The organism is Pseudarthrobacter sp. MOO13 (assembly GCF_058267655.1).
Window position 1 is genome coordinate 3,304,821 of record NZ_CM177848.1, and the last position, 115,343, is coordinate 3,420,163.

Genomic DNA, 115,343 nt, shown 5'->3' on the forward strand with positions numbered 1-115,343 from the left:
AGCAGTGGCCGTATACCCGCACCTACACGCTCCGCTGGGTGGATCCCGGGGCCAAGGAGCTCGCCATCGACTTCGTGGTCCATGGCGACGAAGGCCTGGCCGGTCCGTGGGCGGCCAACGCCCGGCCCGGCGAGACGCTCACCTTTACCGGCCCGGGCGGTGCGTACAACCCCAATCCCGAGGCTGACTGGTATCTGTTCGCCGGTGATGAGGCCGCCCTGCCGGCCATTGCCGCGTCCATCGAGGCACTTCCTCCCACCGCAGTGGGGCTGGCCTTCCTGGAAGTCGGGGCCGAGGCCGACATCCAGCCCCTGAACGCTCCGGCCGGACTCGAGGTCCGGTGGCTGGTCCGCGGCGAAGTCCCGGCGGGCTCGAGCACGTTGCTGGTGGATGCCGTGGCGGGCGCGGAGTGGCCTGCCGGCACCGTGGATGTCTTTGCCCACGGCGAGCGGGGCTACATGAAGTCCCTGCGCGAGGTCTTCTTCAAGCAGCGCGGCCTGGAGCGGCGCCAGGTGTCATTGTCCGGGTACTGGGCGCAGGGCCGCGTGGAAGACGTGTTCCAGGCAGAGAAGAAGTTGCCGGTAGGGCAAATCTAGCGCCGCCGGGCGCGGCGGCGCTCGTTGCTCGCCAGGCTGCGGGTCAGGGGCCTGGCCAGCACGTCGCCCAGGACGATCCCGCCGGCTGTTCCCAGCACGATGGCGCCGGCGCTGAGCATGCCGCCCGCGCCGTTCAGGATTTCCGATTCCTCGACCGTGAGCACATACATGGACCGGAAGATGGTGAGCCCTGGCAGCAGGATCAGCGCCGCGGGCACAGCCACCACCAGCTGCGGCGCGCCCATCCGCAGTGCCACCACACGTGCCAGGAGGCCGATGACAACGGCCGCCAGCGCCGGGGCGAAGCGGTCCCCGATCCCCAGCAGGCCGCCGCCCAGCAGCACCAGGTAGCCTGCCACGCCCACTCCCGCCGTTGGCAGCAGGAGCTGCCAGGTGGTCTGCTCGGTGATGCCGATGGCCATCACCGCAGCGGCCACGAACAGGATAAGGACCCACAGATCGTAGGCGGGTGGGAAGGTCTGCGTGACGTCGATCCGCTGCAGCCCTGTCAGCTCCCCCACCACGAAGGCCACGGCAATGCCGGCCACGATCGCACCGAAGGTCAGCAGGGTTGACAGGAACCGGCCCGCGGCGGTGACCGGGAAGCCGTTGATGGCGTCCTGTACGGACGAGACCAGCCGTCCGGTGGGCAGCAGCAGCAGGATGCCGCCCACCACCACGATCGACGGTGACGCGGTGAGGCCGAACTGCCAGAGCAGCAAGGCAAGGATGGTGACGACGAACGAGCAGCTGGCCGTGGTGAAGAAGTCCGGGACCCGCCAGCGGCCCAGTTGCCGGGCCAGCAGGCTGATCCCGATGTTGGCTACGAACGCGATGGCCGAGGACACCACGCCGCCGCCCAGCACACCGACGAACACGGCGGCGAAGACACCGAATGCGGCGGTGACCATCCAGCGCGGATACGGTTTGGGACTGGTGATGGCCTCGTTGAGCCTGCGGATGGCTTCCTCGCGGCCCACGCCGCCAGCCACGATGTCCGTGACCAGCTGGTGGACTTTGGCCAGGCCGGCGTAGTTGTTGGTCCAGGACCGCACCACGCGCAGCAGGGCGATGGGCGTCTGGTCCTTGGGGGCGTAATTGATGCCCACGGACTGGTTGGTGATGTCCACCTCGATGTTCTTCAGGCCCAGGGCGGCCGTAACGGCGATGATGCTGGTCTCCACCTCCAGGGCGCCCGCCCCATAGCGGAACATGGTCTCTGCCAGGTGGAGCGCGAAGTCCAGGGTCTTGCGGGCCGATGTGTCCACACCGCCCACCTGGATGGTGGGGTTGGCGTAGGGGCTGCCCGCCAGGCGGTCCACGATGCTCAAGGGGGCGGTGGGCGGGTTCTCGCCCTGCACCAGGCGCCGCAGCATCCTCCGGGCGGCTGCGTCCTGCCGCATCTGGGCAGGGGTCAGCGGCTCAGTCTTGGGCAGGCCGTCAGTCTTCGGCCTGGACCCTGGCCGTTCGTGCCGGTCGGTCATGCCCGGTTCCTCCCTCTGCGCGGTGTGTGGACGGTCAGGCTGCGCGCTTCAGTGGCAGCTTGCCAAGCAGGGTACGGGCAGCGGCGGCGGCTGATCTGGCCAGCCGGTTGGCATGGAAGACCGCGGGCCGTACGGGCATGGTGAAGTCGCCCACCAGCTGGACCACTTCGCCGCCGAATCCCTTCTTGAATTCGTAGCCGCCGTGCCCCTCCTCGTCCTGTCCGGAGATGCCGAACGTGCCGTAGAAGTTGTACCGCGGGTATTCCTTCTCCAGGGCGTGCAGCATCATGCCCCAGTACAGTGAGGTGGCGCCGTTGAAGTAGATGTAGTCCTGGACGGTGCCGCCGATCACGCACACCACCTCATCGCCGTAGCAGACGAAGTGGATGGCTGCCACGGTGGCGGTCCCGACCGAATCCGGGAACCTCTCGATGTCCTTGAGGCTCCGCTCGTAGCTGTCCACGAGGTCCTGGACCACTTTGAGCCGGTTGGCTTTCTTCTTGCTGCCCGTTTCTTCCACTTCACGCCGGAGCTCCGCGGCGGTGGCAGACTCAGCTGCCAGGCGCTCGGTGATGGATTTCCGGTACGCGGGGATGTCGATCTTGGCCATCATGAGCTTGGTGAATTCCGCCGAGGTGGTCCTGAGCAGGTGCTCGTAGTAGGCGCGCTCGCGGTAGGTGAATCCCTTTTCGTCCCCGGCCCGGCTCAACGCCCCGTAGAAGTCGTCCAGGGTTTCCAGCGTGGCCTGTTCCAGGAAGACGCCGTTCTTTTCGGCCTTGCGGATGGCCTTCCGGGTCCGGTAACTGGTGCCCATGATGAGTTCTTCGGCGTCCTGGATTCCGACGAGGCTCTTGATGAACATCCAGTTCACGTTGACGAAGTTCATATCCAGGCCCTGGTGCCGGAACCCGAGCCGCTCCAGGTCCGCCACGAGCGGACGGTTGTCCTCGACGTCCGGGTGCTCGGCGCCGTCGGCGTCCCGTGCGATGTACCTGATGTTCGGGGAGATCCGCAGTTCAGCGGCTTTGCGGCCGGCGGCGTGCTTGCGGAGGAGTTCGACGACGCCACTCACCAGGTTGCGGTCCTCGTAGTCCATGAGGGGGCCCTTGGCGCATTCGCAGATGGTGTAGCCAAGCCTGGTGGTCGAGTAGTTGAGCTTGCCGGCGGCGACGAGTTCGCCGCCGCGCCGGACGCCGAAGAGTTCCACCTGCTGGCCCCGGGCGCGCTGGAAACGGGCAAAGTCGATGGACTGCAGGAAGCTGTTTTGCGGGTGCTTTACGGCGAAGGCCTCAAACTCGGCGTCGCTGAGCGTGGCATATTCAAGTCCGGTAGCGGCGGAAACAGGATTCAAGGGGTGACCTTCTTCGGGACTCTTCGCGGCCTGGTGGGCACGCGCTGGGCGGACGGTGTTCGGGGCGGGCTGCACGGGACGTACGGTCCGGCCGTGGGCTGCGGTGGATGCATCCCACGGGATGCCGGTCAGTAGAACTGCTGGCCGGTCCGGGCGGTTTCAATCCGGCGGAGCACCTTTTCGCCGCCACTGGTCCAGAGCTTGTGGCGCAGCGGGGAAAGGACGTAGTCGTAGCAGCCCACAAAGTCGGTGACGGTCTTGGTGAAGCTGGTCTTGAACATTCCCATCCCGTACAGGTTGTGGGTTTTGTCCTTGATCCGGGCCGCAGGCGGGGTGCCGCAAAAGTCGTATTCGGTGCAGCCGAGTTCCTGCATGCGGCGGATGGCTTCCCACTGCACCAAATGCGAGTCGCCGTACTGCTTGCGGTTTTGGGTGGACCCGCCGTCCTTGTAGGTTGCCTTGGCACCGTAGTTGATCACGAAGGCTCCGACGCTGGGCCTTCCATCCTCATAGACGAAGAAGAAGTTGCCTTGGCCACGGTTGCAGAATTCGTCCCAGAACTTGGCGTAGTAGTCGTAGCTGCGCAGGGGCATGGAGCCCTTGGCGTTGACGGTGTCTGCCATCAGGTCGTAGAGGGCGCGGTAGGTTTCCGGGCCTTGTTCCTGCCGTACCACCTGGCAGCCTTCGCGTTCGGCGCGCCGGATGGCGTTCCGGGCGCGCGAGGAGATCGCTTTGAACACGTCCTCGCTGCTGCCGGAAATGTCCAGCAGCGCGGTGGAGTCGTTGGACTGGATATTGGGGGCTTTGACAAGGCCCGCGGCCTGGATGTCCCGGTGCGCCTCGGCGGTGTCGATGATGTCCGGTTCCACCTTGATGGTAAAGACGTTCAGTTTCCGGCTGCGGGCAAAGGCCGCGCAGGCTTCGAGGGCGGCTTTCAGGTCCGCGGCGGCGGCAACGTCAGGGCCTTTGATGAGATACCAGAGCCGACCCAGGACCGGAAATGACTTTTCCAGGACCAGGTTGTAACTGGAGTTTCCCGGGGCTTCCAGGACAAGGAAGCGGACTTTCCAGCCGGACCCGTTCTTGACCGATGCGTAGGCGGCGGACTGCAGCATGTTGCCGCCGTTGGGGTTGGCCGTGACGTGCTTGTCCCAGTTCTCAATTTCCTCGGCTGTGGCAAAACGTGCGGTGAATTCTCGCAAGGGGGCCGTGTCCAATCGGGTTTGTGCGCGGTTTCGGTGGGTCTGGATGCGTGCGGACATGCAGCATCAAGTCTAAAGCCTCAGCCGCTGGAGCCTTTCTCCCGGCGATGCCTGGCATGGCGCCGACCGTCCACGGGGCGGCGCCTTGACGGGGCTGCCCCGGGTCCGCAAGGGTTGGAGGATGAGGCCGGACCGGGACCAGAGCAGCACTTCCGCGGAGCGCGGACGGCCCTATGGCGCCGGGATCCAAATCGCCGGGCTCGCCGCCTTCCTGGTGGCGTCCTTGCTGGTGGCGGCGCTGGGCGGATTGGCGTCGGCCAGCAACGTCAACGGCTGGTATGCAACGGCGGACAAGGCGCCATGGTCTCCGCCCAACGGCGTGTTTGGCCCGGTGTGGGGAATCCTCTACACGGCGATGGCTGTTGCCGGCTGGCTGGTGTGGCGCAAACGGACGGAGCGGACCCGGAGCGCCCTCACCGCCTACGGGATCCAGTTGCTCCTTAACCTTGCCTGGACCCCTGCGTTCTTTGCCCTCTACCCCGTTTTTGGAACCGTTGCACTGTGGTTTGGGCTTGGCATCATCCTGGCGCTCATTGCCGCCGTCGGAGTCACCGTTCTCTATTTTGGTCCCATCAGCCGGACCGCCGGGTTACTCCTGCTGCCGTACATTTCCTGGCTGGTGTTTGCCGCCTCCTTGAACTGGTGGGCCGCCGCCTACAACTAGGGAGTGGGCGCCGGGTTCCGGGAAGAGGCGCCTGCGGTCAGCATTCGACGACGTTGACGGCGAGGCCGCCCATGGCGGTTTCCTTGTATTTGTGGGACATGTCCTTGCCGGTTTCGCGCATGGTGATGATGACTTCGTCCAGGGAGACCCGGTGGGTCCCGTCGCCCCAGAGCGCCATTTTCGCGGCGTTGATCGCTTTCGCGGCAGCGATCGCGTTCCGTTCGATGCAGGGCACCTGCACCAGCCCGCCGATCGGGTCGCAGGTCAGGCCCAGGTTGTGTTCCATTGCGATCTCAGCGGCGTTCTCCACCTGCGCCGGGGTGCCCCCCATGACCTCGGCCAGGCCAGCGGCGGCCATCGAGGACGCGGACCCCACCTCGCCCTGGCAGCCGACCTCGGCCCCGGAAATCGAGGCTTGTTCCTTGTAAAGGACTCCCACGGCGGCGGCGGCGAGCAGGAATTTGACCACGACGTCATCGCGGTCAGCGCCGGTGGCTTTGTCCATGCCGGGAGCGAAGTGCAGGGCGTAGAACAACACCGCAGGGATGATCCCGGCTGCCCCGTTCGTCGGGGCGGTGACCACCCGGCCGCCGGACGCGTTTTCCTCGTTCACGGCCAACGCCACCAAGTTAACCCACTCCTGCCAATACCGGGGATCGAACGGGCCCGCGTCCCACGCGGCGTCCTGGTCCGTGTCCTGCCCGTCGGCGCATTCCTTCTTCAACCGCTCAAACCAGTCAGGGGCGCGGCGGCGGACCTTCAAGCCGCCCGGCAACACCCCCTCACGCTTCAACGAGGCCGCCACGCAGGCTTCCATCACGGACCAGATGTGCAGCAACCCGGCCCGGATCTCCTCCTCCCCGCGGGAGGCTTTTTCGTTCACCAGCATCACATCAGCGATTCCCAGCCCGGTCGCTGCGCAGTGCTCCAGCAGTTCCGCGGCGGTCCGGAACGGCAGCGGAAGCTCCTTCTTGGACTCCTCCAGTTCCTGCCGGGCCGCGTCTTCCTCACCCTCCCGGACGATGAACCCGCCACCGACCGAGAAGAAGGTCGCGGTATGCACCACGGCACCGTCAGCGTCCGTGACGGTGAACGTCATCCCGTTCGTGTGCCGCGGCAGGACGGTTAACGGCCGCAACACCATGTCCTTCACCCCATAGGGCAGCGGGACGGCGCCGGCGAGGTTCAAGGTCCCGGTCCCGGCAATGCCGGCCAGCCGCTCCTCCACCTCCGCCGGGAGGATCAACTCCGGATGAAACCCCTCCAAGCCCAGCAGGATCGCGGTCATCGTCCCGTGCCCATGACCGGTGGCCGCCAACGAGCCATACAAATCCACCCGCAACGACGCCACGTGAGCCAGCACCCCCGAGGCCTTGAGTTCCTCCGCAAAAACGGCAGCAGCCCGCATCGGCCCCACAGTATGAGACGACGAAGGCCCGATCCCGATCGAAAACAGATCAAAAACGCCAACAGCCATGCGATTGGTTCCTAACTAAAACGGGTGGTGGGGCGGGGTTTCGACAAGCGAAACTCCCGGCTGTCCGGCGCTATTTTTGGCGCTTGTAGAACGGGAGGCCGACGACTTCGAAGGGTTCGGCCTTACCGCGAAGGTCGACTTCGAGGGAAGTTCCCGGCGCCGAATGCTCCACGTCGACGTAGGCCATGGCGATGGGGTAGCCCAGAGTGGGCGAAGGCTGGCCGGAGGTGACCTCACCGACGGTGGCGCCGTCTTTCAGGACCGGGTAGTGCGCGCGGCCGGCCCGGCGTCCCCGGCCCTTAAGCCCCACGAGGCGGCGGCCGGAGGTGCTGCCTGCACCGGCTTCCTTCTTGGCTGCCAGCGCGGCCTTCCCGACAAAGTCGCCTTCCTTGGACAGCGCGACGACGGCGCCCAGGCCGGCGGCGAACGGGTCGCCGTCCAGCGAGAGTTCGTTGCCGTAGAGCGGCATTCCCGCTTCGAGGCGGAGGGAGTCGCGGGACGCGAGCCCTGCGGGGGTGAGCTGGCCCTCGTCGGCAATGGCGATCAGCGCCTGCCAGAGGCCCGGGGCGTCCCCGTTGTCCACGAAGATCTCGAAGCCGTCCTCGCCGGTGTACCCGGTCCGGGCCAGCAGCAGGTCCAGGCCCGCACCGCCCACCAGGAAGGGGACCTCGACGGCGGCGTAGTACTTCAGCCCTGTCACCAGGGAATGCCGGGCTGCCGGGACCAGCCGCAGCAGGATCGATTCTGCTGCCGGGCCTTGGACGGCGATCAGTGACGTGCGGGCTGAGGCGTCCTCCACCTTCACGTCGAACCGGGCGGCACGTTCCTGCAATGCTGCCGCGACGGTGTCTGCGTTTCCTGCGTTGGGGACCACCAGGAAGACGTCGGTGCCGTCCGGCGCTGCCGGCCGGCGGTAGGTGATGAGGTCGTCGATGATGCCGCCATCGGCGTTGCAGATCAGCGAGTACTTTGCCTTGCCCACGGCCATGGCGGAGATCTTGCCCGCCAGGGCGTAGTCCAGGAACGCGGCGGCCTCGGGGCCGGTCACCCAGACTTCTCCCATGTGGGAGAGGTCGAACAGCCCGGCGGCCTTGCGGACCGCGTGGTGTTCGGCCAGTTCGGAGCTGTACTTCAGCGGCATCTGCCAGCCGCCAAAGTCCGTGAAGGAGGCGCCGAGCTTTTTATGCTCGTCGTAGAGCGCGGTGTACTTCTCAGTCATTGAAAGTCCTTTGGGAGCGGTGGTTGAGCTGGTCGAAACCGGGTGCCGGCCGGCTCAACCACCGGAGCGGTCTAGTTCTCGAACCCGGCTGTGCTGTCCTCGAACGCTTCGAGGGGCGGGCAGGAGCAGATGAGGTTGCGGTCGCCGGCGGCGCCGTCGATCCGGCCGACGGGCGGGAAGTACTTGTCCTGCTTGTGGTGGGCCGGGAACGCTGCTTGCTCCCGCGGGTAGGCGCGGTCCCAGTCAGAGGAGACGACGGCGGCGGCCGTGTGGGGTGCGTGCCGCAGCGGTGAGTCGGTGACGGCGAAGTCGCCGTTGGCCACCTGGTCGATTTCCTTGCGGATGGTGATCATGGCCTCGATGAAGCGGTCGATCTCGGCCAGGTCCTCGGACTCGGTGGGCTCCACCATCAGCGTGCCCGCGACGGGGAAGGACAGGGTGGGGGCGTGGAAACCGAAGTCGATCAGCCGCTTGGCCACGTCCTCGGCCGTGACTCCGGTCTTCGCGGTGAGTTCGCGCAGGTCCAGGATGCATTCGTGCGCCACCAGCCCGCCTTCGCCGGTGTAGAGGACCGGGAAGTACTCGTTCAGGCGGGACGCGACGTAGTTGGCCGCCAGCAGCGCGGACTTGGTGGCCTCGGTCAGGCCCTGCCCGCCCATCAGCTTCACATACGCCCATGAAATCGGCAGCACCCCGGCCGAACCGAACCGGGACGCCGAAATCGCCACCCCGTGCCCGGGCTCGTGCGCCGCCTTGTTCGCATCGCCCGGCATGAACGGTGCCAGGTGCGCCTTCGCGGCAACGGGCCCGACGCCGGGTCCCCCGCCGCCGTGCGGGATGCAGAAGGTCTTGTGCAGGTTCAGGTGGGACACGTCCCCGCCGAACCGGCCCGGCTGGGCCAGCCCCACCAGGGCGTTCAGGTTGGCCCCGTCGATGTAGACCTGGCCGCCGGCAGCATGCACAGCGTCACAGACTTCGCGGACATCGGAGTCGTACACGCCGTGGGTGGAGGGGTAGGTGATCATGATGGCCGAGAGGACGTCCTTGTTGGCCTCGATCTTGGCCGTCAGGTCGTCGTGGTCGATCGTCCCGTCAGCGGCGGTGGCAACCACGACCACCTTCATGCCCGCGAGGACGGCGGAGGCGGCGTTGGTGCCGTGCGCCGAGGCTGGGATCAGGCACACGGTGCGCTGCTGCTCGCCGCGGGATTGGTGGTAGCCGCGGATCGCGAGCAACCCGGCGAGCTCGCCCTGGGAGCCCGCGTTGGGCTGGATGGACACCTGGTCATACCCGGTGATCTCGGCCAGGTCCGCTACCAGGCCGGCGATGAGTTCGCGCCAGCCCTCGGTCTGGGAGTCCGGGGCGAACGGGTGGATCGAGGCGAACTCCGGCCAGGAAATGGCCTCCATCTCAGCCGTCGCGTTCAACTTCATCGTGCACGAACCCAACGGAATCATCGTCCGGTCCAGCGCCAGGTCACGGTCCGAGAGCTTCCGGATGTAACGCAGCAGCTGGGTTTCAGACCGGTGCGTGTTGAACACCGGATGCTGCAGGTAGGCCGAGGAACGCTCGACGCCGGCCTCCAGCCCAAAGCCCTGGCCCTCGCTGTGTCCCTCGGCAACCGGGGCGCCGAAGACGTCGGCGACCTGCGCGACGATGGCCGGCGTCGTGGTTTCGTCGAGGGAGATGCCTACGGTGTCGGCGTCGATGGGCCGCAGGTTGATGCCGCGGGCCTCGGCGTCGGAAATCACTGCTGACGCACGGCCGGCAACACGGACCGTCAGGGTGTCGAAGAAGGAAGTGTGCAGGACATCCAGGCCGGCGGCCTTGAGCGCCGCGGCGAGGGTACGGGCGTGGCCATGCGTCGTTTCCGCGATCGCCTTCAGCCCGTCCGGGCCGTGGTATACCGCGTACATGGACGCAACGATGGCCAGCAGCGCCTGGGCGGTGCAGATGTTGGACGTGGCCTTCTCGCGGCGGATGTGCTGCTCGCGGGTCTGCAAAGCCAGGCGGTAAGCGGGAACGCCGGCGTCGTCCTTGGACACCCCAACCAGGCGGCCGGGCAGGGAACGTTCCAGGCCCTTGCGGACAGCCATGTAGGCGGCGTGCGGCCCCCCAAAGAACAACGGCACACCAAAGCGCTGGGCCGAGCCAACGGCAATGTCCGCGCCCTGCTCGCCCGGAGGTGTGATCAGTGTCAGGGCCAGCAGGTCCGCAGCCACCGTAACCAGCGCGCCGCGGTCCTTGGCAGCGGTAATGACGGCGGACTGGTCCCACACCCGGCCGGAGGCGCCGGGCTGCTGCAGCACGACGCCATTGATGGCACCCTCCGGCAGGCCCTTGGACAGGTCCGCGACCTCCACCTCGAAGCCCAGCGCCTCGGCGCGACCCTGCACGATGGCGATGGTCTGCGGAAGAACGTCGATGTCCAGGACCGTCTTGCCGTCCTTCGCTCCCGCGGACTTGTTGGCGCGGCGCATCAGGAGCACGGCCTCGGCCACGGCGGTGGCTTCATCCAGCAGCGAGGCGTTGGCGATGGGCAGTCCCACCAGGTCCTGCACCATGGTCTGGAAGTTCAGCAGTGCCTCGAGCCGGCCCTGCGAGATTTCCGGCTGGTACGGGGTGTAGGCGGTGTACCAGGCCGGGGATTCCAGGATGTTGCGGCGGATCACCGGCGGCGTCACGGTGTCGTAGTAGCCCTGGCCGATCATCTGGACTGCCGTCTTGTTCTTGGCGGCAAGCTTCCGCAGTTCCGTGAGGACTTCAACCTCGCTGAGGGCGTCCTGCAGACGAAGGGCAGATTCCTGACGGATGACCTTGGGGACGGCGGTGTCAACCAGTGAGTCGACAGTGTCGTAGCCAACGGCTTTGAGCATGGTATCGACGTCGGCCTGGCGGCGCGCACCGATATGGCGGTCGACGAAAGTGGTGGAGGCTGGGCTAACCGGCACGAAGGAACTCCATTTACTCAGGCGGCGCAGGGTACGCCACAGCGATTCGGGTTCCTCCCCGCTCTGTATTGGACCTGAGAGTTTCCGCGGTGCCTGCCTGGCAGGACCCGCTTGCACCGTCGGTGAGCACACCGGCTCCGAATCCCCGATTGGGGGTCATGGGAACCGCCTGCTGCTTTCCAGAGGCGCCTCGCCGCGGCGGTACGGGGGCCTGCGAGATTCCTGGGGAGGATTTGCTCCTACGGCGCCTGCCTGTACACCGGCAGAACTCTCCCGCCGCAGATCAAAGGCTATTCACTTGTAAACCAGCCATGTGCTGGATCATGCGGGCCGGTGACAGCCCTCACAACATTCCATTGTCCTATGCCGCAACCCTTCCCGGCAAATGGCGGAGGCTACCTGCGAAGCCGCTCAAGGGCCGCCAGGAGTTCCTCCACGTCAGCCGCCGCTCCCCCTTGCGGCGCCGGACCCACGGACAACATGGCGTTGAAATACAGCCCGTCCCCCATATACAAGACCGCTTTGGCCAGCCCCGGCCCCACGTCGGCCGCGATCTCGTCCAGCCACCGCTGCTGGATGGCCGCGAAACGGCGCCGCGTTTCCTGGTGCGCCACTTCCGCCAGCCTGGTGGCGGCAACGATGGCCCGGTCCAGCGGAGTGTCCGCCCAGACGGAGGAGCGGATGAAGTAGGCCGCCGCCCCCTCGGCGGCCGCGGCCATGGCGTCGGCGTCCTCTTTGGCCAGCCCGTCCAGGCGGTCCAGCAGCACTTCGATGAGCGCTTCCTTGTTGGGGAAGTGGTACAGCAGTCCCCCCTTGGACACGCCTGCCTTTTTGGCCACCGCGTCGAGCGTGGCCGCCCGCTCCCCCACGTCGATCAAGAGGGTTTCGAAGGCGTCAAGGACCGCATCACGGGCTACAGGCTTTCGGGGCATGCTTCCCATCATGCCTTCCGCCGGCGTCGAAAAGGGAAACGGCAAGGTTTTAAACTGTACCGTCTGGACGGTATAGTTATTTTATGACGACTTCCCCTTCGACCTCGGCGCCTGCACGCAGCGGCGGAGCGGCCGGGCGGTCCCCGCGGCGCGACTGGCTCGCACTGGGGCTGCTGATGTTCCCGGTACTGCTCGTCGCCGTGGACAATACCGCCCTGACATTCGCCCTGCCCGCCATCACCCGCGCCCTGGAACCCTCCGGCGTGCACGTGTTGTGGATTATTGACGCTTATCCACTGGTATTGGCCGGTCTCCTGGTATCGATGGGAAGCCTTGGCGACAGGATTGGGCGGCGCCGGTTGCTCATTATCGGCAGCACGGGCTTTGCCGGATTGTCCGCCGCAACGGCTTTTGCGCCCTCCGCGGAGTGGCTGATCGCCGGACGGGCCGCACTGGGGTTCTTCGGGGCGATGCTGATGCCCTCCACCTTGTCGCTGATCCGCAACATCTTCCCGGAGCCCAACCGCCGGCGGATGGCCGTCGCCATCTGGGCTGCCGGATTCTCCGGCGGCGCAGCCTTGGGGCCGATCTTCGGCGGCTGGCTGGTGGAGCATTTCTGGTGGGGCGCCGTGTTCCTGGTGGCGGTGCCCCTGATGGTTCCCCTGCTGGCACTGGGCCGGACTTTGATCCCGGAATCCAAGGACCCGTCGCCGGGAAGAGTGGACGTCCCGAGCATCCTGTTGTCCATGCTGGTGATGGTCCCCATGGTCTACGGCATCAAGGATGTTGCCACCGAAGGTCCGGGCCTGGCGGGCCTTAGCAGCATGGCGTTCGGCCTGGCGATGGGCGTGGTGTTCGTGCGGCGCCAGCACCGCCTGGAACACCCCCTGCTGGATATGTCGCTGTTCCGGAACCGGGTGTTCAGCATGGCCATCAGCGCCAACATCCTGGCCCTGTTTTCCTTCAACGGCTTCATCCTGTTCCTTGCCCAGCACCTCCAGCTCCTTGAGGGCCTGAGCCCGTCAGCGGCGGGCGTGGCGATGATTCCGGCGCTGGCAGCCACGGTGGCGGCCGGCTTGGTGGTGGTGCCGCTGGTTCGCAAGGTCCGCCCTGGGTACGTGGTAGCGGCGGGGCTGGCGTTCAGCGCCACGGGATACACCCTGGTGGCGTTTGGAAACCACGACGGCGGACCCGCGCTGCTGCTGGCAGCGCTCCTGGTCCTGGCGATGGGCGTGGGGACGGCGGAGACCATTTCGAATGACCTCATCCTCGGCTCCGCGCCGCCGGAAAAGTCAGGGGCCGCCGCGGCGATCTCCGAAACCGGCTACGAGGTGGGCTCACTGCTGGGGACGGCCGTCCTTGGCTCCATCCTGACGGCCTCCTACCAGCACAACCTGCGCCTCCCGGCCGGATTGGATGGCATGCTCCCGGGCGCCTCGTTGCACAACGCGGGGGAAACGCTGGCCGGCGCCATGGAAGCGGCCGCCGTCCTGCCCGGTCCGCTGGCGGACGCGGTCCGGGACGCTGCGGCGGCGGCGTTCGATTCCGGCGTGCACATCACGGCGGCAATTGGGCTGGTACTGATGGCGACGGCGGCAGTCCTCGCCGCCGTCGTGCTGCGGAAGGTACCCAAGGCCACCTGACCGCACGGGGACCGCAAAGGGCGCCCGGCGCCGGATGAGTTCCGGTACCGGGCGCCCTCGTGCGGGACGCTCGGCCTACTTGGAGTCGGCAGTGGTCACCTTGGCGGTTGGCTTCATGTTTTCAGCCTGCACCATCCAGGCAAACTGCTCGAGCCGGGCGATGAACTCGTGCAAAAGGTCCGCGGAGGTGGGATCTTCCTCATCCACCTCGTCGTGGACCTTGCGCATGGTGCCCACAGCGGCTTCCATGGCGGCAACGATCCGCTCAATGGCGTCCGCAGTGCTGATCAGCCCGTCAGGGAACTGGGCCAGGCTGGTGGTTTCGGCAACGGTGGAGCTGCGGCCGTCCGGGAGGGCGTGCAGGGCGCGCATCCGCTCGGCAGTATCGTCGGCGAACTGGCGGGCAGCGTCAACAATCTCATCGAGCTGGAGGTGCAGGTCGCGGAAGTTGGTGCCCACGATGTTCCAGTGCGCCTGCTTGCCCTGGATGTGGAGTTCGATCAGGTCGGCCAGGACTGCCTGCAGGTTGTTGGTCAGTGTCGGTGAAGCTTTCATGCATCCTCCTCAAGTGGTCCAATATGGCTGACGCTACCAGCCGTGGGCTGCCCCGCGGCCGGCAATCCGGAAATTTCTCAGTGAGCTTACTAATTGAGGAAATCAGTCATATACGAATGTGGTTCATATTGCGTCTTGCATCACAGGGCCGGCACCCTCATACTAAATGAACGCCATTCATATAGTGACCTCCGTCTCACAGCCTTTCAGAAAGTGGTGCCATGACAGAGACAATCCGCACCAGTACCTCCAAATCCGGCCCCCACGCCCACGCACCGTCCACGGGCGGCGTCAGCGCCAAGGGACTCAAGGGCGGGCAGCTCGGCCTGCTGGCCGTCGTCGTCCTGGGCATCTCAACCATTGCCCCCGCCTACACGCTTACCAGCGCACTTGGACCCACCGTCAACGAAGCCGGGCTCCAACTGCCAGTCATCTTCCTGATCGGTTTCATCCCCATGATCCTGGTCTCGCTCGCCTACCGGGAACTCAACGCCGATTCCCCGGACAGCGGCACCACCTTTACCTGGGTCACCAAAGCGTTCGGCCCCTGGATCGGCTGGATGGGTGGCTGGGGCCTGCTCGCCGCCAACATCATCGTGCTGTCCAACCTGGCCGGCGTCGCCGTCGACTTCTTCTATCTCTTCCTGTCCCAGGTCACAGGCTCCGCCGAGCTGGCAGACCTGGCGGACAACAAGGCGCTCAACGTCGTCACGTGCTTCGTGTTCGTGGCACTGGCCGTCTGGGTCAGCTACCGCGGCATGCACACCACCAAAATGGTGCAGTACAGCCTGGTGGGATTCCAGCTGCTGGTGCTGGGCCTCTTCGTCGCCATGGCATTCGCCAACTGGTCCACCTCGGAGACCGCCATCCCGTTCAGCTGGGACTGGTTCGACGTCACCAAAATCGAGACCTTCGGCCAGGTTGCCGCCGGCATCTCCCTGTCGATCTTCGTGTACTGGGGCTGGGACGTCTGCCTGACGGTCAATGAGGAAACCGCCAACGGCAAAAAGACCGCCGGCGTGGCAGGCACCCTCACCGCGGTCATCGTCCTGGCCATCTACCTCCTGGTCAGCATCGCCACCATGATGTTCGCCGGCGTGGGAGATACCGGCAACGGCTTGAACAACGCCGAGAACCACGAGAACATCTTCACGGCGCTGGCCTCTCCCATCATGGGCCCGTTCGCCATCCTGATGTCCCTGGCGGTGCTCTCCAGCTCGGCTGCTTCCCTGCAGTCCACGTTCATGTCACCGTCCCGCAGCCTGCTGGCGATGGCCCACTACGGCGCCCTGCCGGAACCCTTCAGCCGGATCAGCCGGAAGTTCGCAACGCCGGGCTTCGCCACCATTGCGGCCGGCGTCGTCTCCGCCGGGTTCTACGCGGTGATGCATGTGGTCAGCGACAACGTCCTGAACGACACCATCCTGGCGCTGGGCCTGATGATCTGCTTCTACTACGGCCTCACCGCACTGGCCTGCACCTGGTATTTCCGGCACAGCCTGTTCAACAGTGTGCGCCACTTCGTGTTCAGGCTGGTCTGCCCGGTGGTGGGCGGCGTGGGGTTGTTCGTGGTCTTCGTCCAGACCGCCGTGGACAGCCTGGCGCCCGAGTTCGGCAGCGGTTCCGAGGTCTTCGGCGTGGGCCTGGTGTTCATCCTGGGCGTAGGCATCCTGGCCCTGGGCGCCGTCGTCATGCTGGTCATGTCCCGCACGCACCCGGGCTTCTTCCGCGGCGAAACGCTCAAGAAGGATACGCCCGCCCTGGTAGTCCCGGAATAGGGCGAAGCGTTCACGAAAAGGTGCCGTGCCCCCAACCGGGCACGGCACCTTTTCCGTTGTCACGGAGGGGTATTTTGGTAACGACGGCGGCCGGAGACACAGCAGCGCCGGCCGCCCCGGAGGGGCAACCGGCGCCGGGAAGAACGGGTGGGGCTCAGCCTTCGCAGTCGCGGCAGTACTTCAGGCCGTCCTTTTCGCGGGCCACCTGTGACCGGTGGCGGACCAGGAAGCAGGACGAGCAGGTGAACTCGTCGGACTGCTCGGGAACCACAATGACGGTGAGTTCCTCGTTGGACAGATCGGCGCCGGGGAGGTCGATGCCTTCAGCGGTGTCATTCTCGTCGACATCGATGACTGCGGTCTGCGCGTTGCCGCTCCGGGACGCCTGGAGGGCCTCCAGGGAGTCAGCGGGAGACTCCTCTTCCTGCTTGCGTGGAGCATCGTAATCGGTAGCCATTAGCATGTTCACTTTCGTTGCTGCACAGCGCCATTTCAGGCACCTCAGTGAAGCAGTTTAGGGCATCATCCGGGCCCCGGCGCAATAGTGTGGCCAAGCAGACATTCAGTTGCCGCCGGACACCCTTCCCAGGTGTTCGGAGCGGGCATGGTCGGCGCCGACGGAGACTCCACTCAAGGCGGGAAGCCACCCCCACCGGGTGGCATCGGCCATGGCGCCGGCGGCCTCGGACTCTGATTCGCAGGTAAAGGTAGCAATGGCCCAGTCGCGGAGCCGGGTGAGCAAGGTAGCCATCATGCCTGAAACCTACGCAGCAATTGTTGTGGCCACGTTTCGCGGCGGTCTCCCCCGGATTAATTCCAGCCTTCCTGCTGCTTCAGCAGGGCGGGGCCGTGCTGCTGCGCAGGATGAGCTCAGGTTCCACCACCAGCGTCCTGGGCCCTTCCGCACCGCCGAGTACCCCGAGCATCATGTCCATGCAGCGCCGGCCCAGTTCTTCGAAGTCCTGCCGGACCACGGTCAGCGGAGGGCTGAAGTATGCCGATTCGGGCTGGTCGTCGAAGCCCACCAGGGAAACGTCCGTCGGCACATCCAAGCCTGCTTCGTTCAGGGCGCGCAGGATCCCCAATGCCATCTGGTCGTTGCCCACGAAGAGGGCCGTGGCGCGCCGGTCAGCAGCCAGCCGACGGCCAACGGCGTAGCCGCTGCCCGCACTCCAGTCTCCCTCGACCAGGAGATCCGCCTCGAGCCCGGCGGCTTCCAGGGCGGAACGCCAGCCGTCGGACCGCGCCACGGCGTCAATCCAGTCCTGCGGCCCGGCGACATGCCCGATCCGGCGGTGGCCCTGCGCTATGAGGTGCCGGACGGCCAGTTCGGCTCCCTTGCGCTGGTCCACCCGGACACCGCCAACGGCGTCATTCCCGTCGGACCCCACGGCCACTACCGGCACTCCGATAGCGAGTTCCGCCAAGGCCGCCAACGTGGCCAGGTGCGGAACAATCACGACTATCCCGTCCACCGCTTGGTCCAGGAAGTGCCTGACCGCGTCCAGGATGGTGTCCCTGGCGACTTCCCGCAGCGCAGCGACGCTGACAAAATATCCCGCGTCCCGCGCGGCCCGTTCAACTCCCAGCAAGGTGTTGGCCGGGCCGTACTGCGACAACTCGCTGCCCAGGACGCCGATGGTCTGCGAGCGCCGGGTGACCAGGCTGCGTGCTGCTGTATTGCGGCGGTAGCCGAGTTCGGCAATCGCCGCTTCCACCTTGTGCCGGGTCTCCTTGCTGACGTTGGGGTGCTTGTTGACCACCCGCGAGACGGTTTGGTGCGAGACCCCGGCCAGCCCCGCCACGTCCTCAAGCCTTGGCAGCCGCCGCCGGGGCCGGTAGCCGGGCTGCGCCACGGAATCAGATCCCGCCGGCGAGTTTGTAGTAGGCGGCGTTCCAGTTCAGGTCCTTCTTGAACTGGCGGATGGTGGTGCCCTCGTCGATGGTCAGGAGTTCGGTCTTGGCGATCTCGGCGAAGTCCTCGAACACCTCCATGCCCACCTGGGTGGAGAGCACGGTGTGGTGGGCGGCGCCGGCCGTGAGCCAGGCGGCGGCGGACGTGGCGAAGTCCGGCTTCGGCTGCCAGAGCGCGCGGGCCACGGGGAGGTTGGGCAGCGGCTGGTCCAGGGGAACCACGTCGACGGCGTTGGCCACCAGGCGGAAGCGGTCCCGCATGTCGGACAGGGCGAGGACGACGCCCGGGGAGGCATCGGCGTCGAACACCAGCCGGACCGGGTCCTCTTTGCCGCCGATGCCCAGCGGGTGGATTTCCAGGCGCGGCTTCGACGCCGTGAGCGAGGGGCAGACCTCCAGCATGTGGGCGCCCAGGATCTTCTCCGCGCCCGGTTCCAGGTGGTACGTGTAGTCCTCCATCAGGGAGGCGCCGCCGGGCAGGCCGGCACCCATCACCTTCGCGGCGCGCACCAGGATGGCGGTCTTCCAGTCGCCTTCGGCGCCAAAGCCGTACCCGGCGGCCATGAGCCGCTGCACGGCGAGGCCGGGAAGCTGGCGGAGGGCCCCCAGGTCTTCGAAGGAGGTGGTAAACGCGGCGGAGCCATTGGCTTCGAGGAAGCTGCGCAGGCCCAGCTCGATCCGGGCGCCGTACCGCAGCGATTCATGCCTGGCCGCGCCTGCGCGGAGCTCCGGCACCACGTCGTACAGGTCCTCGTACTCGGCCACCAGGGCGTCGACGTCGGCCTCCGCCGCGCCGTGCACGGCGTCCGCGAGCTCATTGACGGACCACGTGTTCACCGCGACGCCGAAGCGCAGCTCGGCCTCGGTCTTGTCACCTTCGGTGACGGCGACGTTGCGCATGTTGTCGCCGAAGCGGGTCAGCTTCAGGGTGCGGACGGCGGCCCAGCCGGCGGCCGCGCGCTGCCAGGAACCCACCTGGCGTGCCACCTCGGGGTTGGAGACGTGCCCGACGACGGTCTTCCGGGCGATGCCGAGGCGGGACTGGATGTACCCGAACTCCCGGTCGCCGTGCGCGGCTTGGTTCAGGTTCATGAAGTCGAAGTCGATGTCCGCCCAGGGCAGGTCGCGGTTGGCCTGGGTGTGCAGGTGCAGCAGTGGCTTGCGCAGCAGGTCCAGGCCGGAGATCCACATCTTGGCAGGGCTGAAGGTGTGCATCCAGGCCGTCACGCCGATGACTGAGTCATCGGCGTTCGCTTCCAGCGCGGTCCGGCGGATGGCATCCGAATCGGTCAGGACCGGCTTCCAGACGATCTTTACCGGGACGGCGGAATTGGCGTTCAGCTGGTTCGCAATCTCCTGGGACTGGGCGGCCACCTGTTTGAGGACTTCCTCCCCGTAGAGGTGCTGGCTGCCGGTGAGGAACCAGACCTCGTAGCCGTCCAGGGTGGTGTTTGCTGCGGTGTTCATGCGTACTCCTGATAAAGGTTTGGGGATTACTGCCCGTAGACGTTTTGGTAGCGGGCGTAGAGCGAGTCGATATGGCCTGCGTCGATCGGGAGGGGTTCACCCAGCTGCCGCGAGATATGGACAGTGCGGGCCACTTCCTCGCACATCACGGCGGCCTTCACGGCGGAACGGGCATCCTTGCCGATGGTGAAAGGGCCGTGGTTCTGCATCAGGACCGCCGGTGAGTTCGAGTTTTTCAGGGTCTCCACAATGCCGTGGCCGATCGAATCGTCGCCGATCAGCGCGAACGGGCCCACCGGGATGGAACCGCCGAACTCATCCCCCATCATGGTGAGCACACAGGGGATGGCCTCACCCCGTGCGGCCCACGCGGTGGCATAGGTGGAGTGCGTGTGCACCACCCCGCCCACCTCGGGCATGTGCCGGTACACATAGGCGTGCGCGGCGGTGTCGGACGACGGCGAGAGCGGCGGGTTGCCCCAATCGACCGTGCCGCCGCCACCAACATTGGTGCCCCTCACCGGCGTGCCGTGCAGGTCGGTCACGACCATTTGCTCCGGGGTCAGTTCCTGGTAGCTGACGCCGGACGGCTTGATGACCATCAGGTCGGTGCCGGGCACCCGGGCCGAGACGTTGCCCGCAGTCCACACCACCAGTTCGTACCGCGTCAACTCAGCGTGCAGGGCGCATACGTCTTCCCGGATCCGGGCGATGGTTTCCAGGATTGCGGCTTCGGTTCCCTGCCGGACGCTCATGCGGACACCTCCACGACAGCGTGGACGGCGGACTCGGTACCGGGCAGCACCGTACTGGCAGCCCGTCGCTGGATGGCCTTAAGCCGGTGCATCACGTCGTTGCTGCCCCGGCCAAAGTAATCATGGAGGGTTTTGTACTCCTGGAAGAGTTCCTCGTATGCGGCCACGTTTTCCGGGATTGGAGTGTAGACCTCCCCGGGTTCGGCGCCCATGGCCGCTGCGGCCTGGCGGATATCCGCATAGTGGCCGGCCGCGACGGCGGCGTGGATCGCCGACCCCAGGGCCGGGCCCTGTTCCGAGCCGATAGTGGAAAGCTGCAGGCCGGTGGCATCTGCGTAGATCTGCATCAGGAGCCTGTTCTTGAGCAGGCCGCCGGCCACGATGAATTCCTTGACCGGAACCCCGGCGTCGCGGAAGGCGTCCACGATGGTGCGGGTTCCAAAGGCTGTGGCTTCCAGAAGCGCCCGGTAGGTGTCCTCGGGCCTGGTGGCGAGCGTCTGGCCCACCACGATGCCGGAGAGCTCGTGGTCCACCAGGACCGACCGGTTGCCGGAATGCCAGTCCAGGGCTATCAGCCCGTGCTCCCCGATGGCCTGCCGCGAGGCCAGTTCGGTGAGGTATTCGTGGATCCCCAGACCGGCAGCTTCGGCCGCCTGGTGGTATTCGGGCGGGACTCCGTATTTCGTGAACCAGCCGAAGATGTCTCCCACGCCCGACTGGCCCGCCTCGTAGCCCCACAGGCCGGGAACGATGCCGCCGTCAACGGCCCCGCACATTCCCGGCACTTCACGCAGTTCCGTGCCGTTCATGACGTGGCAGGTGGAGGTGCCCATGATGGCCACCAGCTGGCCCGGTTCCACCGCCTTCGCTGCCGGGGCCGTCACATGCGCGTCAACGTTTCCCACCGCCACGGCGATGCCCTCCGGCAAACCGGTCCAGGCTGCGGCCTCCGCGGTCAGTGTGCCGGCGGCGTCACCCAGCCGACCGATGGTGTGCTCGAGTTTGGAGCTGACGAAGTCCTTGAACTCCGGGTTCAGGGCAGCGAGGAAGTCCCCCGAGGGGTAGCGCCCGTCCTGGTAGATGCCCTTGTAGCCGGCCGTGCAGGCATTGCGGACATACCTGCCGCACAGCTGCCACACGATCCAGTCCGCCGCCTCCACCCAGCGGTCCATTGCGGCGTAGGCTTCGGGGTCCTCTTCCAACAGCTGCAGCCCCTTGGCGAATTCCCACTCCGAGGAAATCAGCCCCCCATACCTGGGAAGCCAGTCCTCGCCGCGTTCGGCGGCGAGCCGGTTGATCCGGTCGGCCTGCCCCTGCGCCGCGTGGTGGCGCCACAACTTCACGTACGCGTGCGGCCGGTTGGCATAGCCCGGCAGTTCGTTCAGTGGGGTGCCGTCGGCCATGACAGGCACCATGGTGCAGGCGGTGAAGTCCGTGGCAATACCGACGACGGCCGCCGGGTCGATCCCGGCGTCGGCCACCGCTGCCGGGACGGCAGTGCGAAGCACCTCCCGGTAGTCGTTGGGCACCTGGAGCGCCCATTCCCCGGGAAGCCGGGCCCCGTCGTCGCCCGCTGTGTCACGTGGCAGGACGTCGGTGACCACGGCGTGCGGATACGCATGGACCGCGCTGCCGAGCTCCTTCCCGTCGCGGACACGCACCACCACGGCACGGCCGGAAAGTGTTCCGTAATCCACGCCGACGACGCAGAGGTCAGGGTTGGAACTGAAGGATGTATCTGGCATTCGGTTGCCTCCGCCCGGGAGGCAGGGGCCTCATTGCCGGGGTTGTCTAGGGGTCACGGTCGAGCTAAGCGCTGCAGCAAGTGTGAACGCTAACAAAGCAGAAGTCAATGAAATTGAAGCAGGTTCATGCACTTGATAGCGGCCTCTTGTTAGCGTTCACAAATCAGTCTATATTGAACCGACACATCAACAATGTGGCCAGGACCAGGGAGCATCGCTGCTGCCTCGTCCAATAACACTTCGCGGCAGTGCTGCCGCGGAAGGAGAAAATGGTGAGAATCAAAAAAATCGTGGGCGCGGTGGCCCTTGTCCTCGCGCTGACGGTGGGCGCCACCGGTTGCGGCTCACGTGGCGCGGCAACCGAATCCAGCGGCGCGGCGAAGCCCGCCGACTCGCTGGTTGGGATCTCGATGCCCACGCAGACATCCGAGCGTTGGATTGCCGATGGCGCCAACGTCGAGAAGTCGCTCAAGGACCTTGGCTACAAGACAGACCTCCAGTTCGCCAATGACGACATCCCAACCCAGGTCTCGCAGATCGAAAACATGCTGACCAAGGGCGCCAAGGCGCTGATCATCGCCGCCATTGACGGCACCACCCTGACCGATGTCCTGGCCAAGGCCAAGGAGCAGAACGTCAAAGTGATCGCGTACGACCGCCTCATCAACGGCACCCCGAACGTGGACTACTACACCACGTTCGACAACTACACGGTCGGCGTCCAGCAGGCCACCTCGCTGCTGACCGGCTTGGGACTTCTTGACGCCAGTGGCAAGAAAGTGGACGACAAGGGTCCGTTCAACGTCGAACTCTTCGCCGGAAGCCCTGACGACAACAACGCCAACTTCTTCTGGACCGGCGCCATGGACACCCTCAAGCCGTACATGGATGCCGGCACCTTGAAGGTCCCCAGCGGCCAGACCAAGTTTGAACAGGCCGCGATCCTCCGCTGGCAAGCACCCGTGGCGCAGAAGCGCATGGAGGATATCCTCACGTCCGCCTACAGCTCAGGTACCAAGCTGAACGGCGTCCTGTCCCCCTATGACGGACTGTCCATCGGCATCATCTCCGCCCTCACCAGCACCGGCGGCTACGCCAAGGGAAGCCTGCCGGTCGTCACGGGCCAGGATGCCGAGAAGGGCTCCGTGAAGTCCATCGTTGCCGGCGAGCAGTACTCCACCATCTTCAAGGACACCCGGCAGCTCGGCGCCCAGGCGGTCAAGATGGTGGACGCCGTCCTCAAGGGCCAGGAACCGGAAACCAATGACACCAAGACCTACAACAACAAGGTCAAGGTTGTCCCGGCTTACCTGCTGAAGTCCGTGATCATCACCAAGGACAACTACAAGAAGGAACTGATCGACTCGGGTTACTACACCGACGCCGACGTCAAGTAGACAGCCGGGGGCTGCGGCCGGCCGTCCGGCCGCAGCCCCTCCCGCAACCTCCTGCAGCAGCAGGAAGGCCAAGATTCGACCAGTCAGTGGGAATTGACGATGAACACACCCATTCTTCAAATGCGAGGAATCACCAAGACGTTCCCGGGCGTGAAGGCGCTGCAGGATGTCACCCTTGATGTGAACCGTGGAGAAGTCCATGCCATCTGCGGTGAGAACGGCGCCGGCAAATCAACGCTCATGAAGGTGTTGTCCGGCGTATACGCGCACAACACGTTCGACGGGGAAATCCTGTTCGAAAACGAACCCTGCAATTTCGCCAGCATCTCGGACAGCGAGAAGCGGGGCATCGTGATCATCCACCAGGAACTCGCGCTGAGCCCGTACCTTTCCATCGCCGAGAACATCTACCTCGGCAACGAACAGGCCACCAAGGGATGGGTGGACTGGCGGAAGACCAACCTGGAGGCAGCAAAACTGCTGGCCCGCGTGGGACTCGATGAAAACCCCGTCACCCCGGTACAGCACATCAGCGTGGGCAAGCAGCAACTCGTGGAAATCGCCAAAGCGCTGTCCAAGGAAGTGAAGCTGCTCATCCTGGACGAGCCCACGGCCGCCCTCAACGATGAGGACTCCGGCCACCTGCTGGACCTGATCCTCCACTTGAAGGGCCAAGGCGTCACCAGCATCATCATCAGCCATAAGCTCAACGAGATCCGCAAGGTGGCAGACGCTGTCACCATCATCCGAGATGGCAAGACCATTGAGACCCTTCGGCTCGATGAAGGCCAGATCACCCAGGAGCGGATCATCCGTGGCATGGTGGGCCGCGACCTTGAGAGCCTCTACCCGGAACGCGAGCCGAACATCGGCGCGGAAGTCCTCCGGATCGAAGACTGGTCCGTCCGCCACCCGCAGGACCACGCCCGCATGGTAGTCAGCAACGCCAACCTGCACGTCAGGAAGGGCGAAGTCGTGGGCCTTGCCGGGCTCATGGGCGCCGGCCGGACGGAACTGGCCATGAGCGTGTTTGGCCGCACTTACGGCACGGCCACCTCAGGCAAGGTTTACAAGTACGGCGAGGAGATCAATACGTCCACCGTCTCGGACGCGATCAGGCACGGCATTGCCTACGCCACGGAGGACCGCAAGCACTACGGCCTGAACCTGATCGAGGACATCAAGCGCAATATCTCGCTGGCATCGCTGCGCAAGCTCGCGAAGCGCGGATTCGTCGACAAAAACCAGGAGACCGTGGTAGCTAACGGCTACCGCACCAGCATGAACATCAAGGCACCCTCCGTCGCCGCCATCACCGGGAAGCTCTCCGGCGGCAACCAGCAGAAGGTGGTCCTGAGCAAGTGGATGTTCTCCGACCCGGACGTCCTCATCCTTGATGAACCCACCCGAGGGATCGACGTCGGCGCCAAGTATGAGATCTACACGATCATTGCCAGGCTCGCGGCCGAAGGAAAGGCCGTCATCGTCATTTCATCGGAACTTCCCGAGCTTCTGGGTATCTGCGACCGCATCTACACCCTCGCCGCCGGCCATGTCACCGGTGTAGTGCCCATCGCCGAGGCCACCCAGGAATCACTGATGCATTACATGACCAAAGAGAAGGAATAGCGAAATGTCAGCCCTAAGAGAGTCGCTCGGATTCCTCACAAGCCGCCTCCGCCAAGTTGGCATCTTCGTCGCCCTGATCCTGATCGTCCTCCTGTTCCAAGGACTGACGGGCGGGATCCTGCTCGAGCCGCAGAATGTCACCAACCTGGTGGTCCAAAACAGTTACATCCTCATCCTGGCCATCGGCATGGTGATGGTGATCATCGCAGGCCACATCGACCTGTCCGTCGGCTCCGTGGCGGGATTCATCGGTGCCGTCGCCGGCGTCATGATCGTGCACTGGGGCTGGCCATGGTGGGCCGCAATCCCTGCGTGCCTGCTGGTCGGCGCGCTCGTCGGGGCCTGGCAAGGGTACTGGATCGCATACGTGGGAATCCCGGCCTTCATCGTCACGCTCGCAGGCATGCTGATCTTCCGCGGCCTGACGCTCATCACCCTGAAGAACCAGCAGATCACGCCGTTCCCTGCGGAGCTGCGTGCCCTGGGCGGAGGCTTTCTCCCGGACATCTCCGGCGGCACGTCAGTACTGGAATGGCTCACGGTCATCCTTGGCGTGGGCGCCACCGTGGCACTCCTGATCCAGGCCCTAAAGGAACGCCGCATCCGCAAGAAGTTCGATCTCGAAAGCGAGCCTCTGGTCTGGTTCGTCATCAAAACCGCTTTCACCGCGTTGCTGATGCTCATCATCACCTTCCTGCTGGCGTCCTACCGGGGCACGCCGATCGTCCTGGTGGTCCTGGCTGTCCTGGTGATCGCGTACACGGCACTGATGAACAACAGCGTGTTTGGCCGGCACACCTATGCAATCGGCGGCAACCTGCATGCAGCTGAGCTGTCCGGGATCAAGACCAAGGCCGTGACGTTCCGCCTCTTCGTGAACATGGGCGTCCTCGCAGCTTTGGCGGGCCTGGTCTTCACGGCCCGGCTCAACTCGGCCCAACCGGCAGGCGGAACCGGATTCGAACTCGATTCGATCGCGGCGGCGTTCATTGGCGGTGCGGCCGTCACCGGCGGCATCGGCACCGTTGCCGGGGCCATGATCGGCGGACTCATCATGGGTGTGCTCAATAACGGCATGTCCATCCTGGGCCTGGGCACGGACTACCAGCAGCTGATCAAGGGCCTGGTGCTCTTGATCGCCGTCGGGTTCGACATCTTCAACAAGAACCGCAGCGGCGGCGGCAGCGACCTTGGAAGACGGTTCAGGCTGAAGACCACTCCTCCGCCCACCGCGGAGAAACTGACGCCGGTGGCCAGCGAACCGGTGGAGGCCGGCGTCAAGTAATACCGGCTTCTGCCACCGGCAGGCAGTTCTTCGAAGGCCCCTGGCCCCGGACGCATACCGTCCGTGGCCAGGGGCCTTCGCTGCATGTCGTCCGGTGTGTGCCTCCCAACCTGGTCAGGGCGCGGCCGGCAGGCCCGCCCCGGCATCGGCCGGCGAGCGCCGCCGCCGGCTCAGCAGGATGAATGGTGCCGCCAGCAACTGCACGACCCCGCTCATGGCCAAGGAGGCAGGGTAGCCGTAAAGGTCCGCCGCCCTGCCAAGCAGCGGTTGCACCACCACCCCGCCACTTGAGCCCATGAGCGATGCGAAGCTGAGGACGGTGGCCCGCTGCTGGGAGGCGATCATGTCATTGAGGTAGGCCTGGCGGACCGGGGTGCCGGCGGAAGCCACCACTGCCCAGAGGGCCAGAAGCACCAGCGCCAGCCAAAAGACGTTGGTTGCCAGCAGCACCACCAAAACCACCGAGCTGATGATGTTGGAGCCGATCAGCACGGTGGTGCGCCGGTGCACCAGCTTCCGGACCTGCGGCGCCAGCCAGCCGCCCACAATGTCGGCCCCGGCCACAATGGCTGCGGCCAGGCCCGCAATGGCGTAGGCCCTCGGATCGCCGAACAGTTGCAGCAGGTAGGGCTGGAGGGCATAGAAGACGTAAAAGCCCACGCCTTCGGTAAAGGGCGCGGCCAGCATCATGTACCTCACGGGCGGATTCCTCAGCCCGCCGTCGAGCGAAGCCCGGAGGACTGCCCGGGTGGCTTGCAACGGGTGGGCCGAGCGCTCGGGCGTGAAGCCGACGTCGTGCATGAGAAGGAACGCAACGGCAAACATGGCCACCAGGACCGCGACGCGCAGCAGGAACGGCACCCCCAGGTTGGTGGCCTGCGCGATCACCCCGCCTGCCACCGAACCGCCCAGCATGGCGATGCCGGAAACCATCTGGCCGCGGCCCAGGACCGCTTCGAGGGTGCCCTCGTAGCCGGTGAAGTGCAGAGCATCCACCAGCCAGGCCTCCACCGCGCCGGAGAAGAAGGTAAAACCGAGCCCCAGCAGCGCCGAAACGGCCGCCCACCACCAGAACGGCGCGTGCAACTGCCAGAGCAGGTAGTAAAGGAAGGTGGACCCGGCCAGGGTGACAGTGCCCAGCAGGAACGACACCCGCCGCCCCCAGCTGTCCGCGACCACCCCGGTGGGTACTTCGAAGAGCACCATGCCTGCCGTGAAGAAGGCGTTCGCGGCGAAGGCCTCAAAGTTGTTCAAGCCCGCATCGAGCAGGAACAGTGTATTGATGCCCCAGATAAAGGACGCCGCGAGGGTGTTGCCCAGCGTCAACGTTAGGTAGATGTTTTGGATTTTTCGTGTAGCGGCGTTCACGGGCGGCCGGCGTTCCTTGGCGAAGTTCCTGCCCGGGCGGGATCAGGAGGGGCTGAAATTCGATGGCACCGGTTCATGGCGCAGGTAGTGCCGGCGGAACCTGCCGGTGCCGGCGGTCAAGGCGCGCAGTTCCACCGCGTACCTCAGGAGTTCCTGGTCCGGAACTTCGGCACTGATCTCGGTGAGGCCCTGGCCGGAGGAATTGGTGCCGGTCAGGCGCCCGCGCCGGCCGGACAAGTCGCTCATGACCGTCCCCACGTGCTCGTCCGACACAGTGATGGCCACCGCGGACACGGGTTCGAGGAGCTGGATCTTTCCCGCGGCCGCAGCCTCGCGGAGCGCCAGGGCCCCCGCCGACTGGAATGCGGCGTCGGATGAATCCACGCTGTGGGCCTTGCCGCCCACGACGGTCACGCGCAGGTCCACCACAGGGAAGCCTGCGGAGACGCCCCGCTCCATCTGTGCCCGGACGCCCTTCTCGATCGACGGGATGAACGTTCCCGGAATGACGCCACCCACGGTTTTATCCACGAATTCGAACCCCGCACCGCGTTCCAGGGGTTCCACTTCGATGTCGCATACGGCGTACTGGCCGTGACCGCCGGATTGTTTGACATGGCGGCCATGGCCTGCGGCGGGCGCGGCGAAGGTCTCCCGCAGCGGCGTCACCACGTCAACGGTGTGGAGTTTCACGCCTTGTTCGCGCAACCTGTCGAGCACTACCTCCGCATGCGCCTCACCCATGCACCACAGCACCAACTGGTGCGTTTCGGCATTCCGGTCCACCCGCAGGGTGGGATCGCCCGCCGCAATCCTGCCCAGGCTGCGGGCCAGCGCATCCTCGTCACTGCGGGAGTCCGCTTCCACGGCGACCGGCAGCAGCGGCTCCGGCATTTCCCAGGTGGCGAGCAGCAGCGGCATGTCCCGTGCGGAAATGGTGTCTCCTGTTTCGGCGCTCCCCAGCTTGGCCAGGGCGCAGAGGTCCCCCGCCACGCAGTAAGGCACGGGACGCAGGCTGGCCCCCAGTGGCGAGTAGATATGGGTCACGCGTTCGTCGGTGTCGTGGTCCTGGTGGCCCCGGTCGGCCAGGCCGTGGCCGCCCACGTGCACGGGCGAATCCTCACGCAGGGTTCCGGAGAAGACCCGCACCAGGCAGATGCGGCCCAGGAAGGGATCATTGGATGTCCGCACCACCTCCGCGGCAAGCGGACCGGACGGATCGCAGGACAGGGTTCCGGCAGGCTCTCCCGCGAGGTCGGTCAGGTCCGGCAGGCTCCGCTCCCCCGGCGGCGGGAAAGCACTGACCAGCAGTTCCAGGAGCTCGGCGGTACCGAGGCCGGTGACGGCGGATGTGGGCAGCACCGGGAAGAACGAGCCGCGGGCGACGGCGGTTTCCAGGTCGCTTGCGAGCGCTGCGGGGTCGACGTCCTCACCGTCCAGGTAGCGGTCCATGAGCGTCTCATCTTCGCTTTCGGCGATGATTCCCTCGATCAGGGTTCCGCGGGCCGGCCCTGCTGCGTCGAGCTCGGCAGCGTCAGCCGGGCGGGTTGCTGGCGATGGGTCACCCGACGAGTAATCGGTGACCTCGCGGGACAGCAGGCCCAGCAAAGAGGCGTCCGCCCCCTCCCCCTGCACTGGCACGCACAGTGGCAAAACGGCGTCGCCGAAGGCTTGTTGGCAGGCTGCCAGGGTCCGCCCGTAGTCTGCGCGCGGATGGTCCATCCGGGTGATCACGACGGCGCGCGGGAGCCTCACGTGTTCGCACTCGCCCCACAGCGCGGTGGTGGTGGCGTCGATACCATCCACCGCGGAGACCACGAACAGGGCAGCATCGGAGGCACGCAGCCCGGCCCGCAGTTCCCCGATGAAATCCGGGTAGCCCGGGGTGTCCATCAGGTTCACTTTGACGTCCTCCACCATCAGCGGCACCAAGGACAGCGTGACCGAGCGCTGCTGGTGCACAGCCGCCGGGTCGGAGTCGCTGACGGTTGTTCCGTCCACGATGGAGCCCTTGCGGGTGATCATGCCGTTTGCGGCGAGCAAGGCCTCGATCAGCATCGTCTTTCCGGCGCCGGAGTGCCCCACCAGGGCCACGTTGCGGATCCGGCCGGGGTCCGAGGCGGCAATGCCGGCGTTTTGATCTGCCCGGCGTGCATCGGGGCCGCTTCTGCCGCCGGCCGCCCGCACTGACTCCTTGGTGCTCTTCACCGACATGGGAACCTCCTGGCATCATTGCCGGCCGGACTGGACGTATCCTCTGATTCGACACCTTGGGCGGCGGGACGGCAAGAGCAGAGGCTATTTGCTGCGGGCTTTGCGGGTTGCCTTGGTGTTCGCCTTTTGGAGTGCCTCCACCAGTTGGGCCTTGTCCATCGTCGAGCGGCCCTTGACGTTCAGTTCCCTTGCCAGTTTGTAGAGGTGTTCCTTGGACGCGTTGGCATCAACGCCTCCGGCTGTGGGTTCGGTTGAGCGCAGGCCCTCCTCGGCGTGCTTGTCCGACGGACCGCGTTTTTCCTTGGGCTCCCAGTGGTCGCCCACCTTTTCGTAACTGTGTTTCACTGCCGCGTACGCCGTGCGGGCCGCCCGTTCCTCGTCATGGTCGTAGGACTCGAGGGCCGAATCGTAGGTCTTGGCGAACGTGTCCTGGGCTTTTCGCCCGGACCGCTGCAGGGTCGAAGGGAGTTCTTCCTTGCGGGCGTGGTCATTCTTTCCGGTCTTGGGCATGGCACCCATCCTCCTTTAGTCAGCAGGCTGATTATTGGGATGGGTCCAGCATAATCCCCGGGAAAGACAAGGCCCCGGCCGAAGTTCCTGGAACCTCGAACCGGGGCCGTCGCACCGGAGCCCCCTGTCGGATTCGAACCGACGACCCCCGCTTTACAAGAGCGGTGCTCTGGCCAACTGAGCTAAGGAGGCGTGACCCCTGGGGGCCTGCGCCGTCACGGCGCTAGATAAGGTTAGCCCAACTCCCGCCGGGGGTAAAAACGCCGCCACACCGGCAGCGGACAGCGAAAGGGCCCGCCCCGGATACGTTCCGAAACGGGCCCTTGCGAGGATTCCCGGCGTTTAGCCCTTGGCGGCGATGGCTGCCTGCAGGAAGTCCGGGAACGGCGTCTGGGCGCTGTCTCCCTTGCCCCACTGCTTGCCGTCAACGAAGACGGTCGGCGTCCCCGTGACACCGATGGCCGAGGCCTCCTTCGTCGCGTACTTCACGTACGGGCGGTAGGTCTTGTCATCTACGCAGGAACCGATGTCCACGCCCATGTCTGAGGCCATCTTCTTGAGGTCGTTGTCCGAGAGGCCGGCACTGCCTTCAGCCGGTTGCTGGGCGTACAAGGCACTGAAGTAGTCGGCGTACTTCTGCGGAGCCGTGTTGGCAACGCAGGCCGCCGCATTCGCCGCACGTGATGAGTAGTTGGTGGTGGACCGGCTGTCCAGGAAGCCGAGCGGCCGGTACTCCACGGTGATCTTGCCGTCGTTGCGCAAGGACGTGAGCTGGTCGTTGTACTGCGTTTCGAAGTTCTTGCAGATGGGGCAGATGAAGTCGACGTAGAGGACCACCTTGACCGGCTTGCCGGCCACCGCTTCCGCGCCGGGTGCAACGACTTCCGCCGGCGGAGTCTTCGGTGCATCCCCCACGGAATTGGCGTCCACCGTTGCCGGGTCGCTCTTGGCCACATCCGAGTTGGCAAGCAGGGTAACGCCGCCATGGATGTTGGCGTTGGCCGGTGTGGGCCCCTGATCCGCAATCGGGGCATTCTGCTTCAAACTGCTGGTGACCACCAGGGCCACCACTACCAGGATGGCCACCACAGCCGCGACAATGCCCCAGCCGATCAGCAGCTTGTTGCGCTTGTCCTTTTTTGCCTGTGCTTCACGGATCAGGCGCGCCTTTTCCCGCGCCTCCGCGGTTCGCTCAGCCTTGGACTTACGTACTTCGTTTGCGGGGCTCATGAATTCCTTGGGTCGGTCGACGAAGGGGGACCACTAGGTGGCACCCCCACATTTTAGGGGAGAAATCTGGGAGCTTGCGGTTTCAACCATTCCTCCGGGTTGACCAACGGACGAATAGCCCCGATGATTCCGTCCGGCTAGTGTGGCTTAGAGGCACAAGCAACCCCAGGGGGCCGCAATGCAAACACCCGTCCAGGAAAAACCCGCCGGCACGGCACAGGCCGCAGGTACGGATTCCAGCCATGCCGCGCACACGAAGTACGACTTCATGGTGGTCTCGAACCGGCTGCCGGTTGACCGCGTGGCGCCCGCCGACGGAGGTGACGACGGATCCGGCTGGCGGCGGTCCCCCGGCGGACTGGTGACTGCCCTCGCACCGATGATGACCAAGACGGACGGCGCTTGGGTTGGCTGGCACGGAGCACCTGACGAAACCGTCAAGCCGTTCAGCCATGGCGGGATGGACCTCGTCCCGGTACAGCTCAGCACGGACGACGTGGAGCTGTACTACGAAGGCTTCTCCAACGCCACCCTCTGGCCGCTCTACCACGACGTCATCGCCCCGCCGGAATTCCACCGGGCCTGGTGGGATGCCTACCGCAAGGTCAACCGGCGGTTCGCCGACGCCGTGGTGCGGTACGCGGACCACGGCGCCACCGTCTGGGTCCAGGACTACCAGTTGCAGCTGGTTCCGCGGATGCTCCGCGAAGCGCGGCCCGATCTCCGGATCGGGTTCTTCAACCACATCCCGTTCCCGCCGCCGGAAATCTTTGCCCAGCTCCCGTGGCGGCAGGCCATCATCGACGGGTTGCTCGGTGCCGACCTGGTGGGCTTCCAGCGCGTCAGCGACGCCGGAAACTTCATGCGGTCCGCCCGCCGGTTCCTCGGTGCCAGCGTCAAGCAGCAGCAGGTGCACGTCAAGGGCCAGGATGGCCTGATCACGCACATTGCGCGGGCGCAGGCCTTCCCGATCTCCATCGACGTCAAGCAGATCACCGAGCTAGCCGCCAGGCCAGAAATCATCGAACGGGCCCGGCAGATCCGGCAGGACCTGGGCAACCCGAAAACGATCCTGCTGGGTGTGGACCGGCTGGACTACACCAAGGGCATCCGCCACCGGCTGAAGGCCTTCGAAGAGCTTCTGGCGGACGGCCGGCTCACCGTTGGCGAGGCCACGCTGATCCAGGTGGCATCGCCCAGCCGGGAGCGGGTGGAACAGTACCGGCTGCTCCGCGAGGAGGTGGAAGGGACCGTGGGCCACATCAACGGCACCTACGACACCCTTGAGAACACCGCGGTCCGCTACCTGCACCACAGCTACCCGGTGGAGGAAATGGTGGCCCTCTACCTGGCCGCGGACGTCATGCTCGTCACCGCCCTCCGGGACGGGATGAACCTGGTGGCCAAGGAGTACGTCACCGCCCGGAACAATAACGACGGCGCCCTGGTCCTGAGCGAATTCGCGGGTGCAGCGGACCAGCTCAAGCAGGCGCTCCTGGTCAACCCGCACGATATCGCAGGACTCAAGAACACGATCATGAACGCGGTGGAACTGACGCCCCGGGAAGCCTCGCGCCGCATGCGGTCCATGCGCCGCCAGATCCTGGACCACGACGTCGACCACTGGTCCGCGGACTTCCTGCGCGCGCTGAACGAAAAGGTGGTTCGCGATGACTCCTGAAGGCCGCCCCACCAAGCGGCAGCTGGCATTGACCCCCGAGTTGAGGGAAGCGTTGCGCCGGATCGCCGGAACCGCACACCTGCTGGTGGCCATGGATTTCGACGGCACCATGGCTCCCATCGTGGACAGCGCTCAGGACGCGCGGCCGCTGCCACGCTCGGCAGCAGCCTTCGCCGGCCTTGCGGTGCTTCCACGGACGACGACGGCACTCATCTCGGGCCGTGCCCTCGCCAGCCTGCGGCAGGTTGCGTCGCCGCCGGTGGACACCCTTCTCATTGGAAGCCACGGCGCCGAAGCGTGGCTGGGACCCGGCTCCACTGAGCTGGCGCTGGAGGAGGACCAGAAAGCGCTTCTCGCCGACGTCCGGTCGGTGCTGGCCGAGATCGTGGCAGAGGCTCCCGGAACGTCCCTGGAGGACAAGCCCGCCGGCGTCGTCCTGCACACCCGCCAGGCTGACGACGACGTCGCCGAGGACGCCGTTGCGGCCGCCCGGGCGTCGCTGCAGGACCGCAAGGGGGTGTTCCTGAAGGAGGGCAAGCGTGTCCTGGAAACCTCGGTGGTGAACGCATCCAAGGGCGAAGGCGTCGCCTTCCTTCGGCAGGCCACCGGGGCCACAGCCGTCCTGTTCGCCGGCGACGACGTGACGGACGAGGACGCGTTCGGCCGGTTGGAGCCGGGCGACGTGGGGGTCAAGGTGGGCCTTGATTTCACCCAGGCCCAGTACCGGGTGGAAGCACCTGTGCACATCGCCGAACTGCTGGAGGTGCTGCTGCAGGAGCGAAGCATCGCCGTGGCTGAAGAAGACCCCGAAGCCGCCTCCGGCTAGGGCAGTGACCAACGCCGCATGTGACGTTCGTAACATTTACGCAAAAGACGGCCCACTCTGGCATACTCTTTGATGTGATGTGGCGCACAAACACCGTGCGGCGTCATTGGGTGCTCCGGGCAATGACCCGGAGCACTTTGCTGGAACACAACTGAATAAACATGAACCATTCACAACGGATCGTCCGGCACGTACCTGCCGGTGAAGGGATTGATAACTGTGGCTACAGTTACTTTTGATAACGCTACGCGTCTGTACCCGGGCACAGATAAGCCCGCCGTCGACAAGCTCAACATCGACATCGCCGATGGCGAATTCCTGGTCCTCGTTGGACCCTCCGGTTGCGGTAAGTCCACCTCGCTGCGCATGCTCGCAGGCCTTGAGGACGTCAACGCAGGCCGCATTCTCATTGGTGACCGCGACGTCACCGATGTGCCGCCGAAGGACCGCGACATCGCCATGGTCTTCCAGAATTACGCCCTGTACCCGCACATGACTGTTGCGGACAACATGGGCTTCGCCCTCAAGATCGCCGGCGTCTCCAAAGAAGAGCGCGCTGAGCGAGTCCGTGAAGCCGCCAAGCTCCTCGACCTTGAGCAGTACCTGGACCGCAAGCCGAAGGCCCTCTCCGGTGGCCAGCGCCAGCGCGTTGCCATGGGCCGCGCAATCGTCCGTAACCCGCAGGTCTTCCTCATGGATGAGCCGCTGTCCAACCTGGATGCGAAGCTCCGCGTCCAGACCCGTACCCAGATCGCATCGCTGACCCGCCGCCTGGGCGTCACCACCGTATACGTGACCCACGACCAGGTCGAGGCCATGACCATGGGCGACCGCGTGGCAGTGCTGAAGGACGGCCTGCTGCAGCAGGTTGACACCCCGCGCAACCTCTACGACCGTCCCAAGAACGTCTTCGTTGCCGGCTTCATCGGCTCCCCCGCCATGAACCTGCTGGAACTCCCGGTCGTCGACGGCGGCGTGCAGTTCGGCGGCACCGTGTACCCCGTGCCGCGCGACGTCCTCGAAGAGGCGCACGGCTCCACGGTCACCTTGGGCTCCCGTCCCGAAGACCTTGAAACCGCTCCGCAGGGTGAGGGCCTGAAGGTTGAGGTCGACGTCGTCGAAGAACTCGGCGCCGACGCCTACGTCTACGGACACACCACGCTCGACGGCAAGGACCACGACATCGTGGCCCGCGTCGACGGCCGCCGTCCTCCGATGAAGGGCGAGGTCATCTACGTCCGTCCGCAGTCCGGCCACGTGCACCTGTTCGACACCAAGACCGGCCTGCGCCTGGGCGACTAGTCCCCACCGGCACCCTAGCCTCGCTTCGCTTCGGCCAGGGAACCCTGCCGGCGTGGGCCCACCCACCGGCCTTAGCTTCGCTTCGGCCAGGGAACCCTGCCGGCGTGGGCCCATCCACCGGCACCCAGCGGCCTGAGCCACGGAACCGACGGCGGCCCGCACCCTTTCATCAAGGTGCGGGCCGCCGTCGGCCTTTAACGAAGATTTATCGTCCTTGCCCTGCGTACGGAAGAATTGACCCATGACCGAGGAAAACAGCGCCCAGTGGCACGACGAACCCACCGACTACGCGCAGATCGGTAAACTGCCGCGGTTCGTGGCGGCCAGCGCCGACGACAACAAGGCGGCCTCGGTAGCGTCGTCGCTGAACATCACGGCCGCAGCGGCCGATCCGGAACTGCTGGACCTGCCGTGGCACATTGCCTTGGAGGAGTGGCCCGCGCAGTACCTGGCTGCACTCCCCCGCGGTATCTCCAGGCATATCGTGCGCTTCGCCCACCTGGGCGGCTCGGTCATCGCCATTAAGGAAACATCCGAGCATGTGGCCCGCCACGAGTACCACATGCTCCGCAAGCTGGCCCGGCTGGATGTCCCCTGCGTGGAGCCCGTGGCCGTGATCACCGGACGCACCACCCCGGACGGGCGCCCGCTCAATCCGGTGCTGGTGACCCGCCATTTGAAGTTCTCCATGCCCTACCGGGCACTGTTTTCCCAGATGCTGCGCAAGGACACGCTGACCCGCCTCATCGACGCCCAGGCCCTCCTGCTGGTCCGGCTGCACCTCATCGGCTTCTATTGGGGCGATGTCTCCCTTTCCAATACCCTGTTCCGCCGTGACGCCGGTGCTTTCGCCGCCTACCTGGTGGACGCTGAAACGGGCGAGCTCTACCCGGACCTGTCCACGGGCCAGCGCGAATACGACCTTGAGATTGCCCGGGTGAACATCGCTGGTGAGCTCATGGACCTGCTCGATGGCGGGTTGATCGAGGAGAAAGTGGACCCGGTCGCCACCAGTGAGCTGATCATGGACAGCTACCGGCGGCTGTGGGCGGAACTGACGGAGAAGGAATCCTTCGAACTCGGCGAACGCTGGCGGGTGGGAGCCCGGATCCGGCGCCTGAACGAACTCGGCTTCGACGTCGAGGAATACGCCATCAAGACCACGCAGAACGGCTCGACCATCCAACTGCAGCCCAAAGTGGTTGATGCCGGGCATCACCAGCGCCGGCTGTTGCGGCTCACCGGCCTGGACGCACAGGAAAACCAGGCCCGCCGGCTCCTCAACGACATGGACTCCTTCCGGGCGGACAACAATCCGGAGATGGACGAGGAATACAGCGCCCACCTGTGGGTGAGCCAGATCTTCGAGCCCATTGTCCGCTCCATCCCGCGCGATCTTTCCGGCAAGCTGGAGCACGCCGAGGTGGTCCACGAAGTACTGGAACACCGCTGGTACATGTCGGAAAAGCAGGAACGCCACATCCCGCTGGCCGAGGCCGTACAGTCCTACATCGACTCGATCCTCCGGCACCGGCGGGACGAGGCCGCCATCATGCTGAACCCCGACACCGAGATGTTGAAAATCCTTGAGGTGGAAAGCGAGGAATCCCGGTACGGTGCCGATGAGTCCGACGAGGAATACCCGGACTCGGACGACTGACCCTAGATCGCCTTCCCCGGATTGAGGATTCCCGCAGGATCGAACAAGTCCTTGATCCGGCGCTGCAGTTCCCGGACCGGCTCGGGCTGCTCCTGGCCCAGCCAGCGCAGCTTGTACTGGCCTATGCCATGCTCCCCGGTGATGGTGCCGCCCATGGCCAACGCCGCCGTGATCGACTCATCCAAGGCAGCCTGGAGGCGTTTCATCGCATCGGCGTCAACAGTGTCCCCCTGCCGGTCGATCCAGAAGGTGGGGTGCAGGTTGCCGTCACCGGCATGCGCCACCACTTTGAGGTGCACCCGCTGGGTGGCTGCGAGGGCCTCGAGCGCCGCCACGTAGTCCACCAGCCGGGACCGCGGCACGGCAACGTCTTCACCCACCCGGAATTCATCGTCCACCTCGGTGCCCCGGCTGTGACGCCGGAGCTCCACCAGCCGTTCCGCTTCGGCGCTGGCCTCGGTGGTGACCGTGGCACCGCCTGCCTTGAGGACCTGGCGCACAACGTCTGCTTCGGCGGCAGCTCCAAACCCGTCTGTCTGAACCAGGAGCAGGGACTTTCCGCGTGCCGTGAGGTCCGATCCGTGGATGTCATCGAGCTGGGCCAGGGTGCCGCCGTCGAGCAATTCCATGATGGCGGGCTGGACGCGCGCCTTGCCCACGGCCAGGACCCCTGCGGCGGCAAGCCGGAAGTCCGGGTAGAACGCAGCAACGGTGTGGACTTCCCGGGGCAGGTACTTCAATCGCACCGTGACTCCGACGACGATGCCAAGTGTTCCTTCGGACCCCACGAAGAGGCCCGTGAGGTCGTAGCCCGCCACGCCCTTGAAGGTTTGGTGGCCGGTGTGGATCAGGGAGCCGTCAGCCAGCACGACGTCCAAGGCCAGGACCGAGTCCCTGGTGACCCCGTACTTGGCGCAGCGAAGGCCGCCGGCATTGGTGGCTACGTTGCCGCCAATGGTGGAGCTGCGGAAACTTGCGGGGTCCGGGGCGTACATGAGGCCGTGCACCGCGGCGGCCTCGTTGAGGACGGCATTGACGACGCCGGGCTCCACCACGGCCGTTTCGTCGTCCGGGCTCAGGGCAAGGATCCGGTTCATCCGCTCCAGCGAGAGGACAATGCAGTTCCTGGTGGCGTGCGCCCCGCCGGACACTCCTGTACCGGCACCGCGCGGTATGATCGCCACTCCCCCGGCCGCGCACGCCCGCACTACCGCCTGGACATCGGCCACTGACTCGGGGAACACGACGGCCAGGGGTAGCTGGAAGTCCACGACCGGTGCCTGGTCAATGGCGTAGCGGTGGAGCGCAGCCTCGCCGCGATCCAGCTGCCCGGGCGCCAAGACGGCTTCCAGATCCTCAACAATGCTTCCCACAAACCCTCCACCCGTCGTCGGACACATCCACCAAGTCTAGGCGCCGTCCGCCGGACCGGTCCGGTATTCCGGGCTTTGAAATCGCTTCCAGACTATGGCGTGTTACGCGCTCTTCAGCCCCTAAACTGCGCGCCTGGACGTTATGGAAGCGTTTTCATTTAAATCGCTTCCAGCCGTTATGCTGACTGTCATGTCTGTCGAAACTGTGACCCAGGACACTGCAAGCGTTGCCGGTCCATTGACGCTTATCCACGCCGCTGACGCCATTCCCGGCTGGTGGCGGTCCGCCGTGATCTACCAGGTCTATCCCCGTTCGTTCCGTGACTTGAACGGCGACGGCGTGGGCGACCTGGCCGGGATCACCGAGGAACTGCCGCATCTGGCAAGCCTGGGCGTGGACGCCGTCTGGCTCTCGCCCTTCTACCGGTCACCGCAGCGCGATGCTGGCTACGACGTCAGCGACTACTGCGACGTGGACCCGATCTTCGGCACCCTGGGCGACTTCGACGTCATGATGGCAGAATCGCACCGGCTCGGGCTGCGGGTCATCGTTGACCTGGTACCCAACCACTGCTCGGACCAGCACCCGGCTTTCCAGGCAGCCCTTGCAGCGCCAGCCGGAAGCCCCGAGCGGGACATGTTCATCTTCCGGGACGGGACCGGCCCGGAAGGCCAGGAGCCTCCGAACAACTGGCAGTCCCACTTCGGCGGTCCGGCCTGGACGCGCGTGGTGGAACCTGACGGCGAGCCCGGCCAGTGGTACCTGCACCTCTTCGACTCCTCCCAGCCGGACTTCAACTGGGACAACCCGGCGGTCCATGCAGAATTCGAACGGGTGCTCCGGTTCTGGCTGGACCGCGGCGTCTCCGGCTTCCGGGTGGACGTGGCCCACGCGCTGGTCAAAGCACCGGGCCTGCCGGCATGGGGCGGACGTGCCGACGGCGGCAGCAGCGACGGCTACCCGGGCCATGAGGCACCCATGTTCGGTCAACCCGCCGTCCACGACATCTACCGGAGATGGCGGCAGATCCTGGACCAATACGGCCCGGACCGGATTCTGTGCGCCGAGGCGAGTGTTGACCTCCACCGGCTGGCCCACTGGGTCCGGCCGGACGAGATGCACCAGGCGTTCAACTTTCCCTACCTCCACGCCGGACTGGATGTCTACCGGCTGCGGTCGGTTATCACGGACTCACTGACCGTCCTGGACGGCGTCGGCGCCCCGAGCACGTGGGTCCTCTCAAACCACGACGTAGTCCGGCATGCCAGCCGGTTTGGCTACAACGGCCACGGCCCGCGCGACGGCGACGGCATCGGTACCGGCGATCCCCAGCCGGACGAGGACCTCGGACGGCGTCGAGCAGCGGCCGCTTCACTCTTCATGCTGGGGCTTCCCGGGGCCGCCTACCTCTACCAGGGAGAAGAGTTGGGGCTGCCTGACGGCATCGACATCCCCGGCCATCTGCGGCAGGATCCGACCTTCGCCCGGACCAACGGCCAGCGCCTTGGCCGCGACGGCTGCCGCGTTCCGCTGCCCTGGCGGGCCGACGACCGGCACCTGGGATTCGGCTCCGGGAGCGATCCCTGGCTGCCGATTCCGTCGTCCTTCGCGGAACTTGCCCGTGACGTGCAGGCGGAGTCACCGTCGTCGCACCTGGCCCTGTACCGTGAAGCCCTGGCGCGGCGCCGGGAGCTCGATCTGGGCCGGGGATCCCTGTCCTGGGCGGAAGACTGGTGCACCGGATCCTCCCTCGGCTATGTGAACGGCACTACGCTGGTGCTTATGAACCTGAACCATGAGCCGCTGGAGATGCCGTCCGGCCACGTCCTCCTTCGCAGCCTGCCGGGGTCCACGGGCCATGCCCTCGCATCCGGCGAGACTGCCTGGTTGCAGCTTGGACCTGCCACCACGGCAGACTGACGTTGGCAGGCATCAAAGAAGTTGCCAGCCGTGCCGGCCTGTCCGTGGCCACCGTTTCGAGGGCGCTGAGTGGCAAGTCCAATGTGTCCTCAAGGAGCCGCCGGCTGGCGCAGGAGGCGGCCAAGGAGCTGGGGTTCGTTCCGTCTTACCACGCATCAAGCCTGGCGTCGGGCCGCAACCGCAATATTGGCCTGGTGGTGCCCAACGTACAGCGCTGGTATTTCTCTTCCGTGCTGGAAGGGGTTTCGGAGACCCTGCTGGACGCCGGGTACGACCTCACCCTGTACAACGTGGGGGAGCAACCTGAGCGACGCAGCAGCATCCTGAACGACTTCCTGCTCCGCAAGCGCCTGGACGCCGTCATCGCAGTGGCGTTGGTCCTTCGCGAGGATGAAATAGGCCAGCTGCTGGCGGTGCATCGTCCCATTGTGGGCATCGGCGGCGTCTTGCGGGGCGCCTCCACCATCCGCATCGACGACGAAGGCCTTGCCAGGGACGCGGCCGGCCACCTGATCCGGCTTGGCCATACCCGGATTGCGCACATCACCGGGGACGCGGGGCTGAACCGGGACTTCAAGCTTCCCAAACTCCGGCAGAAAGGCTTTGCCGCAGCCATGGCCGGGGCAGGCCTGCCTGTCCGGGACGAGTGGGTGGTCAATGCGGACTTCACCATCCAGGGCGCGTACGCCGTGGGACGCCGGCTCCTGGGGACAGCGGCAGAACGACCCACCGCTGTGTTCGCCGCGTCTGACGAGATGGCCATCGGGATTATGCTTGCGGCGCGCGACTTCGGCCTGCAGATCCCGCAAGATCTCTCGGTCGTGGGTATGGACGGTCACGATCTCAGCGAGACGTTTGGACTCACCACCATCAAGCAGGATCCGCGCGGGCAAGGCAACCTGGCGGCCACAACCGCCCTGGCGTTGCTGAACGCGGGCAAGGATTCCGACGGCGGCCAGCCGGCTGCACAGGTCCAGGACCAGGAGTACCCGACCGAGTTCCTGATCCGAACCAGCACGGCGGTACCGCCGGCCCTGAACTAGTTCGCCTGGTCTGCGGCGCCCATGAACCGGGCATACTTGTCGAGGATCACGGGCCAGGCCTGCAGGTAATGTCCCCTGACGGCAGCAGGGTCCTCAGCGCCCTCCCAGCCGTCATGGACGACCCGGACCTCCGTGCCCCCGTCAACCGCGCGGAAGGCCACCAGAAGCTCGGTGGACCACATTGCAGTGGTGCCGGGGTGCCATGTGGCGTGGAAGGAGAGCGGCGGCTGCCAGTCATCAAGGGTTCCCCAGATGCTGGTCCGTCCGTCGTCTGACGTCTCGAGAATCAGGTTCTCTTCGAATTCGACATAGGACCCTGCCCCGTAGACTCCGTACGGCTCCAGCGGCCACCAGAGATGGGTGTGATCTGTGAAACCGGCGAATGCCCGGGCGACGGGTCCGGGCACCACCACCGCGTTGACCACCGGGTCCAGGGAATCGGCACCGGGCTTTCCATCCGCCTCGAAGGGGTCCTGGGCATGGCTGAAGATGCTGCTCATGGGCAACAACTCTACCCGGGGGCTGTCAAAGGTGAGCGGGCGTTCCGGTTCTACTCGTCAGGTGTGAGGGGGCGTTACCGGAATACGCGCAAGAAGTGAGCGGGCGTTGCGGGGTTTCGTGTCGGGTGTGAGCGGGGGTTGGTGGGTTACGTGTGGGGTGTGAGCTGGCGTGGTCGTGTGGTGGGTGGGTGGTGTTTTTAAATGTGGGAGGCCCCAACCGTGTTGGTTGGGGCCTCGACCAATGTGTGTCCGGCGGTGTCCTACTCTCCCACACCCTCCCGGGTGCAGTACCATCGGCGCTGTGGGTCTTAGCTTCCGGGTTCGGAATGGGACCGGGCGTTTCCCCCACGCTATGACCGCCGTAACCTTGTTACCCGTCCCAACCCCTTTGTGGGGTTGGTGGGAAGACTGTGGTTACAACATGTGTGGTGTTGTTATTCAGTTGTTGGTTCCGTGCCGTATCAAACCCCGGGTGTTGGGGGTTGTTGGTTGGGAACCACATAGTGGACGCAAGCAGATTTTTGTATGTATCTGTGTGGTGTAAGTTGTTGGCCTATTAGTACCGGTCAGCTTCACGAGTCGTTAGTCCTCGCTTCCACATCCGGCCTATCAACCCAGTGGTCTGGCTGGGGGCCTCTCACACATAAAGTGTATGGAAATCTCATCTTGAAGCGAGCTTCCCGCTTAGATGCTTTCAGCGGTTATCCCATCCGAACGTAGCTAATCAGCGGTGCACTTGGCAGTACAACTGACACACCAGAGGTTCGTCCGTCCCGGTCCTCTCGTACTAAGGACAGCCCTTCTCAAATTTCCTGCGCGCGCAGCGGATAGGGACCGAACTGTCTCACGACGTTCTAAACCCAGCTCGCGTACCGCTTTAATGGGCGAACAGCCCAACCCTTGGGACCTACTCCAGCCCCAGGATGCGACGAGCCGACATCGAGGTGCCAAACCATGCCGTCGATATGGACTCTTGGGCAAGATCAGCCTGTTATCCCCGAGGTACCTTTTATCCGTTGAGCGACGGCCATTCCACAATGTACCGCCGGATCACTAGTCCCGACTTTCGTCCCTGCTCGAGATGTCTCTCTCACAGTCAAGCTCCCTTGTGCACTTACACTCGACACCTGATTGCCAACCAGGCTGAGGGAACCTTTGGGCGCCTCCGTTACTTTTTAGGAGGCAACCGCCCCAGTTAAACTACCCATCAGGCACTGTCCCTGACCCGGATTACGGGCCGAAGTTAGATGTCCAAAGTGACCAGAGTGGTATTTCAACGATGACTCCACCCGAACTGGCGTCCGGGCTTCAACGTCTCCCACCTATCCTACACAAGCCACTCCGAACACCAATACCAAACTATAGTAAAGGTCTCGGGGTCTTTCCGTCCTGCTGCGCGTAACGAGCATCTTTACTCGTACTGCAATTTCGCCGAGTTTATGGTTGAGACAGCGGGGAAGTCGTTACTCCATTCGTGCAGGTCGGAACTTACCCGACAAGGAATTTCGCTACCTTAGGATGGTTATAGTTACCACCGCCGTTTACTGGGGCTTAAATTCTCAGCTTCGCCGTGAGGCTAACCGGTCCTCTTAACCTTCCAGCACCGGGCAGGAGTCAGTCCGTATACATCGTCTTGCGACTTCGCACGGACCTGTGTTTTTAGTAAACAGTCGCTTCCCCCTGGTCTCTGCGGCCCCGATCCCCTCCACACCGCGAAGGTGTATCAAGGTTGGGGCCCCCCTTCTCCCGAAGTTACGGGGGCATTTTGCCGAGTTCCTTAACCATAATTCTCTCGATCGCCTTAGTATTCTCTACCTGATCACCTGTGTCGGTTTGGGGTACGGGCGGCTAAAACCTCGCGTCGATGCTTTTCTCGGCAGCATAGGATCACCAAATCCCCCCAAACGGGGGTCCCATCAGATCTCAGGCACCATGAGTGGCGGATTTGCCTACCACTCGCCCTACATCCTTAGACCGGGACAACCATCGCCCGGCTCGGCTACCTTCCTGCGTCACACCTGTTAATACGCTTGCCTCCCAGGATCAGGTCCCGCGCTCCACCAAAACCCACAACACCACAAGGGTGAGCGGGCAGGTCTCGGGCGGTTAGTATCCCCTGTTCAACATGGACGGTTTTTCGCCGGTACGGGAATATCAACCCGTTGTCCATCGACTACGCCTGTCGGCCTCGCCTTAGGTCCCGACTTACCCAGGGCAGATTAGCTTGACCCTGGAACCCTTGATCATTCGGCGGACGGGTTTCTCACCCGTCTTTCGCTACTCATGCCTGCATTCTCACTCGTGTAGGCTCCACCGCTGGTTTACACCGCGACTTCACCGCCCACACGACGCTCCCCTACCCATCCAAACACCTGAACCACGAAGGCTTAGCCATGTTTGAATGCCACAACTTCGGCGGTGTACTTGAGCCCCGCTACATTGTCGGCGCGGAATCACTTGACCAGTGAGCTATTACGCACTCTTTTAAGGGTGGCTGCTTCTAAGCCAACCTCCTGGTTGTCTGGGCAACTCCACATCCTTTCCCACTTAGCACACGCTTAGGGGCCTTAGTTGGTGGTCTGGGCTGTTTCCCTCTCGACTATGAAGCTTATCCCCCACAGTCTCACTGCTGCGCTCTCACTTACCGGCATTCGGAGTTTGGCTGACGTCAGTAACCTTGTAGGGCCCATTAGCCATCCAGTAGCTCTACCTCCAGCAAGAAACACGCAACGCTGCACCTAAATGCATTTCGGGGAGAACCAGCTATCACGAAGTTTGATTGGCCTTTCACCCCTACCCACAGCTCATCCCCTCCATTTTCAACTGAAGTGGGTTCGGTCCTCCACGACGTCTTACCGTCGCTTCAACCTGGCCATGGGTAGATCACTTCGCTTCGGGTCTAGATCACGCCACTGCAACGCCCTATTCAGACTCGCTTTCGCTACGGCTGCCCCACACGGGTTAACCTCGCGACGTAACACTAACTCGCAGGCTCATTCTTCAAAAGGCACGCCGTCACCAGAATCAGACTGGCTCCGACGGATTGTAAGCACACGGTTTCAGGTACTGTTTCACTCCCCTCCCGGGGTACTTTTCACCTTTCCCTCACGGTACTGGTCCGCTATCGGTCATTAGGGAGTATTTAGGCTTATCAGGTGGTCCTGACAGATTCGCACGGGATTTCTCGGGCCCCGTACTACTTGGGATACTCTCACAGGCGGCACAAACACATTACGGTTACGGGACTAACACCCTCTCTGGCCGGCCTTTCAAAACCGTTCACCTATGCGCGCACATCACACCCCACCAGCCCGGCAGAACTGGTATGGAAAGTCCCACAACCCCGACCATGCAACGCCCGCCGGCTATCACACATGGAACGGTTTAGCCTGATCCGCGTTCGCTCGCCACTACTAACGGAATCACTATTGTTTTCTCTTCCTGCGGGTACTGAGATGTTTCACTTCCCCGCGTTCCCCCCACGCACCCTATGTGTTCAGGTACGGGTCACCAAGTCACTCGCGCGCTTGGCGGGGTTTCCCCATTCGGACACCCTGGGATCACAGTCCGGTTATCGACTCCCCCAGGCTTATCGCAGATTCCTACGTCCTTCTTCGGCTCCTAATGCCAAGGCATCCACCGTGTGCTCTTAAAAACTTGACCACAAAGATCAAAAAAAATTTCTCGAGAGAACCACAGAAACCAACCACACCCCAACACCCACAAAGGGCATCAACAGCGCAGCCAGATCCAGGTTCATATTCTTGGAAATTGCTTCTTATACAAGATGCTCGCGTCCACTATGTAGTTCTCAAACAACAACCCCAAACCACACACCCCACACACCACGCCCGCAACAGCAGACGCACCCATGCATGATCGATGCAGCCAGGAAACCAGAAACAAACAAACCCACCAACAACCCCAAAGGAGCCATCCGTGGCCCTGTTGCCTCAGGACCCAACAGTGTGCCAAACACTAAACCGCGCCATCACCCACCCACCGTTCCAGAACCATCACTGGCTCGTACTAAGACAAGCAGAAAACACCACGACCGCTATTTGTTGATATTCCACCCTTGAGCACCCGCCACGAAACACTCGTCCGCGAAACGGGCCTTTACTCCTGACAACACCACCACCCCGCATACACGGGACAGCAACCGTTGTAGGTGCTCCTTAGAAAGGAGGTGATCCAGCCGCACCTTCCGGTACGGCTACCTTGTTACGACTTAGTCCCAATCGCCAGTCCCACCTTCGACAGCTCCCTCCCACAAGGGGTTAGGCCACCGGCTTCGGGTGTTACCAACTTTCGTGACTTGACGGGCGGTGTGTACAAGGCCCGGGAACGTATTCACCGCAGCGTTGCTGATCTGCGATTACTAGCGACTCCGACTTCATGGGGTCGAGTTGCAGACCCCAATCCGAACTGAGACCGGCTTTTTGGGATTAGCTCCACCTCACAGTATCGCAACCCTTTGTACCGGCCATTGTAGCATGCGTGAAGCCCAAGACATAAGGGGCATGATGATTTGACGTCGTCCCCACCTTCCTCCGAGTTGACCCCGGCAGTCTCCTATGAGTCCCCACCATCACATGCTGGCAACATAGAACGAGGGTTGCGCTCGTTGCGGGACTTAACCCAACATCTCACGACACGAGCTGACGACAACCATGCACCACCTGTAAACCGACCGCAAGCGGGGCACCTGTTTCCAGGTATTACCGGTTCATGTCAAGCCTTGGTAAGGTTCTTCGCGTTGCATCGAATTAATCCGCATGCTCCGCCGCTTGTGCGGGCCCCCGTCAATTCCTTTGAGTTTTAGCCTTGCGGCCGTACTCCCCAGGCGGGGCACTTAATGCGTTAGCTACGGCGCGGAAAACGTGGAATGTCCCCCACACCTAGTGCCCAACGTTTACGGCATGGACTACCAGGGTATCTAATCCTGTTCGCTCCCCATGCTTTCGCTCCTCAGCGTCAGTTAATGCCCAGAGACCTGCCTTCGCCATCGGTGTTCCTCCTGATATCTGCGCATTTCACCGCTACACCAGGAATTCCAGTCTCCCCTACATCACTCTAGTCTGCCCGTACCCACCGCAGATCCGGAGTTGAGCCCCGGACTTTCACGGCAGACGCGACAAACCGCCTACGAGCTCTTTACGCCCAATAATTCCGGATAACGCTTGCGCCCTACGTATTACCGCGGCTGCTGGCACGTAGTTAGCCGGCGCTTCTTCTGCAGGTACCGTCACTTTCGCTTCTTCCCTACTGAAAGAGGTTTACAACCCGAAGGCCGTCATCCCTCACGCGGCGTCGCTGCATCAGGCTTCCGCCCATTGTGCAATATTCCCCACTGCTGCCTCCCGTAGGAGTCTGGGCCGTGTCTCAGTCCCAGTGTGGCCGGTCACCCTCTCAGGCCGGCTACCCGTCGTCGCCTTGGTAGGCCATTACCCCACCAACAAGCTGATAGGCCGCGAGTCCATCCAAAACCACAAAAGCTTTCCACCAACCACCATGCGATGGAAGGTCATATCCGGTATTAGACCCAGTTTCCCAGGCTTATCCCAGAGTCAAGGGCAGGTTACTCACGTGTTACTCACCCGTTCGCCACTAATCCCCAGTGCAAGCACCAGTTCATCGTTCGACTTGCATGTGTTAAGCACGCCGCCAGCGTTCATCCTGAGCCAGGATCAAACTCTCCGTTGAAGAAAAACAGACACAACCAAGCAGGTGGAAATAACACCACACCCGGCTGCACAAAATTTGAAACCAGCTGTAAAAACCAGACCACACCACGGGGTGGCGGATCCAGTCAATTCAACCAATCCATAAAACAATTGGTATCAACAAACTTGGCACACTATTGAGTTCTCAAACAACAGACACACCCGGCACCACCACAACCAAAAACCAGTCGCAGATCGCTCCGGAGCAACTTTCCAAACTTACCGGCTGACTTCCAGCGTGTCAAATCGGCGTCCGCGATCTTCCTCAGCATAAGCTTGGGGGATCGGTTGTCCGCCTGACTCCGTGGAGCAGCGCGGAAATAAACTCTACCACCACTTATTCGGGATCGCCAGTCGGCGTGGAGCGGCTGCCTGGGCCGTCCTCGGCCGGCCGGGTTCGCCAACGCGAAGGGCCCGGAATCCTGCCGGATTCCGGGCCCTTCCGACTCACTGCGGAGTGTCCTTGGGTGATCAGGCCGACGTGGGTGCTCCCGGCTTGAAGTAGGATGCGCCCAGCGGAGGCAGCGTCACCGTCAGGGTGGCCGGTTGCCCGTCCTGTCCTTCGGCGGTGGCTGTCAGCCCACCACCGTTGAGGACGCCGGAGCCGCCGTAGGTGGTGTGGTCGGTGTTGAGGACCTCAGTCCAGGCGCCGGCCGATGGCACGCCCAAGGTGTAGCCGACATGCGGGCCGCCGGAGAAATTGATGGCGCAGACGATCGGTTCGCCGTCGGTGCCCCACCTGATGAACGAGAGGACATTACGGTCGGCGTCTCCCCCGTTGATCCACTGGAACCCGGCCGCGACGTTGTCCTGGGTGTAGAGCGCCGGCGTTGACTTGTACAACTCGTTGAGGTCCTTGGTCAGCAGCTGCAGTCCCTTGTGCGCCGGAATGTCTGCCAGCCACCAGTCCAGTCCGTGTTGTTCGGACCATTCTGCTTCCTGCCCGAATTCCGTACCCATGAAGATGAGCTGCTTGCCGGGGTGCGCCCACTGGTAGGCAAAGAACGCGCGAAGGTTTGCCAGCTGCTGCCAGCGGTCGCCGGGCATCTTGCGGAGCATGGAACCTTTGCCGTGGACCACTTCGTCGTGGCTGATGGGCAGCAGGAAGTTCTCTGTGAACGCATATACCAGGGAGAACGTCACCGTGCCGTGGTGCCACCTGCGGTTGTAGGGGTCCTCCGAGATGTACTTGAGCGAGTCGTGCATCCACCCCATGTTCCACTTCAGGCCGAAGCCGAGGCCGCCGTGGCTCGTGGGTGCAGTCACCCCCGGAAATGCCGTCGACTCTTCGGCGATCATGACGGCGCCAGGGTGTGTTTTGTAGACGGTGGCGTTGACTTCCTGCAGGAAGGAGATCGCTTCCAGGTTTTCCCGGCCGCCGAAGCGGTTGGGCCGCCACTCGCCTTCCTTCCTGGAGTAGTCGAGGTACAGCATTGACGCCACCGCATCCACGCGCAGGCCATCGATGTGGAACTCGTCCAGCCAGTAGAGCGCGTTCGCCACCAGGAAGTTCCGGACCTCGGTGCGGCCGAAGTCAAAGATCAGGGTCCCCCAGTCCGGGTGCTCGCCGAGGGCCGGATCAGAGTGCTCGTAGAGGGGCTCGCCGTCGAATCGTGCCAGCGCCCAGGCGTCCTTGGGGAAGTGGGCCGGGACCCAGTCCAGCAGTACGCCGATGCCGGCCTGGTGAAGCGTGTCCACCAGGTAGCGGAACTCGTCGGGGTGGCCGAACCGGGACGTCGGCGCGAAGTAGGACGTGACCTGGTAGCCCCAGGAGCCGCCAAACGGGTGTTCCGCCACCGGCATGAACTCCACGTGGGTGAACCCCAGCCATTTGACGTACTCCACCAGTTCCTTGGCCAGTTCCCGGTAGCCAAGTCCCAGCCGCCAGGAGCCCAGGTGCACTTCGTACACGCTCATGGCCGAGTTGTGCGGATCGCGCTGGGCGCGTGCTTCCATCCACTCGTCGTCCTTGAAAGCGTAGGACGGCTCCACCACCCGGGAGGCCGTGAGCGGGGGAACTTCGGTGCCGAACGCCAGGGGGTCGGCCTTTTCGACCCAGTATCCGCCGCGGGTCAGGATTTCGAATTTGTAGCAGGCGCCCGCTGCCACACCCGGGATGAAGACTTCCCACACCCCGGATGATCCCAGCGAGCGGAGCGAGTTTTCGCGTCCGTCCCAGGCGTTGAAGTCACCCTTGACGCGGACGGCCTGTGCGTTGGGAGCCCACACGGCAAAGGAAACACCGTTGACGTCCCCCAGCGAAGACTTGTAGTGCCGGACGTGGGCGCCGAGGACTTCCCAAAGTTTCTCGTGCCGGCCCTCGCCGATGAGGTGGAGGTCCACTTCTCCTACGGTGGGCAGGTAGCGGTACGGCTCATCAACCGTCAGCGGCTCTTTGCCCGGGTACGTGACCGAGAGCCGGTAGTCGGGGACATGACCCTGCTGCACGGGTTCCAGCACGGCAACCCACACGCCGTGGGCCTCGTGTTCCATGGGAACTTCGCCGGCCTGGGTGACGACGGTGACTGCTTCGGCCAGGTGCTTGACGGTCCGGACGGTGACGTGGCCGTAGTCGTCCAGGTGCGCGCCAAGGACGGAATGGGGCGCGTGGTGTTCACCGTTCGCGATCTTGCCCAAGGTGCCTTCGTCCACGTGCAGCGGCACCCCCGGGCGGTCAGTTTGTGCTGAGCCTGTCATTTCGTTACCTTCCGATGCTGCGCCGGCCTGATCGCCGGTGCCATTACCGCTCAGGAGCCGCCTGGAGGCATTCACGGGGATCGCCAGCCAGTCGGGCCTGTTACGCATTTCATAAACAACTTCGTACAGCGCCTTGTCCAGCCACAATGCCACAAACAAGGGCGAGGTCCGGTCCACCGTGCCGGGAATGACGGCCCCGTACCCTTCCAGGAAGGCGTCAGCGCAGTCATCCACCCAGGTGTCCGGGACCTGGGCGCCTTCCTGCTCGCGTTGGGCGGCGCCGGCCGCGTAGTCGAACGACCGCAACATTCCCACGACGTCGCGCAGGGGCACGTCGGGGACGTTCCGTTCGGCGATGGGCCGCAGCGGTTCGCCCTCGAAATCGAGGATGGCCCACCGGGAATGGCCACCGGGTTGCCCTGCGACCTGCAGGATTTGGCCCAGGTGGAGGTCGCCGTGGATGCGCTGCAGTGGGCCCGTGGGTGCCCCGTCAAGGCCGGCCAGGAGGGCACCCAATGCGGCGTCATAGGGGCCGACGGCGGCACGGGCTTCCGCCCAGGCACTGCGGACGCGGTGGGCTACGGCGGGTCCGATGCCCTTGCCGGCGCCGGGCTCCACTGATTGCCCCAGAGCCTCCGCCAGCCGCCGGTGCACGTTGGCCGTGGCGGCACCGAGGGCCCGTGCCTCCGCCGTGAAGTCGGCACCCTGGCGTGCTGCGTCCACTGCCAGCCGCCAGGCATCACGGCCGCCGGCCAGGAATTCGTGGGCTACCGCAAGCTCGCCCTGGACGGGCTTGCCCTGCCCAAGCCACTCTCCGCGGACCCAGCCAAGGGTTGCAGGCACTTCGGGCGTACCGGCGGTGGTCAGCGCCGCCCCGACTTCGATCTCCGGGTTTGTCCCGTCAGACAGCACCCGGAAAAATTTCACCATCGCCGCCGATTCGCCATCGTCCACAATGACTGAACTGTTGGACTGCTCTCCGGACAGCACTTTCACCACCCCTTTGGCGGTGGGAAGCCGGTATGGGCCGGCCACGCGGTGTCCGGTGGCGGTCCCGCTTGCAGCCTTGTCCTCCTGCCGGATGAGTTCCAGCCAGGCGCCGACGAAATCGGGATCGTGCACGGCGTCGTAGACCCAAGGGCGGGAGGGGTCGGTTCCTGCCGCTTCGCCCACGAGCGCCCGTTCCATGCCACCGGCCGGTGCCGGGCGGAAGCTCAACGGCACCTGGACCACGGTGGTGCGGCGGCCGCCGTCGGGCCCGTCCGTGATGGCACTGAGGAGGAACACGGCCCAAGCTGCGTGGCCGGTGGGGTCCGCCAGGCCCAGGCTGCCCACTTGGGACATGGCGAAGTCGGGAGTCTTGATGGGGAACCAACGCTGCTGCGGCAGCCATTCCTTGAGCAGCGCGGTCAGGGCGGGAGTGAGGATTGGCTGGTTCATCTCAGTTCTCTATCGACAGGATGGGCATGGCCTGGGTGTAGGGCGAAGACGGGTTCGACCCCGCCGTCCGCATCCGCAGCCAGAAGAAGTCATGGCTTCCGATGGTCAACGTGAGGCTTCCGTCATCACCGATGCCCGGGAAGGGTTGGCCGCCGAAAACATCGCGCAGCCCCCTCCCCGCGTACTCGGGAACGGCCAGTGTGGCGGCCACAGGATGCTGGGAAAGGTTGAAGGCGCACAAAATTGTTTCGGCCGGGGCCCCGGCCGGGTTGTTGGCCGGCAGCTCGCGCAGGTACGCCAGGACGGCGTCGTGGTCTGCTTGCACGTGTTTGAACCCGCCAAGGCCGAACGCGGGGTGGTTCTTGCGGACGCTGAGGATTTGCCGTGTCCAGCGCAACAGCGACCCGGAGTGGGCGGCCTCGGCTTCGACGTTGGCCATGCCGTAGTTGTACACCAGCGACTGGATGGGCGGCAGGTACAGCTTGCCGGGATCGGCGTGCGAGAACCCCGCGTTCCGGTCCGGGTTCCATTGCATGGGGGTCCGGACGGCGTCCCTGTCCTCGAGCCAGATGTTGTCCCCCATCCCTATCTCGTCGCCGTAGTAGAGGAACGGGCTCCCCGGAAGTGAGAGCAGGAGCGCGTTGATCAGCTCGATCTCGGCCCGCGAATTGTCGAGCAGTGGCGCCAACCGGCGCCGGATGCCGATGTTGGCACGCATCCGGGGGTCCGGCGCGTACCAGCCCAGCATGGCCGCGCGCTCGTCAGCGGTGACCATCTCCAGGGTCAGCTCATCGTGGTTGCGCAGGAAGGTCCCCCACTGGGCACCGTCGGGGATGTCCGGTGTGTCTCGCATGGTTTCGATGATGGGCGCGGCCTTCTGGTCCCTGAGGGCGTAGTACAGGCGGGGCATGATCGGGAAGTGGAACGCCATGTGGCATTCGGGTTCCTCCTCTGTCCCGAAGTACTCCACCACCTCATTGGGCGGCTGGTTTGCCTCGGCGATGATCACCCGGCCGGGGTAGCTTTCGTCCACCATGGCCCGCAGGCTGCGGAGGAACTCGTGGGTGGCGGGCAGGTTCTCGCAGTTGGTGCCCTCTTCCTCGAAGAGGTAGGGGATGGCGTCCGCACGGAACCCGTCGATTCCCTGGTCCAGCCAGAACCTGACGACGTCGAAGACGGCCTCGATCACCTTGGGGTTTTCGAAGTTCAGGTCCGGCTGGTGGCTGAAAAACCTGTGCCAGAAGAACTGCCGCCGGATGGGATCGAACGTCCAGTTCGATTCCTCCGTGTCGACGAAGATGATGCGTGCGTCCTGGTACTTCTCGTCCGTGTCGCTCCAGACATAGAAGTCGCCGAAGGGGCCGTCGGGGTCTTTCCGGGATTCCTGGAACCAGGGATGCTGGTCGGAGGTGTGGTTCAGCGGCAGGTCGATGATGACCCGGACGCCACGGGCATGGGCTTCCGCCACGAGCCGCTTGAAGTCGCTGATGGTGCCGAATTCGTCCAGCACGGAGTTGTAGTCCGAGATGTCGTAGCCGCCGTCGCGCAGCGGTGACTGGAAGAACGGGGGCAGCCAAAGGCAGTCGACGCCCAGCCACTGCAGGTAGTCCAGCCGGTCGATGAGTCCGGAGAAATCCCCGGACCCATCGCCGTTGGCATCCGCAAAGGCCCGGACCAGTACCTCGTAGAACACGGCCTTGCGGTACCACAGGGGGTCATGCTGAAGGCCGGGCGCATTTAGCTCGAACGTGCTTTTTGGGGTGAAGTGGCCGGAACTTTGCGGATTGAAACTCACGAATGCATTCTCCTCACGCTCAGGATGTGGGCCGGTTCCACGTGCGGGTCGAGCCGCACGTAGTTGTACTCGCCCCACTCCCAGCTTTGGCCGGAGATCAGGTCGTCCACGTAGAAGCCACCGCCTGCGGTGCGGTCCTGCGGGTCCAGTTCCAGGGCTGCCAGGTCCAGGAAGACGCTGCATTCCTTGGTGACGTGGGGGTCCACGTTCACCACGACAATGATGGTGTCCTTGGTCCCGTCGGGGAGGGTCTTGTGCTTGGAGTAGACCACCGTGGATTCGTCGGTGCTCTGGTGGACCGTCAGGTTCTGCAGGTCCAAGAGGGCCGGGTGGTCCCGCCGGATGTGGTTAAGCCGCGTGATGTACGGTGCCAGCGAGCGCCCGGACTCCGCGGCGGCTTCCCAGTCGCGCGCCTTGTACTCGAACTTTTCGTTGTCGATGTATTCCTCGGCGCCGGGCCGGGCAACGTGCTCGTAGAGTTCGTAGCCGGCGTAGACGCCCCACAGCGGGCTTCCGGTGGAGGCAAGCACCGCCCGGATCCGGAATGCCGCGGGCCCGCCGTACTGGAGGTATTCGGTGAGGATGTCAGGGGTGTTGACGAAGAAATTGGGGCGGAAGAACGCCGGGGATTCGTGGCTGACTTCGTCGAAGTACGCCTCGATCTCCTTCTTGGTGTTGCGCCAGGTGAAGTAGGTGTAGGACTGCTGGAAGCCTGCCCGGCCCAGGGCGTGCATCATGGCGGGCCGCGTGAATGCCTCGGCGAGGAATACGACGCCGGGGACGGCCTTATTCACCTCGGCGATAAGCCATTCCCAGAACCACACCGGTTTGGTGTGCGGGTTATCCACCCGGAAAATCTTTACCCCGTGGCTGACCCACAGCAGCACAATGCGGAGAATTTCGCGGGAAAGACCTTCCGGGTCATTGTCGAAATTCAGCGGATAAATGTCCTGGTACTTCTTCGGCGGATTTTCTGCGTAGGCGATGGTGCCGTCCACCCTGGTGGTGAACCATTCGGGGTGCGTCTGCACCCACGGGTGGTCGGGGGCCGCCTGCAGGGCCAGGTCCAGCGCAACTTCCAGGCCCAGTTCGTTGGCGCGGGCCACGAAAGCGTCAAAGTCCTCGAAGGAACCGAGATCGGGGTGGATGGCGTCGTGGCCGCCCTCCTTGGCGCCGATGGCCCAGGGCGAACCCGGATCATGCGGGCCGGCCACGAGGGTGTTGTTGGGCCCCTTGCGGTGCTGGACGCCGATGGGGTGGATCGGGGGCATGTAGAGGACGTCGAAGCCCATGGCCGCGACGGCGTCGAGGCGGCGGGCTGCCGTCCGGAAGTTTCCTGAGGTCCAGACGCCGGTGTTGTGGTCCTTGACAGCGCCTTCGGACCGCGGGAAGAACTCGTACCAAGCGCCCCGGCCTGCCCGGTCCCGCTCCACCAGAAGGGGGAACTTCTCCGAGACGGTCACCAGTTCGCGGATGGGCTGGCGGGCAACGATGTCCGCGATTTCCTGGCCGAACCCGGCCGCGAGGCGTTCCTCGGTGCTGCGGGACTGGTCAGCCAGGACCTCCGAGGCATGCCGGAGGGCCGCCTGGTCCACCTCGTCCCGGAAGTCTTCCGCGGAGGCTTCACCGAGCAGCTTGGCACCTTCGGCAAGCATGAGCTCGACGTCGATGCCGGCGTCGATCTTCACCTCGGCGTTGTGGTGCCAGGTGCCGTAGCGGTCGTGCCAGGCTTCGATGACGAAGGACCAGTCGCCGGTTTCCGACGGCGTGAGGACGCCCTCCCAACGGTCGGTCCCCATTCCGCGTTCCCCGCGGGGCGGGGAAAGCCGGACCCGCTGCCGCTCTGCACCCGTGGGGTCCAGGAGGACGGCGCTGACACCAAGTTGGTCATGGCCTTCCCGGAAGGCGGTGGCGCCCACAACGATGGCCTCGCCGGGGAGGGCTTTGGCGGGGACCTTTCCGCCGTCGACGACGGGCTGCACATTGGTGATGGGAAAACGCCCGAACCGCAGACCCTCGGTTATGCGGCGCTGGGGCATTTTGGTGGATGCGGCACTGGTTCCTGAGTTAGTCGTCACAGGCTCGACGTTAGCGAGAAATGCCCAGGATTGCTAAGGCTGCTCCCTAAAATCCATCGCGCCGCCGCCCAATTTCTTCACGCCCCTGTCATTTACCCAAAAGAAACCCAAAGCTTGTTCCGGCCCGGCAGGTTGTCGGTTAGTGTGGCGCAGGTGAAGGCAATCCGCAGGTTTACGGTCCGTACAGTCCTCCCCGAGCCCATCCGGCCGCTGGCCCGGTTGGCCAGCAACCTGCGGTGGTCCTGGCACCGCCCCACGCGCGAGCTCTTCGCCGGGCTGAACCCGCGCCTGTGGGAGGAAAGCGGGCAGGACCCCATCGGCTTCCTGGGCATGGTCAGCCGGGAGGAGTTCCAGCGGCTCGCCGCGGACCAGTCCGTCGTGGACCGGGTCCGCGCGGCCGAAGTGGACCTTGACCGGTATCTCGAGGAGCCGCGCTGGTACCAGGGCCTGGGGCCGGAGGCACCCGCCGCCATTGCCTACTTCTCGCCCGAATTCGGCATCACCGAGGTCCTCCCCCAGTACTCGGGCGGCCTGGGCATCCTGGCCGGCGACCACCTCAAGGCGGCCTCGGACCTGGGCGTTCCCCTGGTGGGTGTGGGCCTGCTCTACCAGGCCGGCTACTTCAAGCAGTCACTGTCCCGGGACGCCTGGCAGCAGGAGACCTACCCTGTCCTGGACCCCGACGGCCTGCCCCTCACACTGCTCCGCGAGCCATCCCCGGACGGCAACGGAAAGGCCTTGGAGGTAGCGCTCCCGCTGCCCAACGGACGCCGGCTCCTGGCACATATCTGGCGTGCCGACGTCGGCCGCGTCCCGCTGCTCCTGCTGGACTCCAACGTGCCCGGCAACGACGACGCCGCGCGGAGCATCACCGACCGGCTGTACGGCGGTGGTGGTGACCACCGGCTGCAGCAGGAGCTGCTGCTGGGCATGGGCGGTGTCAAGGCCCTGCGCGCATTCCAGAAACTGACAGGGTCCCCCGCCCCGGAGGTGTTCCACACCAACGAGGGACACGCAGGATTCCTGGGCATTGAACGCATCCAGGAACTGATGTCAGGGGAACAGGCCCTGACATTCGACGAGGCGTTGGCCGCCGGCCGCGCCTCCACGGTGTTCACCACCCACACCCCGGTCCCGGCGGGCATTGACAGGTTCGAGATCGCCCAAATCAGCCACTTCTTCCAGGCCGGCCTGGCACCCGCCGTCCCGCTGGACAGGATCCTGGAACTGGGCCGCGAAAACTACGCCGACGGAAACCCCGCCGTCTTCAATATGGCCGTCATGGGCCTCCGCCTGGCCCAGCGCGCCAATGGCGTGGCCAAACTGCACGGCGAAGTGTCCCGCGGGATGTTCTCCGCCCTGTGGCCGGGATTCGACCACTCGGAGGTCCCCATCACCTCCGTCACCAACGGCGTCCACGTCCCCACGTGGGTGGACAGCCGGATCTCCAAGCTGGCACGGGACCAGTTCGGCAGCGAAGCGGAAGCACTGGGCAAATGGGACCTGGCCTACAACGTCAGCGACGCCGACGTATGGGCACTTCGCCGCGAAATGCGGGCGGCACTGGTGGAGGATGTGCGCCGTCGGCTCCGTGCTGCATGGAAGAAGCGCGGCGCGGCCGACGCCGAACTGGGCTGGACGGACAACGTCCTGGACCCGGACATACTCACCATCGGGTTTGCCCGCCGCGTGCCCACGTACAAACGCCTGACCCTGATGCTGCGGGAACCTGCGCGGCTCAAGGCACTCCTGCTGCACAAGGACCACCCCATCCAGTTGGTCATCGCCGGAAAGTCCCACCCGGCCGATGACGCCGGCAAGAAGATGATCCAGGACCTGGTGCGGTTCACTGACGACCCCGAGGTCCGGCACCGCATCGCGTTCCTGCCCAACTACGACATCGCGATGGCCAGGACGCTGTTCCCTGGCTGCGACGTGTGGCTGAACAACCCGCTGCGGCCGTTGGAGGCCTGCGGTACATCGGGCATGAAGGCCGCCCTGAACGGGTCGCTGAACCTGTCCGTCCTGGACGGCTGGTGGGACGAGATGTACGACGGCGAGAATGGCTGGGCAATTCCGACGGCCAACAACGACGCATCCCCGGAAGAGCGGGACGACATCGAGGCCGCTGCCCTGTACGAACTGCTGGAAACCCAGGTGGCGCCGCGCTTCTACGGGAGCACGGTGTCCGATGGTGCGGGGGCGGCCGGCCCCTCCACGACCCGGAGCGAGACAGTTCCCACGCACTGGGTATCCATGATCAAGCACACGCTCTCGCATCTGGGACCCGCGGTCTCCGCCGAGCGGATGCTCCGGGACTACGTCAACATCCTTTACCGCCCGGCGGCTGACGCCGGGCGCAGCGCCACCGCGAATTCATATGCGCAGGCCCGGGCGCTGGCAGCCTGGTCTGCCAAGGTTCGCGGCACCTGGCCGCAGGTCCACGTGGAGCATGTTGATTCGGTGGGCGTTTCGGAGGATCCGCAGATCGGCGACACCCTCCAGGTCAATGCGTACGTGGCGTTGAACGCACTGACTCCGGAAGATGTCTGCGTCGAGGTGGCCTACGGAAGGGCCGAGGAGAATGACACCCTGGCTGACATCACCATGATGGAACTGCAGGTGAAGGAAGACCTGGGCAGCGGCCGCCACCTGTTCAGCGGCTCACTGCTGATCGACCGCTCCGGACCGTTCGGCTACACGGTCCGGGTGCTGCCCCGGCACGAGGCGTTGGCCTCGAAAGCGGAGCTCGGCCTGATCGTCAACGCCTGACCTGGTGTCCGGCCGCCCCCGGCCGGACACCAGGTGCCTGCGGAGCCCTCAGCTTGGAGCCAGGAGCCTCAGAGCAGGACAGCCGTGACGGCAAGGTCCTTGCCCGCGTACCGTTCTGCGTCCTGCAGGATCTCGCAGATGATCCCGAACGACCGGTCAGCGCGGAACGGGGCCGCAACCTGCCACAGGACTGTCACCGGCGGATTGCCGTTGTCCGTGATGTTGTCCGCGAAGTCGTGCAGCGAATCGTTCAGCGCATCCAGGTTCACACCGTAGTGCTCAGGAAAGTCCAGGACCTCGCCGAAGGTTTCCAGGACGGCGCGTTTGCTGTCGGCCGGCGGGACCACAAGGCTGCGGCGCCCGGTGTCCGCTACCTGCGCCTCCAGCTCTTCGAGGGTCCAGGTGTCGCCGGAAAGAATTTTCATGGGTGCGCTAGCTGCCTTCCGCTATGTACTTGAATGTCGCGTAGTGGTCTCCGGTGTAATACTTCTCCCCGCCGTTGCCTGCCACGATCCGGCGCGCGCCCCGGTCCGGTTCGCCGGGGGTTCGAACCGTGTACTCGCGGTAGTAACCCCGGTCCCGTGCAGGCAGGACGCGCTCAAAGTTGCCGAACACCTGGTCGTCCTGGCTGAACTGGTATGGGCCGCCGGCCCGGATCAGCGCCAGGACGCGGCGTCCTTCCACCGGGAGCGCGGACTCCTGGATTTCCGGCAGGCTGGACGGGTTGGCTCCCCGGTGTGGCGCCGCGCTCTTTCCCGGCGCCGGCGTACCCGGGCCGCCGGGAGCCGTACTCGCTCCGGAGGCCGCGCCCGGCGTCGTGCCTTCCCCTTGGCCGCCCAACAGCCCGGCCCCGCCGAATGCCACCAGCGCCAGCACCACCAGGGCGGTAAGGAGCAAGGGAAGCATGGAGCGGTTGCGCATTGGGGTGTACCTGCCGGCCGGTTGTACTGGGTCTAGGTTCGGTAGATGCTGATGGAGTTGGCCTCGGCAACATCGGTCTCGCCCGAGGCAACCCGGATGCCCTGCCGCTGCTCATGGAGCGGCGATGTGGTCAGGCGCAGCTCGAAAAGGCTCGGCGCCGCCCGCCCGAGGTCCGGCAACGTGATTTGTACATCCGTGGCACCGCCGTTCACCACCACCAGCCCGGCGAGGGCGCCGCCGTCATCGCCCAGCAGGAGTTGCAGGACCCGGTGGTGCGGATCGTTCCAGCGTTCAGCGGACATCGGCTGCCCGAATTGGTCGAACCAGTAAAGGTAGGACTGCTCGTCCCGGACGGGGAAATCATGGGGCTGGGCGGCCAGGAATTCCTTGCGCAGCCGGATGTAGCGCTTGGTGCTGCGCAGCATTTCGTGCGCCTCCGGGGTCAAGGTCCAGTCAAGCCAGGTCATGGCGTTGTCCTGGCAGTAGGCGTTGTTGTTGCCCAGTTGCGTCCGGGCCAGCTCGTCACCGGCAGTGATCATGGGGACTCCGAGCGATACCATCAGTGACGCCATCAGGTTGCGCCGGGACTGCGCGCGCCTGGCCAGGATCAGGCCGTTCTCGGTGGGCCCCTCCACGCCGTGGTTGTAGCTGCGGTTGTCGCCGTGCCCGTCCCTGTTCTCTTCACCGTTGTCCTCGTTGTGCTTCCTGTCGAAGGAGACGAGGTCGTTCATGGTGAAGCCGTCGTGGGCGGTAACGAAATTCACGGATGCCAGCCGTGAGCGGCCGGATGCCTGGAAGAGGCCGGCCGAACCGGAGAGCGAATCGGCGAGTTTGGCCATGGTTCCGCCGTGGCCGCCCGCATCCATGGCTGCCCGGTCCGCCAGCCAGAACGTCCGGACGGCGTCCCGGAAGTGGTCGTTCCAGTCCACCCAGCCTGGCGGGAACCGCCCGGTTTGCCAGCCGCCGTAGCCAATGTCCCACGGCTCGGCAATCAGTTTGACGCCGGAGAGGACGGGATCCGCGGCGATGGCGGTGAGGAACGGGTGGTTGGGGTCGAACTCGTTCCCGGCGTTCCGGCAGAGGGTGACGGCAAGGTCGAACCGGAAACCGTCAACGTGGAACTCGTCCACCCAGTACCGCAGTGAATCGACCGCCAGTTGGACCACATGCGGTTCGCCGAAATTCAAGGTGTTGCCGCACCCGGTGGTGTCCACGTACTTTCCGTGGCTGTCCATCCGGTAGTACGCCTGCTCCCCCAGTCCGCGGAAGCTGATGACCGGACCGTCCTGGGTTCCCTCCGCTGTGTGGTTGTAGACGACGTCGAGGATGACTTCGAGTCCGGCGGCGTGCAGGGCCTTGACCATGCCCTTGAACTCGTCCTGGACAGCCTGCGGGCCCGCTTCCCGGGCGGCACGGGTGGCGTAGCCGGGGTGCAGGGCGAAAAACGCGGCGGTGTTGTAGCCCCAGTAATTGGTGAGCCCCAGGTCCTGCAGGTGCAGCTCGTCGAGGTGGAAGTGCACAGGCAGGAGCTGCACGGCAGTGATGCCCAGGCCGGTGAGGTGCTCCACCACGGCTGGGTGGCCCATGCCGGCGTAGGTGCCCCGTAGGTCCTCAGGCACGTCGGGGTGGAGCTTGCTCTGGCCCTTGACATGGGCTTCATAGAGAATTGTGTTGCGCCACGGCAGGGCCGGACGCTCGTCCGATCCCCAATCGAAATCGGGTGCGGTCCGGACGCTGGCCAGCAGTCCGTCCTGCTCGTCCACCCCCCGGCCGTACGGGTCCAGCAGCAACGGCGGGTTGCCGGCGTCGTCCCCGTTTCCCGAGGCGGAGGCGTGCGGCGGCAGGGGCCGGCGGTCTGAGGACGGGCGGAACCCGTACCGCGAACCAAAGGGCAGGTCCTCGACGATGCCGTGATGGACGCCGCGCGCCACGTTCGGCAGGGTCCGGGACCGCCACTGGCCGCCCGGGGGGCAGTACACGATGTCCAGGCTGGGCACGGCTGGCGCGAAACAGGCAACATTGGCGCGGCCGCCGGCGTGGTGGCGTGTACCGCCTGAATCAACGCGCGGGACACTGACACCGAGGGGAACAGCCGAGGAGGCGTCCATGGTGGATGCGGTGTCGAAAAGCGGCATGACCATCACCTAAATGATAGCCGCCCGGGGCGGTTGACCTGCCCCGTCACCCCGGCACTGCAAGGCAATCGTGCCCCCGCACCGGGGGCGGTGGGCCACTACCCCGCCGCGCGCTGGCGGGAGACCTCGTACAGCGAGATGCCCACGGCCATGGAGGCGTTCAAGGACTCCATGGCGGAGTCGATCGGGATGGAGACAATCTGGTCGCAGTTCTCCCGGACCAGGCGGCTCAGGCCCTTGCCTTCCGAGCCCACCACGATGCACACCGGCTCGGTGGCCAAAGTGAGGTCGGGCAGCGAGACGTCGCCGTCGCCGTCGAGCCCCAGCACGAAGATGCCCATGCCCTTGAACTGCTTCAGGGCGTTGTTCAGGTTGGAGGCGCGGGCAACGGGGACGCGGACCGCCGCGCCGGCGCTGGTCTTCCAGGCCGAGGCCGTGACACCGACGGAGCGGCGCTCCGGAACAATGACGCCGTGGCCGCTGAACGCGGAGACGGAACGGATGATCGCTCCGAGGTTCCGGGGGTCGGTGATGCCGTCAAGGGCGACGAAGAGCGGCGCGTTGCTGACGTGCCCCTTCTTCCACTTCTCCACCGTCTCCTCGGCCAGTTCGTACGCGTCCTGGTACTCATACGGCGGAATCTGGAGCACCAGGCCCTGGTGGACGGCGTCGTCGGTCATCCGGTCCAGTTCGGGCTTGCCGGTTTCGAGCAGCGGGATGCCGCGTTCGGCGGCGAGCTTCAGGGACTCCTTGACGCGGTCGTCCATCTCGATGCGGATGGCCACGTGCAGGGCCTTTGCCGGGATGCCCGCGCGGAGCGCTTCGACCACGGAGTTGCGGCCGGTGACCACTTCTTCGGTGGCGCGTCCCTTGGGGCCTGACTTGGCGGCACCGGCGCTGCGTGCACCCGGACTGCGCTTGGCTGCGGACCGTTCGGCCAGTTGCTTGGCCTTGTGCGCCTTGTGGTACGGACGGTCCTCGGCCTTGGGCGTCGGGCCCTTGCCTTCGAGGGCCTTGCGGCCATGGCCACCGGTTCCGATGGTTGGGCCCTTCTTCGCTTTAACCGATCGGCGACCATTGTTGGCCATGATGTTCCACCCTTGATTGTGCTGACTGAGTCTGCCTACCAGTCTACTGACCGAAGAAAAATCGACGCGCGGGGGCTGCGGGCGTGCTCAGGGGCAGTGGCTGATCAGTCCCGCTTGAGGCTCCAGGTGGCACCGTCCGGGCCGTCTTCCACCACGACGCCGGCCTGGTTGAGGGTGTCCCGGATGGCGTCGGAAGCAGCCCAGTCCTTGGCGGCACGGGCAGCGGCACGGGCCGCCAGCTGCGCCTCCACCAGGACGCCCAAGGCGTCGGCCTCCCGGCTGCCCGCCTGCCCGGAACCGGCGACGGCGTTGAGTCCCAGGACGTCGGTCATGGTGACGACGGCGTACATCGCTTTCCGGGCAGCGTCGTCGTCCCCGTCCGCCAGGGCCGTGTTCCCGGCCCGCACGGTCTCGTGCAGCGCCGCCAGGGCACGCGGAACATTCAGGTCGTCGTCCATCGCAGTTGAAAACGCGTCAAGTGCCTCAGCCGGGTCAGCGGAGCCGCCGGCCACCAACCCGAAATCGGCGCCGAAGCGCGCCACGGCCTTCGCCAGGAACCCGTCGATGCGTTCGACGGCGGCAGCGGCTTCCTGAAGGGACGTGGGCCGGTAGTCCAGGACGGAGCGGTAGTGGGCCTGGCCAAGGTAGTAGCGGACAACCCGAGGGGAAGCGAGTTCCAGCATTTCGGTGGGGCTGATGGTGTTCCCAACGGATTTGGACATCTTTTCGCCCTGGTAGGTCACCATGCCGTTGTGCATCCAGAAGTTGGCGAAGCCATGTCCCGCAGCCTGCGACTGGGCCATCTCGTTTTCGTGGTGCGGGAAACGCAGGTCCAGTCCGCCGCCGTGGATGTCGAAGGCAGTCCCCAGGTACTTGGTGACCATGGCGGAGCATTCCAGGTGCCAGCCCGGACGCCCCGCACCCCACGGCGAGGCCCAGCTGGCGGTGGCCGGCTCGCCTTCTTTGGAACCCTTCCACAACGCAAAGTCGCGGGGATCCTTCTTCCCGCGGGGATCGGCGTCGGGCGCTGCCTGCATGTCGTCGATGTTTTGCCGGGTGAGTGCCCCGTAGTTGCCCCAGGAACGGACGTCAAAGTACACGTCGCCTGATTCGTCCAGCGCGGGGTAGGCGTGGCCGCGGTCGATGAGCTGTTGGATCAGGGCGTGCATCTCGGGGATGTGCCCGGTGGCCCGGGGCTCGTACGTGGGGCGGGAGACGCCGAGGGTGTCGTAGGCCGCCAGGAATTCCCGCTCGTAACGGTATGCCAGCGCCCACCACTCCTCCCGCGGCACTTCTCCCGGCTCGGGGATGAAGTCCGGCGCGAATGATGCCTCGGATTTGGCGAGGATCTTGTCGTCAATGTCCGTGACGTTGCGGACCACAGTGACGCGAAGGCCCCGGTATTGCAGCCAGCGGGTCAGCTGGTCGAAGGCGATGGCGGAACGGATGTGCCCCACGTGGGGCATTCCCTGCACCGTGGCCCCGCAGTAATAGAGGCTGACCTTGCCCTCAACGATCGGGGTGAAGTTCCGGACTTCGGCGGAGGCGGTGTCATAGAAGCGCAGGGTCACCGCTCCAGACTAGCCGATGGTGCCGCTGGTCCGTGGGTAGACCAAGGCGGTAGCCACCGCGGAGATGCCCTCGCCACGGCCGGTGAATCCCAGGCCGTCGCTGGTGGTGGCAGTGACGCTCACCGGTGCACCGGCGGCCTCTGAGAGGACGTGCTGAGCTTCTTCCCGGCGGGGACCGAACTTCGGCCGGTTGGCCACGAACTGGACGGCGATATTGCCGATCTCGAAACCCGCAGCCCGGACGATCCGCGCCGCTTCGGCGAGCAGCGTCACACCCGACGCACCGGCGAATTCCGGGCGGTCGGTGCCGAAGTGGGTGCCAAGGTCGCCGATGCCGGCGGCGGAGAACAGCGCATCCGCTGCGGCGTGGGCCACCGGGTCGCCGTCAGAATGGCCGGCCAGGCCGCGTTCGCCGGGCCAGAAGAGTCCGCCGAGCCACAACGGGCGGTCCTTGCCGTGGGCGGCGTATGCATGGACGTCGATACCCACACCGGTCCGCGGCAGGATCATGTCCGCGCTCACCCTTCCACCCACCGGGCGCCAAGGGGACCCTCAAGGAGCCCTTCGGCGAAGATCAGGTCAAGCGGCGTGGTGATCTTCAGCGACTGGGTTGAGCCGCGGACAGCGTAGACCGGCGTCCCCAGCATCTCCACGAGCATTGCGTCATCGGTGACGGCCGCCGACTCCCGCCGGTCCAGGCCCTCGGCGGACCGGTGCGCCTGCACCAGCGTGTCGAGGGTGAATCCTTGGGGTGTCTGAACGGCCCGCAGTTCCTCGCGGCGGGCCGTTCCCGTGACCACCTCCGGCGCGAAAACGCTGTCCCCTCCGGACGTGGCTGCAACGGTCTTGATGGTGTCCACGACGGGGAGAACGGGAATGACGGCGGCAGCGCCGGCGGCAAGGGCTTCCGTTACGCGGTGGAAGACGGACTCGGGCGTCAGCGCCCTGGCGGCATCATGGACCAGGACCGCTTCCGTGCCGTCCATCAGGGCAGCCATACCGGCGCGGACGGAGTCAGCCCGGGTGGCGCCGCCGTCCACAAGGGTGAGGAGGGGGCCGCCGTCGGCCAGTTCGTCCCGGAAACTGCCGCAGAGACGGCGCAGGCCTTCGTCCCCTGCGGGCAGCACCACGCAGACCTGGCTCGCAACACCGGAGGCGACGATGCCCCGCAAGGCATGCATCAGGATCGGTTCGCCTCCGAGGGGGACAGCCGCCTTGGGCATCCCGTAGCCGAGCCGCTGCCCGGAACCGGCGGCCACCACGATGACTCCCGTGACCAGGGGCGTTGATTCACTCATGCGGACTAGCCTACGACGCCGTGGCGGCTGCGCCGTGCCCGGGACGCAGCCCGGTTTCGGGCAAAAAGAAGCCCCGGCGGCACGTTAGTGCTGCCGGGGCTAAATTCTTAGGAAGCCAGGACCTCGTCGAGAACGCTTGCGGCCTTCTCCTCGTCGGTCTTTTCAGCCAGTGCCAACTCTGAAATCAGAATTTGGCGGGCCTTGGCCAGCATTCGCTTTTCGCCTGCGGAAAGGCCCCGGTCGTGATCCCGGCGCCACAGGTCGCGAACGACCTCTGCCACCTTGATGACGTCACCGGAAGCAAGCTTCTCCAGATTTGCCTTGTACCTGCGTGACCAGTTGGTGGGTTCTTCGGTGAACTCGGCACGAAGCACATCAAACACGTGCTCCAGGCCTTCCTTGCCCACTACGTCCCGAACCCCAACAAGGTCCACGTTTTCTGCTGGAACTTCAATGGTCAGATCACCCTGAGCCACCTTGAGCTTGAGATACATCTTCTCTTCGCCCTTGATGGTGCGCATCTTGATTTCTTCAATCTTCGCAGCACCGTGGTGAGGGTAAACTACTGTCTCGCCGACCTCAAATACCATGTGGACATTTCCCCTTTCCCGCAGACCAGTTTATCACGATTCAGGCATATGACCGGCCGGAGAAAGGGCTCCCAACCGCGAAAATACGCGGAAAAACGGCCCAATCGACCTCCTCGACCCCCTTGACGGATGAGGATATTAGTGCATCAGGTGAGCGTTCCCACAGTCGATGTGACGGCCTCGAATCCTCGTTTGACCCCGTTTGCGGATAGGCTATGGCTGCAAAAGACTTCAAATTTCTCGAGGAGTACGTGACGTGCGTTCCACTGCGATGAACCGGGCCCAGCGCGGCAAACTGGCACTGACGGCTGCTGCCCTTGGCGTCAGCCTGCTGACTGCGGGCTGCGGTTACATCACGCCCCAGCAGACCAGCCACCAGTACTCCGCCTCGGACGGCATCCGCGCAGACCTCGGCCCGTTGCAGCTGCGGAACATCCTCATCGTTTCCAGCGGCGAAGACGGACCCGGCCGCCTGATCGGCGCGGTCTACAACTCCTCTTCCAAGGACGTGAAGCTCACGGTCAACGGCGCCAAGGGCTCACAGACCGAAGTTCCGGTGAAGGCGAACTCCTACACGTTGCTGAACGAAAACACCGACCCTGCCATCCTGAGCACCACCGGCGGAAAGCCGGGTTCGCTGGTGGACGTCAAGATCAGCGAGAACGGCACAAACGTCACCAGCACGGTCAAGGTGCCGGTCCTGGATGCCACATTGAAGGAATACAAGGACTACCTGCCCACTGCGAGCCCGTCGGCTTCGCCGTCGTCGTCCGCCGGCGCCAGCGCAACGGCCACCGCCACGCCAAGCGCAACGGCAACCGCCACCAGCCGCTAGCGGGGAGCCCGCCAAGGCGGGCGCCCGAGACGTACAGCAAAGGGAGGGCCGGTTGGCCCTCCCTTTGCTGTTGCGCTGGCCTGGACAGCCTTGGCTGCCCGGGGCCTAGGGTTCGAACTTGTAACCGAGGCCCCGCACGGTGACCAGGAACCGGGGTGCGGAGGGATCTGGCTCGATCTTGCCGCGGAGGCGTTTGACGTGGACGTCAAGGGTCTTGGTGTCGCCGACGTAGTCCGACCCCCAGACCCGGTCAATCAGCTGCCCCCGGGTGAGGACCCGGCCGGAGTTGCGCAGGAGCATCTCCAGGAGCTCAAACTCCTTCAATGGCAGCAGGACCTGCTCGCCGTCCACACTCACGACGTGGCGTTCGATGTCCATCCGGACCGGGCCGGCCTGGACCGTTGAGGAAATCAGTTCCTCCGGCTCGCCCTGGCGCCGCAGGACCGCCCTGACCCGGGCCACCAGTTCGCGGGAGGAATAGGGCTTGGTGACGTAGTCGTCCGCGCCGAGCTCCAGGCCCACGACTTTGTCGATCTCCGAGTCCTTGGCCGTCAGCATGATCACTGGAACGCTGGAACGCTGCCTGAGCTGGCGGCATACCTCGGTGCCGGACAGGCCGGGCAGCTGCAGGTCCAGCAGGACAAGGTCGGCGCCGTTGCGGTCGAATTCCGTGATCGCGTCGAGGCCGTTGTCCACCACCTCAACCTCGAATCCTTCCTTGCCCAGCAAATAGGACAAGGGATCGCTGAACGACTCCTCGTCCTCCACTATCAAAATCCTGCTCAAGCGCTAGCTCCTCGTTCTGTTGCGCCGGCGGCGCGGGGTACTTGGGTGGGTGCAGGCCGGCCGGCCGGCTGCCGCGCCGGCGACGGTGCCGGAGCGTCGGGGACCGGACGGTCGCTGTCCTGTCCTTCCATCTCGGGAAGCCGCAGCGTGAAGGTCGATCCTTGGCCCGGCTGGGACCAGAGCGTCACCTCGCCGCCATGGTTTGAGGCCACATGTTTGACGATGCTCAGGCCCAGGCCGGTGCCGCCGGTCTGTCGCGAACGGGCGGCATCGACGCGGTAGAAGCGTTCGAAGACGCGTTCCTGATCCTCGGGCGTGAGCCCGTCCCCTTGGTCGGTCACGGAGATGGACACCAGGCCCTCCCTGGAACGTACGCCGATTCCCACTCTGGTGTTGGCCGGTGAATAGCGGATGGCGTTGTCGATGAGGTTGCGCAGCGCGGTGACCAAAAGGTCCTGGTCGCCGAAGACCTTGCCCTCGGTGCGGCCGCCCACCACGATGCTGATGTTCTTGCTCTCGGCGGGCAGCTGCGACCGGTCCACGGCCTCGGCGATGACCGCGTTGATGTCCACGGGGCCGCCTTGCTGCGTCACGCTGGCGCCCTGCAGCCGGGACAGCTCGATGATGTCCTGGACCAGTGCGGCGAGGCGGGCTGACTCCTTGTGCATCCGCTTGGCGAACCGGCGGACCGCTTCTTCGTCGTCCGCGGACGACTCGAGGGCCTCGGCCAGCAGGGAAATGGCGCCGACGGGCGTCTTCAGTTCATGCGAGACGTTGGCGACGAAGTCGTTACGGATCTCTTCCGTGCGGGTGATCTCGGTCCGGTCATCGGCCAGGAGCAGGATGTATTCCTCACCCAGCATGGCTGCCCGGACCTGGACGATGATGGTCCCCTGCCCCAGCGGTCCGCGCGGGAGCTCCAGCTGCTTCTCCAGGATGACGCCATCGCGCCGCACACCCGCGGTCATGTCCAGGAGTTCCTTGTGGACCACGGTATGGCCGCGGACCAGGCCGTAGGCGTAGGCTGCCGGGCTGGCACGGACAACGCCGTCGACGTCATCCAGGACCACGAAGGCACGTCCGACGACGGCCAGCACCTCCGCCGCCCCGTCCGGCAGCGCAGGTTCCCCGGCGTCGACCTCCAGCAGCTCGCGCTGCTTCTCGCTGACCCGGAACGCCAGCACGCCGAACGTGCCAAGCGCCAGGCCGACGAGGCCTGCAACCAGACCAATGAGCATAGGATCCACAGCTCCACTTTATGCTCTTGCCCGGAGGCCACCGGCGCTTCGAAGCCCTCACCGCGAACGGTTCAACTAACGTTCACCTCCATGGGCATAATCGTTTACCGGGCGATGACAGAGTTAATGGTTAGAGCGCCCCATGGCGACACGATTCCTGCTGCCCTGGAGCGGCCGGCAGGAGTTCCAAGGAAAGGACGCCTACGTGCGTAAGGTTTTTCAGGAAGAGCTCACCCAGGTCGGTGACCAGCTGGTGGAGATCTCCCGGCTGGTCAGCGAAGCCATAGACAAGGCCACCACTTCATTCCAGGTCGCGGACGTGGACCTCGCCCAGGACGTCATCGCGGCGGATGCGCGCATCGACTTCCTGCAGAACAGCCTCGATGAGCGGGCCATCGACATCCTGGCTTTGCAGGGTCCCGTGGCGAGCGACCTGCGCATGATCGTGGGCTCGCTGCGGATGAGTGCCTCACTGGAGCGGATGGGCGACCTCGCGCGCCACATCGCCCAGCTGGCCCGCCTCCGGTACCCGTCCACGGTCATTCCGGAGTCCATGACCGGGACCTTCAACCGCATGGCCGAACTGGACCAGGAGATCGCCGACAAATTGACGGTGCTGCTGGAGAGCCGCGACCTCGAGGTGGCCAGGGACATCCTGAAGGCGAACACCGCCATCAATGACCTGCACCTGAGCGTCTTCAAGGCCATCGCCTCACCCGAGTGGACCGAGTCGCCGGCGACCACCGTGGACGTGGCCCTCGCCAGCCGCTACTTCGAGCGGTTCGCGGACCACGGCGTCTCCGTCGCCCAGAAAGTGACCTACCTGGTCACCGGCGCGTGGCAGCCCAACGCGACTGAACACAGCTAACCAGGCGGATAACGACGGCGGGCTGGTCACCCCAGGTGACCAGCCCGCCGTCGTCGTTTCACATTTGACGCAGCGCGTTCTTCGGCCGGAGTGCGTCTAAGGGAGGAACGACCGAGCACCCGGCGAAGAACCGCGAAGTCTTACTTCTTGCCCTGGTTGGCTACGGCCAGGATGGCCTGCTCAGCGGCCTCTGGGTCCAGGTAGGTTCCACCGGGCTTGATCGGCTTGAAGTCATCGTCGAGGTCGTACACCAGCGGAATGCCGGTGGGGATGTTCAGCCCGGCGATGGCCTCGTCACTGATGCCGTCCAGGTGCTTGACCAGCGCACGAAGCGAGTTGCCGTGGGCTGTGACCAGGACGGTCTTGCCTGCCTTGAGGTCTTCCTTGATGTCCGATTCCCAGTAGGGCAGCAGGCGTACCAGGACGTCCTTGAGGCACTCGGTGCGCGGGAGGGCGTCGCCGAGGCCGGCATAGCGGGGGTCGTGGGCCTGGGAGAACTCGGAGTCGTCATCCAGGGGCGGCGGCGGAGTGTCGTAGGACCGGCGCCATTCCATGAACTGCGCTTCACCGTATTCGGCCAGGGTCTGGGCCTTGTCCTTGCCCTGCAGCGCGCCGTAATGGCGTTCGTTCAGGCGCCAGTCACGCTTGACCGGGATCCAGCCGCGGTCGGCTTTGTCCAGCGCGATGTTGGCGGTGTTGATGGCCCGCTTCAGCAGGGAGGTGTACAGCACATCCGGGAGGATGTGGTTCTCCACCAGCAGCTCACCGCCCCGCGCTGCTTCCGCGCGGCCCTGGTCGTTCAGGTCAACGTCCACCCAGCCGGTGAACAGGTTCTTGGCGTTCCATTCGCTGTGGCCGTGGCGCAGCAGAATCAGCTTGTAAGTCATGATTTTCATCCTAGCCGAGCAGTGTTGCCGGCCGCCCAGCGTTACATGGCCGGGCAGGCTTTTGGACCCGCCTCCACCCCCGCGGGGATAGTGTTGGGGCCGTGGTTCAAAAGGCTGAACGGGTGAATACCCCACAACTTTCCGGCAGGACATCTGCCGGCCGGCAGGGCCGGCCGGTAGGCAACGTCACCCGGGGAACCACCAACCCCAACCGGATGCGGCGGGTGGACCGCTGGCTGACGGGACCGCAGGCGTGGCGGCTGCGGTCCGCGGCCGACCCCCTCGTGGTTGACCTGGGCTACGGCGCCACCCCGGCCACCGCCGTCGAACTCTTTGAGCGCCTTGCCACAGTGCGGGCGGACGTCCGCGTGTCCGGCATCGAAATCGAGCCCGGGCGCGTGCAGGCGGCGATCCCGCTCCAGCGTCCGGGACTGACCTTCCATGTGGGCGGCTTCGAGCTTCCCGTCCCCGGCCGTCCGGTCCTGGTCCGGGCCTTCAACGTGCTGCGCCAGTACGAGGAAGCGGATGTGCCGGGCATCTGGCGCCTGGTTCAGGACCGGTTGGCACCGGGCGGCCTGTTTATCGACGGCACGTGCGACGAAGTGGGGCGCCGGGTGACGTGGGTTGCGCTTGACCGTGAGCGGCCGCTGTCCTTGAGCATTTCGGTCCGCTTCGGCAGCTTCGACCTGCCCTCGGAGGTGGCCGAGCGCCTGCCGAAGGCCCTCATTCACCGCAATATTCCCGGTGAACGGGTCCACGACTTCCTGCTGGCGCTGGACCGGGCCTGGCTGGAATGCGCCCCCCTTGCCTCGTTCGGGAACAGGCAGCGCTGGGTGGGCATGTGCCGGAGCCTGCGCGACGCCGGGTGGCCGGTCCAGGACGGCCCGGCCAGATGGCGGCTGGGCGAACTAACCGTGGGCTGGGACGCCGTGGAACCTGGCTACCAGGGGCCGTAGGGCCCCGTGTTGCGGCTGCCGCCGCGGCCGGCGTCCTTCACGGCGGGGCGGACATCGGCGAGGTAAACGGAGGCGGCCACGACCGCGGCGAGCCCAAACAGGCCAAGGGTGCTGACAATCCCGCCGCCGGCGCCGAACAGCGAAATCACGCCCACCAGTGTGGCGCCGCCGGTCAGCGCGAGCCAGAAGGCCTTGGTCCGCTTGCCAGTCGCCTCGAACGCGTTGGCGCGGTGCCGGGCACAGTCCACCAGCGCCCACAATTCCAGTCCCAGGGCCACCAGGCCAAGGATAAAGAACACTGCCTGTTCTACAGGCCGAATAATCAGTTCACCGTCCACGAACCCAGCCTAGCCGCCCAGCGTGTCCAGCGCCTGCTTCAGGTCCGCCCAGAGATCCTCCACGTTCTCGACCCCCACGCTGAGGCGAACCAGGTTGTCCGGCACGCTGGCAGGTTCTGCTGCGTGCCTGCGACGGCGTTCGATCAGGGACTCGACGCCGCCCAGTGACGTGGCGGGGAGCCATAATGCGAGGGCCTCCACCACCTTGTCCGCAGCGTCGGCACCGCCCAGGCCGGCGGCCGGCGCCACCTGCACGCAGATGATGGAGCCGAAGCCCTTCATCTGGGCCTGGGCCCGCTCATGGCCGGGGTCCGACGGGAGGCCCGGGAAGCGGACGGATTCAATGGCGGGGTGGGCCGCGAGGCGCTCCGCCAGCAGCATCGCGGAGCTTTGGGACCGCTCCACCCGCAGTGCAAGGGTCCGCAGTCCGCGCAGCGCCAGCCATGCTTCGAAAGGTCCGGCGATGGCGCCGTGGATGATGCGGTGGTGCAGCAAGGCGGACCGGATGTCCGGGTTGGAGGTGACCAGCGCCCCAAGGACGACGTCGGAGTGCCCGGCGAGGTATTTGGTCACCGAGTGGAGCACGACGTCGGACCCGAGCCGGAGGGGCTGCTGCACCAAAGGGGTGGAAAAGGTGTTGTCCGTGACGACGATGGCTCCTGCGGCGTGGGCGGCCTCGGCGACGGCCGCCATGTCAGCGATTCCCAACATCGGGTTGGTGGGACTTTCCAGCCAGAGCATGGCCGCGGCCCGGGCCCCGGGACCGGTGGGCGCCAGGGCAGCTTTGACACCATCGGTATCAGCGATGTCCACGGTGCGGAGCTCTATGAAGCCCTTCTGGGCAAGTTCGGAGGCCATGACCAGCGAGCCCGAATAGCTGTGGTCCGGCATCACCAGCACTCCCCCGGCCGGGATCAGGGACAACGCCGAGCTGACGGCCGCCAGGCCTGAGGCGTACAGCAGGCCCGGCAGCGCGGAGCCCTCCAGCTGGCCCAGCGCCTCTTCGAAGGGATCCCACGTCGGGTTCGAATAACGGCCGTAACCCCGGTCCCCGTCGCCCAGCGGACCGGTGCCGAAGTAGGTGGAGGACAAGGTGATGGGCGGGTTGACCGGCTGGTCCCTTTCCCGGGGCGGACGTCCGGCCGCGACCACGACGGTCTCGGGGGAAAGGGACGCGGCCTGGTGCTCGGAAAGACTCATGTTCAACAGCGTACTGTCCGGCCGGGATCCGCCTGAAAGGGGTGCCGCCGTATGGACGCCTTGCGTTCACCGGCTATCCACACAGGGTGCGGCGACGGGTCAAAAAATGTCGGTCCGGCTCGGTAGGCTTGGGAGGTGAGCAAACAAAAGGCGGGCGTGTTCATCGCATTCGAAGGTGGCGATGGCGCCGGCAAGTCGACGCAGGCGGCCCGGCTTGCGGCTGAGCTGGAATCGCGGGGGTACACCGTGCGCCGCACCCGTGAACCCGGCGGCACCCCGGTAGGCGAAAAGCTGCGTTCGCTGGTTCTGGACCATGGCAACGGCGAGATCGATGCCCATACCGAGGCCCTTATTTTCGCGGCGTCCCGGGCCGCCCACGCCGCGCAGGTCATCCGGCCGGCACTCGGCCGCGGCGAAATCGTGCTGACCGACCGCTACATTGACTCGTCAGTGGCCTACCAGGGGGCGGGCCGCGACCTCGGCCAGGACGCCGTCAAGTCCCTCAACGACTGGGCCACCTCGGGCCTGCAGCCCCACCTCACAGTCCTCTTGGACGTCGACCCGCGGCTTGGCCGCAGCCGCCGCACGGCCGGCCAGGCGGCCGAGGACCGTCTGGAGTCCGAGGCTGATGACTTCCACACCAGGATTCGGAAGGCTTTCCTCGACCTCGCTGCCGGCCGCCCCGGGTCCTACCTGGTCCTGCCCGCGGAACTGCCGGCGGACGAACTCGCGGCGCAAATCCGCGACCGGGTCGACGCACTGCTGGCCGGCCCGGTTCCTTCCAATGGGTTGCCCTCCCGGCAGGGGACGGACGGTGGCGGCTCGTGACGGTGTGGGATGACCTCCAGGGCCAAACCGCCGTCGTCGAACAACTGCGCCAGGCGGCAAGCGGCGAAGGCCTGACCCACGCCTGGCTGTTTACCGGGCCGCCGGGCTCCGGTCGCTCCAACGCAGCCAAGGCCTTCGCTGCCGCGCTGAACTGCGACCAGGAAGACGTGGGCATGCGGGGCTGCGGCCAGTGCCAAGCGTGCCGCACCATCCTCGGGGAAACCCACTCGGACGTCACCTTCGTCCGCACGGAGAAGGTCACCATCACCATTGATGAGGCCCGCGAACTGGTGGCAACAGCGGGGAACCGGCCGTCCGCGGGGCGTTGGCGGATCATCGTGGTGGAGGATGCCGACCGGATGGCTGAGCGGACCACCAACGTGCTGCTGAAGGCCATCGAGGAACCCACCCCGCGCACTGTGTGGATGCTCTGCGCACCGTCCCCGGCCGACGTCCTGGTGACCATTCGGTCCCGCTGCCGCAGTGTTGCCTTGCGGCTGCCGCCTGCCGCGGAAGTTGCAGCCCTGCTGGTCAGGCGGGACGGCGTTGATCCTGAGCTCGCCGAACGCGCGGCGCGGGCAGCGCAAAGCCACGTGGGGATCGCCCGCCGGCTGGCCCGGGACCCCGCCGCCCGGGAACGCCGCCTGGAGACGGTGCGGTTCCCGCTCGGGCTCCGTGGCGTCACAGCCGCGGTGATGATGGCGGACAAGCTGGTGAAGATCGCAACCGCAGAGGCCACCAGCTCCAACGAGGAGCGCGACGCCGCGGAAAAAGCAGCCCTCCTGGCAACACTTGGCGCGCCCGAGTCCGGCACGCTCCCCCCGGCGATGCGCAGCCAGGTGAAACAGCTTGAGGACGACCAGAAGCGGCGGGCCAAGCGCTCCATCACGGACTCCTTGGACCGGACCCTCACGGACCTCCTGTCCTTCTACCGGGACGTGTTGATCATCCAGCTGGGGAACGCCGTGGAGCTGGTCAACGTTGAACTCAGGAGTGAGCTGGAGGAGTTCGCCGCCCGCAGTACTCCGGAAGGCACGCTTGCCCGGATGGATGCCATCAACAAAGCCCGCGAACGCATCACCACCACAAACGTCGCCCCGCTGCTGACCCTCGAGTCCATGGCGGCCAGCCTGATCCAGCCCTCCAAGGAGACCCGATGACTGCCCGCCCCCTGCCCGCACGCCACAGGTCCTTGCTGCCCGCCGTCCGCGCCGCGGGCGCCATGGCCCTGGTCATGGTCCTTGCCTCGTGCAGCCTCCTCAACGGCGGGGACAAGAACCCGCCGGAGGCGGCCACCGCCAAGGCCGACCCCTCGATCGTGGCGTCCGCGCCCGCCGGGCTGGAGAAGTTTTACTCGCAGGAAGTCGTCTGGCAGCCCTGCGAAGGCGAATTCCAGTGCGCCAAGGTGACCGTCCCGATGGACTACGCCAACCCGGCCGGCGACACCATCCAAATCGCGGCCCTGCGGGCCCCCAGCAGCGGCAAGAAAACGGGCAGCCTGCTGGTCAATCCGGGAGGCCCGGGCGCGTCCGGCTATGACTTCGTGAAGGACGCCGCTGCGACACACTTCTCGGCGGCCGTCCGCAATGCGTACGACCTCGTGGGCTTCGATCCCCGCGGCGTCAAGCGTTCCGCTCCCGTGACCTGCATGACCGACGCGGAGCGTGACGCGGCACGCGCCAAGACCTACGCCCTCGAAACCGACACCGGGCTGGCGGCGGCACTGGCGGACAACAAGGCAATCGCTGCCCAGTGCGCGGCGCAAACCGGCCCGGTCCTGGCGCATATCGACACCGTTAGCGCCGCCAAGGACCTGGACGTGCTGCGTGCGGTGGTCAATGACACCAAACTGAATTATCTCGGATACTCGTACGGGACCTTCTTGGGCTCCACCTACGCTTCATTGTTTCCGGACAACGTGGGCCGGATGGTCCTTGACGGCGCCCTCGACCCGTCCATCAGCAATGAGGACCTGACCAGCGGCCAGGCCCGCGCGTTCGAGAAGGCCATCCACACCTACGTCGCCAGCTGCCAGCGGCAGGGCAAGTGCCCGCTGACCGGCGACGTCGACTCCGGCGTGCAACAGATCCGGGACCTCATCGACGCCGTCCAACAGACCCCCCGCACCGCCAAGGACGGCCGCCTGGTCAACGCGACGACGTTCGTCAGCGGCCTGATCACCCCGCTCTACAACGACCAGAGCTGGCCTGCCCTCACCCAGGCGCTGGAGGCCGCCATGAACGGGGATGTGAGCCTGGTGCTGCGCCTCGCCGACATCAGCGCCGACCGTGCGACCGACGGCTCGTACACCTCCAATTCCACGTTCGCGTTCAACGCGATCAACTGCCTTGACTACCCCATGGTTTCGGACACCGCCGGCATGCGGGCGGAGGAGAAGCGCCTGGAACAGGACTCCCCCACCTTTGGCTACTTCTTCGCCTACGGCGGGACCAGCTGCGCTGACTGGCCGTACAAGAACGTCCGGACGCCGCAGGCGGTCGAATACTCGGGGAACTCCCCGATCGTGGTCATCGGAACCACGGGCGACCCCGCCACCCCGGTTGATTGGGCTGCCTCCCTGCGCAAACAGCTGGGGAACGCCTCGCTGCTGACTTGGAAGGGCGAGGGGCACACAGCCTACGGCCGGGCCAACAGTTGCCTCGAAGATTCGGTGGACAATTACCTGGTCGGGGGCAAAGTTCCGGCCGACAACACCGTGTGCTGAACGCCTCAGCGGCCTGCACCTGTCCCATTTTGACCGCGGCGCAGAGACTCTATTACAGTTGACTCTTGCATGAAGGGCCCGGTTCAGTCCGGGATTTTGTGCGGTGCTTCCTTAGCTCAGTCGGTAGAGCGTTTCACTCGTAATGAAAAGGTCATCAGTTCGATTCTGATAGGAAGCTCGGGATAAACCCCGGACAGCCCCTTGTTTTAGGGGTTTCCGGGGTTTTTCGCTGGTTAACGGGTGGCTGCCCACTCGCGGGCAGGGCGCCAAGGGAACGAATCATTTGGGGGAATGATGAAATTGATCCACGCTGCCCTGCTCGTTGCACTTCTGGCTCCGGTGCTCACCGCGTGTACTTACGAAGATGCGGACCATGACGACGCGGACCTTCACGTTGAGTCCCTCTCGACTCCAAGCAGCCACCTGCCCGAACGCAGGACCCTGACAGGCCAATTCCAGTCCGAGGGTGCGACCACAACCGGGACCGTGACGATCGACGTGAGCGAGACGGGCGCGAGCCTGCACCTGGAAGATCTGGTGACCGCACCGGGTGATGATCTGCGGATCATGTTGAGCCCGGGGACGATATCCCCCGGGACCGGCGGCCAATCCTCGGTGTGGGCAACCAGGATGGTCGAACTCGGACCACTGGGATCGGGCGCCAGCCAAAGATTCGACATGGACGCAGGCATGTGGAATTCCCTGCCGGATCCTGTCCGCAGCGTTGTCATTTACAACTACGCGTACAAGATCTCCTACGGCACTGCCAACCTGTCTGAGGCACTTAACTGACACACAAAAGTTGGTCAAGGCCGGTCACGATGGATCGGACAGCGAGGAGCCACACCGTGCCGGCTGACCCGCGGCCGCTTATGAGCCGTGGTTATCGATGGCTTTCCGGTCCATGGACTTGAGCGCCGCGAGCCGTGCCTCCACTTCGGTCTGCTCTCCAAGGTCCTCAAGAGAGGCGAACTGTGCATCCAGGGATGAGGCAGCGATTTCCTGCTGGCCGCGGACCGTCGCTTCCTGCCGGCGGATCCTCTCCTCGTAGCGTCCGATCGCCGAAGTTGGGTCCCCCCTGTCCAAGGCTTTGAGGGCGTCGTGGACCTGCGACTGCGCGGCGGCCACCGTTGCCCGGTTGACGAGCTGGTTGCGCTTGGCGGTCAGCTCACCGAGCTTGCCACGCATCTGGTCCAGCCCTTGTTTGAGCTTGTTGACGACCTCGTTTTGCGCTGCCAGGGCAGGAGCCTGCGCCTTGGCTGTCGCTTCGGCGGACATCTGCCGCTGCAGGGCGAGCTTGGCGAGGGCGTCGAACTTGTCAGCGTCCACGCTGTTTCCCGCGGCCCGGAATTCGTCCGCCTTGCGGGACGCGGCAACCGCCTTGCGGCCCCAAGTGCCGGCGTCCTCGACGGCGCGGGCGTAATCGTCCTCGGCCATCCGGAGATTGCCGATGGTCTGGGCAACAGCCGCCTCGGCCTCACGGATGTTCTCCGAGTAGTCCCGAACCATCTGGTCCAGCATCTTTTTCGGGTCCTCGGCGGAGTCCAGGAGGGCGTTCAGATTGGCCTTCGCGAGCTGCGCGACGCGGGCGAAAATACTCTGCTTCACAGTGCCTTTCTATCGGTACTGGTCGCCGGATTCAATGTGGACGGCACCAGCGAACGCAGAAGCTCCCTGCACGCCACCATGATTCGCCGGCAAGGACGGGCCCGGAGGTCGTGGTCCTCCCCGGGCTTTGCCGGTTACCGGCCACATTGGCGCGCAGGCGCACCGCCGCAGTTCCGTTTTCACGGTAGGCCAAGGCTGGCGCGGTATCATCCCGTCATGACCCCCTTCGTTCCGGCTGCAGTTCCGTGCGCCGTCGCACAACCGGCGCTGCCTTGCCCCGCCACGTCCAGCGCTCCCCGGTTCAGGGTCAACGGGGATCAGTCATGGGACGGCTTGAAGTCCCTGCGGGGTAACTGACCGTGGAACCACAAGGAGCACGCCACATGAGCCAGGACGGCAAAGGTCCCGGCCGCAGGACCGTACTGCTGGCCGCGGTGCTCACGCTGTCAGCTGCCGTACCGGATCTCCAGCCCGACCGGCGGCGGGCGGCTGACGCTGCAGAAACGGTCACGGAACCGTCAAGCGTTCCCTCACACGCGCCCGCCCGGATTGTCGACGTAAACCCGGACGATTCCTCGCCCCTCCCCGCCTCAATGCCGTCCGTGCCGTCCCGGGCCGACATTGTCGCCGCGTACGGAAAGCACCAGGCCCACTACTGGGGACTGGAAGCGCCCGGCGTCCTGACAAGGCTTCCACCCGCTTCACAGGGCATCTCGCTGACCTTTGACTTTTGCGGCGGACCCGGCGGCAGCGGCTATGACCAGGCGCTGCTGGACACCCTGCGCCAGCGGCACATCCCTGCCACGCTCTTCCTGAACTCGCGGTGGATCACCGCCAACCCCTCAACAGCACGGCAATTGGCAGCCGACCCGCTGTTCGAACTGGCCAACCACGGAACATCGCACAAGCCGCTGTCCACCACTGGAAACAACGCCTACGGGATCCCCGGGACAAAGAACGCCGGAGAAGTCTATGACGAGGTCATGCCCAACGACCTCGCGCTGGCCGGGATCACCGGCGCCCGTCCCCGCTACTTCCGCCCCGGCACCGCCTACATGGACGACGTCGCCGCCGACATCCTCCATGCCCTGGGTGTCAGGCCTGCAGGCTTCAGCATCAACGGCGACGGCGGTGCCACCTACACTGCCGCCGTCGTCGCCAAGGAAATCGGCAAGGCCAGGCCCGGGGATGTGGTGATCTGCCATGGCAACCACCCGAACGGCGGGACGGCTGAGGGCGTGGCCCACGCCCTCGACAAACTGCTGGCGGCCGGAATGTCCTTCACCCATCTCCCCTGACCACCGGCGCCACAGGCGCTGGCGGCCCCACCGCTGATCCGTTACGTTGGCAGGGACGCCCGCATCCACCGGCCCGGCAGGGCCGCGCGGGCAACGGTTGCACGCTGACGTTAGGACCCCCGAATGCCGGAACAGCACGAAGGCCCATCACTCGGCTGGGTCCCGGCCTGGGCCGACTTGCAGGGCCGCTCCGCCGAACCGGCCGGCGCCGGTTTCATCCTGGACGCTGCCCCCGGTACCCCCGACGAACCGGCGGAGTACGTGGCAAGCTGGCCCGGCCCGGACTGGGAAGAGCTTGCCGGCACGGCGGCGGCCAGGCCCGGGGCGCGGCTGACCCTGATCGTCGCCACAGCCGCAGCGCAGGCGCCCGCCCCGCCTGGATTCTCCCCGGCCGCCGAGAGGATTCTGCTGAACGCCCCGACATCCCAGCTGGACACCGGCGTCGACCTGCCCGAGAATTCCCAGGTGGCCCTGGCACCCATGGACAGCTACGACGCCGTCGAAATCACTGTCTTTGACCACCCGGTGGCCAGGGGCCGCGTCCAGGTGCGGGACGAAGCTGCGGCCGTCACCATCCTCGAAGTCCCGGAGGGCCCGGACAAAGAAGTCTTCACGCGGGCCCTGTTCGCGGCCATGGCTGAAGAAGCGTTCCTGCATGGCGCCGCGCACCTGCATATGGTGGTTGAACCGAATGCAGCCGCCGGCTTCCAGGAGTCCGGCTGGACCACCGCGGGCCGCGTCCTGGGTTACGCCACGGCATAACGACGGCGGCGAGCGCCTAGTCCGGCCGTCCCACCACCACCTGCGCCGGGCTGTGCGTGAGGTAACCATTCGCCCACGAGAACAGGGCCCGGATTTTCTGCTGGAATCCGGGCAGCAGGGCGAGGTGCACCGCGAGCCAGGACACGAATGCCAGCGGCCCCTGCAGTTGCAGCCGCCGGCGCCCCAGCTCCGCCACCGCGGCGCCCCGGCCCACCATGGCCATGTATCCCTTATCCCAGTAGCGGAACGGCTCGCGCGTGCCGCCGGTCAGGTCGGCATGGATGTTGCGCGCAGCCCATTTGCCCGATTGCTGGGCGACCGAGCCGAGCTGTGGCAATCTATCGCCGGCGGCATCGGTGATGTTGGCGGAGTCACCCAACACGTAGACGCCTTCGAAGCCGGAAACCGTCAGGTCCGGTTGGACATCCACGCGCCCGCCCCGGCCCTGCGGCAGCCCGGACTCCGCGATGATCCGGCCCGCCTGGAGTCCACCGGCCCACACCACGATCCTGGCAGGAATAACCGTCCCGTCCTTGAGCGTCACACCGTCAGGCCTCACCTCGCCCACGGCCTGGCCCATGTGCAACTGAACGCCGAGCTTGGTCAGTCGGTCCCGCGCGTAAGCCTGGGATTTCTCCGAGAAGGCAGCCAGGACGTTGGGAACCATATCCACCAAATGCACATGGCAGCGTGCGGCCAGCCCCGGAGAAAAATACTTTGGCACGACGTATTTGACGTTCTCGGCCAGTGCCCCCGCGGTCTCCACACCCGTGGGGCCGCCGCCCACCACGATCACGTCGGCCCCGACGGCCGGCTCCCGGTCGGCCTCGTCCAGCACTGCCGTGATGGCCACGCTGAGGCGGGTGGCGTCTGCCACGGAGTACAGCGGGTAGGCGTGTTCGTCAGCGCCCGGCGTGTTGAAGTAATTAGGTACCGCGCCGGTGGCGATCACCAGGGCACGGGCCCGGTAGCTGGATCCATCACGGGTTGTCACCGTGCGGTTGGCAGCATCGATGGCTGTCACCTCCGCAGTGAGGACCCGCACGCCGTTGATGCGCCGGAATTCGGAGCGGAGTGGCCGGGTGACCGCTGAGACGCCGATCTGGGACGCGGCGACCTGGTAGAGCAGCGGCTGGAACTGCTGGTAGTTGTTCGTATCCAGCAGCAGCACCCGGATACCCTTGCGGCCCAACTCCTCGGCTGCCGACTTTCCGGCGAAACCGCCGCCAACCACAATCACCTGGTATGAATCGTCCATTCGAGCAACATACCCCTCCCCGCCTACGAGTAACAGGGACTCCGGGCACGGGCCTCCGGAAGGACGCGGCCGGCCGACCAGCCCGGGAGCGCCCAGGACCTTCAGGAGCCGGCACCTAAGATGGCGGCATGGAAGACGAACCCCTGGCGGACATTGCGGACAGGCTCTACGCCGGGGACCTCGACGGTTTCATTGCGGCCCGCGCTGCCGCGGCCAAGGAGGCGGCGGGGCAGGACAAGGAGCTGGCGGCGGCGGTCCGGGCGCTGGCAAAACCGTCCGTGGCCGCGTGGGCGGTTAATATGCTGGCCCGGCAACGGCCTAACGTCCTGGCTGACCTGGCCGCCCTGGGGGAAAGGATGCGCTCAGCGCAGGAATCGCTGGATGCCGCTGCCCTCCGTGCGCTGGCACGCGAGCGCCGCACCCTGCTGGCTGCCGCCGTCGACACCGCACGGACCGTCGCTGCGGAGCAGGGGCGCCCCATCAGCAGCCCCATGGCCGCGGACGTGGAGGAGACCCTGCGGGCACTGACCGCAGACGAAGGAGCAGCCGCGGCCGTTGCGAGCGGCCGCCTGCTGAAGGTCCTGACCGCCGATGGCGTCAACCAGGTGGACCTGGCCGGAGCGGTGGCGCTGCCCGGAATGCTGCCCGCAGTGCCGTCTTCCCCCAGGCCATCGCCGTCCCCGGCTGCACCGGACACAACGGCAGCAAAGACGCGGACGACGCCGCAACGCACCTCCCAGCCCAAGCCCGCCAAACCCCGCCTTGAGGCCGTGCGCCAAACTCCCCGGCCGGCGTCGCCCCCGGCGCTGGAACGGGCCAAGGCTGCCCATGCCCAGGCCAGGGCCGCCGAGGAAGAAGCCGCCTGGCGTTCGGCGGACCTGCAGGCGGAGGCCGAGGAGGCACGAACCGAGATCGCGGAACTGCGCCAGGAGACCGCCCTGCTCCGGGAGAGGCTCAAGGCCGCCGAGGAACGGCTGGAGATGGTCCGCAGGAAACTGTCCGGCACGGACGCCGAAGCCAAGCAGGCGGCCCGAGCCGCCGACAAGGCGCGCCGTGCCGCCATGCTGGCGCATGAACGCGTGCTGCGCCTGGGCAGCAACTGACCAGGAGGCACCCAGAGCAGTTGCCGGTCATCAAGGGTGGATCACGGCCCCGCCTGCGGAATGGTCTGGTTCGCACCGCTTGGGCGACATGCGCCCGCGGGGACAGCCGCGGCGGGCGTTCCTTTGTAACGTGGACACCAGCCGCACAGCCCGGCGTTCACGAGCTTGAAGGAACCCTGCAATGACAAGGTCACACCGGACACCGAAGCATGAGCCCGAAACAAGCGTTGAGCTGAACCCATTGTTCAGTCGGGCGGGTGAATCCACCCTCTTCCCCCGTTTCACGATGCCCGAGGGCGAATCCCTGCCCTCCACCGCCTACCAGGTGGTCCACGACGAGGCGATGCTGGACGGCAACTCGCGGCTGAACCTGGCAACGTTCGTGGGGACGTGGATGGAACGCGAGGCCTCACAGCTCTACGCGGAAACCTTCGACAAGAACATGATCGACAAGGACGAGTACCCGCAGACGGCGCTCATCGAGACCCGGTGCTGGCGGATGCTTGCGGACCTGTGGAACGCGCCGGATCCGGCGAAGACCGTGGGTACCTCCACCATCGGTTCCTCCGAGGCGTGCATGCTCGGCGGCCTGGCCCTGAAGCGCCGGTGGCAGCATCGTCGGCGCGCAGCCGGACAGCCGACGGACAAACCCAACATCGTGCTCAGTTCAGCCGTCCAGGTGTGCTGGGAAAAGTTCTGCAACTACTGGGAAGTGGAAGCGCGCTTCGTTCCCGTGTCAGCGGAACACCCCAAGCTGGACGGCCATGACCTGGAGCGGTACGTGGACGAGAACACCATTGGGGTGGTGGCCATCATGGGCGTCACGTACACCGGGGCCTACGAGTCCGTGGCGGGAATCTCCGCGGCCCTGGACGCCATCCAGGCAAACCGCGGCCTGGACATCCCCATCCATGTCGACGGTGCATCCGGGGCCATGATCGCGCCCTTCCTGCAGCCGGAGCTTGACTGGGATTTCCGGCTCCCCCGCGTAGCCTCCATCAACACCTCCGGCCACAAATACGGGCTGGTGTATCCGGGCCTCGGCTGGATCGTGTGGCGGGACGAGGAAGCGCTGCCCGAGGACCTCATCTTCCATGTCAGCTACTTGGGCGGGGACATGCCCACCTTCGCCTTGAACTTTTCCCGGCCCGGCGCCCAGGTGCTTCTGCAGTACTACCTGTTCCTTCGGCTTGGCTTCGCCGGCTACAAGTCCGTGCAGGCGACCTCCCGCGACGTCGCGCTCTACCTCTCCCGGGAGATCGGCGCCATGGAAGCTTTCACCCTGTGGAGTGACGGCTCCGACATCCCGGTCTTCGCCTGGCAACTCGCCGAAGGCCACACCAAGAACTGGAACCTCCACCACCTGTCCGAGCGGCTCAGGATGAACGGATGGCTTGTCCCGGCCTACCCGCTGCCCGAGGGACTCAGCGACACCACCGTGCAACGGATCGTGGTCCGCAACGGCTTCACCCGCGACCTCGCCGCCAGCTTCCTGGACGACCTCAAGAAAGAAGTCGCCTACCTGGACGCACTGACTTCGCCCATGCCCTCGGAGGGGCAGACGCCCGCCTTCCACCACTAGCAACCGGGAGCACGAGCCATGTGCCGATTGTTCGGGCTGCATGCCGGTCCGCGGACCGTCCGGGCGACATTTTGGCTGCTGGACGCCCCGGACAGCCTCACTGAACAAAGCCGGCGAGAGCCCGATGGTGCGGGCATCGGGACCTTCGACGCGGATGGCCGGGCCAGGCTGAGCAAACGGCCACTGGCAGCCTGGGAAGACCATGCGTTTGCCCGCGAAGCCCGGGAGCTGCGGAGCACCACGTTCCTGGCCCATGTCAGGTACGCGAGCACCGGTGCACGCACCGTGGCCAACACGCACCCGTTCGTGCAGGATGGGCGGCTCTTCGCCCACAACGGCGCCTTCACCGGCCTCGACCGCCTTGACCGCCACCTCGCCAGACTCGGCGTTGCGGACCTGGTGCGGGGCCAAACGGACAGTGAGCGGCTGTTCGCCCTCATCACGGCGCATGCCCGCACGTCAGGCGGCGACATCGGGCAAAGCATCCTCCGGGCCGTCGAGTGGATCTCGGCGGAGTTGCCCGTCTACAGCCTGAACCTCATCCTCACCACTGCCACCGACCTCTGGGCGCTCCGGTACCCGGCCAGCCACGAGTTGTACGTCCTGGAGCGGAACCCGGCCGCCGAACCGGCCCCGGCTGCACCGCTGGATGCCCGAAGCCGGCGGATCCATTCCCGGAGCACCGATCTGTCAGTGTCTCCGCACGTCGTCTTGGCCACCGAACCGATGGACCACAATCCGCGCTGGCGGGCCATGGGGCCCGGAGAGCTGCTCCATGTGGGCCCGTCGCTGGCGGTAACCTCCACTTTCCCGCTCCCGGTGGATCCTGCACACCTGCTGACCCTGGCCGACCTTGAACCAGCAGCTGCAGCGTCCCAAAAGCCGTGATGGCCGCCGGCGCCCAGGCCTGGACGCTCCCCCGGTTCCGGGCCGGATGGCAACACGCGGGCCGGATTCCAAAGAATGTCAGACCCCGGTTGCACACTGGATTCATGGAGAACCAAGCCGTACAGGAATTTCACGTCACCTACTACGACGCTGATTGCGGCCGTGCCCGCGCCGAGGTCTTCGACACCCTGGTGGAAGCCGAGCGTTTTGCCAGCAGGCAGTGCACGGGCGAGGACAGCTGGGCCGTGGTGGATGCCGTCACCGTGGAGCACGTCAGAATCGCTGCCTGACCGCCTGGCAGCGGGAACACGCAATGCAGTGATCCCGGGACCGGACCGCCGGCCGCGTTAAAGGCGTCAGCCCATGCGGCCTGGCGGTTGCCGGCAGCATGGGCTGACGTTGGAGTGGCGGGAGTCCACCGGCCGGGTGTGGCCGTGGGCCGCCGTCGCGGGTCTGTGGAACCCGCGGGCTTACTGGAAGTCGGAAACGGCGGGATCCGGTCCGATGCGGCCCTCGCCGCGGTCAGTCCGGTCCAGTGCGTTGATTGCCTCGACGTCGTCGGCGTCCAGGGAGACCTCAAGGGCTGCGAAGTTCTCCTTGATGCGGGACTCGGTCACCGACTTGGGGATGACCACATTGCCGATCGCGAGGTGCCAGGCGATGACAACCTGCGCCGGGGTGGCCTGGTGCTTGGCCGCGATGGACGCCACGGCAGGGTCCTCCAGCAGCTCGCCGCCCTGGCCCAGCGGGGACCACGCCTGGGTCAGGATGCCCTTGTCGGCACCAAACGCCCTCAGCTCACGCTGGCTGAAGTACGGGTGAAGCTCGATCTGGTGAATGGCCGGAACCACTCCGGTTTCGTCGATAAGGCGCTGCAGGCCTTCGGCCGTGAAGTTGGAGACACCGATGGACTTGACCCGGCCGCGCTTCTGCAGCTCGATCAGCGCTTTCCAGGTATCGACGTACTTGTCCTGCTTGGGCTGCATCCAGTGGATGAGGTACAGGTCCAGGGTGTCCAGGCCAAGGCGGTCCATGGACTCCTCGAAGGCGGCGAGGGTCGACTCGTATCCCTGGTCCGCGTTCCACAGCTTGGTGGTAATGAAGATCTGCTCGGGCGAGAGGCCTGAGCTGGCGATGGCGCGGCCCACGCCTGCCTCGTTGCCGTAAATTTTTGCCGTATCGATGTGGCGGAAGCCGGCTTCGAAGGCCTGGCGGACAACCTTTTCAGCCACATCGTCCTCAACCTGCCACACACCGTAGCCGAGCTGGGGGATCGTGTTTCCGTCGTTGAAAGTCAAGGTAGGTGAAAGAGTCATAGGTTCATCCTGCCAAAGCCGCAGGCCCACACGGCCCTTTTTCCCGCCCTGTCAGCCAGACGCGTAACGGCAATATTCGTTCGTCTGACCGGGAATAATTTCGTGCCCAGGGCGGGACTATTCCCCGCGGAGCCGGCGTTCGGCGTCGTCAACCTGCTCGTGGACCGCCTCAGCCCGGCGACGGACGGACGCCGCCCCAACCGGCACCGGCCCCACGGCGAGCCGAAGCATGGCTGCCGCCTCCGCGGTGGTGGCCAGCGAGTTGCCCGCCTTGGACAAGGCGCGGTGCACATCCGCCAGTTCAGCCGGGATGTCCAGGCCATCACTGGGCGAACGGCGCTGGGCCTCCATGCACACTGCCCTGACCCGCTGCAGCAGGGCCGCGAGCTCGTTGGCAATCTCTACCAGTTCGCCGTACAGCTGGTCATCCTCCACCCCTTCGAGCACCTGGTGGAAGCGGTCCAAACCCCGGTGGAAGCGGTCGTGCGCGCGGCGCCACAACCCCTTGCCAAGTTCGGCATCATCTTTGCGCCCCTGCCTGGCGGCGCTGAAAAAGCCCAAGCGCAGCCTACAAGTACTGCCCGGGACCGTGGTCCGGGTCTTCACGCTGGTTGGGCGTGCCCTGCGCCGGCGGCCGTGCCCCGGCCGGTGCCCGCTGGGGCTCCCCGTTTTCACCGATGACGACGCCGGGCGCAATCATGGTGCCCGGCGGCAGCTGGCGAAGCTGCAGCTGTGCCGCAGCGTGTTCCCGGGCAGCGTTCTGTGCCGCGATGGCCGTCTGGATGCCATGGAACAGGCCCTCCAGCCAGCCCACCAGCTGGGCCTGGGCGATCCGGAGTTCAGCATCCGACGGGGTGGCATTGTCGGAGAACGGCAGGTTGATCCTGTCCAGTTCAGCCACCAGTTCGGGGGCGAGGCCGTCCTCGAGTTCCTTGATGGAACGCTTGTGGATGGCTGCCAGCCGGCCCCTCGCGGCGTCGTCCAGAGGTGCGGACTTTACCTCTTCCAGCAGCTGCCTGATCATGGTGCCGATCCGCATCACCTTGGCCGGCTCGTCAACGAGGTCGTGCAGGCTGCTGCGCTGCGGCCTTCCGTCCGTTGCCCGCGGAGCCTGGAGCGGCGACGGGTCGTCCTCGACGGGGGTGCCTTCTACCGGGAGGTCCTCAGCTGCCTGAGTGTCATTGGGATCGCTCATGCGTTCATACTCTCATGCGCCATCGGGCCCCGGGACACTCCCTGAACGCCTCCGGGGCCTTGTCCGCTGCGGGCTCAATCAGCAGCACCGGCCCTGCGGGTTGCGGTCCTGGCGGTCCGTGCGGTCCCGCCAGAATTCCCGCTCACCCAGGGGTGGTTCCTGGTGCCCGGAGGCCTTGTGGTGCTCCAGGTACTTGGCGTAGGCATCCGCACCCATGACACCACCCAGGTACCGCGCAAACCCGCGGAAGCCATTCGTAACCGCCGTGATTCCGGCGCTCATCAGTGTCCGCCCCGCCCAAGGCGGGCGTCGGCGGGCACCTTGTCCCACTCCGCGCCCAGCGCGCGCTCGGCGGCTGTTGGTACCAATCCGGCGGGGGCGAACACCCTGGAGGGCACGGCGGGGTCTTCGTTGTCCGTGGTGGCAGTCCCGGACGCCCGGTCCCGGAACGCCTTGGCTGTAGCCAGTACCGCCGTCGCGATCACGATGATGCTCAGCAGGACGAAAATGACTGACAGCCACCCTTGGATGGCGGTGTTGCGGACCACAGCTTCCATGGCGGCCACCGTCCTGGCGGTGCCGAACTCGGTCTTGCCATCTGCCAGTGCCTTGCTGAAGGCGGCGTTGTTCGCGAAGTACCCCACGGCCGGAACGGGCGAGAAGATCTTCTGGTAGCTGGCCGTAATGGTGACCACCGCGGCGAAGGCCAGCGGCAGGGCAACAATCCAGAGGTACTTGAAGGTGCCGCGTTTGGCGACGATGGCCAGGCAGACAGCCAGCGCAATGGCCGCCAGGAGCTGGTTTGCGATGCCGAACAGCGGGAACAGCGTGTTGATGCCGCCGAGCGGATCGGTAACGCCCATCAGCAGCACGGCACCCCACGCTGCGACCATGACGGCGGTGCAGAGCCAGGCACCCGGGCGCCACGAAGCCTCCTTGAACTTTGGGACGAAGTTTCCGACTGAGTCCTGCAGCATGAACCGGGCCACGCGGGTGCCGGCATCCACGGCGGTGAGGATGAAGAGCGCCTCGAACATGATGGCGAAGTGGTACCAGAAGGCCATCATGGCCGTCCCGCCCACGAACTGGTGCATGATGTGCGCCAGCCCCACAGCCAGGGTGGGTGCACCGCCGGTGCGGGAGACGATGCTTTGTTCGCCCACGTTGGCGGCGGTTTCGCTCAGCAGCCCGGGGGTGATGTTCACCCCGCTCAGGCCCAGGCTGTTGACCCAGGCCGCTGCGGTTTCCACGGTGCCGCCGGTCAGTGCCGCGGGTGCATTCATGGCGAAGTAGAGGCCGCGGTCGATCGAGATGGCCGCAACGAGCGCCATGATGGCCACGAAGGATTCCATCAGCATTCCGCCGTAACCGATGTACCGGGTTTGCCGTTCCTTTTCCACCAGTTTGGGGGTGGTACCGGAGGAGATCAGGGCATGGAAACCGGACAACGCACCACAGGCGATGGTGACGAACAGGAAGGGGAACAGCGCGCCGGAGAAGACCGGCCCGTTCTCGCGGCCGGCGAACTCGCTGAAGGCAGGGACAGTGATTTCCGGGCGGACCACCACGATGGCCAGCGCGAGCATCACGATCACGCCGATCTTCATGAACGTGGAGAGGTAGTCGCGTGGAGCCAGCAGCAGCCAGACCGGCAGGATCGCGGCGATGAAGCCGTAAATGATGAGGCCCCAGGCGATGGTCACCTTGTCCAGGTGGAACACGGCGGCGCCCCATTCGGTGTGGGCGACCAGGCCGCCGCCGATGATGGCGGCCATCAGCAGGACGAAGCCGATGATGGAGACCTCCATCACCTTGCCGGGCCGGAGGTAGCGCAGGTACACGCCCATGAACAGGGCGATGGGGATGGTCATGCCCACGGAGAAGACGCCCCACGGGCTTTCGCCCAGGGCATTGACGACGACGAGCGCCAGGATGGCCACGATGATCACCATGATGAGCAGGGTGGCAATGAGGGCGGCGGTGCCGCCGATGACGCCAAGTTCCTCGCGGGCCATCTGGCCAAGGGACCGGCCGCCGCGGCGCATGGAGAAGAACATCACCAGATAGTCCTGGACCGCGCCGGCGAAGACGACGCCGACGATGATCCAGATGGTGCCGGGCAGGTAGCCCATCTGGGCCGCGATGACGGGGCCCACCAGCGGTCCGGCGCCGGCGATGGCGGCGAAGTGGTGGCCGAAGAGGACATTGCGGTCGGTGCGGACGTAGTCCTTGCCGTCGGCCTTGTACTCGGCCGGGGTGGCGCGGCGGTCGTCAGGCTTGGTGATGTAGCGTTCGATCACCTTGGAGTAGAAACGGTAGCCGATCAGGTAGGTGCAGACGGAGGCGAACACGAACCAGATGGCGTTGACGGTTTCCCCGCGGACCACCGCCAGCATGAACCAGGCAACACCGCCCAGCAGGGCGATCGCCGCCCAGAGCGCGATCTTGCCGGGCGTCCATTTCCGGTCTTCGGCTTCGAGCGTTGCCTGGTCCACGGCGGGCGGGGGAAGGTCCGGGTCCGTCGCCAGCCCGCCCTCCGCCCGGGATCCGTTGTTCCGCTGGTCCGGTATTCCGGCCATGTCTCCTCCTTGAGAGTGTTCCCGCTTCTGCTAACCGGCACCCTACCAAGGCTCCGTCGGGCAGGAACGGCGGTGCGCGGCGCGCCTTGGGGCTGTGCGGTGAGCGGCGGCGAACCGGCGACGAACGAGCGGGAAACATGTGCGGGAACGGGGTGGGCGGCTGCCGGCTCCGGTTCCTAACCCACGCTGCGCCGGGACATGGGCAGCCTGGCACGGGTGAGGGCCCACGCGAGCGCCGCCCCCGTCAACGGCACCGCCGCCATGAGGACGGACAGGTGCAGCCACGGGACTTCGACGGCGGTCCGCAGGTCCGTGGAGAGCGCCAGGAGGACGGCGGGCACGGTTCCAGCCAGTGTTCCCAGCACCGCCCCGACGCCGCTGGTGAACAGTGCTTGGGACCCGGCCAGCGCCTTCCGCAACCGGGGCGCGGCGCCCACCCCGGCCAGCGTGGCATGGTCTGCGCGGGCGTCCGCCATTGAGAGGCCGGTGGTGATCCCCGCAGCGCTGAAGGTGATGAGCGCACTGACGGCGACAATGACCCAGGTGGTCCACTGGCTGCCCTGGGAGATGCCCGGTTCAGCCCGGAAGGTCATGCCCGGCAGCCCGTAGACCGATGCCGCCGCGGCGGACGCCGCATCCGTTTCCGCCTCCGACGGGGCGCCGGCCAACTGGACCAGCAGGGCCGCTGGTTCCGGGTGCAACTCGAGCCGCTGCGCCGTGGCGGGTGACACGATGCCGTAATAGGGGACGGGAACCACCGGCTCGAGCACTGCTGCGGCGAGCGGCGTGCTGCTGACCGTGGACGGGACCGTGCCGGGCCCTTGCACCGCCGCCTCATGGGTCCGCACGTCCTGTGCCTGGAGCAGGACGTGTCCGCCGCTGACGAAAACCGGGTTGGTCACCACCATCCCGCCGGCGTTCAGCACGGCCAGGGCCTCTGGGGTGGCGTCCCGGCCGAGCACGGCGCGAATATCCTTTTCGCCGCCCACCAGCACCGTCCCGTCGTAGGACGACCGAAGGGCCATCGAGCCGCGGCACCGCCAATCACCGGGATCCGCCAGCCTCCCCTTCGGGGTTCGCCGACACGCGTTGGCCTCTGGCAGGGCCAGCGAATACTGCAGGCAGTTGGACGAGGACGTCCGGGCCGGCAGCCCGGGGCGGGCCTGGCCGTCCATGCAGGTTCGGGTGCTTTCCGGGGCGGTGATGGGGTGGCTCCATTCCACCGTGCCCAAAGCTCCGGCCACGGCAGCGGAAAGTGCGGACGCGTCCACGTGCACAGGCGGTTGCCTGCTGCCGCCGGCACCTGTCGGCGGGTCCACCACCAGGGGCAGCAACGCTTGGTTCTCCAGGCCTCCCCACCAGTGCGATTGCCGCATCCCCGCTTGTTGGCTGGCCGAGAGCACCATGGCGGCGCTGGCCAGCGCCGCTGCTGCAAGTACTGCGGCGACGGCGGGAACGCTCCGTCCCCGGTTCCTGGCCGAGTCCCGTGCCGCCATCCGGAGGGACAGGGTCATCCACTGCGTGCGGGAGGTGAGGCTGAGGACCAGCCAGCCGGTGACCATGACCAGGCCGGCAACGCCAAGCACGGCACCGAGGATCAGGATAGTGACCACCAGGGGCAGCTCCGCGGCCCGCTGGTCGGGATCGGAGGTGGACGTGCCCAGGACCCAGCCGGCCAGCAGGAGGACCGCCGCAGCCACCAGGGCCACGGCACCTGCAAGAGTGGACCGCCGCGCCGTCGGAGCCGGTGCCCGCCCCGATTTCAACGCGCCAAATACCGCCTGGCGTGACACCTGCCGGGCCGGCACCAGGGCTGCAATAACGCAGGCCACCAGGCCCATGGCCGCGGCGGCCAGGGTCATGGGGACGTCCGGGTGCACGCCCGCCAGCCGGACGGATCCGGCCAGTCGGACCAGATGGACGACGACGGCAGCGGCTCCCAGCCCCACCGCGGCCCCCGCGGCAACAGCGATGCCGCCAAGCCACAGTCCGCCTGCGGTGACTACCGCGCGGATGGTGGGGCTTTCCGCCCCGGATGATGCCAGGAGTGCCAACTCCCGCACCTGCTGCTTGGCTCCCACGGCGAACGCGGCGCCGGCCAGCAGGCCAACTTCCAGGAGTGCGAGCGCGCCGACCAGGCCGAAGGTGGCGTAGACGGCCAGCAGTGCCGAGGAGTCGTTGTGGGGCTGCGAACCCGGGACGACGCGCTGTTCGAGGGGCGGCGGGTCCAGGACCACGCTGCGGGACAGCACGGCCACGCCTTTGCTGTTGGCGTCCTTGATGTAGTCCCAGTTCACGGGCTCGGGCCCCACCAGGTAGTACGACACCGACAGGTGGGTCTGCGGTCCGGCGCCGAGATTCGCCGGCACCTGGCGGGACTGCAGGTACAGGAAGCTGTTGCCGTCCGAGGCCCCGGCATCGCGAATGGTGCCGACCGGCACGAAGGTTCCTGCCGACGTCGTGATTTCCTGGCCGAATGCGAGGTTGAAGCGGGCCATCAGCCCGGGCGAGGCAAGGACTTCCGCCCCTCCACGCGGCGCCCGCCCGTCCAGGAGCGTGAATTTCCCGGCGAAGGCCGGATCAAGTGCGTCCACTTCGCGCCCCTGCAGTGCTACCAGGGCTTCCCCAACCCCTGTGGTCAGCTGCAGCTGGCGCTGTGGCAGGACCTGGTAGCCGGCCGGCAGGACATCGCGGGGGTCGGCCGGCTTGAAGTCCGGGTCGTAGCGGCCGGTACTGGAGGCCACCATGGCATCGTTCAGCGGGTCCTGGAGCGAGTCGGCGCCGGGAACCGGGAGGGCGCTGAACCGGGCCTGCGTTCGGCCGAGTTCGTAGTCCACGATTTCCGCGGGCGTCCGCTGGGAGCTCTGGTAAAGGGTGGCTGCACCTGTCATCCCGGCCACCGGCACCATGATCAGCAGGATGATCAGCAGGGACCGCCCCTTGTGGCGGGCGATGTCGCGGCGCGCGAGCCGCACGGCAACGCGAAGGCTGCTCCGGCGGCCATGGGGCGCCGGAGCCACGTCCAACGGCATCAGAGTCCGGCCTGGGTCAGGAGCATGGTGGGGTCGTGCATGGCGGTGGCTTGGTCGATGATCCGGCCATCCCTGAGGAAGACCACCCTGTCAGCCCAGGCGGCATGCCGCGCTTCATGGGTGACAAGCATGACGGCGGCGCCGGCGTCGGCTCGGGACCGCAGGACCTCCATGACCCCCTGGCCGGTGGTGGAGTCCAGGGCCCCGGTGGGTTCGTCGGCCAGGATCAGCCGCCGTTGGCCCACGATGGCCCGGGCAATGGCTACGCGCTGCTGCTGGCCGCCGGACATCTGGTCCATGTACCGGGAGGCGAGCTCTGGTATCCCCACCTGCCGGAGCGCGTCGGCTGCCTGCCGGTGAGCCTTCCTGGCCGATGTCCCGTCCAGTTCCAGGGGCAGTGCCACGTTCTCCTCGGCCGTCAGCGTGGGAACCAGGTTGAAATCCTGGAACACGTACCCCACTGCGCGGCGGCGCAGCCGGGCCAGCTCGTTCAGGCCCAGCCCCGCCAGGGGCGTGGACTCCACGAAGACAGCGCCCGACGTCGGGCGGTCCAGGCCGCCGGCCAGGGCCAGCAGGGAGGACTTGCCGGAGCCCGAGGGGCCCATGACGGCCACGAACTCCCCCGCGCCGATGGTGAGGTCCACATCGCGAAGCGCGGCGACCGCCGTCGCGCCCGCACCGAAGGTCCTGCCGACTTTGGCGAGCTCGAGGACCTGCTGCGGCCCCTGGACGCTCACCGGCGGGCGTCCGCGTTCAGCGGGGAATCTTCCGTGACCCCGTTGGATGCCTTCCGGGCAATGGCCGCCGCGGCGGACTGTGCCTGCTGGACCATCCTGGCTTCGCAGAGGTCCAGCCAGCGGACCTCCGCTTCGGTTTGGAAGATCAGCGAGTCAAGCACCAGCAGCCAGGCGGTGTCCGCCGCGCGCTGGTTCGCCGCGGTGTCGCGGCGGGCCTTGGTGTAATCCTGCAAGGCCCTGATGGATGCCACGCGCTGGGCCTGGATGATGGCCTGGACGTCCACGCCGGGCAGCGTCACGGCGAGCGCGAGCTTGATGGCGAGCTCGTTGCGGGGCGGGTTGTTGCGTTCGACGGGCGCGGCGAACCAGCTGCGGACCTCGGCCTGGCCGGCCGGGGTGATGCTGTAGACGACGTGGCCCTCGCCGTCGTCGCCGTCCTTGGCCACCAGCGCATCGCGTTCCAGCCGGTCCAGCGTGGTGTACACCTGCCCGATGTTCAAGGGCCAGGTGGCCCCGGTGCGGTTCTCGAACTCGACCCGCAGCTGGTAGCCGTACCGCGGCTGGTCCTGCAGCAGGGCGAGGAGGCTGTGGCGTATGGACATTGTGCTCCCCCGGGCTGGCATCTACCGGTATGCACGAGCCCCCAAGACTCGTGCATACCGCGTATGGACCACACTAACGGGCAGGGCATGTTCATGGCAATACTGAGTATCTAGGTCCCTACATGACCAGGAGGACCTTGCCCACATGGTCCCCGCTGTCGAAATAGCTGTGGGCCGCGCTGACCTGGTCCAGCGGAAAGGTCTTGGCAACGAGCGGGCGGATCCTGCCATCCACGATCAGCGGCCACACGGCGTCCCGGACGGCACTCATGATGGCCCCCTTCTCCGCCACGGGCCGGGGCCGCAACGCCGTGGCCACCACGGCCGCACGCTTCTTCAACAGCAGCCCCAGGTCCAGCTCCCCCTTGGTGCCGCCCTGCAGGCCGATCACCACCAGCCGGCCGTAGTCGGCCAGGGCATCCACATTCCGGGAAAGGTACTTGGCCCCCACGACGTCCAGGATGACATCGGCACCCTTGCCCTCATTTTGGCGGCGCAGGCTCTCGGGGAAGTCCTCTTCCTTGTAGTTGATGGCGATGTCCGCACCGAGGAACGCCTTGGCGGTGCCCACCTTCTCGTCCGTGCCTGCCGTAGCGGCAACCTTGGCGCCAAACGCCTTGGCCAACTGGATGGCCATGGTGCCGATTCCGCCCGTGGCACCGTGGATCAGGACCGTCTCACCCGGCTGCAACTGCGCTGTCATGATCAGGTTGGAATATACCGTCGCCGCCACCTCGGGCAGCGAGGCCGCAGTGACCAGGTCAACCCCGTCGGGCACGCGCAGCACCTGTTCGGCCGGGACCGCCACCTGCTGGGCGTAACCGCCGCCGGCCAGCAGGGCCACCACCTTGTCCCCCACCGAGAACGGCTTGCTGACGCCGGGGCCGAAACCTGAGATCCGGCCCGATACTTCCAGCCCGGGGATTTCGGAGGCCCCGGGAGGCGGCGGGTAGAAGCCGCGGCGCTGCTGCACGTCCGCCCGGTTCAAGCCGGCAGCCACCACATCGATCAGCACTTCGCCCTGGCCGGGTACCGGCGCATCCACGTCGCGGACTTCCAGCACTTCCGGGCCGCCCGGTTCTGAGATGTAGACGGCTTTCATGGACCTCTCCCGTTCCTGATTCAAATCCTGGCTGCAACCAGTGTGCACCGGACTCCTGCCCGCGGCCTGTTTTGTTGCAGGCAAGTGCCTATGAAACACTACTAGCTGAGGAAGGTTGTCCGAGCGGCCGAAGGAGCTGGTCTTGAAAACCAGTGTGCGGTAACCCCGTACCAAGAGTTCGAATCTCTTACCTTCCGCAAGGGAACCCCTGGCAGTCGGCACCGGCCGCCAGGGGCTTTTTGCTTTAAGTCCCCGTGCCCGGCCGTGTTGCCGATACGTAAATTCTTTGGATAAAGCCGCCGCAAACACCTGGACGCAATGCTACTGGCGGGTATCGTTTGTGACTGCCGGCACACCCCCGGGTTGTCGGCGAGCATCACTCCCGCCACCAGCATCTCCGGAACGGGCTTGGGGAAAAGCCCGGGCCGGACGGTGGGGCGCTCCGCTGGGGAACGCCCCACCGAATGCACGCGCCAGCAACCTTGCGTTCATTCAGTGCTGTTGTCATGTGCCTGGACAACCAACAGGCCAGGCACATTCCTGCCCAGTCCGATCCATGAAGCATGGACGCACCCACCGGACCACCCACCCGGTACTCCTCAATGAAAGTAAGAGCGGATGCATCAAACACCCTGGAAGTTAGCGCTTGGTGCAGCATTGTCAGCGGGGCTCATCGCAGCCCCGCTGACTGCTGTTCCGGCGGCCGCGGAGGTCTCAGCCGCGGCCGGCACATCCCCCGTTGTCATCAACGAGGCCTACCTGAGCGGCGGCAGCAGCGGCGCCGCGTACAAGAACAAATTCGTGGAACTGTACAACAGCTCCAACGCGCCCGTCTCCCTGGACGGCTGGTCGGTACAGTACCGCTCCGCCACCGGAACGGCCGCTCCCAGCGCAGTCGCCGCATTGTCGGGGTCCATTCCCGCCAAGGGCTACTACCTGGTTCAGGGCGGGAGCAACGGCGCCAATGGTGCAGACCTGCCCGCACCGGACCTCGTGGCCGGGGCGCTCAACTTCGGCGGCAGCGGAGGCACCATTGTGCTCGCCAAGCAGCCCACCGCCGTCGGACTTCCCACCGGGTCCGCGGTGGAGCCCGCAGGCGTGGCCGACCTCCTGGGCTACGGCAGCTCCAACACGTTTGAGACCAAGGCCGCCGCGGCACCCGCTTCCAACACCGACGTGAAGAGCCTGAACCGGACCGGAGGCGCGGACAGCAACAGCAATGCCGCTGACTTCACGCTCAGCGCCGCCATCACCCCCACGTCCTCCGGCGGTACCGCACCGGACCCCACACCGGTCCCGGACCCGGTCGACAAGACCATCGCCGAAATCCAGGGCACCGGCGTCGAAAGCCCGCTGGCCGGAGCCGCCGTCACCACCAAGGGCAAGGTCACCGCGGCCTTTCCCACGGGCGGACTGAACGGCTACTACATCCAGACCCCCGGTACAGGCGGCGATCTGAGCGCCACTAACCACTCCGCCTCCGACGGCATCTTCGTCTACTCGCCCGCCACGGCGGGATCGGTCCAGGCCGGAGACTACGTCCAGGTCACGGGCACGGTTGCCGAGTACTACGGAATGACCCAGCTGAATGTCACGGCGGCTACCGGCCTCACCAAACTGTCCGAGGCCGCACCCGAGGTCAAGCCCACCGTCTTCACGCTTCCGGCCGGCGAGGCCTTCCGCGAGTCGCTGGAAGGCATGCTGCTGGCACCCCAGGGCCCCATGACCGTCAGTGACAACTACAGCCTGAACCAGTACGGCGAGATCGGCCTGGCCGGCGGCACCACCGCGCTGGAACAGCCCACCGCCGTGGCACCCTACGGCTCGGCAGAGTACGCCGCCGTCGTGGCTGACAACGCCGCCCGCGGCATCAAGCTCGACGACGGGTCCAGCACCAACTTCCTCAAGGACGCCACCACCAAGGCCGAAGTGCTGCCCTACCTCACCACAGCCGATCCGGTCCGGGTGGGCTCACCCGTCAGCTTCACCACCAACGTGGTGCTGGGCTACGCCAACAACTCCTGGAAGTTCCAGCCGCTGACCCACCTGACTGAGGCCAACAAGGCCACCGTCCAGCCGGCCCGCTTCGGCGCCACCCGCACCGAGGCCCCCGCGGCCGTGGGCGGCAACCTGAAGCTCGCCTCCTTCAACGTGCTGAATTACTTCCCCACCACCGGTGACCAAATCGCCGGCTGCAAGTTCTACACCGACCGCGCAGGCAACCCCATCACCGTCAGCGGCGGCTGCAACGTCCGCGGCGCCGCCAACGCCGAGAACTTCAAACGCCAGCAGGACAAGATCGTGGCCGCCATCTCCAAGTCCGGCGCCGACGTCGTCACCCTGATGGAGGTGGAGAACTCCGCACAGTTCGGCAAGAACCGGGACGACGCCCTGGCCAAGCTGGTGGAGGCCCTTAACATCCCCACCCCAGGCATCTGGGACTACGTCCGCACCCCCGCGAACGCACCCCCGCTGGCCGACGAGGACATGATCCGCACAGCGTTCATCTTCAAGAAGGCCGCCGCCGAGCCGGTGGGCGAATCCATCATCCACAACGACACGGTCGCCTTCGCCAGCGCCCGCAAGCCGCTGGCCCAGGTTTTCAAGCCCGTAGGCGCGCCTGATGACAAGAAGTTCATCGCGATCGCGAACCACTTCAAATCCAAGGGCTCGGCAGCCACACCGGACGACACCGACAAGGGCCAGGGCAATTCAAACCTCGCCCGTACCGCCCAGGCGCAGTCCCTACTGGCCTTCGCCGACGAGCTGCAGAAGTCCAAGGCCACCGACAAGGTGTTCCTGATCGGCGACTTCAACTCGTACGGCAAGGAAGACCCGATCAACGTCCTCACCGACGCAGGGTATGTCAACCAGGACGACAAGGCCAGGAATGCCGACGGCACGGCCAAGCACTCGTACCTCTTCGGCGGCCTGGTGGGCTCCCTGGACCACATCCTCGCCTCCCCGGCGGCCAACGCGGTGGTCACCGGTGCGGACATCTGGAACATCAACTCGGTGGAATCCGTGGCGCTGGAGTACAGCCGCTACAACAACAACGTCACCGACTACTACGCACCAAACCAGTTCCGCGCCAGCGACCACGACCCCGTGGTGGTCGGCCTGGACCTCCCGGCAGTCCCTGCCAGCGTTGACCTGAACCTCCTGAACATCAACGACTTCCACGGCAGGATCGATTCCAACACCGTGCAGGTCGCCGGGACCATCGAGAAGCTCCGCGCCACAGCCGCTCCGGGTGCCACGGCCTTCCTGTCGGCCGGGGACAACATCGGCGCCTCGCTGTTCGCGTCCGCGGTCGCCAAGGACCAGCCCACCATCGACGTCTTGAACGCCTTGGAGCTGAAAGCGTCCGCAGTGGGCAACCACGAGTTCGACGGCGGCTGGGAGGACCTGCGCGACCGCGTCATCGCGGGCGGCGCCAACGCGAAGTTCCCCTACCTGGGCGCGAACGTCTACAAGAAGGGCACCACCGAGCCGGTCCTGCCGGAGTACACGGTGCTGGACCTGAACGGCATCAAGGTTGCCGTGATCGGCACCGTCACCCAGGAAGTCCCCTCCCTGGTGACTCCCGCCGGCATCGCCGACCTCGACTTCGGCGACCCGGTGGACGCCATCAACCGGGTGGCCGCCAGGATCACGGCGGAGAAGCTGGCGGACGTGATCATCGTTGAGGACCACGACGGCGCCGGTTCCGGGGTGGTGGAGGGCGCCACCCTGGAGCAGGAAGTGGCAGCCGGGGGTCCCTTCGCCAAGCTGGTCACAGAAACCTCCCCCGAAGTGGATGCGATCTTTACGGGCCACACCCACAAGGAGTACGCCTGGGACGCCCCGGTGCCGGGCGCCGCGGGCAAGACCCGGCCCATCGTGCAGACCGGCAACTACGGTGAGAACGTGGGCCAGATCCAGCTGACCGTGGACACGGCCACCAAGCAGGTGACCGGGTACAAGGCCGGTAACGTCAAGCGCACCACCGACGCCGCAGCAGGGCTGGTGGCCGCCTACCCGCGCGTGGCCGCCGTGGACGCGATCGTGAAGAAGGCCCTCGCGGACGCCTCCGTGGTGGGCAACCAGCCCATCGGCTCGGTCACCAAGGACATCACCACGGCGTTCACCACCGACGCCACCGGTGCTGCCAAGCGCGATGACCGCGGCAGCGAATCCACCCTGGGCAACCTGGTGGCCGATTCCCTGCTCTCTTCCCTGCAGCCGGCCGAGCTTGGCGGCGCGGAGATCGGCGTCGTCAATTCCGGCGGCCTGCGCAACGAGCTGTACTACGCACCGGACGGCACCATCACCTACGCCGAGGCCAACGCGGTCCTGCCGTTCGTGAACAACCTGTGGACCACGTCCTTGACCGGTGCGCAGTTCAAAACGCTGCTCGAACAGCAGTGGCAGACCAACCCGGATGGCACGGTTCCCAGCCGGGCCTACCTGCAGCTGGGCCTGTCAAAGAACGTCAACTACACCTACGATGCCGCCCGCCCGGCCGGTGACCGGATCACGTCCGTGCGGGTGAACGGCGACCTGCTGGACCAGGCCAAGTCCTACCGGGTGGGAACCTTCAGCTTCCTGGCCACCGGTGGCGACAACTTCCGGATCTTCACCGCGGGCACCAACACCCGCGATTCCGGGCTGGTGGACCGGGATGCCTGGATCGGGTACCTCCAGAAGAGCAGCCCGGTGTCCCCGGACTTCGCCCGGCGTTCAGTGGCTGTCACCAACACCACTGCCGCTGAGGTCAAGCCCGGCGGACCGCTCACGCTGACGGTGTCCAGGCTTGACCTGACGTCGCTGGGCAGCCCGGTGAACACGGCACTGGCGGCCTCGTTCACGGACTCCGCCGGCACGGTGACCCAGCTGGGTAAGGTCCCGGTCGCCGCCGGCGCCGCCGCCGTGAACCTTGCCGTGCCGGCCGGCGCTGCAGCGGGGACGGGCACCCTGGTGCTCACCGCCGTCGAATCCGGCACGGTGGTCAGGACTGCGGTCCTGGTTGCGGCGGACGCTCCGTCGCAACCGGTCTGCGTCCCGCCGGTCAAGCCCACCCGGCCCGCGGACCTCAAGGGCCAGGCAAACTACGGACAGGCCATGGCCGCGTACCGGGCCTGCCTGCGCGGCTGACACCAGGATGCGCCATCACTTCCGGTTCCCTTCCTACGGTTTGGGGGCCGGAAGTGATGGCGCATCGGTGTTCAAGCCCTGGCCGGGTTATCCCCTGTTGAGGATGGCCGCCGCGATTTCGTCCGCATCGCGGAGGGTGCGCTGGCCGCTGCGGTAGGCGGGGCCGCCCTCCTGGAAAGCTTCGGCGGCGATGGCGGTGCCCCATTGTGCCGACGACAGCTGCAATCCCAGGACGAACAAGCCCTCCGTCACCGACCCGTTGGCCCCCACCGGCCGGTACGGGTGGGGCTCCACGTCCAGTCCGGTGGACTCCACCGGGGCGCCTTCGGCGGTCATCATCAATTTGGAGCGGACCAGCCCGTCCGCCAGCAGCTGTTCCAGGACCGGGGACTCGTTGGCTGACACCCGGTTGCCGGGGGCCAGCGCTTCCACCATGGTCCGCGCCGTCGCGGGCGGTCCGGAAACCCACGGTGAGGAAGCGGCAAACCGCGCCGCCTTCCGGTCCACGCCGAATTTGGGGTCCGGCCCAACGAAGCTCACCACCCCGGCCCGGGCGAGCGCGGCGAGTTGTTCGGAACGCAGCGCAGGCGGACCGCTGGCCAGGCCTTCCACGAAGGACTCGAACCAGCCGCGCAGTCCGGCCACCCAGGATTCGTCGGTGATGCCGCCGTCGGCCACTGCCGTTTTGAGGACGGCGCGTCCATGGTGCAAGGCGCCGATGGCCATCTTGACCGGATCGTCCTCGCCGAGCGCGGAACGGCGTGCGTCGTCCAGCAGGAATTCCACCACGGCGGCGTCGTGCTCGGCCCGGGAACCAAACGAACGGCCCGCCAGCGGAGCGGCCAGTCCCAGCAGGTCCAGGCGGTGCCTCGGGCCGACATGGACGGCAAGGACACTGTCCACCCCGTCCTCCCATTTCACGGCGCTGTGCGCATGCGGCTGCAGGGCTTCCTCGAGCGCGGCAAGGAATGCCGGCGCGTCCGGGACCGCTCCCGGCTGCGAGCGCACCAGCGTGGAGTAGTAGGCCCACAGGGTGTCACGGTGCAGCAAGGGCCACAGGTCGTGGTCGAAGGAGGGCCGGATTCCTGCCTTGGCCAACCGCCCGATCGCGGCCTCGGTGAGGTAGCGCAGCCTGACGGAGGGGGCGTAGTAGCCGTCCAGGGCGGCCTTGGCGCGGTACGGGGTGCCGCGCCGGGAGGCCGCGATGATCAAAGGCTCCTGGCCGGAGGGTTCGTACTCGAGCCGGTTGCCGGTGGAGACGAATTTTCCGCCGCGGCCTTCGGTGAGCTGTCCCATGGTGTCAAAGAAGTTCAGTCCCATGCCGCGGACCAGGACAGGTTCGCCGGCCGGGATCCGGGACCAGTCCACATCCGCGGGCGCGGCGGGCGGAAAGTATTGCAAACCCAGCCGCGCGGCCGAATCCTGGAGGTCGCGCTGTTCCGGGTTCAGGCGGGACGGGATGTGCCCCAGGGCGAGCACCACGGAGTTGGCCCTGATGCTCTCCCCGGTGGCCAGTCCGACGTCGAACATTCCGTCCCCGGCGGGGCGCGCCCACAGCGCGGACGTTTCGTGGAATTCGATGGTGACGCCGTCGGGGGCCTTGGCGAGCACGTCCGCCAGGGTGCTGCGAAGATACCGGCCGTACAGGGCACGGCTGGGGAAGTCCCGCGAACCCAGCACCGCGATTTCGGCCCGCTCGTCATCGGTGAGCGACGGCAGCGGATCCCTCTGCTGCCTCAGCCGCCATTCATCGAACGTGGTACCGGCAACCGGCGCCGGCAGCGACGGGTCCTGGGGAATCAGCGTGGGATAGAACGACTGGGTATTCATCAGGAACAGCCGGGACTGGTCCGGCTGCCAGACATGGCCTGGGCCTGCCGGATACGGGTCCACGACGTCGATTCGCAGCCGCACGGGGCGCCCCGCCGCGGCCGTGTGGGCGAGCAGCCGCTCCAGCACACTGGTGCCCCGGGGGCCGGCGCCGATGATGACGGCCCGGATGCTCTGCGATAATTCCACGCCATCCAGCGTACGGGCTCAAGGCAACCGGCGCCCCGCACGCTTGACTTGCCAGCCTCGGGGGATGTTGTTTGGATGGGGCGCATGACCACCACAGCAGCTGATCAAGCGTCCGTTCCCGGTCCTGGCCGGGACACCACCGCTACCCCGTCCCCGGGCTCCGCTCCCGAACCAGTCGACGAGAATGTCTGGCTGGAGGACATCTACGGCGAGGAGCAGCTGGCCTGGGTCAAAGAGCAGAACTCCCGCACCGAGGACCTGCTCGAGGGCGCTGACTACACGGACCTGGAAGCGGGCATCCTCGAAGTCCTGGATTCCACCGACCGGATCGCCATGGTGGGCAAGCGCGGCGACTGGTATTACAACTTCTGGAAGGACCGGCAGAACCCCAAGGGCCTCTGGCGCCGCACCACGTGGGAGAGCTACTGCACCGATTCCCCGGAGTGGGACGTCCTCCTGGACATCGATGCACTGGCCAAGGCTGAGGGCGAAGAGTGGGTGTTCCACGGCGCCACGTTCCTGCGTCCGGCCGCGGGCGAGCCCTACCGGCTGGCCCTGCTGGCCCTCTCCCCCGACGGCGGCGACGCGAACCGGTACCGCGAGTTCGACGTCGAAGCACGCGGCTTCGTGGATCCGGCGGAGGGCGGATTCGACCTCCCGACCGCCAAAGGCAACGTGTCCTGGCTGGACGCGGACACCCTGCTGGTTGCCTCCACCGCGGACGGCCTGCCCAGGACGGCGTCCTCGTACGCCCGGACCGCGGTGACCCTCAGGCGCGGCGGTTCCCTGGCCGGCGCCCCACGCCTGTTCGAGGTGCCCGAGGACCACATGATGGCCATCGTGGCGCACGATTCCACCCCTGGCTTTGAGCGCACCTTCGCGGTGGACTACATCGACTTCTTCAACCGCACCAACCTGGTGCTGCGGGGCGACGAGTGGGTGCCGATCGACGTGCCCACGGACGTCAACGTGAGCGCCCACCGCGAATGGCTGCTCTTCCGTCCGCAGCAGGACTGGACCGTGGACGGCACCACGTACCCGTCCGGGGCCCTGCTCGCGGCCGGGTTCGAGGACTACCTCGCGGGCAACCGGCAACTCACGGTCCTGTTCACGCCCGATGCCCACACCTCGCTGCAGTCCTGGAGCTGGACCCGGAACTTCCTGCTGCTCAACCTGCTCAGGGACGTTTCCTCCGAGATCCGGGTGCTGGATCCCTCCCGGCCGGCCGACGGCGGCTGGGCGGCCACGCCCCTGGACGCGTGCCCGCCGCTGCACGACGTGAACGCCTACGCCGTGGACGACGAGGACGACGAACCGGCCAACGGCGGCGCAGGCGATGACTTTTGGCTCATCGCCACGGGCTTCACCACCCCCACCACCCTTATGCGTGGCACCCTGGAGCGGAGTGCCCCGGACAGGGCGGGCGACGGAGCGACCGGCGTGGTGAGCCGGCACGCCGCCATCAAGGCCTCGCCGTCGTTCTTCGCTGACGGCGACTATGAGGTGGAGCAGCACTTCGCCGTGTCCGACGACGGCACCCGGGTCCCGTATTTCCAGGTAGCCCCGCGCGGGCTGGCCTTGGACGGGCAGAACCCCACCCAGCTCTCCGGCTACGGCGGGTTTGAGGTCTCCCGGACGCCCGCGTACAGCGGCACGGTCGGCAGGGCCTGGCTGGAGCGGCGGACGGCTTTGTCGGACGGCAGTGACGGGAAGGCGCCGCACTCGCGCGGCGGGGTGTACGTGGTGGCGAACATCCGCGGCGGCGGCGAGTACGGGCCGGCCTGGCACCGTGCCGCACTGAAGGAAAACCGGCACAAGGCCTACCAGGACTTCGCAGCGGTGGCCCGGGACCTGATCTCACGCGGAGTGACCTCTCCGCGGCGGCTCGGTTGCGTGGGCGGCTCCAACGGCGGCCTGCTGGTGGGGAACATGCTCACCCGGTATCCGGAACTTTTCAGGGCGGTCTCCTGCGGTGTGCCGCTGCTGGACATGCGCCGCTACACCAAGCTGTCCGCCGGGCACTCCTGGATCGCCGAATACGGCGACCCGGATGTTCCCGAGCAGTGGGAGTACATCAGGACCTTTTCGCCGTACCACCTGCTCAAGGATGCGGTGGAGTACCCGGAAACCTTCATCTGGACGGCCACCTCGGACGACCGGGTGGGCCCGGTCCAGGCCCGGAAGATGGCCGCCCGGATGCTGGCAATGGGGATCCCGAATGTGTGGTTCCACGAAGCGCTGGAAGGCGGCCACGCCGGCGCCTCCGACAACCGGCAGGCTGCCGCGCTCCAGGCCCGCAGCCAGCATTTCCTCTGGAAGGCGCTGGCGGGCTGAATGGCGGCCGGGGTGGCGGTCCGGAGGGCTGTGGCCGGGGACATCGAGCAGCTGGCCCAGGTACACATCCGCTGCTGGCGGGAAACGTACCGGGGCATGTTGACTGATGCCTTCCTTGCCTCGGTGGATCCCGCAGGCCGGCTTGCCCTGTGGCGGCACCTGCTGGACCGCCCGGACCCCGCCGAGGCGTGGGTGGCCTGCGACGGCGCAACGGTGGTCGGTTTCGCCGGACGGCGGCGGCTGCCCGCCCCGGGTTCCCTCGAGGGGCACCCGCCGCCGGCTTCCGGCGACCTGGAGCTGTGGGGGTTGTATGTGCTGGCCTCGCACCAGCGCCTCGGCCTTGGCGGCCGACTGCTGACCGCTGCGCTGGGCACCCAGGCGGCGAGCCTCTGGGTGGCGGCAGCGAACAGCAACGCCATCGGTTTCTACCGCCGCTTCGGCTTTGAACCTGACGGCGCACGGGATGTCCTGGCGGACTGGGAGGACCTGCCGGAAATCCGGATGGTCCGCGCCGAGCAACGCCTCCCCTAGGACCTCCCTGCACCGGCATCCCGGGCCCGACTGCGAGGGGTGGCGCCGTTGCGGCCGTCGGGTTTGCCCGGCCGGGCACCGTTTTGCACTGCATGGCCGGATCTGCGTATCCTTGGTGGGCTAGGAATAGCAATTGGAGACGTGCCAGAGCGGCCGAATGGACTTCACTGCTAATGAAGGGTCGGGGTTATACTCGACCGGGGGTTCAAATCCCCCCGTCTCCGCGTTTGGCCCCGGTCCCTGGACCGGGGCCTTTTGCGTTTCCGGGCCCGGCCTCGGGGGCGCCCCTGGCCAGTCCTAAGCCCGTTCGCGCATCCGCACCTTGAGGGGTTGAAGTCGCGAACACTCTTCTGATACGGCGGACGTTACGCCCCGCCCGTCTGGAAAACGCTGTCCGGCAGCCGGACGTGGCGAGCGGTGCCTGCGGCAGCGGTGGCAGGATTGGCCCATGGCGGCACGCAGCAACTTACCCCGGCCCGAGGGCACCCGGACGGCATGGAATCCTCGCCTTGCACTCCTGGTGGCGGCGACCTTCTTCATGGAGTTCCTGGACGGAACGGTCCTCACCACCGCCATCCCCAGCATTTCCGCGGACTTCGCCATCGCCGCCGCGGACGTGAACATCACCATGACCGCGTACCTGCTGACCGTCGCCATCGGCATCCCCCTCAGCGGCTGGCTGGCAGAACGGTTTGGTGCCCGCCGGATCTTCTGCCTGGCAATCGCCGTCTTCACCCTGGCGTCGCTCGCCTGCGCCCTCAGCCAGGACCTCACCACCCTGACCTTGAGCCGCATTGCCCAGGGGGCTGGCGGAGCCATGATGGTTCCGGTGGGCACCCTGGTGGTCCTGCGCGGCACACCGAAGTCCGAGTTGCTGCGCGCCACCGCGTTCCTGGTGTGGCCCGGGCTCCTGGCACCGGTCCTCGCGCCGCTGGTGGGCGGAGCGCTCACCACCTACCTGTCCTGGCACTGGATCTTCCTGGTCAACCTTCCGCTCGGTGCCGCCGCGTTCCTGGCTTCGCTCCGGCTGGTCCCGGTAGCGCCGGGCGATCCCGGCCGGCGCTTGGACTGGCCCGGCATGGCACTGACCACCGTCGGGGTCGGAGCGCTCGTGGCCGGCCTGGAACTTGCCAGCAGCCACCCCGAACTGCCCTGGGCCGGGATCAGCGCCGCCGCCGGGGCCGCAGCGCTCACGGGGGCCGTTTTGTGGATGCGGCGCACTCCGCATCCACTGTTCAACCTGCAAGTCTTCCGCGTCCGCACTTTCCGGGCCATGGCTACCGGCGGTTTCGTGTACCGGGTGACCATCAGCTCGGTCCCCTTCCTGTTGCCGCTGATGTTCCAGACCGGATTCGGATGGACTCCACTGCACGCCGGAGCACTCGTGGCCGCAGTGTTCATCGGCAACATCGGCATCAAGCCGGCCACCACGCCGTTGATCCGGAAGTTTGGCTTCAAGGCGATGCTGGTGTTTGCCTCGCTGGCGTCCGCCGTCACCTTCGCCGCTTGCGCCCTGCTGACGCCTGAGACCCCGGAAGTGCTGATGTTCGCACTGCTGGTCTGCAGCGGGGCGTTCCGCTCCATCGGCTTTTCGTCATATGCGTCCGTGCAGTACGCGGACATCCCGCCGGCGCAGCTCACCTCCGCCAACACGGTGTCGGCGACCTTGGTGCAGCTTGCCACGGGATCGGGAATCGCCGTCGCAGCCCTGCTGATCCGGACCTTTGATGGGATTTCCCTCGGACACCAGGACGCCGCCGGGCCATTCCGGGCCGCGTTCCTGGCCATGGCCGTCCTGATGCTGGCCAGCACCGCGGACAGCATCCTGCTGCCGCGGCACGCCGGCGCTGCGGTCAGCCGGCCTGGGCCAAAACCAGGGGAAGCACCGCTCCCGCCCCGGCCTGCCGAAGGGCGCGCCCGGCGACCGTAATGGTCCACCGGCTGTCCACGAGGTCGTCAATCAGCATGACCGGCTGGCCCTGGGCGGACTGCAGCGCGGCCTCAAGTTCCGGGCCCACCACCAGCCGGTCCCACACTCCGGCCAACCGGTAGGCGCTGTTCCCGCCACGGCCGCCGGTGGGACCGCCGTGCGCCAACTGCAGCTCGCCAAGGTAGGGGATGCGCCCGATGTCCGAGATCCCGCGGGCCAGCGAACCCACCAATTGCGGTTTGCTCCGGGAGGGGATGCTGACGATGGCGGCCGGCCTGCCGGCTCCGCTCCACCCCGGGTTCCGGGAGTCCCCGGTGCCCCATTCGCGCAGCACCTGCACGCAGGCCTGGAGCATCCCGGGATCCACAGGCCGGTCCTGCGCGCCGGAGGCGAACAGCTCCCGCAAGGCCCCGCCCCAGCCGAGGTCCGTCAGCCGGGCGAGGACCCGCCCGTCCGCAAGGCCTTCCCCGGGCTTGAGCTTGCCCTTCACCGGAACCCCCAGACGGTCCATGCCGCTGGGCCACTGCAGGCGCGGCTCCAGGACTCCGCCTGCCCTGCTCAGGGTCTGGCCGGCGGCGGCCGTGGCCTCGGCCGCGACGTCGGCTGGGAACCATTGGCCTGCGCAGTTGTCGCACCGGCCGCAGGGCCGGGCCGTCTCATCGTCCAGGACCGAGGTGATGTACTCCATCCGGCAGCCCGCCGTGTCCTGGTAGATCACCATGGAGTCCTGCTCGTCCACGCGCGCCTCGGCGATCCGGCTGTAGCGTTCGGCGTCGTAGGTCCAGGGCTGTCCGGTGGCGCGCCAGCCGCCACCCACCCGCTCCACGGCGCCGTCCACGGACAGCACCTTCAGCAGCAGCTCAAGCGGGGTGCGCCGCAGGTCAACCCTGGCTTCGAGTGCCACCGTTGACAGGGCCGTTCCGGCCTCGGCCAGGGCGGTCAGGACGGCCCCGGCCTTCTCCTCGGACGGCATGGACGCGGTGGCGAAGTATTGCCAGATTTCGCGGTCTTCGGAGCCGGGCAGCAGCAGGACGTCGGCGTTGGCGGCGCCACGGCCGGCACGGCCCACCTGCTGGTAGTAGGCCACGGGCGACGACGGCGCGCCCAGGTGGACAACGAAGCCGAGGTCCGGTTTGTCGAAGCCCATCCCCAGTGCCGACGTGGCCACCAGCGCCTTGACCTCGTTGTCCTTCAGCAGTTGCTCCGCCCGTTCCCGGTCGGCCGGATCGGTCCGGCCGGTGTAGGCGAGCACGTGGTGCCCGGCTTCGGCCAGCAGCCTGGCGGTGTCCTCCGCTGCGGACACGGTCAGGGTGTAGATAATGCCGCTGCCGGGGAGATCTGGGAGGTGCGTCAGCAGCCAGCCCAGGCGCGCTTTGGAATCGGGAAGGGACAGGACGCCGAGCCGGAGCGAATCGCGGCCCAGGGCGCCGCGGATGGTCAGGACCCCTGCCCCAAGTTGTTCCTCGATATCGTGCACCACCCGCGAATTGGCCGTGGCCGTAGTGGCCAGGACCGGCACCGAATCGGGCAGCCGCGTGATGAGGTCGGCGATGCGGCGGTAGTCGGGGCGGAAATCGTGGCCCCAGTCGGAAATGCAGTGGGCTTCGTCGATCACGAGCAGGCCGGTCCGGCGGAGGAGTTCAGGCAACTGGTTTTCACGGAACGCCGGGTTGGTCAGCCGTTCCGGGGAGACCAGGAGGACGTCCACATCGTCGGCAGCCAGCTGCTCTCGGACCGTGTCCCACTCCAGCTGGTTGGCAGAGTTGATGGCCACGGCGCGGACCCCGGCCCTCGCAGCAGCGGCCACCTGGTCGCGCATGAGGGCGAGCAAGGGCGAGACGATCAGCGTGGGCCCGGCGCCCCGGCGCCGCAGCAGCAGGGAGGCCACGAAGTACACCGCTGACTTGCCCCAGCCGGTGCGCTGGACCACCAAAGCCCGCCGCCCGGCGTCGACCAATGCTTCAATGGCTTCAAACTGCCCGTCGTGGAACACTGCACCGGGATGCCCCACCAGGCCGCGAAGGACTTCAAGGGCCTCAGCGTGGGTGGCGGTTCCCGGGGCATCCGGACCTGCGGCAAGGGTGGTGGCGGAGATTGTGGACGTGTATTGGTTGTCGGCCATTGATTCAGTATCCCAGCACCCCCTGACAGCGGGCACAGCCCGGTGCTGCTATGTGGAAAGCCCCTGCCGGTGCACCCGAATGCGCCCAGCTGTTACGAAAGTGCACCCGGGACCAGCTTGGCTGCGCCCGCCGCCCACGTAAGATAAAGCCCGTGACTAGCGAACAGACAACGACATTTGATCTCTCGGCATCCTTCAAGGCCTACGACGTCCGTGGGATTGTGGGCGAATCGATCACCGCCGAAATCGTCGAAGCCGTGGGGGCCGCGTTCGTGGATGTCCTCAAGCTCGAAGGCCAGACCATCGTGGTGGGCGGTGACATGCGCCCCTCCTCCCCCGAGTTCACCAAGGCCTTCGCCAACGGAGCCGCAACCAGGGGCGCCAACGTAGAGCTGCTGGACCTGATTTCCACCGATGAGCTGTACTTCGCCTGCGGTTTCCTCAACCGCGCCGGCGCAACCTTCACCGCCAGCCACAATCCCGCCGCCTACAACGGCATCAAGATGTCCAAGGCCGGTGCCGTCCCGATTTCCTCCGAAACCGGCCTCAAGGAGATCCAGGCCCTCGCGGAGCAGTACCTCAACACCGGGTCCATCCCCGCCGCCGGCACCCGCGGAAGCATCAGCGTCCGCGACGTCCTCAAGGACTACTCCGAGTACCTGCGCAAGCTGGTTGACCTCTCAGCCTCCCGCCCGCTGAAGGTGGTGGTGGACGCCGGCAACGGCATGGCAGGCCTGACCACTCCCGCCGTGATGGGCGACGCGTTGCTGCACAAACTCCCGTTCGACATTGTTCCGCTCTACTTTGAACTGGATGGATCCTTCCCCAACCACCCCGCCAACCCGCTGGAGCCGGAGAACCTCCGCGACCTCCAGGCGGCGGTCATCAAGCACGGTGCGGACATCGGCCTGGCCTTCGACGGGGACGCAGACCGCTGCTTCGTCATTGACGAGAAGGGCGAGCCCGTGTCCCCGTCCGCCATCACCGGGATGGTGGCGCGCCGCGAGATCGCCCGCGCCAAGGCGCAGGGCGAGGAAAAGCCCACGATCATCCACAACCTCCTGACCTCCCGTGCCGTCGCCGAGCTGGTGGAACACGACGGCGGACGTGCTGTCCGGACCCGCGTGGGCCACTCGTTCATCAAGGCGGTCATGGCCGAGGAAGGCGCCGTGTTCGGCGGCGAACACTCCGCGCACTTCTACTTCCGCGATTTCTGGAACGCGGACACCGGCATGCTGGCAGCCATGCATGTCCTGGCAGCACTGGGCGAGCAGGACGGCCCGCTGTCCGACCTGGCACGCGAATACGAGCCCTACGTCAGCTCCGGCGAGATCAACTCCGAGGTGGAGGACAAGCCGGCGGCGGTGGAGCGGGTACGCCAGGCTTTCGCGGACGAGGACCTCACCATCGACACCCTGGACGGCAGCACGTTCACGGCCAACGACGGCAGCTACTGGTTCAACCTCCGCCCCTCCAACACCGAACCGTTCCTGCGGCTCAATGCCGAGGCGACGGACCGGGCCACCATGGAGCGCGTCCGCGACCGCGTCCTCTCGCTGGTTCGGGCCTAGCAGCGGATGGCAGACCACACCGGGCAGGCAACGGAGGGCCCCGGCGGCCAGGAGAGCTGGCGCGATTCCGTTCCGGAAGCCACGGCAACCGACCTGGAGAACCTCCTGGGCACGGGTGTGAGCGCGGCCCAGGAGCAGCTCCAGCGCAACGGCGGCTTCCTGCCCTTCGCGCTCACGGTGCAAAACGACGGCGAGGTGCGGCTGGTTGCCGTCTCCCCGGCGGAAGCCGGGGAGGACACGGACGGGGATTTCGACGCCGAGGCCATGATCCAGGACCTCCAGGCGCTCCTGCGGCAGAACCGGGACGACTTCCGCGCCGCCGCCGTCGTGTGCGACATCCTGCTGGTGGAGGAGGATTCCGACGCTATCCACGTGGCCGCGGAGCACCGGGACGGTTCCCTGTTCGCCGCTGTGCTGCCCTATGCCGCCAACCCCAGCACCCAGTCCTGGGATTTTGGCGAGCTTGGCGCGGACGCCAGCGAGCCCGCCATCTGGGTGGACTAGACCAGCGGCAGCCGTGAAGATCAACGCCTTCGCCGACGTCAGCCTGCGGGCACTCATGGTGCTCGCAGCGGTCCCGGACGGCACCCTGCTGACCACCCAGAGCATCGCGGACTCGGTAGGGACGCCCTACAACCACGTCAGCAAGGCGATGGCCAAGCTGCGGAGCCTGGGGTTGATCGAGGTTGTCAGGGGCCGCTCCGGCGGGTCCCAGCTCAGCCATGCCGGACGCATCGCCAGCGTGGGGCAGATCCTGCGGCAGCTCGATTCCCGGCTGGATCCGGCCGATTGCGTATCGCCGGCCGGAAATTGTCCACTGATCACCGAATGCCGGCTCCGCAGCGCCCTGGCCCGCGCACGCGAAGCCTTCTACGCTGAGCTCGACTCCGTGGTGATCGCGGATCTTCCCCAGGCCCGCCAGATGGCGCCCGTATTCCAGGTGATCGGCCTCCGCCCGGGCTTGTAGCCCAACGTATCCGGGCATTACCTGCCAGTTTGATTTCCAACTTCTACACAGTGTAGAACTGAGGCGGAAATACTTGTATTTGAAATACAAGTTTTCATCCGGCCGGACGAAGGCCCCGGCCATAACTTCAGGAGTTCAGATGCTCTCGGACAAGTCCCGCCCCGTCATTGAGGCCACCCTGCCGCTGGTCGGCTCCAGGATCGGATCCATCACCCCGAACTTTTACGCCCGGCTGTTCGCGGCGCACCCCGAACTGATGGATGGCCTGTTCAGCCGCTCCAACCAGCGCTCCGGGAACCAGCAGCAGGCCCTCGCCGGGAGCATCGCAGCCTTCGCCACCCACTTGGTCAACAATCCGGGCACCCTGCCGGAGACGGTCCTTTCCCGCATCGCGCACCGGCACGCCTCCCTGGGCATCACGGAGCCGCAGTACCAGGTGGTCTACGAGCACCTGTTCGCCGCCATCGCCGAAGACCTGGCCGAGGAGATCACTCCTGAAATCGCGGAGGCCTGGACCGAGGTGTACTGGCTGATGGCGGACGCCCTGATCAAGCTCGAAAAGGGCCTCTACGCCGCGCAGGCCAACGACAAAATGTGGACGCCCTGGCGGGTGGCAGCCAAGGCACCGGCAGGAACCGGGTCCATGACCTTCACCCTGGAGCCGGCCGACGACACCCCCGTCACCCCCGCCTTGCCCGGCCAGTACATCAGCGTCAAGGTGGCGCTCCCCGACGGACTGCGGCAGGTGCGGCAGTACTCGCTTTCCGGCGATGCCGGCACCAGCCGCATCTTCACCACCAAACTCGACGACGGCGGCGAGGTCTCCCCCGTGCTGCACCACACCGTCCAGGTGGGCGACGTCGTCGAGATTTCCAACCCTTACGGTGAGATCACGCTCAAGGACGGCGAAGGCCCGGTGGTCCTGGCCTCCGCAGGCATCGGCTGCACCCCCACCGCGTCCATCCTGCGGTCGCTGGCCGAATCCGGCTCTGACCGGCAGGTGCTGGTGCTGCACGCGGAAAGCACCCTGGACAGCTGGGCCCTGCGCAGCCAGATGACCAGCGACGTCGAGCGCCTGGACGGCGCAGAACTGCAACTCTGGCTGGAGCAGCCGGTGGACGGCACCAGGCAGGGCTTCATGTCCCTGCGCGAAGTGGACCTCCCGGCCGGCGCGTCCCTCTACCTCTGCGGCCCGCTGCCGTTCATGAAGAACATCCGCAACGAAGCCATCAACGCGGGCATTCCCGCCACCAGGATCCACTATGAGGTCTTCGGCCCGGACATCTGGCTCGCGAGCTGAATCCACCCCACGGCCCGCTCCCGGGCCCACCGTACGACGACGGCCCCGCACCTTTGGGGAAAAGGTGCGGGGCCGTCGTCGTACTGATAAGGGGGCAGCTCAGCCCAGGCGGGCCTTGAGGCCTGCCAGTTCGGACTGCAGGGCTTCGGGCAGCGAGCCCCCGAAGTTGGCGAACCAGTCTTCAATGGAGGCCAGCTCGGTAGCCCACTCGGCGGGATCGACCTTGACGGCCTCCTCAACCTGCGCAGCTGTCATGTCCAGGCCTTCGAGGTCGATGGCCTCGCCGGTGGGTACGTAGCCGATGGGGGTTTCGACGGCGTCCGCCGTGCCTTCGAGGCGCTCGATGGCCCACTTGAGGACGCGGGCGTTGTCACCGAAGCCGGGCCAGGCGAAGCCGCCTTCGGAGTTCCGGCGGAACCAGTTGACCAGGAAGATCTTGGGCAGGCGCTCCGGGTTTGCCTTGGCGGACAGGTTTACCCAGTGGTTCAGGTAGTCGCCTGCGTCGTAGCCGATGAAGGGCAGCATGGCCATGGGGTCGCGCCGGACCACACCGACCGCGCCGGCGGCGGCAGCGGTGGTTTCGGAGGACAGGGTGGAGCCCATGAAGATGCCGTTGGACCAGCTGCGGGCCTCGGTGACCAAGGGAATGGTGGTCTTCCGGCGGCCGCCGAACAGGATGGCGGAGAGCTCCACGCCGTCCGGGCTGAAGTACTCCTCGGCCAACATGTCGATCTGGTCGATCGGGGTGCAGAAGCGTGAGTTCGGGTGGGCCGCGGGCTTGTCCGAATCCGGCGTCCAGGAGTTGCCCTGCCAGTCGGTAAGGTGCGCGGGCACCTCGTCCGTCATGCCCTCCCACCACACGCCGCCGTCGTCGGTCAGCGCCACGTTCGTGAAGATGCTGCTGCCCTTGGCGATGGCCCGCATGGCGTTGGGGTTGGTGCCCCAGCCGGTACCGGGTGCCACGCCGAAGAGGCCGGCCTCGGGGTTGACGGCCCGCAGCTCGCCTTCCTTGCCGAACCGCATCCAAGTGATGTCGTCACCGAGGGTTTCAACCTTCCAGCCCTTGATGGTGGGATCCAGCAGGGCGAGGTTGGTCTTGCCGCAGGCGGAGGGGAAGGCCGCGGAAATGTAGTACGTCTTCTGCTCGGGGGAGGTCAGCTTGAGGATGAGCATGTGCTCTGCCAGCCAGCCTTCGTCGCGGGCCATGACGGAGGCGATCCGCAGGGCGTAGCACTTCTTGCCCAGCAGCGCGTTTCCACCGTAGCCGGAGCCAAAGGACCAAATGGAGCGCTCTTCGGGGAAGTGGACGATCCACTTGTCCGGGTTGCACGGCCACGGGACGTCATCCTGGCCCGGTGCCAGCGGCGCGCCCAGGGAATGCAGGGCCGGGACGAAAAAGGCGTTGGTCTCGGTGATCCGGTTCAGGACATCCGTGCCAATGCGGGCCATGATGCGCATGGAGGCAACAACGTAGGCGCTGTCAGTGATTTCCACGCCAAACTTGGGGTCCTCGGCATCCAGGTGGCCCATGACGAACGGGATGACGTACATGGTGCGGCCGCGCATGGAACCGGCGAAGAGCCCGCGCAGCTTGTCCTTCATCTCGCGCGGGTCCATCCAGTTGTTGGTGAAGCCGGCGTCACGCCTGTTTTCCGAGCAGATGAAGGTCTGCTCCTCGACGCGGGCAACGTCGGCGGGATCCGAGAACGCGGCGAAGGAATTGGGGAACAGGTCCTGGTTGAGGCGCGTGAGCGTTCCGGCAGCGACGAGTTCGTCGGTCAGGCGGGTGTTTTCCTCTTCGGACCCGTCAACCCAGTAGATGCGGTCCGGCTGCGTAAGCTCAGCAACCTCTTCGACCCATGCCAGC

At 66.1% G+C, this 115,343-nt stretch carries 85 protein-coding genes, 4 tRNA genes, 3 rRNA genes and 1 riboswitch (2 of these 93 cut by a window edge); of the genes, 38 read left to right on the forward strand and 54 right to left on the reverse strand.

The genetic code is table 11. The features are described 5' to 3' along the window. Nucleotides 1-596, forward strand: partial view of a siderophore-interacting protein gene (locus AC4EEO_RS15090; protein ID WP_018762130.1) — the 3' portion only. The gene continues 244 nt to the left of window position 1, outside the view; 596 of the gene's 840 nt are visible here — the last part of the coding sequence; its start codon lies off the left edge, out of view; it ends in the stop codon at nt 594-596. Here AC4EEO_RS15090 and AC4EEO_RS15095 read toward each other — a convergent pair. The 3 genes from AC4EEO_RS15095 to AC4EEO_RS15105 form a co-directional block, all read right to left on the reverse strand. Continuing rightward, nucleotides 593-2,080, reverse strand: coding sequence for a threonine/serine exporter family protein (locus AC4EEO_RS15095; RefSeq protein ID WP_018762129.1), 1,488 nt, complete (start codon nt 2,078-2,080; stop codon nt 593-595). The genes AC4EEO_RS15090 and AC4EEO_RS15095 overlap by 4 nt on opposite strands. 34 nt (nt 2,081-2,114) lie before the next feature. Then, entirely contained in the window at nt 2,115-3,431 is a 1,317-nt protein-coding gene (locus tag AC4EEO_RS15100) for a peptidoglycan bridge formation glycyltransferase FemA/FemB family protein (protein ID WP_491329350.1), read from the reverse strand. 128 nt (nt 3,432-3,559) lie between these two features. Further along, nucleotides 3,560-4,693, reverse strand: a complete 1,134-nt coding sequence (locus AC4EEO_RS15105; RefSeq protein ID WP_133832532.1) for a lipid II:glycine glycyltransferase FemX — start codon at nt 4,691-4,693, stop codon at nt 3,560-3,562. Nucleotides 4,694-4,814: 121 nt separating this feature from the next. Between AC4EEO_RS15105 and AC4EEO_RS15110 the strand changes: the two genes are divergently transcribed. Further along, nucleotides 4,815-5,357: a TspO/MBR family protein gene (locus AC4EEO_RS15110; protein WP_491329349.1), complete on the forward strand. Its 543-nt coding sequence runs from the start codon at nt 4,815-4,817 to the stop codon at nt 5,355-5,357. Between the two features lie 37 nt (nt 5,358-5,394). Here AC4EEO_RS15110 and AC4EEO_RS15115 read toward each other — a convergent pair whose 3' ends face one another. From AC4EEO_RS15115 to AC4EEO_RS15130, 4 genes are all read right to left on the reverse strand, one after another. Further along, the gene (locus AC4EEO_RS15115; RefSeq protein ID WP_491329348.1) at nt 5,395-6,834 is read right to left on the reverse strand and encodes an L-serine ammonia-lyase; all 1,440 of its coding nucleotides are present in this window, start codon (nt 6,832-6,834) and stop codon (nt 5,395-5,397) included. 70 nt (nt 6,835-6,904) lie between these two features. Further along, entirely contained in the window at nt 6,905-8,053 is a 1,149-nt protein-coding gene (gene gcvT, locus AC4EEO_RS15120; protein ID WP_133832535.1) for a glycine cleavage system aminomethyltransferase GcvT, read from the reverse strand. A gap of 71 nt (nt 8,054-8,124) precedes the next feature. Continuing rightward, the gene (gene gcvP, locus AC4EEO_RS15125) at nt 8,125-11,004 is read right to left on the reverse strand and encodes an aminomethyl-transferring glycine dehydrogenase (RefSeq protein WP_491339196.1); all 2,880 of its coding nucleotides are present in this window, start codon (nt 11,002-11,004) and stop codon (nt 8,125-8,127) included. 189 nt (nt 11,005-11,193) lie between these two features. After that, nucleotides 11,194-11,290: riboswitch (glycine riboswitch) on the reverse strand. Nucleotides 11,291-11,399: 109 nt separating this feature from the next. Continuing rightward, complete coding sequence (locus tag AC4EEO_RS15130; protein WP_109863889.1) at nt 11,400-11,936, reverse strand: TetR/AcrR family transcriptional regulator; 537 nt, start codon at nt 11,934-11,936, stop codon at nt 11,400-11,402. A gap of 83 nt (nt 11,937-12,019) precedes the next feature. On the opposite strand from AC4EEO_RS15130, the gene AC4EEO_RS15135 reads away from it, so the two are divergent. Further along, complete coding sequence (locus AC4EEO_RS15135; RefSeq protein WP_491339197.1) at nt 12,020-13,579, forward strand: MFS transporter; 1,560 nt, start codon at nt 12,020-12,022, stop codon at nt 13,577-13,579. Nucleotides 13,580-13,654: 75 nt separating this feature from the next. Here the strand turns inward: AC4EEO_RS15135 and AC4EEO_RS15140 are convergent, their stop codons facing one another. Continuing rightward, the gene (locus AC4EEO_RS15140) at nt 13,655-14,134 is read right to left on the reverse strand and encodes a Dps family protein (RefSeq protein ID WP_018762120.1); all 480 of its coding nucleotides are present in this window, start codon (nt 14,132-14,134) and stop codon (nt 13,655-13,657) included. 221 nt (nt 14,135-14,355) lie between these two features. Between AC4EEO_RS15140 and AC4EEO_RS15145 the strand changes: the two genes are divergently transcribed. After that, entirely contained in the window at nt 14,356-15,912 is a 1,557-nt protein-coding gene (locus tag AC4EEO_RS15145) for an APC family permease (protein WP_018762119.1), read from the forward strand. A 154-nt stretch (nt 15,913-16,066) separates the two neighbouring features. Here the strand turns inward: AC4EEO_RS15145 and AC4EEO_RS15150 are convergent, their stop codons facing one another. From AC4EEO_RS15150 to araB, 6 genes are all read right to left on the reverse strand, one after another. Then, complete coding sequence (locus AC4EEO_RS15150) at nt 16,067-16,369, reverse strand: DUF4193 domain-containing protein (protein WP_018762118.1); 303 nt, start codon at nt 16,367-16,369, stop codon at nt 16,067-16,069. A gap of 105 nt (nt 16,370-16,474) precedes the next feature. Then, on the reverse strand, nt 16,475-16,666 hold the full coding sequence (locus AC4EEO_RS15155; RefSeq protein WP_491339198.1) for a hypothetical protein: 192 nt from the start codon (nt 16,664-16,666) through the stop codon (nt 16,475-16,477). A 79-nt stretch (nt 16,667-16,745) separates the two neighbouring features. Next, on the reverse strand, nt 16,746-17,768 hold the full coding sequence (locus AC4EEO_RS15160) for a LacI family DNA-binding transcriptional regulator (protein WP_491339199.1): 1,023 nt from the start codon (nt 17,766-17,768) through the stop codon (nt 16,746-16,748). Nucleotides 17,769-17,772: 4 nt separating this feature from the next. Next, nucleotides 17,773-19,293, reverse strand: a complete 1,521-nt coding sequence (araA, locus tag AC4EEO_RS15165; protein WP_491339200.1) for an L-arabinose isomerase — start codon at nt 19,291-19,293, stop codon at nt 17,773-17,775. A 26-nt stretch (nt 19,294-19,319) separates the two neighbouring features. After that, nucleotides 19,320-20,048 (reverse strand): L-ribulose-5-phosphate 4-epimerase, encoded by a 729-nt coding sequence (locus AC4EEO_RS15170; protein WP_491339201.1) that lies wholly within the window; start codon nt 20,046-20,048, stop codon nt 19,320-19,322. Beyond that, nucleotides 20,045-21,793, reverse strand: coding sequence for a ribulokinase (araB, locus tag AC4EEO_RS15175; protein ID WP_491339202.1), 1,749 nt, complete (start codon nt 21,791-21,793; stop codon nt 20,045-20,047). The genes AC4EEO_RS15170 and araB overlap by 4 nt, the downstream gene beginning before the upstream one ends. 269 nt (nt 21,794-22,062) lie before the next feature. On the opposite strand from araB, the gene chvE reads away from it, so the two are divergent. The 3 genes from chvE (at nt 22,063) to mmsB (ending at nt 26,104) form a co-directional block, all read left to right on the forward strand. Continuing rightward, entirely contained in the window at nt 22,063-23,190 is a 1,128-nt protein-coding gene (gene chvE / locus AC4EEO_RS15180) for a multiple monosaccharide ABC transporter substrate-binding protein (protein ID WP_491339203.1), read from the forward strand. A 99-nt stretch (nt 23,191-23,289) separates the two neighbouring features. Further along, complete coding sequence (gene mmsA, locus AC4EEO_RS15185; RefSeq protein ID WP_491339204.1) at nt 23,290-24,819, forward strand: multiple monosaccharide ABC transporter ATP-binding protein; 1,530 nt, start codon at nt 23,290-23,292, stop codon at nt 24,817-24,819. A 4-nt stretch (nt 24,820-24,823) separates the two neighbouring features. Beyond that, the gene (mmsB, locus tag AC4EEO_RS15190; protein ID WP_109863897.1) at nt 24,824-26,104 is read left to right on the forward strand and encodes a multiple monosaccharide ABC transporter permease; all 1,281 of its coding nucleotides are present in this window, start codon (nt 24,824-24,826) and stop codon (nt 26,102-26,104) included. 114 nt (nt 26,105-26,218) lie between these two features. On the opposite strand, the gene AC4EEO_RS15195 is transcribed toward mmsB, so the two are convergent. The 5 genes from AC4EEO_RS15195 to AC4EEO_RS15215 form a co-directional block, all read right to left on the reverse strand. Further along, nucleotides 26,219-27,472, reverse strand: coding sequence for an MFS transporter (locus tag AC4EEO_RS15195; RefSeq protein ID WP_018762109.1), 1,254 nt, complete (start codon nt 27,470-27,472; stop codon nt 26,219-26,221). A gap of 42 nt (nt 27,473-27,514) precedes the next feature. After that, entirely contained in the window at nt 27,515-29,686 is a 2,172-nt protein-coding gene (locus tag AC4EEO_RS15200) for an elongation factor G-like protein EF-G2 (protein ID WP_491339205.1), read from the reverse strand. A gap of 84 nt (nt 29,687-29,770) precedes the next feature. Then, nucleotides 29,771-30,196 (reverse strand): ChaB family protein, encoded by a 426-nt coding sequence (locus AC4EEO_RS15205; protein WP_285318381.1) that lies wholly within the window; start codon nt 30,194-30,196, stop codon nt 29,771-29,773. Between the two features lie 118 nt (nt 30,197-30,314). Further along, a tRNA-Thr gene (locus AC4EEO_RS15210) sits at nt 30,315-30,388 on the reverse strand. 150 nt (nt 30,389-30,538) lie between these two features. Continuing rightward, nucleotides 30,539-31,426 (reverse strand): DsbA family protein, encoded by an 888-nt coding sequence (locus tag AC4EEO_RS15215; protein WP_491329340.1) that lies wholly within the window; start codon nt 31,424-31,426, stop codon nt 30,539-30,541. A 178-nt stretch (nt 31,427-31,604) separates the two neighbouring features. Between AC4EEO_RS15215 and AC4EEO_RS15220 the strand changes: the two genes are divergently transcribed. From AC4EEO_RS15220 to AC4EEO_RS15235, 4 genes are all read left to right on the forward strand, one after another. Continuing rightward, nucleotides 31,605-33,107 (forward strand): alpha,alpha-trehalose-phosphate synthase (UDP-forming), encoded by a 1,503-nt coding sequence (locus AC4EEO_RS15220; protein WP_018762105.1) that lies wholly within the window; start codon nt 31,605-31,607, stop codon nt 33,105-33,107. After that, entirely contained in the window at nt 33,097-33,933 is an 837-nt protein-coding gene (gene otsB / locus AC4EEO_RS15225; RefSeq protein WP_018762104.1) for a trehalose-phosphatase, read from the forward strand. The genes AC4EEO_RS15220 and otsB overlap by 11 nt, the downstream gene beginning before the upstream one ends. A gap of 219 nt (nt 33,934-34,152) precedes the next feature. Then, on the forward strand, nt 34,153-35,235 hold the full coding sequence (locus AC4EEO_RS15230) for an ABC transporter ATP-binding protein (protein ID WP_018762103.1): 1,083 nt from the start codon (nt 34,153-34,155) through the stop codon (nt 35,233-35,235). Nucleotides 35,236-35,476: 241 nt separating this feature from the next. Further along, on the forward strand, nt 35,477-36,895 hold the full coding sequence (locus AC4EEO_RS15235) for a DUF4032 domain-containing protein (protein ID WP_109863920.1): 1,419 nt from the start codon (nt 35,477-35,479) through the stop codon (nt 36,893-36,895). A gap of 2 nt (nt 36,896-36,897) precedes the next feature. On the opposite strand, the gene AC4EEO_RS15240 is transcribed toward AC4EEO_RS15235, so the two are convergent. Beyond that, nucleotides 36,898-38,295 carry an FAD-binding oxidoreductase gene (locus AC4EEO_RS15240; RefSeq protein ID WP_491339206.1) on the reverse strand — a complete coding sequence of 466 codons (1,398 nt, stop codon included), beginning with the start codon at nt 38,293-38,295 and terminating at the stop codon, nt 36,898-36,900. A 151-nt stretch (nt 38,296-38,446) separates the two neighbouring features. Between AC4EEO_RS15240 and AC4EEO_RS15245 the strand changes: the two genes are divergently transcribed. Both AC4EEO_RS15245 and AC4EEO_RS15250 read left to right on the forward strand, forming a co-directional pair. Next, nucleotides 38,447-40,189 (forward strand): glycoside hydrolase family 13 protein, encoded by a 1,743-nt coding sequence (locus AC4EEO_RS15245; RefSeq protein WP_018762100.1) that lies wholly within the window; start codon nt 38,447-38,449, stop codon nt 40,187-40,189. Between the two features lie 2 nt (nt 40,190-40,191). Then, nucleotides 40,192-41,232, forward strand: coding sequence for a LacI family DNA-binding transcriptional regulator (locus AC4EEO_RS15250; RefSeq protein WP_491329337.1), 1,041 nt, complete (start codon nt 40,192-40,194; stop codon nt 41,230-41,232). Here the strand turns inward: AC4EEO_RS15250 and AC4EEO_RS15255 are convergent. The 7 genes from AC4EEO_RS15255 to AC4EEO_RS15285 form a co-directional block, all read right to left on the reverse strand. Next, on the reverse strand, nt 41,229-41,732 hold the full coding sequence (locus AC4EEO_RS15255) for an SRPBCC family protein (protein WP_491329336.1): 504 nt from the start codon (nt 41,730-41,732) through the stop codon (nt 41,229-41,231). The genes AC4EEO_RS15250 and AC4EEO_RS15255 overlap by 4 nt on opposite strands. Nucleotides 41,733-41,979: 247 nt before the next feature. Then, nucleotides 41,980-42,096, reverse strand: a 5S ribosomal RNA gene (gene rrf / locus AC4EEO_RS15260). A gap of 171 nt (nt 42,097-42,267) precedes the next feature. Next, a 23S ribosomal RNA gene (locus tag AC4EEO_RS15265) occupies nt 42,268-45,395 on the reverse strand. 519 nt (nt 45,396-45,914) lie between these two features. Beyond that, a 16S ribosomal RNA gene (locus tag AC4EEO_RS15270) occupies nt 45,915-47,438 on the reverse strand. The 16S, 23S and 5S rRNA genes sit together here, the layout of an rRNA operon. A gap of 491 nt (nt 47,439-47,929) precedes the next feature. Next, entirely contained in the window at nt 47,930-51,595 is a 3,666-nt protein-coding gene (locus AC4EEO_RS15275; RefSeq protein WP_491329335.1) for a 1,4-alpha-glucan branching enzyme, read from the reverse strand. Nucleotide 51,596: 1 nt separating this feature from the next. Continuing rightward, nucleotides 51,597-53,390: a maltose alpha-D-glucosyltransferase gene (gene treS, locus AC4EEO_RS15280; RefSeq protein ID WP_018762301.1), complete on the reverse strand. Its 1,794-nt coding sequence runs from the start codon at nt 53,388-53,390 to the stop codon at nt 51,597-51,599. Then, the gene (locus AC4EEO_RS15285) at nt 53,387-55,429 is read right to left on the reverse strand and encodes an alpha-1,4-glucan--maltose-1-phosphate maltosyltransferase (RefSeq protein ID WP_491330897.1); all 2,043 of its coding nucleotides are present in this window, start codon (nt 55,427-55,429) and stop codon (nt 53,387-53,389) included. The genes treS and AC4EEO_RS15285 overlap by 4 nt, the downstream gene beginning before the upstream one ends. Before the next feature lie 192 nt (nt 55,430-55,621). Between AC4EEO_RS15285 and glgP the strand changes: the two genes are divergently transcribed. Continuing rightward, the gene (glgP, locus tag AC4EEO_RS15290; RefSeq protein WP_208294438.1) at nt 55,622-58,240 is read left to right on the forward strand and encodes an alpha-glucan family phosphorylase; all 2,619 of its coding nucleotides are present in this window, start codon (nt 55,622-55,624) and stop codon (nt 58,238-58,240) included. 68 nt (nt 58,241-58,308) lie between these two features. Here the strand turns inward: glgP and AC4EEO_RS15295 are convergent, their stop codons facing one another. The 8 genes from AC4EEO_RS15295 to AC4EEO_RS15330 form a co-directional block, all read right to left on the reverse strand. Then, complete coding sequence (locus tag AC4EEO_RS15295) at nt 58,309-58,665, reverse strand: barstar family protein (RefSeq protein WP_491329334.1); 357 nt, start codon at nt 58,663-58,665, stop codon at nt 58,309-58,311. Between the two features lie 7 nt (nt 58,666-58,672). Then, nucleotides 58,673-59,161 (reverse strand): guanyl-specific ribonuclease, encoded by a 489-nt coding sequence (locus AC4EEO_RS15300; RefSeq protein WP_491329333.1) that lies wholly within the window; start codon nt 59,159-59,161, stop codon nt 58,673-58,675. A gap of 32 nt (nt 59,162-59,193) precedes the next feature. Beyond that, the gene (gene glgX, locus AC4EEO_RS15305) at nt 59,194-61,302 is read right to left on the reverse strand and encodes a glycogen debranching protein GlgX (RefSeq protein ID WP_026264732.1); all 2,109 of its coding nucleotides are present in this window, start codon (nt 61,300-61,302) and stop codon (nt 59,194-59,196) included. 92 nt (nt 61,303-61,394) lie between these two features. Beyond that, entirely contained in the window at nt 61,395-62,384 is a 990-nt protein-coding gene (gene rlmB / locus AC4EEO_RS15310; RefSeq protein WP_109044715.1) for a 23S rRNA (guanosine(2251)-2'-O)-methyltransferase RlmB, read from the reverse strand. A gap of 104 nt (nt 62,385-62,488) precedes the next feature. After that, nucleotides 62,489-63,955, reverse strand: coding sequence for a cysteine--tRNA ligase (cysS, locus tag AC4EEO_RS15315; protein ID WP_491329332.1), 1,467 nt, complete (start codon nt 63,953-63,955; stop codon nt 62,489-62,491). 9 nt (nt 63,956-63,964) lie between these two features. Further along, entirely contained in the window at nt 63,965-64,465 is a 501-nt protein-coding gene (ispF, locus tag AC4EEO_RS15320) for a 2-C-methyl-D-erythritol 2,4-cyclodiphosphate synthase (protein ID WP_026264734.1), read from the reverse strand. An 8-nt stretch (nt 64,466-64,473) separates the two neighbouring features. Further along, nucleotides 64,474-65,253 (reverse strand): 2-C-methyl-D-erythritol 4-phosphate cytidylyltransferase, encoded by a 780-nt coding sequence (ispD, locus tag AC4EEO_RS15325; protein WP_018762310.1) that lies wholly within the window; start codon nt 65,251-65,253, stop codon nt 64,474-64,476. A gap of 107 nt (nt 65,254-65,360) precedes the next feature. Next, nucleotides 65,361-65,843, reverse strand: coding sequence for a CarD family transcriptional regulator (locus AC4EEO_RS15330; protein WP_011690592.1), 483 nt, complete (start codon nt 65,841-65,843; stop codon nt 65,361-65,363). Nucleotides 65,844-66,114: 271 nt separating this feature from the next. Between AC4EEO_RS15330 and AC4EEO_RS15335 the strand changes: the two genes are divergently transcribed. Then, a complete protein-coding gene (locus AC4EEO_RS15335; RefSeq protein WP_018762312.1) occupies nt 66,115-66,678 on the forward strand; it encodes a hypothetical protein in 564 nt (187 codons plus the stop codon). 105 nt (nt 66,679-66,783) lie between these two features. On the opposite strand, the gene AC4EEO_RS15340 is transcribed toward AC4EEO_RS15335, so the two are convergent. Both AC4EEO_RS15340 and AC4EEO_RS15345 read right to left on the reverse strand, forming a co-directional pair. Beyond that, nucleotides 66,784-67,464 (reverse strand): response regulator transcription factor, encoded by a 681-nt coding sequence (locus AC4EEO_RS15340; RefSeq protein WP_026264738.1) that lies wholly within the window; start codon nt 67,462-67,464, stop codon nt 66,784-66,786. Further along, nucleotides 67,461-68,702 carry a sensor histidine kinase gene (locus AC4EEO_RS15345; RefSeq protein WP_491330896.1) on the reverse strand — a complete coding sequence of 414 codons (1,242 nt, stop codon included), beginning with the start codon at nt 68,700-68,702 and terminating at the stop codon, nt 67,461-67,463. Before AC4EEO_RS15345 ends, AC4EEO_RS15340 begins: the two co-directional genes overlap by 4 nt. A gap of 205 nt (nt 68,703-68,907) precedes the next feature. Here AC4EEO_RS15345 and phoU point away from each other — a divergent pair, with 205 nt between their 5' ends. After that, nucleotides 68,908-69,570 carry a phosphate signaling complex protein PhoU gene (phoU, locus tag AC4EEO_RS15350; RefSeq protein ID WP_026264739.1) on the forward strand — a complete coding sequence of 221 codons (663 nt, stop codon included), beginning with the start codon at nt 68,908-68,910 and terminating at the stop codon, nt 69,568-69,570. Nucleotides 69,571-69,710: 140 nt separating this feature from the next. Here the strand turns inward: phoU and AC4EEO_RS15355 are convergent, their stop codons facing one another. Next, nucleotides 69,711-70,457, reverse strand: coding sequence for a phosphoglyceromutase (locus AC4EEO_RS15355; RefSeq protein WP_491339207.1), 747 nt, complete (start codon nt 70,455-70,457; stop codon nt 69,711-69,713). A 101-nt stretch (nt 70,458-70,558) separates the two neighbouring features. Here AC4EEO_RS15355 and AC4EEO_RS15360 point away from each other — a divergent pair, with 101 nt between their 5' ends. Next, nucleotides 70,559-71,413 carry a class I SAM-dependent methyltransferase gene (locus AC4EEO_RS15360; RefSeq protein WP_133832714.1) on the forward strand — a complete coding sequence of 285 codons (855 nt, stop codon included), beginning with the start codon at nt 70,559-70,561 and terminating at the stop codon, nt 71,411-71,413. On the opposite strand, the gene AC4EEO_RS15365 is transcribed toward AC4EEO_RS15360, so the two are convergent. Together AC4EEO_RS15365 and AC4EEO_RS15370 are read right to left on the reverse strand one after the other, a co-directional pair. Next, complete coding sequence (locus tag AC4EEO_RS15365) at nt 71,398-71,751, reverse strand: DUF2516 family protein (RefSeq protein WP_018762318.1); 354 nt, start codon at nt 71,749-71,751, stop codon at nt 71,398-71,400. The two genes, AC4EEO_RS15360 and AC4EEO_RS15365, sit on opposite strands and share 16 nt — an antisense overlap. Before the next feature lie 9 nt (nt 71,752-71,760). Next, nucleotides 71,761-72,951, reverse strand: coding sequence for a trans-sulfuration enzyme family protein (locus tag AC4EEO_RS15370; protein WP_491329329.1), 1,191 nt, complete (start codon nt 72,949-72,951; stop codon nt 71,761-71,763). A 135-nt stretch (nt 72,952-73,086) separates the two neighbouring features. Here AC4EEO_RS15370 and tmk point away from each other — a divergent pair, with 135 nt between their 5' ends. The 5 genes from tmk (at nt 73,087) to AC4EEO_RS15395 (ending at nt 77,296) form a co-directional block, all read left to right on the forward strand. Further along, nucleotides 73,087-73,779: a dTMP kinase gene (gene tmk / locus AC4EEO_RS15375; protein WP_491329328.1), complete on the forward strand. Its 693-nt coding sequence runs from the start codon at nt 73,087-73,089 to the stop codon at nt 73,777-73,779. Beyond that, complete coding sequence (locus AC4EEO_RS15380) at nt 73,776-74,939, forward strand: DNA polymerase III subunit delta' (protein WP_491329327.1); 1,164 nt, start codon at nt 73,776-73,778, stop codon at nt 74,937-74,939. The genes tmk and AC4EEO_RS15380 overlap by 4 nt, the downstream gene beginning before the upstream one ends. Further along, nucleotides 74,936-76,504, forward strand: a complete 1,569-nt coding sequence (locus AC4EEO_RS15385; protein WP_491329326.1) for an alpha/beta hydrolase — start codon at nt 74,936-74,938, stop codon at nt 76,502-76,504. The genes AC4EEO_RS15380 and AC4EEO_RS15385 overlap by 4 nt, the downstream gene beginning before the upstream one ends. A 105-nt stretch (nt 76,505-76,609) precedes the next feature. Continuing rightward, nucleotides 76,610-76,682, forward strand: a tRNA-Thr gene (locus tag AC4EEO_RS15390). A 113-nt stretch (nt 76,683-76,795) separates the two neighbouring features. Then, the gene (locus AC4EEO_RS15395; RefSeq protein ID WP_491329325.1) at nt 76,796-77,296 is read left to right on the forward strand and encodes a DM13 domain-containing protein; all 501 of its coding nucleotides are present in this window, start codon (nt 76,796-76,798) and stop codon (nt 77,294-77,296) included. Between the two features lie 78 nt (nt 77,297-77,374). Here AC4EEO_RS15395 and AC4EEO_RS15400 read toward each other — a convergent pair whose 3' ends face one another. Continuing rightward, nucleotides 77,375-78,112, reverse strand: a complete 738-nt coding sequence (locus AC4EEO_RS15400; RefSeq protein WP_491329324.1) for a PspA/IM30 family protein — start codon at nt 78,110-78,112, stop codon at nt 77,375-77,377. Nucleotides 78,113-78,495: 383 nt separating this feature from the next. On the opposite strand from AC4EEO_RS15400, the gene AC4EEO_RS15405 reads away from it, so the two are divergent. Both AC4EEO_RS15405 and AC4EEO_RS15410 read left to right on the forward strand, forming a co-directional pair. Next, nucleotides 78,496-79,410, forward strand: a complete 915-nt coding sequence (locus tag AC4EEO_RS15405; RefSeq protein WP_491329323.1) for a polysaccharide deacetylase family protein — start codon at nt 78,496-78,498, stop codon at nt 79,408-79,410. Between the two features lie 123 nt (nt 79,411-79,533). Further along, nucleotides 79,534-80,172 (forward strand): hypothetical protein, encoded by a 639-nt coding sequence (locus AC4EEO_RS15410; RefSeq protein ID WP_491329322.1) that lies wholly within the window; start codon nt 79,534-79,536, stop codon nt 80,170-80,172. A gap of 16 nt (nt 80,173-80,188) precedes the next feature. Here the strand turns inward: AC4EEO_RS15410 and AC4EEO_RS15415 are convergent, their stop codons facing one another. Next, the gene (locus AC4EEO_RS15415; protein WP_491329321.1) at nt 80,189-81,430 is read right to left on the reverse strand and encodes an NAD(P)/FAD-dependent oxidoreductase; all 1,242 of its coding nucleotides are present in this window, start codon (nt 81,428-81,430) and stop codon (nt 80,189-80,191) included. A gap of 128 nt (nt 81,431-81,558) precedes the next feature. Here AC4EEO_RS15415 and AC4EEO_RS15420 point away from each other — a divergent pair, with 128 nt between their 5' ends. The 4 genes from AC4EEO_RS15420 to AC4EEO_RS15435 all read left to right on the forward strand — a co-directional run bounded on the left by AC4EEO_RS15420 (nt 81,559) and on the right by AC4EEO_RS15435 (nt 85,293). Next, on the forward strand, nt 81,559-82,533 hold the full coding sequence (locus AC4EEO_RS15420; protein WP_491339208.1) for a hypothetical protein: 975 nt from the start codon (nt 81,559-81,561) through the stop codon (nt 82,531-82,533). 181 nt (nt 82,534-82,714) lie between these two features. Then, nucleotides 82,715-84,115, forward strand: a complete 1,401-nt coding sequence (gene gad, locus AC4EEO_RS15425) for a glutamate decarboxylase (protein ID WP_109044731.1) — start codon at nt 82,715-82,717, stop codon at nt 84,113-84,115. Between the two features lie 18 nt (nt 84,116-84,133). After that, nucleotides 84,134-85,003, forward strand: a complete 870-nt coding sequence (locus tag AC4EEO_RS15430; protein ID WP_109044732.1) for a class II glutamine amidotransferase — start codon at nt 84,134-84,136, stop codon at nt 85,001-85,003. Between the two features lie 104 nt (nt 85,004-85,107). Then, nucleotides 85,108-85,293, forward strand: a complete 186-nt coding sequence (locus tag AC4EEO_RS15435) for a hypothetical protein (RefSeq protein ID WP_109044783.1) — start codon at nt 85,108-85,110, stop codon at nt 85,291-85,293. 180 nt (nt 85,294-85,473) lie between these two features. Here the strand turns inward: AC4EEO_RS15435 and AC4EEO_RS15440 are convergent, their stop codons facing one another. The 9 genes from AC4EEO_RS15440 to AC4EEO_RS15480 form a co-directional block, all read right to left on the reverse strand. Continuing rightward, nucleotides 85,474-86,319, reverse strand: a complete 846-nt coding sequence (locus tag AC4EEO_RS15440; protein ID WP_109044733.1) for an aldo/keto reductase — start codon at nt 86,317-86,319, stop codon at nt 85,474-85,476. A 117-nt stretch (nt 86,320-86,436) separates the two neighbouring features. After that, nucleotides 86,437-86,880: a hypothetical protein gene (locus tag AC4EEO_RS15445; RefSeq protein ID WP_018762369.1), complete on the reverse strand. Its 444-nt coding sequence runs from the start codon at nt 86,878-86,880 to the stop codon at nt 86,437-86,439. A gap of 7 nt (nt 86,881-86,887) precedes the next feature. Further along, complete coding sequence (locus AC4EEO_RS15450; protein ID WP_109044734.1) at nt 86,888-87,514, reverse strand: bacterial proteasome activator family protein; 627 nt, start codon at nt 87,512-87,514, stop codon at nt 86,888-86,890. A gap of 78 nt (nt 87,515-87,592) precedes the next feature. Next, nucleotides 87,593-87,796, reverse strand: coding sequence for a YbdD/YjiX family protein (locus AC4EEO_RS15455; RefSeq protein ID WP_018762371.1), 204 nt, complete (start codon nt 87,794-87,796; stop codon nt 87,593-87,595). Next, nucleotides 87,796-90,093: a carbon starvation CstA family protein gene (locus AC4EEO_RS15460; RefSeq protein WP_491339209.1), complete on the reverse strand. Its 2,298-nt coding sequence runs from the start codon at nt 90,091-90,093 to the stop codon at nt 87,796-87,798. Before AC4EEO_RS15460 ends, AC4EEO_RS15455 begins: the two co-directional genes overlap by 1 nt. A gap of 176 nt (nt 90,094-90,269) precedes the next feature. Next, nucleotides 90,270-93,125, reverse strand: coding sequence for an FtsX-like permease family protein (locus tag AC4EEO_RS15465; protein ID WP_491339210.1), 2,856 nt, complete (start codon nt 93,123-93,125; stop codon nt 90,270-90,272). Then, nucleotides 93,125-93,862, reverse strand: coding sequence for an ABC transporter ATP-binding protein (locus AC4EEO_RS15470; protein ID WP_285320570.1), 738 nt, complete (start codon nt 93,860-93,862; stop codon nt 93,125-93,127). The genes AC4EEO_RS15465 and AC4EEO_RS15470 overlap by 1 nt, the downstream gene beginning before the upstream one ends. Beyond that, nucleotides 93,859-94,464, reverse strand: coding sequence for a PadR family transcriptional regulator (locus AC4EEO_RS15475; protein ID WP_285320569.1), 606 nt, complete (start codon nt 94,462-94,464; stop codon nt 93,859-93,861). Before AC4EEO_RS15475 ends, AC4EEO_RS15470 begins: the two co-directional genes overlap by 4 nt. Nucleotides 94,465-94,582: 118 nt before the next feature. Then, entirely contained in the window at nt 94,583-95,566 is a 984-nt protein-coding gene (locus tag AC4EEO_RS15480) for an NAD(P)H-quinone oxidoreductase (RefSeq protein ID WP_018762376.1), read from the reverse strand. 109 nt (nt 95,567-95,675) lie between these two features. Here AC4EEO_RS15480 and AC4EEO_RS15485 point away from each other — a divergent pair. Beyond that, nucleotides 95,676-95,763: transfer RNA gene (locus AC4EEO_RS15485), tRNA-Ser, on the forward strand. A gap of 421 nt (nt 95,764-96,184) precedes the next feature. Next, nucleotides 96,185-100,702 carry an ExeM/NucH family extracellular endonuclease gene (locus AC4EEO_RS15490; RefSeq protein WP_491339211.1) on the forward strand — a complete coding sequence of 1,506 codons (4,518 nt, stop codon included), beginning with the start codon at nt 96,185-96,187 and terminating at the stop codon, nt 100,700-100,702. Between the two features lie 87 nt (nt 100,703-100,789). Here the strand turns inward: AC4EEO_RS15490 and AC4EEO_RS15495 are convergent, their stop codons facing one another. Continuing rightward, entirely contained in the window at nt 100,790-102,721 is a 1,932-nt protein-coding gene (locus AC4EEO_RS15495; protein ID WP_491339212.1) for an FAD/NAD(P)-binding protein, read from the reverse strand. Nucleotides 102,722-102,805: 84 nt separating this feature from the next. On the opposite strand from AC4EEO_RS15495, the gene AC4EEO_RS15500 reads away from it, so the two are divergent. The 4 genes from AC4EEO_RS15500 (at nt 102,806) to AC4EEO_RS15515 (ending at nt 107,516) form a co-directional block, all read left to right on the forward strand. Beyond that, entirely contained in the window at nt 102,806-105,055 is a 2,250-nt protein-coding gene (locus AC4EEO_RS15500; protein ID WP_491339213.1) for a prolyl oligopeptidase family serine peptidase, read from the forward strand. Next, nucleotides 105,056-105,586, forward strand: a complete 531-nt coding sequence (locus AC4EEO_RS15505; protein WP_491339214.1) for a GNAT family N-acetyltransferase — start codon at nt 105,056-105,058, stop codon at nt 105,584-105,586. 135 nt (nt 105,587-105,721) lie between these two features. Next, a tRNA-Ser gene (locus AC4EEO_RS15510) sits at nt 105,722-105,810 on the forward strand. Between the two features lie 224 nt (nt 105,811-106,034). Continuing rightward, a complete protein-coding gene (locus AC4EEO_RS15515; protein WP_491339215.1) occupies nt 106,035-107,516 on the forward strand; it encodes an MFS transporter in 1,482 nt (493 codons plus the stop codon). Here the strand turns inward: AC4EEO_RS15515 and AC4EEO_RS15520 are convergent. Continuing rightward, nucleotides 107,440-109,638 carry a RecQ family ATP-dependent DNA helicase gene (locus AC4EEO_RS15520; protein ID WP_491339216.1) on the reverse strand — a complete coding sequence of 733 codons (2,199 nt, stop codon included), beginning with the start codon at nt 109,636-109,638 and terminating at the stop codon, nt 107,440-107,442. The genes AC4EEO_RS15515 and AC4EEO_RS15520 overlap by 77 nt on opposite strands. A 152-nt stretch (nt 109,639-109,790) precedes the next feature. Here AC4EEO_RS15520 and AC4EEO_RS15525 point away from each other — a divergent pair, with 152 nt between their 5' ends. The 4 genes from AC4EEO_RS15525 (at nt 109,791) to AC4EEO_RS15540 (ending at nt 113,476) form a co-directional block, all read left to right on the forward strand. After that, nucleotides 109,791-111,209: a phosphomannomutase/phosphoglucomutase gene (locus tag AC4EEO_RS15525; protein ID WP_491339217.1), complete on the forward strand. Its 1,419-nt coding sequence runs from the start codon at nt 109,791-109,793 to the stop codon at nt 111,207-111,209. Nucleotides 111,210-111,215: 6 nt separating this feature from the next. Next, nucleotides 111,216-111,713 carry a hypothetical protein gene (locus AC4EEO_RS15530; RefSeq protein WP_109044745.1) on the forward strand — a complete coding sequence of 166 codons (498 nt, stop codon included), beginning with the start codon at nt 111,216-111,218 and terminating at the stop codon, nt 111,711-111,713. 13 nt (nt 111,714-111,726) lie between these two features. Further along, nucleotides 111,727-112,176 carry an RrF2 family transcriptional regulator gene (locus AC4EEO_RS15535; RefSeq protein ID WP_018762385.1) on the forward strand — a complete coding sequence of 150 codons (450 nt, stop codon included), beginning with the start codon at nt 111,727-111,729 and terminating at the stop codon, nt 112,174-112,176. Between the two features lie 139 nt (nt 112,177-112,315). Further along, entirely contained in the window at nt 112,316-113,476 is a 1,161-nt protein-coding gene (locus tag AC4EEO_RS15540) for a globin domain-containing protein (RefSeq protein ID WP_491339218.1), read from the forward strand. Nucleotides 113,477-113,575: 99 nt separating this feature from the next. On the opposite strand, the gene AC4EEO_RS15545 is transcribed toward AC4EEO_RS15540, so the two are convergent. Further along, nucleotides 113,576-115,343, reverse strand: partial view of a phosphoenolpyruvate carboxykinase (GTP) gene (locus AC4EEO_RS15545; protein ID WP_018762387.1) — the 3' portion only. 59 nt of this gene lie beyond the right edge of the window; the window shows 1,768 of its 1,827 coding nt (coding positions 60-1,827); its start codon lies off the right edge, out of view; it ends in the stop codon at nt 113,576-113,578.

Excerpts from the sequence above, each read along its gene's own strand:
- AC4EEO_RS15095 (WP_018762129.1), bottom strand. The coding sequence starts at position 2,080 with ATGACCGACCGGCACGAACGGCCAGGGTCCAGGCCGAAGACTGACGGC.
- AC4EEO_RS15105 (WP_133832532.1), bottom strand. The coding sequence starts at position 4,693 with ATGTCCGCACGCATCCAGACCCACCGAAACCGCGCACAAACCCGATTG.
- AC4EEO_RS15110 (WP_491329349.1), top strand. The coding sequence starts at position 4,815 with ATGAGGCCGGACCGGGACCAGAGCAGCACTTCCGCGGAGCGCGGACGG.
- AC4EEO_RS15115 (WP_491329348.1), bottom strand. The coding sequence starts at position 6,834 with ATGGCTGTTGGCGTTTTTGATCTGTTTTCGATCGGGATCGGGCCTTCG.
- gcvT (WP_133832535.1), bottom strand. The coding sequence starts at position 8,053 with ATGACTGAGAAGTACACCGCGCTCTACGACGAGCATAAAAAGCTCGGC.
- AC4EEO_RS15130 (WP_109863889.1), bottom strand. The coding sequence starts at position 11,936 with ATGCCCCGAAAGCCTGTAGCCCGTGATGCGGTCCTTGACGCCTTCGAA.
- AC4EEO_RS15135 (WP_491339197.1), top strand. The coding sequence starts at position 12,020 with ATGACGACTTCCCCTTCGACCTCGGCGCCTGCACGCAGCGGCGGAGCG.
- AC4EEO_RS15140 (WP_018762120.1), bottom strand. The coding sequence starts at position 14,134 with ATGAAAGCTTCACCGACACTGACCAACAACCTGCAGGCAGTCCTGGCC.
- AC4EEO_RS15145 (WP_018762119.1), top strand. The coding sequence starts at position 14,356 with ATGACAGAGACAATCCGCACCAGTACCTCCAAATCCGGCCCCCACGCC.
- AC4EEO_RS15150 (WP_018762118.1), bottom strand. The coding sequence starts at position 16,369 with ATGGCTACCGATTACGATGCTCCACGCAAGCAGGAAGAGGAGTCTCCC.
- AC4EEO_RS15155 (WP_491339198.1), bottom strand. The coding sequence starts at position 16,666 with ATGATGGCTACCTTGCTCACCCGGCTCCGCGACTGGGCCATTGCTACC.
- araA (WP_491339200.1), bottom strand. The coding sequence starts at position 19,293 with ATGAACACCGCAGCAAACACCACCCTGGACGGCTACGAGGTCTGGTTC.
- AC4EEO_RS15170 (WP_491339201.1), bottom strand. The coding sequence starts at position 20,048 with ATGAGCGTCCGGCAGGGAACCGAAGCCGCAATCCTGGAAACCATCGCC.
- araB (WP_491339202.1), bottom strand. The coding sequence starts at position 21,793 with ATGCCAGATACATCCTTCAGTTCCAACCCTGACCTCTGCGTCGTCGGC.
- chvE (WP_491339203.1), top strand. The coding sequence starts at position 22,063 with ATGGTGAGAATCAAAAAAATCGTGGGCGCGGTGGCCCTTGTCCTCGCG.
- mmsA (WP_491339204.1), top strand. The coding sequence starts at position 23,290 with ATGAACACACCCATTCTTCAAATGCGAGGAATCACCAAGACGTTCCCG.
- mmsB (WP_109863897.1), top strand. The coding sequence starts at position 24,824 with ATGTCAGCCCTAAGAGAGTCGCTCGGATTCCTCACAAGCCGCCTCCGC.
- AC4EEO_RS15200 (WP_491339205.1), bottom strand. The coding sequence starts at position 29,686 with ATGTCGGTGAAGAGCACCAAGGAGTCAGTGCGGGCGGCCGGCGGCAGA.
- AC4EEO_RS15205 (WP_285318381.1), bottom strand. The coding sequence starts at position 30,196 with ATGCCCAAGACCGGAAAGAATGACCACGCCCGCAAGGAAGAACTCCCT.
- AC4EEO_RS15215 (WP_491329340.1), bottom strand. The coding sequence starts at position 31,426 with ATGAGCCCCGCAAACGAAGTACGTAAGTCCAAGGCTGAGCGAACCGCG.
- AC4EEO_RS15220 (WP_018762105.1), top strand. The coding sequence starts at position 31,605 with ATGCAAACACCCGTCCAGGAAAAACCCGCCGGCACGGCACAGGCCGCA.
- otsB (WP_018762104.1), top strand. The coding sequence starts at position 33,097 with ATGACTCCTGAAGGCCGCCCCACCAAGCGGCAGCTGGCATTGACCCCC.
- AC4EEO_RS15235 (WP_109863920.1), top strand. The coding sequence starts at position 35,477 with ATGACCGAGGAAAACAGCGCCCAGTGGCACGACGAACCCACCGACTAC.
- AC4EEO_RS15240 (WP_491339206.1), bottom strand. The coding sequence starts at position 38,295 with ATGTGTCCGACGACGGGTGGAGGGTTTGTGGGAAGCATTGTTGAGGAT.
- AC4EEO_RS15245 (WP_018762100.1), top strand. The coding sequence starts at position 38,447 with ATGCTGACTGTCATGTCTGTCGAAACTGTGACCCAGGACACTGCAAGC.
- AC4EEO_RS15255 (WP_491329336.1), bottom strand. The coding sequence starts at position 41,732 with ATGAGCAGCATCTTCAGCCATGCCCAGGACCCCTTCGAGGCGGATGGA.
- AC4EEO_RS15275 (WP_491329335.1), bottom strand. The coding sequence starts at position 51,595 with ATGAACCAGCCAATCCTCACTCCCGCCCTGACCGCGCTGCTCAAGGAA.
- AC4EEO_RS15285 (WP_491330897.1), bottom strand. The coding sequence starts at position 55,429 with ATGCCCCAGCGCCGCATAACCGAGGGTCTGCGGTTCGGGCGTTTTCCC.
- AC4EEO_RS15295 (WP_491329334.1), bottom strand. The coding sequence starts at position 58,665 with ATGAAAATTCTTTCCGGCGACACCTGGACCCTCGAAGAGCTGGAGGCG.
- AC4EEO_RS15300 (WP_491329333.1), bottom strand. The coding sequence starts at position 59,161 with ATGCGCAACCGCTCCATGCTTCCCTTGCTCCTTACCGCCCTGGTGGTG.
- glgX (WP_026264732.1), bottom strand. The coding sequence starts at position 61,302 with ATGGTCATGCCGCTTTTCGACACCGCATCCACCATGGACGCCTCCTCG.
- rlmB (WP_109044715.1), bottom strand. The coding sequence starts at position 62,384 with ATGGCCAACAATGGTCGCCGATCGGTTAAAGCGAAGAAGGGCCCAACC.
- ispF (WP_026264734.1), bottom strand. The coding sequence starts at position 64,465 with ATGATCCTGCCGCGGACCGGTGTGGGTATCGACGTCCATGCATACGCC.
- ispD (WP_018762310.1), bottom strand. The coding sequence starts at position 65,253 with ATGAGTGAATCAACGCCCCTGGTCACGGGAGTCATCGTGGTGGCCGCC.
- AC4EEO_RS15330 (WP_011690592.1), bottom strand. The coding sequence starts at position 65,843 with ATGGTATTTGAGGTCGGCGAGACAGTAGTTTACCCTCACCACGGTGCT.
- AC4EEO_RS15335 (WP_018762312.1), top strand. The coding sequence starts at position 66,115 with ATGAACCGGGCCCAGCGCGGCAAACTGGCACTGACGGCTGCTGCCCTT.
- AC4EEO_RS15345 (WP_491330896.1), bottom strand. The coding sequence starts at position 68,702 with ATGCTCATTGGTCTGGTTGCAGGCCTCGTCGGCCTGGCGCTTGGCACG.
- AC4EEO_RS15355 (WP_491339207.1), bottom strand. The coding sequence starts at position 70,457 with ATGACTTACAAGCTGATTCTGCTGCGCCACGGCCACAGCGAATGGAAC.
- AC4EEO_RS15370 (WP_491329329.1), bottom strand. The coding sequence starts at position 72,951 with ATGAGTCTTTCCGAGCACCAGGCCGCGTCCCTTTCCCCCGAGACCGTC.
- AC4EEO_RS15385 (WP_491329326.1), top strand. The coding sequence starts at position 74,936 with ATGACTGCCCGCCCCCTGCCCGCACGCCACAGGTCCTTGCTGCCCGCC.
- AC4EEO_RS15395 (WP_491329325.1), top strand. The coding sequence starts at position 76,796 with ATGATGAAATTGATCCACGCTGCCCTGCTCGTTGCACTTCTGGCTCCG.
- AC4EEO_RS15405 (WP_491329323.1), top strand. The coding sequence starts at position 78,496 with ATGAGCCAGGACGGCAAAGGTCCCGGCCGCAGGACCGTACTGCTGGCC.
- AC4EEO_RS15410 (WP_491329322.1), top strand. The coding sequence starts at position 79,534 with ATGCCGGAACAGCACGAAGGCCCATCACTCGGCTGGGTCCCGGCCTGG.
- AC4EEO_RS15415 (WP_491329321.1), bottom strand. The coding sequence starts at position 81,430 with ATGGACGATTCATACCAGGTGATTGTGGTTGGCGGCGGTTTCGCCGGA.
- AC4EEO_RS15420 (WP_491339208.1), top strand. The coding sequence starts at position 81,559 with ATGGAAGACGAACCCCTGGCGGACATTGCGGACAGGCTCTACGCCGGG.
- gad (WP_109044731.1), top strand. The coding sequence starts at position 82,715 with ATGACAAGGTCACACCGGACACCGAAGCATGAGCCCGAAACAAGCGTT.
- AC4EEO_RS15430 (WP_109044732.1), top strand. The coding sequence starts at position 84,134 with ATGTGCCGATTGTTCGGGCTGCATGCCGGTCCGCGGACCGTCCGGGCG.
- AC4EEO_RS15435 (WP_109044783.1), top strand. The coding sequence starts at position 85,108 with ATGGAGAACCAAGCCGTACAGGAATTTCACGTCACCTACTACGACGCT.
- AC4EEO_RS15440 (WP_109044733.1), bottom strand. The coding sequence starts at position 86,319 with ATGACTCTTTCACCTACCTTGACTTTCAACGACGGAAACACGATCCCC.
- AC4EEO_RS15450 (WP_109044734.1), bottom strand. The coding sequence starts at position 87,514 with ATGAGCGATCCCAATGACACTCAGGCAGCTGAGGACCTCCCGGTAGAA.
- AC4EEO_RS15455 (WP_018762371.1), bottom strand. The coding sequence starts at position 87,796 with ATGAGCGCCGGAATCACGGCGGTTACGAATGGCTTCCGCGGGTTTGCG.
- AC4EEO_RS15460 (WP_491339209.1), bottom strand. The coding sequence starts at position 90,093 with ATGGCCGGAATACCGGACCAGCGGAACAACGGATCCCGGGCGGAGGGC.
- AC4EEO_RS15465 (WP_491339210.1), bottom strand. The coding sequence starts at position 93,125 with ATGCCGTTGGACGTGGCTCCGGCGCCCCATGGCCGCCGGAGCAGCCTT.
- AC4EEO_RS15475 (WP_285320569.1), bottom strand. The coding sequence starts at position 94,464 with ATGTCCATACGCCACAGCCTCCTCGCCCTGCTGCAGGACCAGCCGCGG.
- AC4EEO_RS15480 (WP_018762376.1), bottom strand. The coding sequence starts at position 95,566 with ATGAAAGCCGTCTACATCTCAGAACCGGGCGGCCCGGAAGTGCTGGAA.
- AC4EEO_RS15490 (WP_491339211.1), top strand. The coding sequence starts at position 96,185 with ATGCATCAAACACCCTGGAAGTTAGCGCTTGGTGCAGCATTGTCAGCG.
- AC4EEO_RS15500 (WP_491339213.1), top strand. The coding sequence starts at position 102,806 with ATGACCACCACAGCAGCTGATCAAGCGTCCGTTCCCGGTCCTGGCCGG.
- AC4EEO_RS15505 (WP_491339214.1), top strand. The coding sequence starts at position 105,056 with ATGGCGGCCGGGGTGGCGGTCCGGAGGGCTGTGGCCGGGGACATCGAG.
- AC4EEO_RS15515 (WP_491339215.1), top strand. The coding sequence starts at position 106,035 with ATGGCGGCACGCAGCAACTTACCCCGGCCCGAGGGCACCCGGACGGCA.
- AC4EEO_RS15520 (WP_491339216.1), bottom strand. The coding sequence starts at position 109,638 with ATGGCCGACAACCAATACACGTCCACAATCTCCGCCACCACCCTTGCC.
- AC4EEO_RS15530 (WP_109044745.1), top strand. The coding sequence starts at position 111,216 with ATGGCAGACCACACCGGGCAGGCAACGGAGGGCCCCGGCGGCCAGGAG.
- AC4EEO_RS15540 (WP_491339218.1), top strand. The coding sequence starts at position 112,316 with ATGCTCTCGGACAAGTCCCGCCCCGTCATTGAGGCCACCCTGCCGCTG.